This is a genomic window from Streptomyces sp. YKOK-I1, from assembly GCF_054660435.1.
The window spans coordinates 9,895,943-10,010,011 of sequence record NZ_BAAGDR010000001.1; the positions used below are offsets into that span (position 1 = coordinate 9,895,943).

The 114,069-nt window shown below is 69.8% G+C and carries 101 protein-coding genes and 8 pseudogenes (1 of these 109 running past the window's edge); 45 read left to right on the forward strand and 64 right to left on the reverse strand.

All coding sequences use genetic code 11. The features are described from left to right. Positions 1–95: 95 nt before the first annotated feature. Positions 96–1,187, reverse strand: coding sequence for an oxygenase MpaB family protein (locus ACYQ8Q_RS43915; RefSeq protein WP_460072927.1), 1,092 nt, complete (start codon positions 1,185–1,187; stop codon positions 96–98). 381 nt (positions 1,188–1,568) lie between these two features. Between ACYQ8Q_RS43915 and ACYQ8Q_RS43920 the strand changes: the two genes are divergently transcribed. Continuing rightward, a complete protein-coding gene (locus ACYQ8Q_RS43920; RefSeq protein WP_460072929.1) occupies positions 1,569–2,165 on the forward strand; it encodes a TetR/AcrR family transcriptional regulator in 597 nt (198 codons plus the stop codon). Between the two features lie 286 nt (positions 2,166–2,451). Here the strand turns inward: ACYQ8Q_RS43920 and ACYQ8Q_RS43925 are convergent, their stop codons facing one another. The 3 genes from ACYQ8Q_RS43925 to ACYQ8Q_RS43935 all read right to left on the reverse strand — a co-directional run bounded on the left by ACYQ8Q_RS43925 (position 2,452) and on the right by ACYQ8Q_RS43935 (position 8,074). After that, a complete protein-coding gene (locus ACYQ8Q_RS43925; protein WP_460072930.1) occupies positions 2,452–4,716 on the reverse strand; it encodes an ATP-binding protein in 2,265 nt (754 codons plus the stop codon). Between the two features lie 1,000 nt (positions 4,717–5,716). Then, positions 5,717–6,763, reverse strand: a complete 1,047-nt coding sequence (locus tag ACYQ8Q_RS43930; RefSeq protein ID WP_460072932.1) for an NAD(P)-dependent alcohol dehydrogenase — start codon at positions 6,761–6,763, stop codon at positions 5,717–5,719. Positions 6,764–6,871: 108 nt separating this feature from the next. Next, positions 6,872–8,074, reverse strand: coding sequence for an oxygenase MpaB family protein (locus ACYQ8Q_RS43935; RefSeq protein WP_460072934.1), 1,203 nt, complete (start codon positions 8,072–8,074; stop codon positions 6,872–6,874). A gap of 263 nt (positions 8,075–8,337) precedes the next feature. Between ACYQ8Q_RS43935 and ACYQ8Q_RS43940 the strand changes: the two genes are divergently transcribed. The 3 genes from ACYQ8Q_RS43940 (at position 8,338) to ACYQ8Q_RS43950 (ending at position 10,814) form a co-directional block, all read left to right on the forward strand. Then, entirely contained in the window at positions 8,338–8,994 is a 657-nt protein-coding gene (locus ACYQ8Q_RS43940) for a TetR/AcrR family transcriptional regulator (RefSeq protein WP_460072937.1), read from the forward strand. A gap of 162 nt (positions 8,995–9,156) precedes the next feature. Continuing rightward, positions 9,157–9,987: an IS5 family transposase gene (locus tag ACYQ8Q_RS43945; protein ID WP_460073753.1), complete on the forward strand. Its 831-nt coding sequence runs from the start codon at positions 9,157–9,159 to the stop codon at positions 9,985–9,987. Positions 9,988–10,049: 62 nt separating this feature from the next. After that, positions 10,050–10,814 carry a maleylpyruvate isomerase family mycothiol-dependent enzyme gene (locus ACYQ8Q_RS43950; protein ID WP_460072939.1) on the forward strand — a complete coding sequence of 255 codons (765 nt, stop codon included), beginning with the start codon at positions 10,050–10,052 and terminating at the stop codon, positions 10,812–10,814. 137 nt (positions 10,815–10,951) lie between these two features. On the opposite strand, the pseudogene ACYQ8Q_RS43955 reads toward ACYQ8Q_RS43950, so the two are convergent. The 5 genes and pseudogenes from ACYQ8Q_RS43955 to ACYQ8Q_RS43975 all read right to left on the reverse strand — a co-directional run. Beyond that, a pseudogene (locus tag ACYQ8Q_RS43955) lies at positions 10,952–11,124 on the reverse strand (IS5/IS1182 family transposase); the annotation flags it as partial. Between the two features lie 75 nt (positions 11,125–11,199). Further along, positions 11,200–12,678 (reverse strand): annotated as a pseudogene (locus ACYQ8Q_RS43960) (MDR family MFS transporter); the annotation flags it as partial. A 130-nt stretch (positions 12,679–12,808) separates the two neighbouring features. After that, positions 12,809–13,741: an ester cyclase gene (locus ACYQ8Q_RS43965; protein ID WP_460072941.1), complete on the reverse strand. Its 933-nt coding sequence runs from the start codon at positions 13,739–13,741 to the stop codon at positions 12,809–12,811. Between the two features lie 57 nt (positions 13,742–13,798). Continuing rightward, positions 13,799–14,656, reverse strand: a complete 858-nt coding sequence (locus tag ACYQ8Q_RS43970) for an SDR family NAD(P)-dependent oxidoreductase (RefSeq protein ID WP_460072943.1) — start codon at positions 14,654–14,656, stop codon at positions 13,799–13,801. 104 nt (positions 14,657–14,760) lie between these two features. Next, positions 14,761–15,429: a TetR/AcrR family transcriptional regulator gene (locus ACYQ8Q_RS43975; protein ID WP_460072944.1), complete on the reverse strand. Its 669-nt coding sequence runs from the start codon at positions 15,427–15,429 to the stop codon at positions 14,761–14,763. A gap of 163 nt (positions 15,430–15,592) precedes the next feature. Here ACYQ8Q_RS43975 and ACYQ8Q_RS43980 point away from each other — a divergent pair, with 163 nt between their 5' ends. From ACYQ8Q_RS43980 to ACYQ8Q_RS43995, 4 genes are all read left to right on the forward strand, one after another. Continuing rightward, complete coding sequence (locus ACYQ8Q_RS43980; RefSeq protein ID WP_460072946.1) at positions 15,593–16,717, forward strand: oxygenase MpaB family protein; 1,125 nt, start codon at positions 15,593–15,595, stop codon at positions 16,715–16,717. A gap of 22 nt (positions 16,718–16,739) precedes the next feature. Then, complete coding sequence (locus ACYQ8Q_RS43985; protein WP_460072948.1) at positions 16,740–17,387, forward strand: LUD domain-containing protein; 648 nt, start codon at positions 16,740–16,742, stop codon at positions 17,385–17,387. A 51-nt stretch (positions 17,388–17,438) separates the two neighbouring features. Then, a complete protein-coding gene (locus tag ACYQ8Q_RS43990; RefSeq protein WP_460072950.1) occupies positions 17,439–17,792 on the forward strand; it encodes a DoxX family protein in 354 nt (117 codons plus the stop codon). An 87-nt stretch (positions 17,793–17,879) separates the two neighbouring features. Then, positions 17,880–18,254: a nuclear transport factor 2 family protein gene (locus ACYQ8Q_RS43995; RefSeq protein WP_460072952.1), complete on the forward strand. Its 375-nt coding sequence runs from the start codon at positions 17,880–17,882 to the stop codon at positions 18,252–18,254. Here ACYQ8Q_RS43995 and ACYQ8Q_RS44000 read toward each other — a convergent pair. From ACYQ8Q_RS44000 to ACYQ8Q_RS44025, 6 genes and pseudogenes are all read right to left on the reverse strand, one after another. Further along, positions 18,251–19,157: pseudogene (locus tag ACYQ8Q_RS44000) on the reverse strand (ATP-binding SpoIIE family protein phosphatase); the annotation flags it as partial. The gene ACYQ8Q_RS43995 and the pseudogene ACYQ8Q_RS44000 overlap by 4 nt on opposite strands. Before the next feature lie 958 nt (positions 19,158–20,115). After that, entirely contained in the window at positions 20,116–21,591 is a 1,476-nt protein-coding gene (locus ACYQ8Q_RS44005; RefSeq protein ID WP_460072954.1) for an aldehyde dehydrogenase family protein, read from the reverse strand. Positions 21,592–21,673: 82 nt separating this feature from the next. Beyond that, positions 21,674–22,588, reverse strand: a complete 915-nt coding sequence (locus ACYQ8Q_RS44010; RefSeq protein ID WP_460072956.1) for a VOC family protein — start codon at positions 22,586–22,588, stop codon at positions 21,674–21,676. Further along, positions 22,585–23,448 carry an alpha/beta fold hydrolase gene (locus tag ACYQ8Q_RS44015; protein WP_460072957.1) on the reverse strand — a complete coding sequence of 288 codons (864 nt, stop codon included), beginning with the start codon at positions 23,446–23,448 and terminating at the stop codon, positions 22,585–22,587. The genes ACYQ8Q_RS44010 and ACYQ8Q_RS44015 overlap by 4 nt, the downstream gene beginning before the upstream one ends. A gap of 22 nt (positions 23,449–23,470) precedes the next feature. After that, positions 23,471–23,731, reverse strand: a complete 261-nt coding sequence (locus ACYQ8Q_RS44020; RefSeq protein ID WP_460072959.1) for a hypothetical protein — start codon at positions 23,729–23,731, stop codon at positions 23,471–23,473. Next, positions 23,698–23,943: an alpha/beta fold hydrolase gene (locus ACYQ8Q_RS44025; RefSeq protein ID WP_460072961.1), complete on the reverse strand. Its 246-nt coding sequence runs from the start codon at positions 23,941–23,943 to the stop codon at positions 23,698–23,700. Before ACYQ8Q_RS44025 ends, ACYQ8Q_RS44020 begins: the two co-directional genes overlap by 34 nt. Positions 23,944–24,210: 267 nt before the next feature. Between ACYQ8Q_RS44025 and ACYQ8Q_RS44030 the strand changes: the two genes are divergently transcribed. The 4 genes from ACYQ8Q_RS44030 (at position 24,211) to ACYQ8Q_RS44045 (ending at position 29,144) form a co-directional block, all read left to right on the forward strand. Beyond that, positions 24,211–25,146: a LysR substrate-binding domain-containing protein gene (locus ACYQ8Q_RS44030; protein ID WP_460072962.1), complete on the forward strand. Its 936-nt coding sequence runs from the start codon at positions 24,211–24,213 to the stop codon at positions 25,144–25,146. A 208-nt stretch (positions 25,147–25,354) separates the two neighbouring features. Then, positions 25,355–26,863, forward strand: coding sequence for a carotenoid oxygenase family protein (locus ACYQ8Q_RS44035; protein WP_460072964.1), 1,509 nt, complete (start codon positions 25,355–25,357; stop codon positions 26,861–26,863). 81 nt (positions 26,864–26,944) lie between these two features. Then, positions 26,945–28,114, forward strand: coding sequence for a LysR family transcriptional regulator (locus ACYQ8Q_RS44040; protein WP_460072965.1), 1,170 nt, complete (start codon positions 26,945–26,947; stop codon positions 28,112–28,114). Between the two features lie 277 nt (positions 28,115–28,391). Next, positions 28,392–29,144, forward strand: coding sequence for an EthD domain-containing protein (locus tag ACYQ8Q_RS44045; RefSeq protein ID WP_460072967.1), 753 nt, complete (start codon positions 28,392–28,394; stop codon positions 29,142–29,144). Positions 29,145–29,255: 111 nt separating this feature from the next. On the opposite strand, the gene ACYQ8Q_RS44050 is transcribed toward ACYQ8Q_RS44045, so the two are convergent. Further along, positions 29,256–29,723: a nitroreductase/quinone reductase family protein gene (locus tag ACYQ8Q_RS44050; RefSeq protein ID WP_460072969.1), complete on the reverse strand. Its 468-nt coding sequence runs from the start codon at positions 29,721–29,723 to the stop codon at positions 29,256–29,258. Positions 29,724–30,307: 584 nt separating this feature from the next. Here ACYQ8Q_RS44050 and ACYQ8Q_RS44055 point away from each other — a divergent pair. The 10 genes and pseudogenes from ACYQ8Q_RS44055 to ACYQ8Q_RS44100 form a co-directional block, all read left to right on the forward strand. Beyond that, complete coding sequence (locus ACYQ8Q_RS44055) at positions 30,308–31,402, forward strand: FAD-dependent monooxygenase (RefSeq protein WP_460072971.1); 1,095 nt, start codon at positions 30,308–30,310, stop codon at positions 31,400–31,402. 214 nt (positions 31,403–31,616) lie between these two features. Next, a complete protein-coding gene (locus ACYQ8Q_RS44060) occupies positions 31,617–32,819 on the forward strand; it encodes an alpha/beta hydrolase family protein (RefSeq protein WP_460072973.1) in 1,203 nt (400 codons plus the stop codon). Further along, positions 32,819–33,211, forward strand: a complete 393-nt coding sequence (locus tag ACYQ8Q_RS44065; protein ID WP_460072974.1) for a Rieske (2Fe-2S) protein — start codon at positions 32,819–32,821, stop codon at positions 33,209–33,211. The genes ACYQ8Q_RS44060 and ACYQ8Q_RS44065 overlap by 1 nt, the downstream gene beginning before the upstream one ends. Positions 33,212–33,214: 3 nt before the next feature. Continuing rightward, complete coding sequence (locus ACYQ8Q_RS44070) at positions 33,215–34,324, forward strand: fumarylacetoacetate hydrolase family protein (protein WP_460072976.1); 1,110 nt, start codon at positions 33,215–33,217, stop codon at positions 34,322–34,324. Beyond that, entirely contained in the window at positions 34,321–35,328 is a 1,008-nt protein-coding gene (locus tag ACYQ8Q_RS44075) for a cyclase family protein (RefSeq protein ID WP_460072977.1), read from the forward strand. Before ACYQ8Q_RS44070 ends, ACYQ8Q_RS44075 begins: the two co-directional genes overlap by 4 nt. Positions 35,329–35,339: 11 nt before the next feature. After that, on the forward strand, positions 35,340–36,251 hold the full coding sequence (locus ACYQ8Q_RS44080; protein ID WP_460072979.1) for an alpha/beta fold hydrolase: 912 nt from the start codon (positions 35,340–35,342) through the stop codon (positions 36,249–36,251). Beyond that, complete coding sequence (locus ACYQ8Q_RS44085) at positions 36,248–37,108, forward strand: alpha/beta fold hydrolase (protein WP_460072980.1); 861 nt, start codon at positions 36,248–36,250, stop codon at positions 37,106–37,108. Before ACYQ8Q_RS44080 ends, ACYQ8Q_RS44085 begins: the two co-directional genes overlap by 4 nt. Continuing rightward, entirely contained in the window at positions 37,105–38,010 is a 906-nt protein-coding gene (locus tag ACYQ8Q_RS44090) for a VOC family protein (protein ID WP_460072982.1), read from the forward strand. Before ACYQ8Q_RS44085 ends, ACYQ8Q_RS44090 begins: the two co-directional genes overlap by 4 nt. A 174-nt stretch (positions 38,011–38,184) precedes the next feature. Beyond that, a complete protein-coding gene (locus ACYQ8Q_RS44095) occupies positions 38,185–38,997 on the forward strand; it encodes an acetoacetate decarboxylase family protein (protein ID WP_460072983.1) in 813 nt (270 codons plus the stop codon). Positions 38,998–39,034: 37 nt separating this feature from the next. Next, positions 39,035–39,844 (forward strand): annotated as a pseudogene (locus ACYQ8Q_RS44100) (IS5 family transposase); the annotation flags it as partial. Positions 39,845–39,947: 103 nt separating this feature from the next. On the opposite strand, the gene ACYQ8Q_RS44105 reads toward ACYQ8Q_RS44100, so the two are convergent. The 6 genes from ACYQ8Q_RS44105 to ACYQ8Q_RS44130 form a co-directional block, all read right to left on the reverse strand. Next, on the reverse strand, positions 39,948–40,880 hold the full coding sequence (locus ACYQ8Q_RS44105; protein ID WP_460072984.1) for an LLM class flavin-dependent oxidoreductase: 933 nt from the start codon (positions 40,878–40,880) through the stop codon (positions 39,948–39,950). A 307-nt stretch (positions 40,881–41,187) separates the two neighbouring features. After that, on the reverse strand, positions 41,188–42,147 hold the full coding sequence (locus tag ACYQ8Q_RS44110) for an NmrA family NAD(P)-binding protein (protein WP_460072986.1): 960 nt from the start codon (positions 42,145–42,147) through the stop codon (positions 41,188–41,190). Between the two features lie 32 nt (positions 42,148–42,179). Beyond that, complete coding sequence (locus ACYQ8Q_RS44115; protein ID WP_460072988.1) at positions 42,180–42,401, reverse strand: hypothetical protein; 222 nt, start codon at positions 42,399–42,401, stop codon at positions 42,180–42,182. Positions 42,402–42,456: 55 nt separating this feature from the next. Further along, positions 42,457–43,392: a VOC family protein gene (locus ACYQ8Q_RS44120; protein ID WP_460072989.1), complete on the reverse strand. Its 936-nt coding sequence runs from the start codon at positions 43,390–43,392 to the stop codon at positions 42,457–42,459. A 27-nt stretch (positions 43,393–43,419) separates the two neighbouring features. Further along, on the reverse strand, positions 43,420–43,686 hold the full coding sequence (locus tag ACYQ8Q_RS44125) for a hypothetical protein (protein ID WP_460072991.1): 267 nt from the start codon (positions 43,684–43,686) through the stop codon (positions 43,420–43,422). Positions 43,687–44,112: 426 nt separating this feature from the next. Further along, positions 44,113–45,183, reverse strand: a complete 1,071-nt coding sequence (locus ACYQ8Q_RS44130; protein ID WP_460072992.1) for a LysR family transcriptional regulator — start codon at positions 45,181–45,183, stop codon at positions 44,113–44,115. Between the two features lie 165 nt (positions 45,184–45,348). Between ACYQ8Q_RS44130 and ACYQ8Q_RS44135 the strand changes: the two genes are divergently transcribed. From ACYQ8Q_RS44135 to ACYQ8Q_RS44145, 3 genes are all read left to right on the forward strand, one after another. Next, on the forward strand, positions 45,349–46,248 hold the full coding sequence (locus ACYQ8Q_RS44135) for a nuclear transport factor 2 family protein (RefSeq protein ID WP_460072994.1): 900 nt from the start codon (positions 45,349–45,351) through the stop codon (positions 46,246–46,248). A 114-nt stretch (positions 46,249–46,362) separates the two neighbouring features. Beyond that, positions 46,363–46,752, forward strand: a complete 390-nt coding sequence (locus ACYQ8Q_RS44140; RefSeq protein WP_460072996.1) for a nuclear transport factor 2 family protein — start codon at positions 46,363–46,365, stop codon at positions 46,750–46,752. A gap of 139 nt (positions 46,753–46,891) precedes the next feature. Beyond that, on the forward strand, positions 46,892–48,430 hold the full coding sequence (locus ACYQ8Q_RS44145) for an acyl-CoA synthetase (protein WP_460072998.1): 1,539 nt from the start codon (positions 46,892–46,894) through the stop codon (positions 48,428–48,430). Between the two features lie 95 nt (positions 48,431–48,525). Here the strand turns inward: ACYQ8Q_RS44145 and ACYQ8Q_RS44150 are convergent, their stop codons facing one another. Genes ACYQ8Q_RS44150 through ACYQ8Q_RS44160 form a run of 3 tightly spaced genes read right to left on the reverse strand, consistent with a single transcriptional unit; the run spans position 48,526 to position 51,232 of the window. Next, positions 48,526–49,134 carry a TetR/AcrR family transcriptional regulator gene (locus tag ACYQ8Q_RS44150; protein ID WP_460072999.1) on the reverse strand — a complete coding sequence of 203 codons (609 nt, stop codon included), beginning with the start codon at positions 49,132–49,134 and terminating at the stop codon, positions 48,526–48,528. Between the two features lie 26 nt (positions 49,135–49,160). Further along, a complete protein-coding gene (locus ACYQ8Q_RS44155) occupies positions 49,161–50,387 on the reverse strand; it encodes a TetR/AcrR family transcriptional regulator (RefSeq protein WP_460073001.1) in 1,227 nt (408 codons plus the stop codon). Beyond that, complete coding sequence (locus ACYQ8Q_RS44160; protein ID WP_460073002.1) at positions 50,384–51,232, reverse strand: enoyl-CoA hydratase-related protein; 849 nt, start codon at positions 51,230–51,232, stop codon at positions 50,384–50,386. Before ACYQ8Q_RS44160 ends, ACYQ8Q_RS44155 begins: the two co-directional genes overlap by 4 nt. 118 nt (positions 51,233–51,350) lie before the next feature. Here ACYQ8Q_RS44160 and ACYQ8Q_RS44165 point away from each other — a divergent pair, with 118 nt between their 5' ends. The 3 genes from ACYQ8Q_RS44165 to ACYQ8Q_RS44175 are packed head-to-tail and all read left to right on the forward strand — an operon-like array spanning position 51,351 to position 55,976. Beyond that, positions 51,351–52,508, forward strand: coding sequence for an acyl-CoA dehydrogenase family protein (locus tag ACYQ8Q_RS44165; RefSeq protein WP_460073003.1), 1,158 nt, complete (start codon positions 51,351–51,353; stop codon positions 52,506–52,508). A gap of 52 nt (positions 52,509–52,560) precedes the next feature. Then, positions 52,561–53,775, forward strand: coding sequence for an acetyl-CoA C-acetyltransferase (locus tag ACYQ8Q_RS44170; RefSeq protein WP_460073004.1), 1,215 nt, complete (start codon positions 52,561–52,563; stop codon positions 53,773–53,775). Between the two features lie 35 nt (positions 53,776–53,810). Then, positions 53,811–55,976, forward strand: a complete 2,166-nt coding sequence (locus ACYQ8Q_RS44175) for a 3-hydroxyacyl-CoA dehydrogenase NAD-binding domain-containing protein (protein ID WP_460073006.1) — start codon at positions 53,811–53,813, stop codon at positions 55,974–55,976. Positions 55,977–56,068: 92 nt separating this feature from the next. Here ACYQ8Q_RS44175 and ACYQ8Q_RS44180 read toward each other — a convergent pair. The 7 genes and pseudogenes from ACYQ8Q_RS44180 to ACYQ8Q_RS44210 all read right to left on the reverse strand — a co-directional run. After that, a pseudogene (locus tag ACYQ8Q_RS44180) lies at positions 56,069–56,389 on the reverse strand (4-hydroxy-2-oxovalerate aldolase); the annotation flags it as partial. Between the two features lie 278 nt (positions 56,390–56,667). After that, positions 56,668–56,947, reverse strand: a pseudogene (locus ACYQ8Q_RS44185) (NAD-dependent malic enzyme); the annotation flags it as partial. 74 nt (positions 56,948–57,021) lie between these two features. Next, positions 57,022–57,768 (reverse strand): maleate cis-trans isomerase family protein, encoded by a 747-nt coding sequence (locus ACYQ8Q_RS44190; protein ID WP_460073008.1) that lies wholly within the window; start codon positions 57,766–57,768, stop codon positions 57,022–57,024. Between the two features lie 18 nt (positions 57,769–57,786). Next, a complete protein-coding gene (locus ACYQ8Q_RS44195) occupies positions 57,787–58,617 on the reverse strand; it encodes an alpha/beta fold hydrolase (RefSeq protein ID WP_460073009.1) in 831 nt (276 codons plus the stop codon). A gap of 11 nt (positions 58,618–58,628) precedes the next feature. Continuing rightward, positions 58,629–59,381, reverse strand: a complete 753-nt coding sequence (locus ACYQ8Q_RS44200; protein WP_460073010.1) for an acetoacetate decarboxylase — start codon at positions 59,379–59,381, stop codon at positions 58,629–58,631. A gap of 14 nt (positions 59,382–59,395) precedes the next feature. Further along, entirely contained in the window at positions 59,396–60,589 is a 1,194-nt protein-coding gene (locus ACYQ8Q_RS44205) for a cupin domain-containing protein (protein ID WP_460073012.1), read from the reverse strand. A gap of 52 nt (positions 60,590–60,641) precedes the next feature. Continuing rightward, complete coding sequence (locus tag ACYQ8Q_RS44210; RefSeq protein WP_460073014.1) at positions 60,642–61,958, reverse strand: alpha/beta hydrolase; 1,317 nt, start codon at positions 61,956–61,958, stop codon at positions 60,642–60,644. 138 nt (positions 61,959–62,096) lie between these two features. On the opposite strand from ACYQ8Q_RS44210, the gene ACYQ8Q_RS44215 reads away from it, so the two are divergent. Next, a complete protein-coding gene (locus ACYQ8Q_RS44215) occupies positions 62,097–62,906 on the forward strand; it encodes a GntR family transcriptional regulator (protein ID WP_460073016.1) in 810 nt (269 codons plus the stop codon). 85 nt (positions 62,907–62,991) lie between these two features. Here ACYQ8Q_RS44215 and ACYQ8Q_RS44220 read toward each other — a convergent pair whose 3' ends face one another. From ACYQ8Q_RS44220 to ACYQ8Q_RS44235, 4 genes are all read right to left on the reverse strand, one after another. Then, entirely contained in the window at positions 62,992–64,446 is a 1,455-nt protein-coding gene (locus tag ACYQ8Q_RS44220; protein WP_460073018.1) for an aldehyde dehydrogenase, read from the reverse strand. A gap of 132 nt (positions 64,447–64,578) precedes the next feature. Further along, positions 64,579–65,349 (reverse strand): 3-hydroxyacyl-CoA dehydrogenase, encoded by a 771-nt coding sequence (locus ACYQ8Q_RS44225; RefSeq protein ID WP_460073019.1) that lies wholly within the window; start codon positions 65,347–65,349, stop codon positions 64,579–64,581. 32 nt (positions 65,350–65,381) lie between these two features. Continuing rightward, on the reverse strand, positions 65,382–66,548 hold the full coding sequence (locus ACYQ8Q_RS44230; RefSeq protein ID WP_460073021.1) for a thiolase family protein: 1,167 nt from the start codon (positions 66,546–66,548) through the stop codon (positions 65,382–65,384). Positions 66,549–66,611: 63 nt separating this feature from the next. Further along, entirely contained in the window at positions 66,612–67,370 is a 759-nt protein-coding gene (locus tag ACYQ8Q_RS44235) for a crotonase/enoyl-CoA hydratase family protein (RefSeq protein ID WP_460073023.1), read from the reverse strand. A gap of 242 nt (positions 67,371–67,612) precedes the next feature. Here ACYQ8Q_RS44235 and ACYQ8Q_RS44240 point away from each other — a divergent pair, with 242 nt between their 5' ends. The 8 genes and pseudogenes from ACYQ8Q_RS44240 to ACYQ8Q_RS44275 form a co-directional block, all read left to right on the forward strand. Continuing rightward, positions 67,613–68,692 (forward strand): acyl-CoA dehydrogenase family protein, encoded by a 1,080-nt coding sequence (locus ACYQ8Q_RS44240; protein ID WP_460073026.1) that lies wholly within the window; start codon positions 67,613–67,615, stop codon positions 68,690–68,692. Next, a complete protein-coding gene (locus tag ACYQ8Q_RS44245) occupies positions 68,689–70,323 on the forward strand; it encodes a long-chain fatty acid--CoA ligase (protein WP_460073028.1) in 1,635 nt (544 codons plus the stop codon). The genes ACYQ8Q_RS44240 and ACYQ8Q_RS44245 overlap by 4 nt, the downstream gene beginning before the upstream one ends. After that, the gene (locus tag ACYQ8Q_RS44250; protein ID WP_460073030.1) at positions 70,320–71,525 is read left to right on the forward strand and encodes a CaiB/BaiF CoA transferase family protein; all 1,206 of its coding nucleotides are present in this window, start codon (positions 70,320–70,322) and stop codon (positions 71,523–71,525) included. The genes ACYQ8Q_RS44245 and ACYQ8Q_RS44250 overlap by 4 nt, the downstream gene beginning before the upstream one ends. Continuing rightward, positions 71,522–72,568, forward strand: a complete 1,047-nt coding sequence (locus ACYQ8Q_RS44255) for an LLM class F420-dependent oxidoreductase (RefSeq protein WP_460073032.1) — start codon at positions 71,522–71,524, stop codon at positions 72,566–72,568. The genes ACYQ8Q_RS44250 and ACYQ8Q_RS44255 overlap by 4 nt, the downstream gene beginning before the upstream one ends. 13 nt (positions 72,569–72,581) lie before the next feature. Then, positions 72,582–73,748, forward strand: coding sequence for an acyl-CoA dehydrogenase family protein (locus ACYQ8Q_RS44260; RefSeq protein WP_460073033.1), 1,167 nt, complete (start codon positions 72,582–72,584; stop codon positions 73,746–73,748). Between the two features lie 971 nt (positions 73,749–74,719). Continuing rightward, positions 74,720–75,976, forward strand: coding sequence for an MFS transporter (locus tag ACYQ8Q_RS44265; protein WP_460073035.1), 1,257 nt, complete (start codon positions 74,720–74,722; stop codon positions 75,974–75,976). 106 nt (positions 75,977–76,082) lie between these two features. Further along, positions 76,083–76,475, forward strand: coding sequence for an SRPBCC family protein (locus ACYQ8Q_RS44270; protein WP_460073037.1), 393 nt, complete (start codon positions 76,083–76,085; stop codon positions 76,473–76,475). 20 nt (positions 76,476–76,495) lie between these two features. After that, positions 76,496–76,696: pseudogene (locus tag ACYQ8Q_RS44275) on the forward strand (IS256 family transposase); the annotation flags it as partial. A gap of 834 nt (positions 76,697–77,530) precedes the next feature. On the opposite strand, the gene ACYQ8Q_RS44280 reads toward ACYQ8Q_RS44275, so the two are convergent. Next, positions 77,531–78,199 carry an NAD(P)H-binding protein gene (locus ACYQ8Q_RS44280; RefSeq protein WP_460073038.1) on the reverse strand — a complete coding sequence of 223 codons (669 nt, stop codon included), beginning with the start codon at positions 78,197–78,199 and terminating at the stop codon, positions 77,531–77,533. A 28-nt stretch (positions 78,200–78,227) separates the two neighbouring features. Beyond that, positions 78,228–78,902, reverse strand: a complete 675-nt coding sequence (locus tag ACYQ8Q_RS44285; protein WP_460073040.1) for a TetR family transcriptional regulator — start codon at positions 78,900–78,902, stop codon at positions 78,228–78,230. A gap of 133 nt (positions 78,903–79,035) precedes the next feature. On the opposite strand from ACYQ8Q_RS44285, the gene ACYQ8Q_RS44290 reads away from it, so the two are divergent. Then, positions 79,036–79,803, forward strand: a complete 768-nt coding sequence (locus ACYQ8Q_RS44290) for an SDR family NAD(P)-dependent oxidoreductase (RefSeq protein WP_460073041.1) — start codon at positions 79,036–79,038, stop codon at positions 79,801–79,803. A gap of 612 nt (positions 79,804–80,415) precedes the next feature. Here the strand turns inward: ACYQ8Q_RS44290 and ACYQ8Q_RS44295 are convergent. Continuing rightward, positions 80,416–81,375, reverse strand: a complete 960-nt coding sequence (locus tag ACYQ8Q_RS44295; RefSeq protein WP_460073043.1) for an Lrp/AsnC family transcriptional regulator — start codon at positions 81,373–81,375, stop codon at positions 80,416–80,418. Positions 81,376–81,519: 144 nt separating this feature from the next. On the opposite strand from ACYQ8Q_RS44295, the gene ACYQ8Q_RS44300 reads away from it, so the two are divergent. Continuing rightward, positions 81,520–83,136: an amidohydrolase gene (locus tag ACYQ8Q_RS44300; protein WP_460073044.1), complete on the forward strand. Its 1,617-nt coding sequence runs from the start codon at positions 81,520–81,522 to the stop codon at positions 83,134–83,136. A gap of 149 nt (positions 83,137–83,285) precedes the next feature. Further along, positions 83,286–84,128, forward strand: a complete 843-nt coding sequence (locus ACYQ8Q_RS44305) for a PhzF family phenazine biosynthesis protein (RefSeq protein WP_460073046.1) — start codon at positions 83,286–83,288, stop codon at positions 84,126–84,128. A gap of 7 nt (positions 84,129–84,135) precedes the next feature. On the opposite strand, the gene ACYQ8Q_RS44310 is transcribed toward ACYQ8Q_RS44305, so the two are convergent. Then, positions 84,136–84,582, reverse strand: coding sequence for an Lrp/AsnC family transcriptional regulator (locus ACYQ8Q_RS44310; protein WP_460073048.1), 447 nt, complete (start codon positions 84,580–84,582; stop codon positions 84,136–84,138). Positions 84,583–84,733: 151 nt separating this feature from the next. On the opposite strand from ACYQ8Q_RS44310, the gene ACYQ8Q_RS44315 reads away from it, so the two are divergent. From ACYQ8Q_RS44315 to ACYQ8Q_RS44325, 3 genes are all read left to right on the forward strand, one after another. Beyond that, positions 84,734–85,918, forward strand: a complete 1,185-nt coding sequence (locus tag ACYQ8Q_RS44315; protein ID WP_460073050.1) for a trans-sulfuration enzyme family protein — start codon at positions 84,734–84,736, stop codon at positions 85,916–85,918. Between the two features lie 128 nt (positions 85,919–86,046). Next, the gene (locus tag ACYQ8Q_RS44320) at positions 86,047–87,474 is read left to right on the forward strand and encodes an amino acid permease (protein WP_460073052.1); all 1,428 of its coding nucleotides are present in this window, start codon (positions 86,047–86,049) and stop codon (positions 87,472–87,474) included. 128 nt (positions 87,475–87,602) lie between these two features. Next, positions 87,603–88,898 carry an amidohydrolase family protein gene (locus tag ACYQ8Q_RS44325; protein WP_460073054.1) on the forward strand — a complete coding sequence of 432 codons (1,296 nt, stop codon included), beginning with the start codon at positions 87,603–87,605 and terminating at the stop codon, positions 88,896–88,898. Positions 88,899–88,942: 44 nt separating this feature from the next. Here ACYQ8Q_RS44325 and ACYQ8Q_RS44330 read toward each other — a convergent pair whose 3' ends face one another. From ACYQ8Q_RS44330 to ACYQ8Q_RS44350, 5 genes are all read right to left on the reverse strand, one after another. Further along, positions 88,943–89,353, reverse strand: a complete 411-nt coding sequence (locus ACYQ8Q_RS44330) for a hypothetical protein (RefSeq protein WP_460073056.1) — start codon at positions 89,351–89,353, stop codon at positions 88,943–88,945. Further along, a complete protein-coding gene (locus ACYQ8Q_RS44335) occupies positions 89,350–91,434 on the reverse strand; it encodes a hypothetical protein (RefSeq protein WP_460073058.1) in 2,085 nt (694 codons plus the stop codon). The genes ACYQ8Q_RS44330 and ACYQ8Q_RS44335 overlap by 4 nt, the downstream gene beginning before the upstream one ends. Continuing rightward, positions 91,431–91,877 (reverse strand): hypothetical protein, encoded by a 447-nt coding sequence (locus tag ACYQ8Q_RS44340; protein ID WP_460073060.1) that lies wholly within the window; start codon positions 91,875–91,877, stop codon positions 91,431–91,433. Before ACYQ8Q_RS44340 ends, ACYQ8Q_RS44335 begins: the two co-directional genes overlap by 4 nt. A 28-nt stretch (positions 91,878–91,905) precedes the next feature. Further along, entirely contained in the window at positions 91,906–93,141 is a 1,236-nt protein-coding gene (locus ACYQ8Q_RS44345) for a hypothetical protein (RefSeq protein WP_460073061.1), read from the reverse strand. Positions 93,142–93,245: 104 nt separating this feature from the next. Next, positions 93,246–94,619 carry a tyrosine-type recombinase/integrase gene (locus ACYQ8Q_RS44350; protein WP_460073063.1) on the reverse strand — a complete coding sequence of 458 codons (1,374 nt, stop codon included), beginning with the start codon at positions 94,617–94,619 and terminating at the stop codon, positions 93,246–93,248. Between the two features lie 299 nt (positions 94,620–94,918). Here ACYQ8Q_RS44350 and ACYQ8Q_RS44355 point away from each other — a divergent pair, with 299 nt between their 5' ends. Then, positions 94,919–95,767, forward strand: a complete 849-nt coding sequence (locus tag ACYQ8Q_RS44355; protein ID WP_460073065.1) for an alpha/beta hydrolase — start codon at positions 94,919–94,921, stop codon at positions 95,765–95,767. Between the two features lie 278 nt (positions 95,768–96,045). Here the strand turns inward: ACYQ8Q_RS44355 and ACYQ8Q_RS44360 are convergent, their stop codons facing one another. The 14 genes and pseudogenes from ACYQ8Q_RS44360 to ACYQ8Q_RS44425 form a co-directional block, all read right to left on the reverse strand. Continuing rightward, entirely contained in the window at positions 96,046–97,065 is a 1,020-nt protein-coding gene (locus tag ACYQ8Q_RS44360; protein ID WP_460073067.1) for a dihydrodipicolinate synthase family protein, read from the reverse strand. Positions 97,066–97,097: 32 nt separating this feature from the next. Next, positions 97,098–98,564 (reverse strand): NAD-dependent succinate-semialdehyde dehydrogenase, encoded by a 1,467-nt coding sequence (locus tag ACYQ8Q_RS44365; RefSeq protein WP_460073069.1) that lies wholly within the window; start codon positions 98,562–98,564, stop codon positions 97,098–97,100. A 17-nt stretch (positions 98,565–98,581) separates the two neighbouring features. Beyond that, positions 98,582–99,559 (reverse strand): ornithine cyclodeaminase family protein, encoded by a 978-nt coding sequence (locus ACYQ8Q_RS44370; RefSeq protein WP_460073071.1) that lies wholly within the window; start codon positions 99,557–99,559, stop codon positions 98,582–98,584. Positions 99,560–99,572: 13 nt separating this feature from the next. Further along, a complete protein-coding gene (locus ACYQ8Q_RS44375; protein ID WP_460073072.1) occupies positions 99,573–100,328 on the reverse strand; it encodes an EthD domain-containing protein in 756 nt (251 codons plus the stop codon). A gap of 29 nt (positions 100,329–100,357) precedes the next feature. Continuing rightward, entirely contained in the window at positions 100,358–101,524 is a 1,167-nt protein-coding gene (locus ACYQ8Q_RS44380; protein ID WP_460073073.1) for an alpha/beta hydrolase family protein, read from the reverse strand. 49 nt (positions 101,525–101,573) lie between these two features. Next, the gene (locus tag ACYQ8Q_RS44385) at positions 101,574–102,509 is read right to left on the reverse strand and encodes a VOC family protein (protein WP_460073075.1); all 936 of its coding nucleotides are present in this window, start codon (positions 102,507–102,509) and stop codon (positions 101,574–101,576) included. A 45-nt stretch (positions 102,510–102,554) separates the two neighbouring features. Continuing rightward, complete coding sequence (locus ACYQ8Q_RS44390; protein WP_460073077.1) at positions 102,555–103,652, reverse strand: FAD-dependent monooxygenase; 1,098 nt, start codon at positions 103,650–103,652, stop codon at positions 102,555–102,557. Positions 103,653–103,699: 47 nt separating this feature from the next. Further along, positions 103,700–104,527, reverse strand: coding sequence for an acetoacetate decarboxylase family protein (locus tag ACYQ8Q_RS44395; protein WP_460073078.1), 828 nt, complete (start codon positions 104,525–104,527; stop codon positions 103,700–103,702). A 7-nt stretch (positions 104,528–104,534) separates the two neighbouring features. Further along, complete coding sequence (locus ACYQ8Q_RS44400; protein ID WP_460073080.1) at positions 104,535–105,521, reverse strand: cyclase family protein; 987 nt, start codon at positions 105,519–105,521, stop codon at positions 104,535–104,537. 187 nt (positions 105,522–105,708) lie between these two features. Further along, positions 105,709–106,614 carry a LysR family transcriptional regulator gene (locus ACYQ8Q_RS44405; protein WP_460073082.1) on the reverse strand — a complete coding sequence of 302 codons (906 nt, stop codon included), beginning with the start codon at positions 106,612–106,614 and terminating at the stop codon, positions 105,709–105,711. Between the two features lie 127 nt (positions 106,615–106,741). Further along, entirely contained in the window at positions 106,742–107,086 is a 345-nt protein-coding gene (locus tag ACYQ8Q_RS44410) for an enoyl-CoA hydratase/isomerase family protein (protein ID WP_460073084.1), read from the reverse strand. A gap of 442 nt (positions 107,087–107,528) precedes the next feature. Further along, positions 107,529–107,645 (reverse strand): annotated as a pseudogene (locus tag ACYQ8Q_RS44415) (hypothetical protein); the annotation flags it as partial. A gap of 36 nt (positions 107,646–107,681) precedes the next feature. After that, positions 107,682–107,915 (reverse strand): hypothetical protein, encoded by a 234-nt coding sequence (locus ACYQ8Q_RS44420; RefSeq protein ID WP_460073085.1) that lies wholly within the window; start codon positions 107,913–107,915, stop codon positions 107,682–107,684. A gap of 142 nt (positions 107,916–108,057) precedes the next feature. Beyond that, complete coding sequence (locus ACYQ8Q_RS44425) at positions 108,058–108,501, reverse strand: DUF6069 family protein (RefSeq protein WP_460073086.1); 444 nt, start codon at positions 108,499–108,501, stop codon at positions 108,058–108,060. Between the two features lie 154 nt (positions 108,502–108,655). Here ACYQ8Q_RS44425 and ACYQ8Q_RS44430 point away from each other — a divergent pair, with 154 nt between their 5' ends. Next, a complete protein-coding gene (locus ACYQ8Q_RS44430; protein ID WP_460073087.1) occupies positions 108,656–109,174 on the forward strand; it encodes a MarR family winged helix-turn-helix transcriptional regulator in 519 nt (172 codons plus the stop codon). Positions 109,175–109,213: 39 nt separating this feature from the next. On the opposite strand, the gene ACYQ8Q_RS44435 is transcribed toward ACYQ8Q_RS44430, so the two are convergent. The 5 genes from ACYQ8Q_RS44435 to ACYQ8Q_RS44455 all read right to left on the reverse strand — a co-directional run. Continuing rightward, complete coding sequence (locus ACYQ8Q_RS44435) at positions 109,214–110,092, reverse strand: alpha/beta fold hydrolase (protein ID WP_460073088.1); 879 nt, start codon at positions 110,090–110,092, stop codon at positions 109,214–109,216. After that, complete coding sequence (locus ACYQ8Q_RS44440; RefSeq protein WP_460073090.1) at positions 110,089–110,982, reverse strand: VOC family protein; 894 nt, start codon at positions 110,980–110,982, stop codon at positions 110,089–110,091. Before ACYQ8Q_RS44440 ends, ACYQ8Q_RS44435 begins: the two co-directional genes overlap by 4 nt. Before the next feature lie 34 nt (positions 110,983–111,016). Beyond that, the gene (locus tag ACYQ8Q_RS44445; RefSeq protein WP_460073091.1) at positions 111,017–111,853 is read right to left on the reverse strand and encodes an alpha/beta fold hydrolase; all 837 of its coding nucleotides are present in this window, start codon (positions 111,851–111,853) and stop codon (positions 111,017–111,019) included. An 81-nt stretch (positions 111,854–111,934) separates the two neighbouring features. Continuing rightward, entirely contained in the window at positions 111,935–113,392 is a 1,458-nt protein-coding gene (locus ACYQ8Q_RS44450; protein WP_460073093.1) for a benzaldehyde dehydrogenase, read from the reverse strand. 118 nt (positions 113,393–113,510) lie between these two features. Next, positions 113,511–114,069, reverse strand: partial view of a carotenoid oxygenase family protein gene (locus tag ACYQ8Q_RS44455; protein WP_460073095.1) — the final stretch only. Its footprint extends 950 nt past the window's final position; 559 of the gene's 1,509 nt are visible here — the last part of the coding sequence; its start codon lies beyond the right edge, outside the window; its stop codon occupies positions 113,511–113,513.

A 114,069-nucleotide genomic window follows, 5' to 3' on the forward strand; every position in this document is an offset into this window, starting at 1 on the left:
CGGGTGGTGCGGTGATGTCGGCGGGACGGCTGCGGCGTCGGAGCTCGTCACGCGCTCAGGTGCGGTGGCCGCGGCCGGTGGGCTCGCGGGAGGTGTCAGGCCGCCAGGGAACCTTCGCCGTGCGCTGTCGCAGGAGCCCGGTGGGCCGCGGCGCGCGGTACGACCGCCGCGATCAGTTCGGGCCCGGGGCCCTCGATCGCGCGGCGCCGTGCCTCTCCGGCCGACGCGGCGGAGAAGGTCTGCCAGTACCGCGCCTGACGGTTGATCCTGCCGATCAGCGGCATCAGGTCGGTCGCGGCAGGGGCGGGGATGCCCAGCCGTTCCGCCGCGTCCACACCGAGTGCTTCGCGGAGCACGCGCTGGATGACCGCGCGCACCTGGTCCTCGTCCATGACCGCGCCCGGCGCACCGGCCATCGCGCGGGCCTGGGCGTCGACCATGGCGAGGGTCAGCGCCCGTGAGTTCTCGTCGGGCGCGGCCGTCGTGGAGTCGAGCAGGTCCTGCACCCGGCGGGCCTCGGTGTGGCTCGTCACGCCCCGGGTCAGGCTCTCGTCGATCCCCAGGAGCTGGGCGACGTAGGACCAGTACTGGTACAGGTGCTGCTCCTCCTCGGAGCTGATGTCGATCCCGACGGCCGCCAGCGCCCGGTAGGAGACCAGGGTGAAACCGAGCCAGACGCGGGCCATGTCGGCCTGGGTCATCGGCGGCCCGGCAGGTGTCGTCGCGTCGCCGTGCGCGCGGGCGGCGACGCGGGTCCGCGCCCACAGCAGCCGCATCCGGACGGTGGCCGTCTGACCGGGGGCGCCGTACAGCAGTCCGCCCGGGCGCAGGGTCTGGCGGGCCCAGGCGCCGGCCTCCGCGAGGAGGCGCGTGGCCACGACGGCGAGCTCGCCGGTGCCGGCGAGGGTGTGCGCCACGGACGGGGACGCGAAGGCGTGGGCGAGCGCGCAGGGGACCGAGCACAGCTGGAACCACATGGGTGGTACGGACTGGCTGACGATGTCTCCCCGGTGGAGCATCAGAGGGTCGATGCGGGGCGGCTCCAACTGCCTCAGCAGCGCGGTCATGACTTCGGTGGGCGGTACGTCGGGATCGACCGGCCCCTGTCGGGGGCTCTGACGGGCACGGGCGGGGAGGCCCAGCTCGGTCACGACGGCGTCGGCCAGTGGGTCCCCTGCCGTCGCCACGGACAGGAGCCTCGGGGCTGCGGTCATCTCGCTCTCGCTTTCCGGATGCTTGCGGAACTGTCCAGGTCAGGGAGGGGCGCAGGGGCCGACTGTGCTGTCGGTCGGGCACCATAGAAACCCTGACACCCGTCAGATTAGCTTGAATCTGACGGGTGTCAAGTATGCTGGGTCCGAGTACCCGACCCGTTCGGGCCGTCGGTACCGCCGCAGAGAACGCGCTCCTCGGGCGGAGTGCGGTGACAGGCCGGCGCCGAGGCACTCGCGGAACGGACCGCACGCAGCCGAGATCGGACAGCAATGGAGGCACAGGTGAGAGCAGGAGCCGCATCCTTCAGACGGCCGGGGCGCCCCGGGGCGGACAACCCGGCGGTACCGCAGGGCGTGAGCGTCCTTCAGCGGGGGCTCGAAGCCTTCGCGGAACTGGGCTACGAGCATGCGTCGGCGCGGGAACTGGCCCGCCGCCTCGGCGTGAGCCACAACTTCATCAATGACCGGTACGGCTCCAAGGCGGCGTTCTGGCGCGCGGTCCTGGATCATGCCCTGGGGGAGAGCGTCCCGCAGCCACCGCGGCTCAGGGAGCCGGTCGACGAGGCGGAACGACTGCGGCAGGTCATCGCGGGCTTCTACCGGGCCGCCGTGGACACGCCGTTGGTCGGGCGGATCTTCGTCGACGAGTTCTCCCAGGACACCGAGCGGCTGGACTATCTCTACGAGCGTTACATCGTCCCGATGCTGCAGACCATGCTGCCCAGCGTCGAGCGGCTCGTCGCCGCCGGGCGCATGGCGCCCATACCGATGCACGTGCTGTTCTTCGCCGTCGTCCCACCGGTCTCGGGGATGGTGGACGGGCCGTTGGTGCGGCGCTTGGGCAGAGCCGGGCCCGCCTCACCGCAACAGCTCGCCGCCACGGCGGACAGCCTCGCCGAACTCGTGGTGAACGGACTCCTCGCGACTGGGCAGAGCCGCCCGCGAGACTGAATTCGACCTCGGGGGCGACCGGAGTGCGCCGATCCGAACCAGCGCGCTCCGGTCACGGAAGGAGCCGGCGTGGAGCGGGCGGTGTGCGGTGCGCAGAGGCGTCAGACCCGGGGGCGGGGCGATCGGACCGGCCCCCGGCCACCCGTCGGCGAGTGGCGCCGTCGCCGACGGCAGGACGGGCGACGCGGCGGCGGTTCCCGTTTCCGCGGTGGCGTTCGTGTCGGGCACCGGGTGCTCGGGCGTCGTCTCCCGCCGGCACGGCCCGGTGTATCTCTACGGGGTTGTCCTACGGCGTGGGCGTCTGGTTCGTTGTCCACCAGGACGCGATCCGGGCACGGGACCCGAAGCCGAGCTTGGCCAGGATGTTCTCGACATGGCCGTGGACCGTGCGCGGTGAGCGTCCGAGGGCCGAGGCGATCTGCTGGTTGGTCATGCCCTCGGCAACCAGCGCGGCCACCTCCCGCTCGCGGCGGGTCAGCGGGTGCGGGGCGGGTGCCGTGGCGGCGGGCGTGGACCGGGTGCGCAGGGCGTAGGCGATGGCCTCGTCCGGGCGGCGATGGCCGCAGCCCTCCGTGAGGACCTTCTCGTACCCGGCCGAGCCCAGGGCCCGTACGATCTCCTCCTCGCACCGGACGTGCTGTTGGATCATGTGGGGGCCGAACGTCGACAGGGGGGTGCCGATGTCCCGCCACAGGCCGCGCGCGACACCCAGCAGCCGACCCGCCTCCGCGTGGTCGCCGCCCGCGGCGGTGGCCCAGGCGAGCTCCTCCAGCATCAGGGCGACCCTGAGGTAGTCGTTGAAGCCCTGCTCCTTCGCCAGCGCGGTGCGGAACAGTGTGACGGCCTTCTCGTGGTCGCCGCGTACCCAGGCGTCGTAGCCGAGGGTCCACAGCGCGTGCGCGTGGGCCAGCAGCTCACCGTGCGCCTCGGCGAGCGCGACCGCCTGCCCGCAGGTCTCGGTGGTGAGCGGATCCCCGAGGTGGGACTGGGCGGTGGCCAGCTGGATCAGTGCGTACACCGCCCCGATCTCCTCGCCCGTCTCCTTGTGGGCGATCGCCGCCTCCTCCAGCAGGGTCACGGCCTCCACCAGACGGCCGCCGAACAACGCGAGGGTGCCGCGCAGGCTCAGGACATGGGCGGACACCCGCCGGTCCGCCAGCCGCTCGCCCAGTTCCCCCGCCTCCTCCAGCCACTGGTGCGCCACGGTGTGATCGCCCTGCAGCACCGCCACCCACGCGCCGACCCACAGAGCCCTCGCACGGGCGGGACCGGGCTCGGGCACGCCGGCCAGCGCCTGTTCCAGCAGGCGGCGTCCCTCGCCGAGGAACCCGCCCTCGCACCAGTGGAAGCGCAGTGCCACGGCCAGCGCCAGGGTGGCCCGCGGGTCGCCGCCCCACTCCAGCGCCGCCCGCAGATCGGCGTGCTCGGCGTGCAGCCGGGCCAAGCTCTCCCGCTGGCCCGGGCCGTACCACCCGTCGGCGATGCGCTCGGCCAAGGACAGGTAGAAAGCGTGGTGCCGCCGTAGGATCCGCTGCTCCTCGCCGGACTCCGCGAGCCGCTCACGGCCGTAGCCGCGGATGGTCTCCAGCAGGCGGTAGCGCGGCAGGCCTTCGCGTCCGGTGGGCACGACGACGGACTGGGCGACGAGTTGGTCGAGGAGGTCGAGCACCTCGTCACGGCCGAGACCGTCGTCCGAACAGACGTCCTCCGCCGCCTCCAGGCTGAAGTCGCCGGCGAATACCGACAGGCGGTTCCACAGCAGTCGCTCGGCGGGAGTGCACAGCTCGTGGCTCCAGTCGATCAGTGCGCGCAGCGTCCGCTGGCGCGGGCGGGCCGCCCGGCTTCCGTTCGCGAGCAGCCCGAAGCGGTCCCGCAGCCGGTTCACCGCTTCGTCGACGGTCAGGGCGCGCAGCCGGGAGGCGGCCAGTTCGATGGCCAGCGGCAGTCCCTCGAGACCGGCGCACAACCTCAGGACCTGGGCCCGGTTGTCGTCGGTGATCCGGAACCGCGGGCACACGGCCGTGGTCCGGTCCCGCAGCAGTTCCATCGAGTCCTGCGGTCCCAAGGGCGGGACGGTGAAGATGCGCTCGCCGAAGATTCCCAGCGTCCGGCGGCTGGTCGTCAGCAGACGGAGCCCGGGGGAAGCCGACAGGAGTGCCTGGGCCAGTTCGGCACAGGCGTCGACGAGGTGCTCGCAGTTGTCCAGCACGATCAGTGGGGAACGGTGGGTCAGGAAGGCGGCCAGCTGCTCGACCACCGGCCGGGTGCCGAGATCCGGCAGTCGCAGAGCGGCGGCCACCGCGTTCGCCGTCGCCGACGGGTCGCGTACGGGGGCCAGATCCACCAGCCACAACCCGTCGGTGAATTCCGTCGCGGACGCCGCGGCCACCTCCAGCGCCAGCCGTGTCTTGCCCACACCGCCCATGCCGGTGAGCGTCAGCAGCCGTGTCGTCCCCAGAAGATCACGCACTGTGGTGAGGTCGGGGCCTCTTCCCACGAAGCTGGTGAGAGCGTCGGGCAGATTGCCGGTGTCCCGCATCTGGGTGGTCACGTCGCTTCCAGCCTCCCCGCGGCTCGCAGGCGTTCCGGAACAGGCGAGGTCCGTACATGTCGCGCAAAGGACACTTCGCCGCTTGTGCCGCTGAACAGTACCCAGGCGTCATCGGCCGGACCGCGGGGTGTGATCGAACTCTCAAGCGGGTGTCATGACATGGTGTGGCTGAACTCGTCCAGGGTGAGCGCGCGGCGGGGCGCGGGCACCTGTATCGCCCCAGGAAGGCCACGTGGGTGCTGCCGGAGTGGGCCTGGAGACTGCGCCGCTCCATGGTCTGCCAGTCGGGGGTGTCGATCCGGTCCGGCCCGGCCGGAGCCTTGTCCGAGTGGTCGGCCTCGGCGGCCCGTGTCGCTGCGGACGCCTTGCGCCGGTAGCCCGGCAGGCCGAAGAACGCCGCGGTGAAACCGCTGACGAGGCCGCTCACGGCAGTACGGCCCTCACCGCCCCGCCAACCAGCCCCGGCTGCAGCGCGACATACGCGGCGGACGGCTGCTTGCGGGCGGGGACGGTGACGTCGGGGCCGGTCAACGTCGGCTCCCTCTCTTGGCGCGCCGAGGGCGTGGCAGGCCGGATCCGGCGCGGTACGCGGCCGGTGGACAGCGATTCGCCTGGGAGTGTGTCGTCATTGACTCCACTTTCCGGGGGTGCGCGCGGCCAGGCGACGCGAGAGGAGATCGGGGCTGGGCGGGGACGGCGGCGCCATCGGCGGCGGGGCGCTGAACTGGTCCCCGGGCCTGCCGGGCCACCAGCCGTTCGACGGCTTCGGCGGCGCCGCGGGGGACAGCGTGCGACGTGCGACGGTCAGCAGGCTCCCGGGGACTGCCTGGACCAGATCGGCGAGCCTGTTCGTCACGGCGTCGAGCAGCCCGCCGCAGGATGGGCTGTGCGTGGCGCGGGACTGCGCTCGCGCACCGCGGCGGCGGCCGTCTCGGCCTGGCGAGGCTGATGCTCGGGGACGCGGCGGAGCTTCCCGTACCGGGGAGTTGGAGGCGACGGGTCAGGTGTCCAGCGTCGAGGTGTCGATCACGAAGCGATACCGCACGTCGGAGGAGAGGACGCGCTCGTACGCGTCGTTGATCTTCTCGGCCGCGATCACCTCCACTTCCGCACCGATGCCGTGCTCGCCGCAGAAGTCGAGCATCTCCTGGGTCCCGCGAATGCCGCCGAACAGCGAGCCGGCGAAGGAACGCCCCCTCATGAGCAGGGAGAAGACATTCAGCGACAGTGGCTCACCGGGGACGCCGACGTTGACCATCGTGCCGTTCACGGCCAGCAGGCCGAAGTAGGCGTCCAGGCTGAGCTTCGCGCTGACCGTATTGATGATCAGATCGAAGGTGCCCGCCAGTTGCCCGAAGGTGGCCGTGTCGCCGGTGGCGTGGTAGTGGTCGGCGCCCAGGCGCAAACCGTCGTCCAGCTTCTTCAGCGACTGCGACAGGACGGTGACCTCCGCCCCCATCGCGTGGGCGATCTTGACGGCCAGGTGACCGAGGCCGCCCAGACCCACGATCGCGACCTTCGCACCGGGACCGGCGCCGAAGCGGCGCAGCGGTGCGTACGTGGTGATGCCGGCGCACAGCAGCGGGGCCGCCGCCTCGAGGGCGAGGCTCTCGGGGACACGCACCACGAAGTCCTCGTCGACGACGATGTGGGTGGAGTAGCCACCCTGGGTGAGGGTGCCGTCCCTGTCGATCGCGCCGTAGGTCGTGGTGTGCCAGTTCAGGCAGTACTGCTCCTCGCCCTTCCGGCACGGCTCACATTCGCGGCAGGAGTTGACCATGCATCCGACGCCGACGCGGTCACCGGTGGTGTACTTGGTCACCTCGGCGCCGACGCCGGTGACGATGCCGGCGATCTCATGACCGGGGACGACCGGATAGGTGGCCGGGCGGCCCTCGCTGCGGGCGTGGTTGATGTCGGAGTGGCAGATGCCGGCGTACTTGATCTCGATGAGCACATCGTGCGGGCCGACGTCGCGACGCTCGATGGTGGTGGGGGTGAGTGGTGCGGTCGCGGACGTGGCGGCGTACGCGTTGACGGTGAACACATCGTCTCCAGAGGTGCTGGTTTGCCTGGATGATGAGGGCCGCACGGTGGTCGTCCGTCGGGGAGACGGACGGCCTTCCTGCTGCGGCCCGAAACGCCGTGGGCCGGGTCAGGCGGCCGGGGCGGACTCGGTGACGTTGCGCGCGTAGGCCGTGCCGCCCGGCACGAGGAACTCCATCAGCTCGGGCGTCGGGGCACCGCTCGCGTTCTCCGCCAGCGCGGCGGCGGTCGCCTCCGGGGTGAACGTCTGCCAGCGCCTCATCTGGCCGTTCATCAAACTGATGACGGGCAACAGATGCGCTACGGCCGACCCGGGGAGTCCCAGATGATCGGCGTGCTCGTCGCCGAACGTACGCCGCAGCAGAGCATGGATGAGGTCGCGGTAGTGCTCCTTGTCCATCAGCGCGTCCGGCCGGACGGTGAGGCTCTCGGACTGCGCCTCGATCATCGCGGCCGTCAGGGCCCGTGCGTTGTCGTCGGGCGGCGCCGTCGTCGAGTCCAGGAGGTCCAGCAGGCGGGCGCCGTCCTCGTCGTCCTTGACGTCGGCGTAGAAGAACGGGTCCAGGCCGAGCAGGTAGGCGAGGTAGGACCAGTACGCGTAGCGCTGTTGCTGCTCCTCGAGGGTGAAGTCGATGCCGACGGCCGAGAAGGCGCGCGAGGGGGTGAGAGTGAAGTCGAGCCAGGTGCGGGCCACGTCGACCTGACCGATGGGCATCCCCCAGACAGCTTGGTCCCAGCCGTGTTGGAGAGCCGTCGCGCGCACCCTGGCGTGCAGCAGGCGGACCTGGGCGGTGGCGATGTAGCCCGGTGCCCCTCGGTGCAGCCCGCCGGGCTGGGAGGCGGACATCGTCCACAGGCCGGTTTCGATCAGGCGGCGCGGGGCCGTCTTCGTCAGCTGTCCGGTCTGTACCAGCAGCCGTGCGATCGCCGGGGAGGAGTACGTGTGCGTCAGCGCACTCGTGATCATGGCGATCTCGAACCACATCGGAGGCACGGAGTGCGTCACCACCTCACCCTGGTCGAGCATGGCCGGATCGACCCAGGCCGGCACGGCCTCCACCTGCTCGAGGAAGGCCTTGATGCCCTTGGGCGGCTCCTCGCTCAGCTGCGAGAGACCCACCTGGAGCCCCGAGTTGAGGATGCGGCGTCCCTCCTTCCCCAGTCCGTCGAGCTCGGCGATCACGGCGTCCGCCAGGGGGTCCCCCATCATGGCCATCACGGCCATGTTTTCGGCTTTCGCGCCGTGGCGGACCCGGGCCTCGTCGAGATTGACCACCCGCTCCGGGACAGCGCCGGCATTGCTCTTCGACATGCTTCATCAGCTCCTCGAATGTGGGGGTTTCGCCGCGAGTCGCCGGCCTCGACGAGGTCGACCGAGGGCGGGCGGCGTTAAATCCGACAGCTGTCAGTTTAATGGTGCGGTGACCCATGTCAACCCGGCGATCACTGCCCGGGCGTCGCGGCCCGAGTACGGTCCTTATGTCTTCTGAACAGGTACGATCCCCGGGATCACCGAGATGGTCGACTGTCGTGTCCCCCGGCGGCCGGTCGGCCGTACCAGGAGGGAGCGGACACGTGGCAGCCAAGCCGAGCACCACTCGACGCCCGGGGCGCCCCAGTGGCGACACCGCCGCGCTACCGGAGGAGGGGGACATTCTGCTCCGAGGCCTGGAAGCGTTCGCGGAGCTGGGCTACGACCGTGCGTCCGCTCGTGAGCTCGCCCGTCGCCTCGGAGTCAGCCACACGTTCATCAACGACAGGTACGGATCCAAGGCGGCCTTCTGGCGGGCGGTGGTGGACGCCGCGCTCGGCGCGCAGCTGAAGCACGTGGCGCCGATGGATTCCGGTGCCGGCGACGAAGAGGTGATGCGGCAGTTCATCACGGACTTCTATCGGACCAGCATCGACGAACCGAACCTGGCCCGGTTGATGGCGGACGAGTCCTCGCGGGACACGGAACGGCTGGACTATCTCTACCAGCGCTACATCGAGCCGGCGCTGACGGCCCTCAGGCCCAAGGTCGACAGCTTGACGGCGTCCGGCCGTATGACCCGAGTGCCGGAGGACGTCCTGTTCTTCGCCATCATCGGTCCCATCTCGGGCCTGGTCAGTGACCCTCTCGCCCGCCGTCTGGGCCATCGGTCCGAGCCGATGACGGCGGAGGAGCGCGTGGACAGGGCCCAGGTCCTGGCCGACCTGGTGGTCGACGGCCTCCTGGGCCGGAAAGACTGAGTCCGGCGTTAGGCCGTTCCCGAGCACCCCCCCCCGCAGCCCGACGTCCAACGGGCCCACCACAGGCACCGCGGACGCCCCTAGGCCGGCCCCTGGCAGTTCCGAGCCGTGGCCACGCGGCATGACAAGCTTAGAGCGACCGGCAAGAGGTGTCGGCGAGGTCTGCTCGAACCCCTCTGGGACCAGTTCGCCGCACTTCTACCCACACGGCCGGAGTTCGCCGCGGGGCACCCGCTCGGCTGCCACCGCCGCAGAATCCCCGACCGGACCGTGTTCGAACACGTGGTGCTCGCGCTGGTCCACGGCTCGGGTTACGAGCGCCTGTCCAGTCCCGGATGCTCCGACCGCACCATCCGCCGACGGCTCAAAGAGTGGGCCGCGCAAGGCATTTCCGAGGCCGTCCACGCCATCGCGCTCCAGGCGTACGACCGCATGATCGGCCTGGAGCTGTCCGAGATATCCGTCGACGGCTGCATCACCAAGGCCCCGTGCGGCGGCGAGTGCGCAGGCCGGTCCCCGGTCGACCGCGGGAAGCAGGGACTGAAGCGCGCGCTCGCCTCCGACGCGTGCGGCGTCCCGATCGGCCTGGTCGCCGCAGGGGCCAACCGCCACGACTCGCCTCTCCTCGGCCCGACCCTCGAGGCGGCCATCGGACAGGTGGAATCCTTGCCCGAGGATGTGAACGTCAACCTCGACCGGGGCTACGACAACAACAAGTCCCGTACTCTGCTCCGGGAGTTGGGTTTCACCGGTGAGATCGCCCGCAAGGGTGTACCCGCTCCGGTCCAGGCCGGTAAGCGGTGGACCGTGGAACGGACGCACTCGTGGATGAACGGCTACGGCAAGCTCCGGCGCTGCACCGAGAGGAACGGTGCGGTCGTCGAGTTCGACCTCCACCTCGCCGCGACTCTCGTCACGCTCCGCATGCTCATCCGACGCTCGACGAGCCGCTACCGCTGGGACGGCCGCCCCACCACCCGGCGCCTCAAGTGATCCATCTGCCGGTCGGTCCTAATCGAGTGCGAGAGTCCCGGTCCGGGTGATACAAGGTCCGCGTGACTGATCATCTCTACTTCCCCACCCTGCTGCGGATGATTGACGAGCGTTCCGCCGCGTTCCGCGCCGCCGTCGCCGAGTCCCCCAGCCTCGATGCCGACGTCCCGTCCTGCCCGGGCTGGACGCTGTACGACCTGGCGAACCACCTCAGTGAGGGGGACCGCTTCTGGGCCTACATCGTGCTGAACACCGCGCCGGGCGACGAGCGGCCGAGCAAGGACGGCCTGGCGGCGCCCAGGGAGCGCGAGGCCCTCATCACCTGGCTGGCCGACTCGACGGAGCAGCTGCTCACTGCTCTGCGCGAGGCCGGCCCGGACCGGGGCTGCTGGGCCTGGTGGGAGCCGCTGGCCTCGCCGCACACGGTGGCCGCCGTGGCCCGCCGCCGCGTCCCGGAATCGCTGATCCACACCTACGACGCCCGGCTGGCCTCCGGTACCCCGCAGGAGCTGCCGACGACCGAGGCGGTCGACGCCATCGAGGAGTTCCTCGCCACCGTCTGCACCGGCACCGTCCCGTGGCCGGGCGAGCCCGCCACCATGGACTACCACGCAGCCGAGGCCGGCTCCTGGCGCCAGACAGTGGACGCCGCCGGTTCCCGCTTCACCCGCCTCACCGCGGCGGAGGCCGCCGAGAGCAAGCCCACCGCCGCCATCTACGGCACGGCAAGCGAGATGGCCCTGCTCATGTACATGCGCATCCCGGCCGGCTTGCTGCGGATCGAGGGCGACGCCGACCTGCTCCAGCAGCTGCAGGACTGGGGCTGAGGCCGACCGGCAGATGGATCACTTGAGGCGTCGGGTGGTGGGGCGGCCGTCCCAGCGGTAGCGGCTCGTCGAGCGTCGGATGAGCATGCGGAGCCTGACGAGAGTGGCGGCGAGGTAGAGGTGCAAGTCCACGACGCATAGCCGGAGCCGTGGACCAGCGCGAGCACGATGTACTCGAAGACGGTCCGGTCTGGAACCCGTCGCCGGTGGCAACCCAGCGGATGGCTCTCGGCGTATCCGGTCCGCACCGCAGCAGAGCGGCGAAGTGGTCCCACAGGGGTTCCGAAAGGCATGCTGGGACCGCAGGCACGAGCCCTCCGGGTGATCACCGAGCGTCAGGAACTCCATGAGCGCGCTTGGGGTGTTCAGGTTCGGGGGTGTGGTCCTTGAGCGCCGTCTCCCGGATGAACAACGTCAGTACGAGGCCGAGCAGCGCGGCGGGGGCTGTGAACAGGAAGAGGTCCGCGATGCCGTCGCCGTAGGCACTCTTGACCACGGTGCGCAACGGCTCGCCGAGTGTGGACACGTCCGGAACGGCGCCTTGGGGGTCCGACGCCCCGGCCGGTGCGCCGATCCTGGCAAGCCCGTCGGAGAGATAGCGCGTCACACGGCTCGCGAGGAGCGCGCCGAGAGCCGAGACGCCGACCGTGCCGCCGAGCGAGCGACTGAACGCCACCAGAGAGCTCGTGGCGCCGAGGTCGGTGCCGTCGGTCCGGTTCTGTGCCGCGAGCACCAGGTTCTGCATGCTCATGCCGAGGCCGAGGCCGGTGAGCGCCATGGCGGCCGCGACGTGGGTGTACGGGGTGTCGTACCGGAGGCGGGCCAGCAAGGCCAGGCCGGCGACCAGCAGGACACCGCCCGACACCAGCCATGCCTTCCAGCGTCCGGTACGGGTGATGAGACGGCCGGACACGGTGGAGGCCAGGAAGAGGCCGGCGATCATCGGGATGGTCATGAGTCCGGCCCTGGTCGCGGAGTTGCCGCGGGCGAGCTGGAAGTACTGGCTGAGGTAGACGGTGGCGGCGAACATGGCGGCTCCGACAAGGAGCGATACGGAGCTGGCCAGAGCGATGGTGCGGTCGCGGAAGAGCCGGAGCGGGATCACCGGATCGGCGGCCTTCCTCTCGTTCAGGACGAACAGGCCTGCCAGGACGACGGATCCGCCGGTCATGGTGTAGGTCTGCCACGAGTTCCAGGCGAACGAGTCCCCGGCCAAGGTGACCCACACCAGCAGCAGGCTCACCGTGGCGGTGACGAGAGCGGCACCCGGCCAGTCCACCTTCCTGCCGCCCGCACCCACGGGCAGGCGCAGGGTCCGCTGCAACACGGCCAGGGCGAGCACGGCGAACGGCACACCCACGTAGAAGCACCAGCGCCAGCCGAGCCAGGACGTGTCGGTGACGACGCCGCCGATGAGCGGACCGGCAACCGTGGCCACGGCGAACACCGCGCCGAGGTAGCCGTTGTAGCGACCCCTCTCGCGCGGCGGGATCATCGAGGCGAGGACGATCTGGGAGAGCGCGACCATGCCGCCGGTGCCGATGCCCTGGATGGCGCGCATGGCGATGAGGAGCCCTGTGCCGTGGGAGAACCCGGCGAGGACGGACCCGGTCACGAAGATCAGCAGAGCCGTCTGGATCAGAAGCTTCTTGTCGTAGAGGTCGGCGAGCTTGCCCCACAACGGAGTGGAGGCCGTCATCGCAAGCAGGGTCGAGGTGACGACCCAGGTGTAGGAGGACTGGGTTCCGCCGAGGTCCGAGACGATGTGCGGGAGGGCGTTGGAGACGATCGTTGAGGACAAAATTGCCACGAACATGCCAAGCAGAAGTCCTGACAGGGCCTGCATGATCTGACGCTGCGTCATGGCCGGCCCGGCGGACACGGACTGCGGGGCGTGTGGTTCGTCGACGGTGCTCATGTGCGCTCTCAAGGTCGTGGGGGTGCGGGCCGGGTCGCCGCGGCGGAGGCGCACGGCGACCCGGACCCACAGATGATCAGTGGCTGTTCATGACCCCGAGGGAGTCGAGCATCGCGAGGAAGTCCGTGGTGTCCCAGTGCTCGACGATCACGCCGTCCTCGAAGCGGAAGGTGTCGGCAGTGGTGAAGTCGACGGCCCGTCCGGTTGCCGGAAGGGGGCCCAGATCGCCCAGGTGGTAGCCGTCCCAGCGGCTGCGGGTGATGACCCGGTCCCGCTCGGCCACGATCTGTACCTGGTACGCCCGGCCCTTCTGGAACACCTTGCGGAAGCCGACGAACTCCTCGTTGAAGTGGGAGGCGCCGTCGGGGGCGCGGCCGGTGTTCTGGATGTAGGCGTCGGCCAGGCCGTAGGCGTCCTCGGCGTTGCCGGTGGCCACGACCCCCTCGTACATGGCGCGCACCTGGGACTTGTGCCACTCGGGCCTGGTGGTCTGACGGTTCACGCCAACGCCGAAGGGCGAGCCGGGCTTCTCCTCGAAGAGTGGGATGCTCGGGGGGATCAGTCCGCACTCGGCAAGGATGCGGTAGCCGTCCTCGACCTCCCAGTGCTCGACCAGGCGGCCGGCCCGATGACGGAAGAAGTGGTGGTTGCCGATGCGGAAGCTCTTGCCGGTGGGTTCGTGCCCGGCATACGGCCCCTCGTGGGTGCCGGAGACGTAGGTGCGCAGGGCGAGCAGGTCGCCCTCCACCACCACTCCGACGTTCTCGTGGATCTCGTAGGCCAGGTCCGGGAAGGCGGCGCGCAGAGCGATCAGCCGGTTCTTCTCGCCGTTGCGGCCAGTGGTTCCGGTACGCCGATGGCTCTCGTAGGTCGGGGCGAGCACGCGGTCGATGTCGTCGTCGGTGCCTTCGTTGAGAGCCTTGAAGTACTCACGGACGAGGAGGTCGGCCTGTTGGTTCTCCCAGGTGAGGTGGAAGCCGTCGAGGCTGGTGGCGGGGATGAGACTCATGGTGGTGCGGCCTTTCTTGCCGAGTCGCGTTCTTCGAGCCCCCCGTGGCGCGGTCGGTCAGAGGACGCCCATCATGTGGGCGATCTTCTGATCGGCTTCCTGGTCGGACAGGGAATCGACGAGGTCGAGGATCTTCTGGTCCGCGGGGTCGGTGAGCACCCGCGTGGGCGGGTTCGGGTCGGTCAGCAGGTCGGCGATCTGGGCGGCCACGTCCTTCGGGTCGACGCCGCCATCGGCCGCTTCGAGGTCGGCCTTGGCGAAGCGCCGCAGTGACTCGCCGTAGAGGGCCTCCTGCTCGGCCGTGAGGCTGTCGATGAGGGCCTGCTGGTTCCGGGCGGCCTTGGGCAGCGCGTTCGTACGCATCTTTCCGGCGCGGACGATGGTGATCGGGATGGACCAGGGCAGGAGTTCGCGGCGCAGCAGGTCCATCAGGCCCTCCATGGCGAACTTGGAGCCGGCCAGGATGCCCTTGTAAGGCAGAGCGACATGGCCGGTGAGTGAGCCGATTTCGACGATGCGACCGCGGCCGCGGCGCAGGGCCGGCAGCAGCGCCTTGATGCTGGCCACATGCCCGAAGACGTTCACGTCGAACTGCCGGCGGATCCCCTCCATGGAGACGATCTCCATCGGACCGGGGACGAGGATGCCCGCGTTGCTGATCAGAGCGAACAGACCCTGATCGCCGACCTGCTCCTCGACGACGCGCGCCATCGCCTCGACCTGGGCGTCATCGGTGATGTCCATGATGACCGGGGTGACTTTGCCGCCGGTGGCCGTGGAGAGGTCTTCGGACTCGGCCTCGCCGAGTGTGGTCCCGAAGACGTGATAGCCCTGCTCTGCCAGCAGGATCGCGGTGGCCCTGCCCAGGCCTTCGGAAGCTCCGGTGACGACGACGGTTGGGGGGTTGCCGGTCATGAATATCCTCCTCGGAGGTGACAAACCGGTACTTTTCTAAAAACGCTCAATCACACAATCATATGTGAAATGCAGGGTTGTCAAGTGGATCGCAGGGGTGATGATCAGTGCCGGTTGCCTTGAGGTGCCGGACGGACGCGCGCTCCCACCGTGCGCAGCGAGATGGCCACGTAGCGATCGGCGATCTCCTCCGGGGTGAGCGGCCCCTCGACGTGGTACCAACCGGTCACGGCCTGGCACATGCCGAGGAGCGCCCGGCTGGTGTCCGGTGCGCGATCCACCTCGAAGAGGCCCTGGGTCACGCCCTCCTCGACGATCTGGAGAAGGAGTTCTTCCAGTTCCTTGCGCAGGGCGGCGTACTTCTTGCGGTTGGCGGGCTCCAGGTAGCGCAGTTCGGAGTCGAGGCCGGCCGTGGACGCCCGATGCGTCATGTGGAGCACGATGCACTCGACGACGTTGGCGAACCGTTCCAGGACTCGCCCCTCGGCTTCCGCGTCGGCCAGGCGGGCTCGCTGGAGCACCTCGCTCATGGCGCTTTCCAAAAGCGCCACGAGTAGCCCCTGCTTGTTGTCGAAGCGGTAGTAGATCATCGGAAGGCTGACTTCGGCACGGCGGGCGACGTCCCGGACCGTGGTGCCGTGGTACCCGTGCTCGCGGAACTGCTCGAGTGCCGCCGCCAGGATGGGGTGCAGGTCGAGCGGCGCGAACGTGCGCCATTCGTCGATTGGCATGTCCATGTCCGAAGTGTTGCTCGCACCGGGCTTCATGGTCATGAGTCTAGCGAACGTTAGATTTCAGCCCGGTTCGGCGGGCGGCGACTTGACCTTTCGCTAAATCACAGTAACTTAGGTGATTAAGTGATCGGCGGTGCTCGGTGACCTCACCCGTGTAGCGCACGCCCGGTCAAGGATTCCCACACCTCCTTGGAGGTCAGGCATGACAACCCAAGCCACGGCGGACGAACGCATGGCTCTCATCGAACGGTCGCTGCACGTCGGAGACCCGGTGGCCGACGCCGTCATCGCGGAGATGGACACCCTGGGCGCAGCCGCTCGACACCTCTTCAACGAGGGTCTGCGGAACGGGCTCGCGTCGTTGGAAGACGCGCCACCGGCGATCGCCGACCTGTTGCGGGAAGTCGAGGCGGTCCCCGACTGGGTGGATGCCGGGAAACTGGCCGAGGGCGAGACCGGGTACCTGTCCGTCGAGCCGCAGTGGACGCAGATCGCGCTGGCGCTCGGCTCGCTGCTGCCCGAGTACAGCACTCCCCGCATCGCCGGCGTGCTCGCGGGCACAGGACGCCTGGTCACCATCACCCAGCGCAGGCTCCAGGAGACGGGCAAGTGGCTCAACGGCGTCGCCCTGCCCGGCGGACTGCTCCCGGGCGGCCCCGGCTACCTGGACACCGTGCAGGTGCGGCTGATGCACGCCCGCGTGCGGGCGACCCAGACGAAGCACGGCTACGACACCGAGGCCCTCGGCACGCCCATCAACCAGGTCGACCTGGTGCGCACCTGGCTCGACTTCACGTACAGCCCGCTCCGGGCACTGCAGACGCTGGGCATCACCTTCACCGACGAGGAGCTGGCCGGCCTCTACGGCTACTGGCAGTACGTGGCCCATCTCCTCGGTGTCGACCCCGCCCTCTACCGGAGCATCAACGACCACCAGCAGGCCGGGGAGTGGTATGCCGCGATCGACGCGATCAGCGGCGAGCCGGACGAGAACTCCGTCGCGCTCACCTCGGCGACGATCGAGGTGCTGACCGCGATGCTGTCGCAGATGACGTTCAAGACGCCGCTGCCCCTGACCGCGGACCTCGTGGCGGCTTTCGCCCGCCGCATCCTGGGGGATGAGCTGTGTGACCGGCTGGGCGTGGGTCGGTCCGAACTCGGTCCGCTCGTCGACCTGTTCGCGCAGGGCAACCGGCAGAGCCGACGCTGGCAGCGGCTGTCCGCCGACGCCTGGCAGCAGGCCCTGAAGGAGAACATCGAGGTCAGGCGCTTCCTCGTGAGCCTCACCGAGGGCGCCACCGTGTACGAACAGAACGTGGCCGCCTGAGCCGCAGGACAAGGACCCCCCCATGAATGAGAGCATCACCAGCCAACTGCTGCCCGTGGACGACTCGTTCGGCATCCCGGTGTCGGCGGCGAGCGTCGACCGGGCCGCCGACGCGTTGAGCGCGAACGGCTTCACCGTACGGATCGTGGAAACGGCCGCGGACGCGCGTCGTCTCGTGAACGAGATCCTGCCGACCGACAGGACTGTCTTCACCTCGACCAGCGAGACACTGCGCCTCTCCGGCATCACCGAGGACATCGATGGATCAGGACGGTTCCTCAGCGTCCGGGCCGGCCAGGCGGACTGGGACCTCCGCGCGCGCTACGACGAGGTCCGCCGGACACGATCGGCGCCCGACGTCGTCGTGGGCAGCGTGCACGCCGTCACCGAGGACGGCCGCCTCGTCACCGCGTCCGCCAGCGGCAGCCAGCTCGCCCCCTACGCCTCAGGTGCCGCGAGCGCCGTCTGGGTCGTGGGGGCACAGAAGATCGTCCCCGATCTGGAGACGGCTCTGCGCCGGATCGAGAGCTACTCGTACCCCAAGGAGGACGCGAGGGCTCAGCAGGCCTATGGCCAGCGCAGCACGGTCGCCAAGATCCTGATCACCAGCAGGGAAGTCATGCCCGGTCGCGGCACGGTCGTCCTCGTACGCGAACCCATCGGATTCTGACCCCCTCCCGCGTCTCAGTACCTCTCCCCAGCACTTTCCCGGAGTTCAGTCATGTTCATCATCGTCGTGATAGTCGCCACCCTGCTGGCCCTGGCCTTCCTGGCCGCAGGTGTACCCAAGGTCGCAGGTCAGGCCAAAGCCCTTGCGCAGGCGAACCACCTTCGTGTCCCGCACGGCGTCAACCGCGCCATCGGGGCCCTCGAGGTCCTGGGCGCCCTGGGCGTCGTCGTCGGCCTGTGGTCGGCCTGGCTGGGCGTGGCGGCCGGCATCGGCCTGGCCCTGCTGATGGTCGGCGCCGTGGGCGCGCATGTCCGTGCCAAGGATCCGGGCAGGGCGATCGCCCCGGCCACGGTGTTCGGCCTGATCGCCGTGGTGTACGTCGTTCTTCGGGCGGCGACTGCCTGACGAGGCCGGTACGCCGGGGAGACGTACCGCAGTTCGAGTGGCCGTCGGCAAGGCAGGCGGCCACTCCTTTCCACCCGCGGAGGAGCGATGGACCATCTGGAATGGGTGCGCCGGCACTATGCCGAGTCGGCGGTGGCGCTGGATCCCGACGCCTTTGTCGAAGGACTCGGCGCAGACGTCCGCATGAGCCGCGGAGCGGCGGTCATCGTGGGGCGGGAGGAGATCAGGAAAGCCGTCGAGGCGATGCGGACCGGCGGCCTTCTCTCCATCCGGCATGACATCCGCGGCCTGTGGGAGCCCGAACCCGGTGTCGTGATCGCCGAGGCGACCGTCACCTACCGGTACGGGAGCGAGGTGACCGCCGCCGCTCCGGTGGTGAGCGTCTTCCGCTGGCGGGGGGACGAGGTCGTGGACCTTCGTGTGTACATGGACAGCGCGCGAGGGCCCCGGCGGGTCTCCTAGAGGGACTCCGGCCCGGAGGCGCGGGACAGGGTCTGCTCGGCCCAGACCGTCTTGCCGCGTGTGGTGTGGCGAGTGCCCCAGTGGTCGGTGAGCTGGGCCACCAGAAGGAGTCCGCGGCCGCCCTCGTCGAACGTACGGGCGCGCCGAAGATGAGGTGACGTGTTGCCCGCGTCCGTGACCTCGCAGATCAGGGCACGATCGCGGATGAGGCGGAGCCGGATGGGTTCCTCGCCGTACCGGATGGCGTTGGTGACCAGCTCGCTGACCACGAGCTCCGTGACGAAGGCGTACTCCTCCAAATCCCACTCCACCAGCCGCTCCACGGCCTGTTGGCGAGCGGTGGCCACGACGGCCGTATCGCAGCGCAGATCCCAGGTGGCGACATGGGAGCTGTCCAGGGCGCGGGTCCGTGCGATGAGCAGAGCGACGTCGTCCGGATGGACCAGGACAGGTGGGGGATGACCGGCTCGGGCGACCGTGCATCGACGTACGACGGGATCGTAGACCGCGTACAAACAGGTGGCACCGATGTCGCCGGCGGGCTGCGAACGGGCCTCCAGTCCCCGCTCCTGGGCGCGGTCTAGGCGCAGCACGAGATCGTCCAGATGGGTGAGCAGTTCGTCGGGCGGCGGATCGACGTCGGCGAGGGTACGCACCGCCGTACGCATCCGGCCCATGGTCGCCGAGGCGTGGAGACCGTGGCCCACGACGTCCCCGACGACCAACGCGACCCGGGCGCCCTACAGGGAGATCACGTCGAACCAGTCGCCACCGACGCCGGCCTCCGAACCCAAGGGCGGGAGGTCTCCTCTCACGGGTGTAACGGCGCGCGTCGTCGACACAGACAGCGGCCCGAGCCGTGATGTCCTCCGCCAGCAGCAGATCGTCGTCGTCGAAGGACTCGGCCAGAGGAGTCTCCCGCGCGCGGATGCTCGGCTCGTCCGTCTCGTAACGGGCTGAGCGTCCCTCGGTCAGAGCCGCCGCCAGCGGCGAGGACTCCGGGAACGCGCTCAGGTTGCCGGGCCGGTTGGGTACTGCGATGGGCTGGGGACCGGCCTCGGGTCGTGCCGACACGGTGGATCGCGCGAGACAGGCAGATGAGCGAACGGTCGCCACGCAGCGGCTATGGCTGGACACCGCGTGCCGCCGGGCGTGCCTGACTGGTGCGGCCGGGCCCTTGTGGAAAGGCGTGCCGAGCGTGGGGCATGCCGGGGCTTGGGTGGGGCCCCGCGTCGGCCGGGGCCGCAGCGGCGTTTCCCACCATGGTCCCCCCTTCCGGCCGCGACTGGCGTGCAGGAGTTGGCTCGGCGGCTGGCACCACTGGTACGGACGGCGATCGAAGATGGGTACATTGCGGCCCGGCCGTTGGCGCGGCTCCCGGTGCCGGAGGTTTTCGCGGCGGGGGTGGCGGCGCAGGTGCCTGTGGGACGCTCGGCCAGAAGCCCATGGGGAGGAGATGCGGGACGAGCGTCCGGTGCGGCTGGAGGAAGCCGCGGACGCGCCCTTCGAGAACGGCAGGATGGCGCGGGCCATCCCCAGCCACCGGGACCAACTGGGTGGCGAAGTGCTGTGACTTCGCCGACTACGAAAGCGTGCTGGAGTCGAAGTGGCTGACGCTGCTGGGCTTCGACCCGCAAGTGACCGCATGCGTCACGCAGCCCTTGCAGTTCGACGCGATCGACGCCCGCGGAGCCTGGCAGCACACACCGGACGTCTTCGCACGCCGCCAACACCACCTTCCCGCCGCCCGGACATCCGCTCGACCGGGAGCCGTGAGGTACGTCTGCAGCGGTGCTGCGCGCCGGCTGTGACAGTGACGGCGTATCCGGGCGGGCGACCTCGCCCGAGGGGGCCGCCGTCGTCAGGTGAGGAAGGGCGGGTAGTGGCCGGGCACCTCGTCGATCGTGATCCACTGCAGGGTCGTGAACTCCTCGATGACGGCCGTGCCCCCGAAGCGCCCCCACCCGCTGGCCTTCACTCCACCGAACGGTGCCTGCGCCTCGTCCTGGGTGGTGGGCCCGTTGACGTGGCACATGCCGACCTCGAGGCGCGCTGCCACCCGCAGAGCGCGTGAGATGTCGTTGCTGAAGACCGCCGACGACAGCCCGTACTCGGTGTCGTTCGCCACGGTGACGGCCTCGTCCTCGTCCGCGACGCGGATGATCACGGTGACGGGGCCGAAGGTCTCCTCGTAGTAGATGTCCATGCCGGGGGTTACCCGGTCCAGTACGGTCGCGGGGATCACCGCGCCGTCACGGCCGCCGCCTGTCACCAGTACCGCGCCGGCCGCCACCGCGTCGTCCACCAGTTTCTCGACCCGGACCGCCGACTGCTCGTTCACGAGGCAGCTCAGCAGGTTCTCCGGGCTCTTCGGGTCACCGGCCTTCATGGCTTTCGCGTGACGCGTCAGCTTCTCGAGGAACGCGTCGGCGACACTGTCCACGATCACGACGCGCTCCGTGGACATACACGCCTGCCCCTGGGCTATGAACGCCCCCAGAGCCGTGGCACGTGCGGCGTCGTCGAGATCGGCGTCGTCCAGGACGATGAGCGGGGCCTTGCCGCCGAGTTCGAGGAGGGCACGCTTGAAGTTGCGGGCCGCGGCCTCTCCGATCTGGCGGCCCACGCGCGACGAACCCGTGAAGTTGACATGGCGGACGGCCGGGTGCTCGATGAGCGCGTTGGTGACGTCCGCGCCGTCCTCGGACTTGTGGTGCACCACGTTGAGAACGCCTTCGGGGAGCCCGGCTTCCCGGAACACCGCCGTCAGCAGGGCGTGCGTACGCGGGGACTGCTCGGACGCCTTGAACACCACGGTGTTGCCGAACGCCAGTGGGTAGGCGATGGACCGCGCCCCGAGGAGCACCGGAGCGTTCCACGGAGCGATGGCCAGACAGACGCCCACCGGCTTGCGGATGGTCATGGACATCTGCCCGGGGTTGTTCGTGGGAATGGTCTGACCGGTCGCCAGAGTCGTCATCGAGGCCGCCTCACGGAGCATGCCGACCCCGAGCTGGCTGTTGAACGCCGCGAGGAACGGCGTCGCACCCATCTCGTCGGCCATCGCCTCCGCCAGCTCACCGGCCCGTGCCGCCAGCAGATCGGCGGCACGCAGCAGCACTTCACGCCGATGGGCCGGGGTCGTCGCCGCCCAGCCGGGAAGGGCGGCAGCCGCGGCGTCCGCGGCGCGCCGCGCGTCCTTGACACCCCCGGCGGAGACACGGGTCACGACCTTGCCGGTGTAGGGGTTCACACGCTCGAACACCTCACCCGACTCGGCGTCGACGAGTTCGCCGGCGATCTCCAACCGCACGTCCACATCCTGGGGAACTGGCATGGCCGCCCTCCTCGTTCAATCAGTTGATCTTTGTGTCTGTGAAATGGTCAAAGGTTGGAACGGTGGTCAGGAGCGCGGTCGGTCAGGCCGGCTTCGGGCTGGGTGACGTCGCCACCGGGCTCGCTCCCTCGACCCAGCGGTGGCCCCAGTGGCTGCCCACCGCGTCTTCGAAGAACAGGTTCTTGTCCCAGACCGGCTCGCCGTCGTTGAACCCGTACTCGATCTGGAAGCCGCCGGGAGTGGTCACATAGAACGAGACCATCGCGTCGTTGACGTGCTTGCCGAGTCCGCGCGCCAGCACACCGGCGGTGATCGCCCGGTCGAGCGCCTCGCCGACGTCGTCGAGGCAGCCGACCTGCAGACCGATGTGCGCGCATCCGGACGGAACGGCGATGTTCGCCAGTGCCAGACTGTGCTGGCGCTCGTTGCACCTCAGGAAGCGGGCCTGCGGCGGAGGCCCGGCGGGCGCGGGGAAGATACGCGAGTTGGCGGTCCGGAAGCCGGCGATGTCGCGCCAGAAGGTGAGCGTCTCGTCGTACCGCTCGGCAGCCGACAGGACGACGTGCCCCAGCCCTTCCTCGTCGGTCACGAACCGGCTCACCCCGGTCGGTGACACGAAGCGGGTCGCGTCGGCCTTGGGCCCCGACGCTATCTCGTGCCTGGCGCCGCTCGGGTCGCGGAAGGCGAACATGCTCACGACCTGACGGGCGGCCAGTTCCTCCTCGGTGGCGTCGGTGATGTCGATGCCGGCCGCCTGCAGTTGCTTGCGCGCCGCGGCGAAGTCCTCCTCCGCCGCGGTCGCCCAGCCGGACGCCAGGTATCCGTCGCGGTCCGCGGGAACGACGAGGATGCGTGCGGCGACATGGTCCATCCTCAGGCGCAGTGTGCCGTCGGCACCGTCGACGCCCATGAGTCCGAGCACGTCGCACGCAAGGCGCCGCCACTGTTCGACGTCGGTCGCCTCGACGACGACGTAGGCGAGCTGGGCGAGTTTCACTTGTCCTCCTCCGGAGTGTGGAAGCCGACGATCAGCTGGTCGAACTCGCGCGGACGCTCCAGCTGCAGCCAGTGACCGCACTCGCCGAGGGCGTGCAGTCGGCTGTGGGGAACGGTGTCGAAGAGGCGGAGGCTGGTTTCCACAGGGACGATGCGGTCCTCCCGGCCGTGCACCAGCTGCACCTGGTGGGGCAGCGACCGCAGGGCCTCCAGATCGACCTGGTGGACCTTGCCCGTGGCGAGCATCGCGAGGTGGGAGCGCCGCACCTCGGGCCGGTTCGCCAGCTCGAAGCGGTCCCGCGCCAGGGCGTCGACGTCACCGAACGCCGTCGGGTCGAACAGGAACTCACGCATGAGCGAACCCAGCGACTCGGCGGTGGGATCGTCGTAGAACGACATCAGCTTGAACAGACCCGGGGTGGGCTCGAAGGGCACGCCGCCGGTTCCCATCAGCGTCAGCCGGTCGATCCGGTCGCCGTGCGCCAGCGCCATCTCCATGGCCAGCATGCCGCCCATCGAGTTGCCGACCACACTGACCCGGTCCAGGCCCAGGTGGTCCAGCAGCTCGAACAGCGCCTCCACCCGGGCCTTGGTGAAGGCCGTCATGCCGTGCGGGGCGGGGTCCGGATGCGCACTCAGACCGAAGCCGAGGACATCGGGCGCGACGCAGTCGAAACGGTCCCCGAGGCGTTCCAGCGCTCCCTTCCAGTTGGACAGCGCGGTCACCCCGGGGCCGGAGCCGTGCAGGAAGAGCAGGACGGGCCCCCGCCCGGCTCCGGACCGGTGATACCGGGTGTTTCCGCTGGGGAGGACGGCATCGTGTGTCTCGTACGCGACTGTGGGCCGCTGAGAGGTGTTCATGGCAGGACCTGCCTTTCGGTTGTCACGCGGCGGTCGTCGCGGTCGCCCTGGTCGCGGCCGGGAGGTGCTCTTCCAGGAATCCGAGCACCGCGGTGTCGTGCTCGGCGAAGCGTTCGTACTGAGCCCTGAGCCCGATGACGGCGCAGTGGTACGCGGCGGCCAGGGCGCGGCCTGCCGGGCGAAGCCGAGGGCGAAGCCGTCTGTGGGGCCGCCGCCCAGGTTGGCCCGCGACCTCCCGCAGAGCGGCGTTCAGGGCCGGATCGCCGTACGGCGTGGCGCGCACCTCTCCTGATGCCGTATCTCGGCCGGGACATCGCCGTCGTCGGGCCAAAGACCCATCGGCGTCGCGAGGACCAGCGCCGCGACCTGTTCGGGGCGGTCCAGGGCGTGCAGCGCGGCGACCCGGCCGCCGAGGGACTGGCCTTCGACCGCGTACCGCTCCCAGCCGAGGAAGCCGAAGACCTCCTCGTTCTGTTCCAGGCAGTACGCCGGCACTGCCCATGCGCAGGACGCAACTCGGTCCAGATGCTCATGAAGACTCCTTTTCCGAGCGCCGACATCGCGGGCAGTGGACTGTTCGAAGGTGGCCAGAGGCTCTTGCGCAGGGCCGCAAGCGATTCCTGTCGGCCCTGAGGTTTGTTACATTCACGAAAACTGCGGGCGACGGCTAAACGGTGGCACCGTTCGCCTGGCATGTGAAATTTATCGTTCGTATGCAGGCATGGCTGAGGCCCATGTCGGTGGCAATGTGACTGGGAGGTTGTGTTGACTCAGCTGAGAAGTCTCGATCTGAATCTGCTGTTTCCGCTCCAGGCTTTGCTGGAAGAACGCCATGTGACGCGTGCAGGCGTACGCGTCGGACTGAGCCAGCCGGCGATGAGCGTCGCTCTCGCCAGGCTGCGGCGTTTTTTCGGGGACGACATCCTGGTGCGAGTGGGCAATCATCACGAGCTCACGCCCGCCGCGGTCGAGATGCAGGACCGGGTCACCGAGGCGGCCTCGGCCGTGCAGCGCGCGTTCGCGGCCGGGTCCTCGGGCGACCTCGCCGGTCAGCGGCGCACCTTCCGCATCTGGGCGACCGACAACAGTCTCGTGCTGGCTCCCGCGCTGCTCGCGCGACTGGCGGAGCGCTCGCCGGGCGCGGAGGTCAGGTTCGTCGACATGAACCTCGCGAGGGACGACGCGGATCTGGCGCTGCGTACCACGGACGGGACCCTGGCGCCTCGCGGCATCATCTCGGGGTTCCCGTCACAGCCGGTCTACGAGGACGTCTGGTGCTGCGTCGCCAGCCGGGATCACCTGCCGGGCGGCGAGCTGACGCTGGAAACTCTCAAGTCCCGCCCCATGGTCGAGGCCTTCGGCGACCAGATCGTCATGTCCCCGCCGAGGCGGGCGCTCGCCGAGCTGGGCGTGGAGCCGAGGGTCGTCTGCGTGGTGGAGGGCTTCATGTCACTGCCCCCTCTCGTGGTCGGCACGGATCGTCTGGCGTTCATGCCCCGGCGGCTGGCCACGCTGTTCCGGGACGAACGGCTGGCCATCCGGCCCTGTCCGCTTCCCATGCCGCCCCTCACCGAGATGTTCTGGTGGCATCCCACGCGAAAGGCCGACCCCGCCCACCAGCTGTTGCGCCGGGTGCTCGCCGAGGTCGCGCTGGAGCTGGCCCCCGAAGCGGCGGCCGGCCGGGAGACGCGGCTATGAATTTCGTTCATGCGAGGCATCGACGTAATTTGTTTTTCTCGCGGATCCTCCGGCACGTAGAGTACCAGGGAATCTAGGCGCTTCATTTCGCCGAGCGGGATCGAACGGTTGCTTCTCTCGCCCTCTCCCGCGCTGTCTCATTTCTGCATTCCGTGTATCGATCACCGGTTGGACGGCCGGTGATTCGTCCTCGCTGAAGGCGGTCCGTATGACAACCACTCCTGACCGGACGACTCCTGCTCCGGTTTTCCCCGACACGATCATCTACCGGGGCTATTTCGCTCCGTCTCGCGTCGAAGGCGACGTATACGACCTGGAGGTCCAGGGTGAGATCCCCCGCGACCTGGACGGGGCGTTCGTACGCAACGGCGCAGACCCCCAGTACCCGCCGAGCCACCCGCTCGACAGCGCGCTCAACGGCGACGGCATCGTGAGCACTATCCGGATCAAGGACGGCCACGCGGACCTGCGTACCCGGTACGTGCACACCCCGAAGTTCCTCGCCGAGCGCAAGGCCCGGCGCTCCCTCTTCGGTGCCTACCGGAACGAGCACACCAGCGACCCCTCGGTCGCGGGCGTCCCGGACACCAACGCCAACACCTCCGTCGTCTGGCACGCCGGCCGGCTCTTGGCACTCAAGGAGTCCGGGCTGCCGTACGAACTCGACCCCCACACGCTGGAGACGAAGGGCGTCTGGGACTTCGACGGCCAGCTCACCGGGAAGACCTTCACGGCCCATCCCAAGATCGACCCCGTTACCGGGCAGATGATCGCTTTCTCGTACAACTTCAGCGGTCCGCCCGACAAGCTGATGAAGCTCTTCGAGATCGACGCCAAGGGAGTGCTCACCCGGACCGAGACGTTCGAGGCCCCCTACTCCTCGTTCGTCCACGACTGGATCGTCACCCGTGACCACCTCGTCTTCACCTTCTCGCCGATGATCGCCATCGCCGAACGGCTGAAGACCGAGCCGCAGTACTTCATGTGGGACCCCCGGGAGCGTTCGCACATCGCGGTCATTCCGCGGGACGAGGGGGTCGCCGGGATCAAGTGGTTCGGGATGGGCGACGTCCACATGGAGACCCACAGCATCAACGGGTGGTCCGAGGGCGACAACCTGATCCTCGAACACTTCGTCGCCGGCAGCGGTTGGTTCTCCCAGTTCCCCAAGACGGCCACCGGAGAGACCTACCCGGACGCCCCGCCCTTCCTCAAGCACTGGGTCCTGGACCTGAAGCAGGGCAGCGACAGTCCGGTCATGGAGGGCGGCAACCAGTTCACCTCCACTCAACTGTGGGACTTCCCGGGTGACTTCCCCCGCATCGACCCCCGGGCCGCGATGGACAAGCACCGCCACACCTGGCTCGGTACGTTCAACCCCCAGCTGGGCCCGATGGTCGAGTTCGGCCCGATGGGCCCACCGTTCAACAGCATCGCCCACCTGGACCGGGAGACCGGGAAGGTGGACAGCTACTACCCCGGTCCCAACGCGTCGCCCGAGGAGTCGGCGTTCGTTCCCAAGAGCGAGGACGCCGCGGAGGGCGAAGGCTACCTCCTCGCCCTTGTCGGCCGCCGCGACCCGATGAGCTGCGAGATCGTCGTTCTGGACGCTCAGGATCTCGCGGCGGGGCCGATGGCGACCCTCAAGGTTCCCTTCCGCCTGCGCTCGGGTGCCCACGTCACATGGATCCCCGGGGACGAACTCGATCCCAGCTGACTTCCCGGCGCGCGATCGACTCGGCGGCGGGGGACACGGGGCACGTTCCCCTTGGTGTCATCGTTCCCGGAGCATGCCCGGATGGCGAGGATGATGCGGGCATCCCGGCATCCGGGCCCGGGCGAAGGTGCTCGCCACGACGGGCGAACGTCAAGCAAAACCGTCCCGGCCGAGGCTTTCGGGGTAGGCTTCGCCTCGGGCCGGGCGAGCCTGGTATGGAGCCGCACCCTTCCTTCCTCGACGCGGTGTTCCGGCCGGACGGTGAGAACAGGCTGTGAATGGAGAGGCTTGGAGGGTTCACGCTTCGACCTGCGACGGTTCGATCTGAACCTGCTCGTGGTCCTCGATGTTCTGCTCACCGAGCGCCATGTCACGCGCGCGGGCCAGCAGCTGCACCTGACGCAGTCCGCCACCAGTGCCGCGCTGCGCCGGCTACGACGGGCGTTCGGTGATCCGCTGCTGGTGGCGCACGGACGCACGCTGCAGCTGACGCCGCTTGCCCAGAGTCTGGTCCGGCCCGTGCGCGAGGTACTGGGCGATATCCAGGGCTTGATCGGTGAGCCTGACCTGCCGGACTTCGGACTGCGTGATCGCACCTTCGTCATCCAGGCCAGCGAGTACGTGGGCGTGGTGCTGCTGCGTCCGCTGCTGGAGGTCCTCGACGAGCGGGCACCTGGAGTGACCCTGCGCATCGAGGCGCTGGACGACAACTACGAGGACCGCCTTCAGCACGACGACATCGACCTGGTGATCGTCCCGATGCACACGGCGCTCGCGCATCGGTTCCGGCAGTTCCCGCATGAAGGGCTCTTCACGGACGAGATGGTCGTCGCCGTATGGAAGGACCATCCGAGCGTCGGTGACCGGATCACGAAGGAGGACCTGCGAGACCTTCCGCACCTGCAGTACGCCGTCCGCAGGGACCCCCACGTGGGTTCCCTGATCGCCGGCGAGCTCGCCGCCCATGATGTCCCGTACACCGTGCGGGCCACCACCTCCAGCTACGCCCTGCTGCCGCTCCTGCTCCAGGAGACGCGGATGATCGCGTTCCTGCCTCGGATGCTCGCCGAGGCACTGCAGGGTTCGGCGGAACTGCGGATTCTGCCCTCGCCGGTACCGATTCCCGCGCCCGTCATGACGATGTACTGGCATCCGGACCGGCAGCACGGCGATCCCGCGCACGCCTGGCTACGTCGGCAGATCAGCACGCTTGGTGTCGGCTTCGGGCAAGAGCCCGCCGACCAGCCGTGAGGGACCTGCTGCGCGGCTGGCCGCCGGCGGGACATCCTCGGCCCAGCTGGTGAGAACGTCACCCCGGACGGTGTGGCGCAGCAGATCACGGCGCTCTTCCTGACCACCCGCGGTGTGGACGACCGGCGGATTCCGGTGTGGAGCACGTGAACCCGGACGCCCCGCACAGCGCCCGCACAATGCAACGGACTTCATCGCGGACCGGGTGGCCGAGACGTTCGGTTCGCCGACCGGACCGGCCGGACGACCGCGTGTCCTTCGACGGAAAGAGACTGAAATGATCAAGTTCACGACCGTCGTGCGTCGCCGTCCTGACATGACGCACAGCGAGTACGCCGAATATTTCCGGGACGTGCACGGGGGGCTCGCCTCAGCCAACAAGGTCGTGGTGCGCAAGTACGTCCAGAACCATGTCTTCGACAGCGCGTACGGTGCCGCCGGGGACGGCGGCTACCAGGTGACGGTGCCCCGTGACTCCGTGGCCGAGCTGTACTTCGATGACTTCGAGGCCATCATGCGGAACATGGCCGACCCGTACTCCCGGGACGTCGTGGCCGCGGACGGGGTCAACTTCAACGACCTGTCCTCGGCGATCGGGATGCTGGTGGAGGAGCATCGGCCGACGGTGCCGAACCCCGGTGAGGGCGCGGTGAAGGTGCTGATGTTCCTCAAGGCGGCGGAGGGGCTGCGGCCTCAGGAGTTCCAGGAGCGCTGGCTCCAGGCGCACGAGAACGTGGCCGCCGATGCCTCCGGTCCGGCCGGGCGGTTGCGGGCCTGCACATGGAACCCCGCTGTCGCCCTTGACGGCCTGCCTCCCGCCTTCGGTTCGGATCAGCCCTCGTACGAGGGCTTCGCCGCGCTGTGGTTCGAGGAGGCCGACGCGGTGTCCGCGTTCCGGGCGTACCAGAAGGCGTTGACCGAGCACGCGGAGAAGCTCGGTCCGTTCCACCAGCCGTCGCTGTCCTTCTTCTTGCTCAGCCGGGAGATCGTCGTCTTCGACGACCTGGACACCGGCGCCACGGGGAAGTAGGCGACACGCTCCGGTCGTACGCGCGGTCGGCAGGCGGCACGGTCCCGTGACAGCGGGCTGCCGTCGCCGCCAGCCGCCAGTACCCCGGCGCGATCTGGGGCGCGGTACTGCTCAGTCGGCGGCGCGGGGCGTCAGACTGATGATCGGAAGTTCCCGGTCGGTTTTCGCCTGGTACTCGGTGAAACGCGGTGCAGCGGTGGTGATCTGCTGCCATGCCCGTTCCCGCTCGGCTCCGTGAAGTTGTTCGGCGACGACATCCACCTTGCGGTGGCCTATCTCCACCTGCACCTCATCGGGGTGGGCGGCGAGGTTGTAGTACCAGGCCGGGCTCTTCGCGGCCCCGTTCGCCGAGGCCACGATCAACCAGCTGTCGTCGCCGCCGGGAAACCAGCCGACAGGGGTCGACCGAGGCTCGCCGCTCTTGCGGCCGACGGCCGTCAGGACAAGGACGTTCATGCCCATCAGCTTGCCGGCGCCGTTACGTCGGAGGCGCCGCAGGATCCACTTGTTGAGCCACTTGAATACCCGGCCGGGCTGGCGGGACCCACGGGTGCCCGTATGTGCGTCGAAGCCGTTCATAAGAACTCCTGGAGACGAAAGTAACTTCCGGCGACGCCGCGAGGGCACGCGCCCCTGCCTCGGTGGACCACGGTCCCGCGAAGCGGACCCTGCCGGAAGCGGCCTCGTCAGGAGTCATGCGCGCGCGAACCGCCTTCAGCAGCTAGGAGCCACCGGCCGTCCCCAGCCAATGGTGCAGGACGCCGACGTGCTGGAACGCGTCGTCGCGGGAACGCGGAAACGGCCGTTCGGTTGTATGGAGCGAACCGAACGCCCTTGATTTCCCACAGAATAGGGATGTGACGGCCTCGCCGGAAACAAATCCTGGAAATGGCATTCATGAATGAGATTCATGAATGCCCGCTGTTGCCGCGGCGGTGCGGCGCCGGACAGGCGCCGGCCCGGATCGACGCCGCCCCTGCCGGGCAGGGGCGGAAGGCCGGCATCAGCGAGCGCTATGCCGTCATCAGCAGTTGTCTCTTCCGGCGTACTTACGCCCGTGTGACGCTGTGGACATAAGGAGTTCCCCAGTTCGTTACAAGCCACTGTTGGGGCAGTTCATGGACATGTGGTCCTGGCTGCCGCAGTGAGAAGCGGAGGATGATATGCCCGCTGTCGAGAACGTGCTGATCGTGGGCGGAGGATCCGCTGGAAACGCCCTCGCGATCCTGCTCCGCCGTGGCGGAGTGACGGTCGAGCTGGTCGACGCCGACCCGGAGTGGGGTGCGCTCGGCTCCGGGATCACGCTCTGCGGCAACTTCCTGCGTGTGCTCGACCAGCTCGGTGTGTATGAGCAGGCGCGCGCACAGTTCGTTCCCTTCCCTCCGGAGATGGACATATTCAAGACCGGGGGGCCGGACTACCCGGGTGTCGCCGGGATGTCCAGGCGGGCGCTGCAGGGCGTTCTCCGCGATGCGGTGCTGGAGTCCGGGGCCACGGTTCGCCTCGGCGTCCGGCCGACCGCGTTGAAGGAGGTCGGGGATCACGTCGAGGTGTCGTTCGACGACGGAAGCAAGGGTGAGTTCGACCTGGTGGTCGGCGCCGACGGCGTCGCGTCTGCCGTGCGTGGCCTCGTCGGCATCGACGTCCATCCGCAGCGCCTCGGCCTGTCGATCTGGCGCGTCTACGTGCCGCGTCCGGCCGGCCAGATGCTCGAGGGCGGGCACGGGGATCCCTACCCGGTCTACGGTGTGAATCCTGTCAGCGAGAATCACATGTACGCCTACGTCGTGGAGCCGGCTCGCGACGCGGACGAGGTTCGTGCGCTGGACCCGGTCGCCGAGGTCAAGCGACTCGGCCAGGCTCTCAAGGACCCGTTCCGGGCGGCCTTCGACAGCGTCACCAGAGCGGACCAGGTCGACTGGCGGCCCTTCCACGCACTGGATCTCGGCGAGGACTGCTTCCGGGGCCGGACGGTCCTGATCGGGGACGCGGCGCATGTCTGTCCCCCGACCCTGGCACAGGGCGCGGCCATGGCTGTCGAGGATGCCGCGGTTCTCGCCGAATTCCTTCTGGGCACCGACAAGCTCGACGAGGACCTGCTGGCCGAGTACGCCGCGCGCCGCGCCCCCCGGGTGTCCGCGGTGGTCCAGACCTCCGTGGATGTGTGTGAGTCCGCCCTCGACCCCGCGAGCGACACCGCCGCCCTCTGGTTCGAACGCAACCTGCAGCTCACCCCCATGCTGGCCGAGCTTCCCTGACCAGCGGGCGCCCCGTCGGCACCTGCCGGAGAGGAGCGCCCATGCCCCCGCATCACGCGGTGTTCGGGCGCGCGGGGTCGACGAATCCAGGTCCGGAACCCTCGCCGCAGAGAACACCTCGGTCCGGGACCGCGCCTTCTCCCGCCGGGCCTGATGTGTGAGCCCATGCGGGCCCGAACTCCCGTGGACGATACGAACAAGGGAACTGATCACGATGTTCGAGTATTTCCCCGGCAACTACGTCTGGAGCATGCCGGTCGTGGGCGCCTTGACCCACGGTGCGACGATCGCCGAAGTCGACGAGGCCTGCGCGCCGATCCGCGGTGCGGCGACTCTGGGTTCCGATGTGGGCACCGGCGATTTCCTCAAGTCGTGGACCAAGGTGGCCGACCGGCTGCACGGACTCGCGCTCGAGGACATCGAAAAGGGGCGGTTGCTCTCGGCGAGCGCCAAGCTGGGACGCGCGTCGAACTATCTCCTGCTCGCGGAGCGGATGCAGTCCGGGCACGGGGAGGAGCGCCTGGCGGTCTACCGGCGCGCGCTCGAGCTCCAGCACCAGGCCATCGAGATGGGGGACGATCCGATCGAGATCGTCGAGGTGCCCTACGGTGACTCGACGCTGCCGGCCTACTTCCACCGGGCCAAGAGCGTCGACGGCCGGCCGGCCCCGTGCATCGTGCAGCTGAACGGTTTCGACTCGTTCAAGGAGTCGATGATCGCCTCGGGGTTCCCCGCGCAGCTCGCCCGGCGGGGCGTGTCCACGCTGATGGTCGACCAGCCGGGAACCGGTGGCGCGCTGCGCCTGAACGGGCTGACGGCCATCGTCGACAGCGAGCGGTACGGTGCCGCATGCCTCGATTACCTGGCGGGGCGCGACGACGTCGACCAGGACCGGATCGGCGTGCTGGGCTGGTCGCTGGGCGGATACTTCGCCCCGCGCGCCGCGGCCTTCGAACAGCGCTTCGCTCTCTGCGTGGCCTGGGGAGCGAACCACGACTGGGGTGCCGTGCAGCGCCGACGGCTGGCCAGCCAGGGCGAGAACCCCGTGCCGCACTACTGGAACCACGCGTTCTGGGTCTGGGGGCAGCCCAACCTGGAGGAGTTCAGCAAGCTGTTCGACCAGATCAACCTCGACGGCGTCGTCGAGAAGATCACCGTCCCCTTCCTCATCACGCACGGTGTCAATGACCGCCAGATCCCGGTCGAGTACGCGCACCAGTCCTACGACCAGGCGGTCAACAGCCCCAAGCGCGAGCTCCGGATCTTCACCGAGCGCGAGGGAGGCGTCGAGCACGCTCATATCGAGGACACGTCCGCTGCCATTTCCTTCATTGCCGACTGGATCAGCGAGACCTTCGACGAACTGCACGACAAGGCCGCGGCGCGCGGTGGATCCGGGAGCGAGCGGGTCGGCTGATGGCGGTCGTACGGGTCGAGGTTGGCGAGCCCGAGGGACGCCGACGCTGGACCGTCCGGGGCGCCGGCCGAATCCTGGCCGCCTTCTCCGACGGCGAGCAGGTCGTGCTCGTCGACGGGAGGTGCCCGCACGCCGGCGCCCCCATGGGCGATGGCTGGCTGCAGGACGGCCAGGTCGTGTGCCCCTGGCACCGCTATCGGTTCAGCCCCAGCGACGGGACCTGTCTCAGCAACTCCCAGTACACGTTGGTGACTTACCCGACGTACGTCGTCGACGGCCGTCGGCTGGCCGACGTACACAGCAACCCCCTGGGCGAGGGGAGCTACCCCGAGCCGAAACCGCTGAGGACTCCGCCGACCGACGGTCGGGGCGGCGACGACGACAGGAGATGACCGATGACCGATCCCGCTCCGGTACTTGCTTTCGGTACCGTTCAGCCGCGGGGCTCCTACCCGCGCGTATGCGCCAAGGTCGGTCCGACGATCTACGATGTGTCGGGCGAAGGCGCGGAGTTCCGGTCTCCTACTCTCAACGCGTTCATAGGTCTCGGCCCGTCCGTGTGGCGGACGGTCATCGAAGACGTGCGGCGGGGCGCGTACCCGTCCATCGTCGGTGACGAGCTGCTGGCTCTCGACGTTGGTGACTTCACCGACTTCAGCTCGTCACGGGCACACGTGGAGCTGATAGGACAGCTGTCCGGGTCCGGAGGCGCGCCGGCCAACTTCGACTATCACCCGGTGGCCTACAACGGCCGGAGCAGCACCATCGTGGCCAGCGGCACCGACATCATGCGCCCGCGGCTTCAGCAGTTTCCCCAGGGCGACGGTCCACCGGCCTATGTCCCGGACCCGGCACTGGACCTCGAGATGGAACTGGCGATGGTCGTCGGTGTCCCGACCCGGCGCGGCGAGCCGGTCGGCGCGGCCGACGCGATGGACCACATCTTCGGCGTCACGCTGCTCAACGACTGGACCGCCCGGGCCGGCGCGATATGGGAGGCCAGGCCGCTCGGCCCGCTGCTGTGCAAGTCGTTCGCCACGACGCTCGGCAACTGGATCGTGCCCATGTCGGAGCTCACCGGGCGGATCTGTCACCTTCCCGAAGAGGGCCCGCCCTCGTTGCCTCATCTCGCCGGCCCCCGGGTATCGCTGGACTTCACCGTGGAGCTGGTCATCAACGGGACGTGCGTGGCACGAAGCAGCCCGCGTCACCTGACCTGGGGGCTCAACCAACTGGTCGCCCATCTGACCTCGAACGGGCTCAATCTCCGTGTCGGCGATGTCATCGCCACCGGCACCATCTCCGGATTCGAACCCGATCAGAGGGTGTGCCTGGCCGAACTGAGCATGGCCGGGAAGGAGACATGGTCACTCGCGAACGGCGAGGAGCGCACCTGGCTCCTCGACGGTGACGTGGTCACCCTTTCCGCGCCCGAACTCGACCTCCTCGTGGAGGGCCGCATCGTGCCGCCCTCGCGCGAGACCACCAGGAAGGAAGCAGCATGAGCAACCCCTTGCGCCCCTCGACCGTCCGGGACGGCATCACCTGGAATCCCCACGACACGCGCGGCGCCATCGCCGAAGCGGCCGAGAAGTACCGCAACTGGGGCCGGTGGGGCGAGGACGACGTGCGGGGCACCGTCAACTTCATCGACGCCGACAAGCGACGCCAGGCGGCCGGCCTCGTGCAGCGTGGAGTGTCCTTCAGCCTGGCGATCGAGTTCGGGCCCGACGGGCCGCAGGACGGGCGTTATGGGCGTACGAACCCGATCCTGGCGGTCCGGTCCATGGACACGGCCGACGCCGGTGACGTCGAGTTCCCGCCGCACGGCTTCGGCGGCGTCGACGACATGATCGTCATGCCTCTTCAGTGCGCCACCCAGTGGGACTCCCTGGGCCACTGCTTCGACCGGGGGCACGCCTGGAACGGACGCGTCGCCTCCGAGGTCGCCTCGGTGCAGGGCGACCGCCTCACCGGCATCCACAAGATGGCGGAGCCCATCGTCTCCCGCGGGGTGCTGCTCGACGCGGGCCGCGTGCTCGGCACGGACGGTGAACTGCCCGACGGGTTCGCCATCACCTCCGAACACCTCGAACGGATCATCGAGGCGCAGGGCGCCACGTCGGCAGTCGGCCGGGGCGACATCCTCCTGGTGCGGACCGGCCGGCTGAGCCGTGCGCGCCGCGAGGGCTGGGGAACCTACTCGGCGGGGGACTCGCCGGGGCTGTCCTTCGAAACGGCCGGCTGGTTGCACGCCACGGAGGTCGCCGCCGTGGCGACGGACACCTGGGGCATGGAGGTCCGGCCCAACGAGTTCTTCCACTCCTTCCAGCCGCTGCACCAGGTCCTGATCCCGAACGTCGGCATGACGATCGGTGAGATCTTCGATCTGGACGCGCTCGCGGCCGACTGCGCCGAGGACGGCGTCTACGAGTTCTTCCTCAGCGCGGCACCCATCCCCTTCGTCGGCGCCGCCGGAGCACCGGTGAACCCGATCGCGGTCAAGTAGGCGAACGGCCGATGACGATCTGGACTGACCTGTGGGGCTCGCGTGTGGACACCGTCACGGGGGCCTACACGACGCGTGTCCTGCAGATGGGAACGGGCCCGGGGCTGCTCCTGCTGCACGGCCAGGGAGGTTCCCTGGAGAACTTCAGGCACAACATCCCCGCATACGCGCGAGAGCACCACGTGGTCGCGATCGATCTGCTGTGGCACGGTGGCTCGGGTACCCCGCCCGTCGACCGGGAGCTGCTGCCCACCTTCCTCGCGCAGGTCGAGGAGATCGTCGAGCGCATGGGCTGGGACCACTACAGCATCGAGGGCCAGTCACTCGGTGGGTGGGTCGCCGCCCTGCACGCCCTCAGGCATCCCGAGCGAGTGGACGCCCTCGTGCTCACCACTCCCATGGGGCTGTCCCCGACCGGGGAGGGCCTCACGGAGGAGCTGCGGCAACGGGTGCTGGCAGGGCAGCTGGCGGCACTCGGCGATGTCAGCACCGCCGGCATCCGCGCGCGCCTGGAGATGCTGTTCCACGACACCGGCGCTGTGGACGACGAGATCATCGAGGTCCGGCGCGGCATCTACGAGCGCCCGGAGGTCAACGCCGCGCTGCGCCAGGTCGCCCGCAACTATCTTGGCAGCGACGCGTGCGACCCGTTCCTGCTCGGGCCCGACGAGCTGGCCGCACTCGACGTCCCGACCCTTGTCTACTGGGGCAGCGCGAACGTCGGTGGAGACGAAGCAGGTCGCGCCCTCGCGGCCGGCATCAAGGGCGCGCAATACCACTGCGCCCAGGTCGGGCACTGGGCGCAGTACGAACAGGCCGACGAACACAACTCTGTCGTGCTCGCGTTCCTGCGGCAGCAGTTGCTCCTCGCGCGCGGCGCGACGCGCACCGATCCGACAGGCGAAGGGGTCGATCAGCGATGACCAATGACACCACTCGGACAGACGTCTCCTACGACACCTTCGACGTCTCACTCCCCAGCGGCAATTCCCGCTACTACCGCAAGGGCAAAGGGCTCGACAGGACCATCGTGTTCCTGCACGGATCGGGCCCCGGCGTCACGGCCACCTCCAACTGGGAGGGTGCCATCGAGCGGCTGGGTGACCGCTTCGACTGCATCGCGCCGGACGTGCTGGGCTTCGGGCACAGCGCCCATCCCGACCCCGCGCCGCACGGCATGGAGGCCTTCACCCGGGCGCGCGTCGACGCCTTGTTCGAGCTGCTCGACGAACTCGGCCTCGAACAGGTCGACCTCGTCGGGAACTCGATGGGCGGGCTGATCGCCCTGGAGATGGCGGTGGCCCAGCCGAAGCGGATTCGGCGCGTCACCCTGATGGGCAGCGGAGGAGTGGCCTTCCCGCCGGGACCGGACCTGCTGAAGCTGGTCACGTTCTACGACGACCCGACCGCCGAAGCGCTCAGCTCACTCATGCGGTGCTTCCTCTTCGATCCGTCCGCCTTCGGCGATCTCGACGCCCTGGCGAGGGACCGCATCGAACTCGCCGCCTCGCCGGAGGTCCGGCGCTCCCACCTGGCCACCTTCTCGGCCGGAGGGTATGCCGTCGACCCGGATGCTCTGACCTCGCTTCCGCATCCCGTGCAGCTGATTCACGGCCAGGCCGACCGCATCGTCCCGCTGGAGATCAGCCTGCGGTTGCTGGAGGCGATCCCCGACAGCCGGCTCCACGTGCTCGGCCGATGCGGCCACTGGTCCCAGCTGGAGAAGCCGGGCGAATTCGACGAGCTCATCAAGACGTTTCACGGAAAGGCCGAAGAATGACCATCGGGATCGCGGAACTCGGCTATGTGGTGGTCGGCGCGAGCGACGTCGACGCCTGGCGGGTTCTGGCGCAGGACGTGCTCGGGATGATGGCCGTCGACGGACCGGACTCGACGCTGAGGCTCAAGATGGACCAGCGTGCCGCCCGGATCGTGATCGAACCGGCGGACGAGGGCCGCTTCGCCGCGGCCGGATGGGTGACGACGAGCGAGGCCGATTTCGGGGCGGCACGCAAACGCCTGGAAGCCGGCGGCATCGAGGTCGTGCAAGGTACGTCGGCGCAACTGGCCGCCCGCGAGGTCCTCGACATGTTCAGTTTCCGCGACCCCTCGGGAGCGGTGCACGAGATCTCCTGCGGACCGATCGTCGACTCCACCCGTTTCGTGTCGCCCACCGGCGTGAGCCGGTTCGTCACGGACGACGACGGCCTCGGCCACGTCGTGCTGCCGACCGGGGACCGGCTGGCGGAGACCGTCTCGTTCTGGTCCGAGGTCGGAGGCTTCCGCACGGCCAACTCCCGGACCATCGCGTCGCCGGGGGGAGCCGCGGGCAAGGCCCGGTTCCTCAGCTGCAACGGGCGGCAGCACAGCCTCGCTCTGGCCGGTGTCGCGATGCCGGCCGGCTGTCTGCACATCGGCATCGAAGTCGGCTCGCTCGACGACGTCGGTTTCGCCCTGGACCGCGCCCACGCGCACGGTGTGCTTGTCCGTGGCCTGGGCAAGCACGTCAACGACGCGATGGTCTCCTTCTACGTCACCACACCGAGCGGCTTCCAGATCGAGTACGGCTTCAGCGACGGCGCCCCGGAATGGTCCACGTCGGTGTTCTTCGAAGATCCCCTCGGCAGCCATTGGGGGCACCGGTGGGTCGAGGGTGCGGGTCCCGTGGGCCGGAAGGACTGATCCGGGCGCGGGCATCGCCGAATGTACGGCTTTCCAGTCGACAACCAGGTGGCGGTGGGCATCGCGCCGCGCCACCGGGTGGGAGGAACTATGACCAGCGAGAGTGTGTCACGCCCCATGGCGGCCCCGGCCCCCGGGAGTCCGGCGGGCGGAGAACTGCTGAACCGCCGACGCATGCCCACGGTTTTCGGACCGCTTCCCGGCCCACGGAACGTCCCGTCGGACGTCGACCCGACCGACTACGTCGAGCGGACCACCGTATTCACCTTTACCGCAGAAGTTCGGCGGCATGATCTGGAGAGGTTCCTGCCGCCGTCGGCGATCTTGCGGGAGGCGATTCTGAAAATTGATGTCGTCCGGTTGGAGAATCTGCACTGGCTGGCGGGGCGGGGTTACAACATCGTGGCCGTGAGCTATCCCGTCAGCGTACCGACAGCGACCGGCGTGCGGCTCGGCGATTTCGTCGCCGTGTTGTGGGAAAGCAGGTGTGAGCCGATCCTCACCGGCCGGGACGAGCTCGGACACCCAAAGCTGCCCGCCGACATCACCGTTCCCGCGCACGACAGCCAACCGACGCGGGCGACGGCCTCTTGGGACGGGACGCCGTTCTTCTCGGCCGAATGGACCGACATCCGCACCGCCGAAAGCGGCGACGGCCCACCCTCGGCACCCCCGGCCCCTGTGTTCACACACCGGTATCTGCCCCGTGTCGGTTCGTTGGAGGAGGCCGACATCAGCTACCTCACCTACGACCACCGACGCCCACCCGAGGGCCATCCGGTACCTCAGGTCCGCTACCGGGGCGTGGCCGACGGAAGCTTCGAGTTCAAACCAGCGAGCTGGCAGCAGATCCCCTTCCAGTATCCGGTGATCAATGCTCTGGCCGGCATCGAACCCCTCGCCTTCCGTCCGGTGACCGTGACCGTCGCGGAGGGCCTGTTCCCCGTCGCGGGCGGCGTCCCGCTGGACGGTCCGGGACTGGGCTAGCGCGTGTCTCTTCGATGGGTTGGTCAGTTGATCGGATGTGCCTGTCCGATTAGTGATCACCGATGCGATGCGGGACCGGATCGAGCCGCTGATGTCGGCGGATCCGGTCCGCGGGCGGCGATGGGCCGACCACCGGCGCACTCTTGAGGCCATCGCGTGGAAGTACCGCACCAACTCGCCCTGGCGGGACGTTCCCGACGAGCTCGGCTCGTTCCGGACCGCTCACAAGAGGTTGATCAGATGGGCCGTCGACGGCAGGTGGGAGATGGTCCTCGCCGCCGTCCTGGCGGCGGCGGACGCCGTCGGACGACGACATCGACTGCACGGTGTGGACTCCACAGTCGTCCGGGCCCACCAGCACGCTGCCGGAGCACTCAAAGGGGCAGTCCACTTCCGTGAGCCCGCCGATCATGCGCTCGGACGCTCCCGCGGAGGGCTGAGCACCAAGGTCCACCTGGCGTCAGACGGCTGCGCACGGCCCCTCGCCTTCACCGTCACCGCAGGCCAGGCAGGTGATGCACCCGCCTTCGAGACGTGATGTCCCGCATCCGCGTGCCCCGAAGCGGGCCGGGCAGGCCGAGGACCCGACCTCTCGTTGCCCTGGCCGACCGCGCGTACTCCTCCCGCGTCATCCGCAGCCACCTGCGACGCCGGGGCATCCGTGCCGTCATCCCGCAGCCGTCCGCCCGGCTTCGACGCGGAGGCCTACAAGCAGCGGAACACCGTCGAACGGTGCATCAACCACCTCCAACAGTGGCGCGGCCCGGTCACACGAACCGACAAGTTCGCGATCGCCTACCAGGCCGCACTCCACCTCGCGGGCATCCTCATCCGGACCCGACGCCGACCAAGGAGACAGAACCTTGGGGACACTTTGCCGACCGATGACGCAAAGGGCCCGCCCGCGGGCCCTTTCGCATGCGTGAGCAGTGCGGGGCCTACTGGCCGAATCACTCGACGCGCTGCATCACGTCGCGGCAGAAGGCGCCGATGCCGGCCGGGTCGTCGATGACCTGGTTGGGCTTGACGCAGAAGAGCCCGAAGCCCTGCTCCAGCTGCTCGGGTATCGAGGACAGGGCCTGGCCGAGGTCGGCGGGGGAGTGGTCGTCCGGGAAGACCGGACGGGTGCCGCCGATCATCTCCAGCTCGGCGATGTCGCGCCCGGCCGCGGCCATGGCGTCCTTGAGGGTCTGGAGTTCCTGGTCCGTGGGCCGCCCGAGCGGGTGGAAGCCGTGCCCGTGCTGGACGAGGCGGCGCAGCACCGGGCCGTGCAGCGTCTCGCCACCGAACCAGAGCCGGGGCCCGTCGGGGCGGTGCGCCTTGGGCTCGAAGTAGACGTCCTTGAAGCCGTAGTACTCGCTCTCGTGGCTGACCGGGCCGGAGTCGGGGTTCCACAGTTTCGCCCAGACCGCGAGGTGCTCGTCCAGCAGCTTGCCGCGCCTGGCGAACGGCACGCCGAGCGCGTTGTACTCGTCGCGGCTCCAGCTGACCGTGGGCTGCACCATGAGGCGGCCCTCGCTGAGCAGGTCCAGGGTGCCCAGCTCCCGGGCCAGCAGCAGCGGATGGCGCAGCGGGGCGAGCACGGCGGCGGCCAGCCGCAGCCGCTCGGTGACGGCGGCGATGGAGGCCAGGATCAGCAGCGAGTTGGGCCAGGGGGTGTACGGGTCCTGGTTGCCCGGCAGCGCCCAGTCGCGGGGGTTGCCCATGATGCCGCCCGCCCCGGCGTCGGGGCCGAGCACGATGTGCTCGCTGATCATGACGGAGTCGAACCCCGCGTCCTCGGCCTCGCGTGCCCAGCGGACGACGGCCGGAAGATCGGCGCGGTCCCCGGTCAGGGTCCAGTTCTCGCTGAGGACGAGCAGCATGCGGGGTGTGGCGGTCATGGAGCCCTGCCGTCTTCGCCTGGATACTGTTTGGACTCAAACACAATTCTCGTCCTCGTCCCGCGCAACCCTCTGGTGCCGAATTGCCGCAGGCCGTTGCGCACGCCCGGCCGGCGTGTGGGGTGACAGATGCGAGGGGAGCCATGGTGACGGCCGACGCCGGGGGATCGCGGCGGGTGACGTACCGGACGCCACCGGCGCTGCTCGGCCCGCACTCCTCCGGCGCCAACGGGACGGTGCTCACGGTTGACGGCGGCACAACCGCCGTGGACCGTGAGCACCGTCCCGTTCGAGGTGGCCGAACCGACTACTTCGCAGGGCTTTCGAAGTGATGCTTGTGCTCCCGGAACCAGCCGTATACCGAAAGAGGCTTCCGGCCGAGAATCCGCTCCGCGCAGTCGCTGACGGACAGGAAGGCCGCACCGCCGGCTTCGAACTCGAAGTAGCTCATCATGGCGCGCATGCCGGCCGCCGGATCAGCCCAACGCCCTTCGAACATAGGGGCCAGCAGTTCCTGGTAGGCCTCCTGCGAGGTGTCCACCTCGAGCTTGACCTTGAGGACGTCCGACAGCATGGCCGCGGCCTCGTACGTGTCAATGACGTCTTGACCGTTGGTGATCGAGTACAGCTGATGGATCTGACGCTCGTCGGGCGAGAGCAGCAGTTCGGCTGCGACCTCTCCCGCGTCCCGGGAGTCGATGTGCGGTATCAGCCGGTTCGGGTAGACGAATTTCCGCTGCTCACGTACCAGGCGAGCCTGCTGCAAGTAGTTGTCCGTGAAGGTGGACGCCACGTTGAGATAGGTGACCGGGAGTTTGGCCGCGTCGAGAACCCTCCTGGCCACGAAGTGCTTGGCGGCCCCGAAGTGCGCGATGTCGTCAGGGAAGTCCGTCTCGGTACTGCCCGGAGCGAATCCGACAAGACGCACGATGTGTGTGGCCGTGCCCGCGTCGAGGACCGCGTTCACGAGATTCTTCATACCGGCTTCTTCGTCGAAGACGGAGGGCGTGACGACGAATATGCCCTCCATTCCCTCGACGGCCGATTTGAGGGTCTGTGGATCGTTGTAGTCCGCCCGGACGCACGTCGCTCCGGGGAACTCCTCGCTCAGGGACCGCACGCCGGCGTCAGTGGTGCTCGCGAGTCGCAGGCCTATGCCGGGAGCCTTGTACTGCAGGTGCCGAACGAGGGCTCGTCCGACTCGCTTGGCCGCACCGAAGACCAGCACGGTGCGTGGGACTTGCTTCTTCTTGCCGATCTCAGACATTTCATCCCTCCGAAGATCTTCGTAGAAAGCGATCAGACCGAGGAAACCGCGTCTCGGGTGGCCTGCTGCCCGAACGCTCCGTATTCGGGCAGCGCGCCGGGACCGCGAATGAGCGGTCCGCGGCAGCCGTCCACGCGGCGAGTGAGTCCGCGGTGCCCCCGCCCCTGCCGCGCCTGGTCGATCGTCGCGCCGCCGTTCGGAGCGGCGACGACGGTGAGGTTCCATGCGCAGTTGCCCGGGAAGTACTCGTCCATGTCTGGATCCTCAAGTCCGGTCGCGCGATGGAGAGGTGGAGGCGGACTCGCAGGATCAGACCGGGGGCGCGACGAAGACCGGGTCGGGGAGATCCTCGGGGGCCCTGGCGATCATGTCCTCGATGGAGTTGGCCGTGCCCCACTGGTCCTGCACGTTCGGCTCGGTGAAGTCGTAGACGTGCGGGTGCCAGGCGTCCTCGTCGAGCAGTTCCAGTTCGGTGGTGTACTCCATGACGTTGGCGCTGGGGTCGATGAAGTAGCTGAAGGTGTTGTCCCCGCCGAGGTGGCGTCCGGGCCCCCACTGGAGTTCCACGCCCGCCCGCTTCAGACGGCCCGTTCCGCGCAGGTACTCGTCGATGCCGCGCATCTCGAAGGAGACGTGGTGCAGTGAGGCGTGCCGGCCGCGGGCGATGGCGAAGCTGTGGTGCTGGGGGTTGCAGCGCATGAACCACATCCCCTTGCCGACGGTCGGGTGGGTGAGGATGTCGGAGACGGCGAAGTCCAGGTGCTGCTCGTAGAACGCGACCAGGACCTCCGGGGCGGGCGAGTTCATGACGGCGTGCGACAGCCGCACGGGGATGGACTCCTTCTCCTCCACCTTGCGGTGCACACGGGGCGCCACGTCCGAGGAGACCTCGACGACCCGGCCGTCCGGGTCGAAGAACCGGAACCCATAGCCCCCACCGGGGGTGTTGAGCTTGCCCGGCTCGGTGATCAGCTTCACCTCCGCCAGGGTGAGCCGGGCGGCGACCGCGTCGACGTCGGCGGCGGTGGCCGCGCCGAACGCGACCAGGTCGACGCGCTTGCGCTCGTCCTTCCGCAGCCGGACGACGTACTGCTCGGGCGAGCCTACGGCCGCCAGGAACGCGATACCGGTGTCGTCTGCGACCTTCTCCAGGCCCCACAGGTCCTGGTAGAAGGCCAGTTGCTTGGTGTAGTCCGGCACAGCCAGATCGACGTGCCGGAGATGGGTGATCAGACGGTCGGGCACAGTGGAACTCCGATTCTCGTGGCGGGATCAGGCTGGCTGGGAACGAAGGGGGACGAGGCGAACGCGGGGTGCGAAGGCGTCGAACAGGTTCTGGCCCGACGTGTTGTGGCCGGTGTCCACGTCACGGACGTCGCCGTCGCCGAAGGCGTCGGTGGCCTTCTGGCCGGCCTCTTCCGGTTCGTCCGGTCCGTCCACTCCGATGCCGTTCACCGGCGCCGTCGGCGGCCCGCCCGCACCGAACTCGATCGACAGGGGCAACGGCGTGCCGAGGGGCGGTGAAGCGGGACACGGCATCGCTGTCCTCCTCGGGTTCGATCGGTGGGCGAGGACGGCACGGACCCGTCGTCTGACGGTCGCCTGTTCGTGTCCGGGAGGTCACCGATGCGTTTCCGTCGGCCTGCTGCCACTCTGACGTCCGGTAGCGGTGCTGACCAGCGGATCGTTCGTATGGACACATCGGTGGTGTCAATGACATGCAGGTCAGGCTGCTGATGCGCCCTTGCCCGCGGTCTCGGCGAGTGATTCCGGCGGCGTGGAACGGCCGCCGTACTGCACGCATGGCGAGTTCACGGGCCCGCGTGACGAATCCGGCGGGTCCGCCGTCGTACTGGTTGATGTACCGGATCACTCCGCCCGCGGCACGCCCTTGTCGAAGCGGCGTACGGCATCGAGCCGTCCTTCGTCAGCCGGACGTTCCTTTTCCCGCCCGCGCAGGGAAGGTCACCGTTGCTGAGTGACCTCCCGAGGCGGCATCGACTGCTCCGCCGTCACCGGCACGGGCTCGGCCAGCTCAGCCGCCGCGGCTGTGATCATTTCGCGCAGCCACTTGTGCTCACGATCGTCCTGACGGGCTTTGTGCCACCAGAACGTCTCGATCAGCGGGGGAACGTGGAAGGGGCAGTCGAGCACGGCCAGGTCCGGATGGCTGCCCAGCTCGGCCATACGGCGAGGCATGAACGCGAGACGACTGCTACCGGACACCAGCGACGGCAAGGACATGAATCCTTCGACGACGCTCACGATGTTCAGATCCCGGCCCAGGATGGACAGTTCACGGCGGGGCGGGCTCATGGCCTGCTGGGTCCGGTAGGTGGCGACCCACGGACGGCGCGCGAGTTCGTCCACGGTGAACATCAATCCCGGCGGCGCGTGTTCCCTGCTGGCGATGAAGCACCAGTTGTCCGTGAAGACCGGCAACGACGGCAGGTCCCCGATGAAGCCCCGCGGCGCGAGCACGCCGTCCGCCGTGCGCAACGCGAACTCGGGTTCCTCCGCGCCCAGGTTGATGTCGAGGAAGCAGATTCTCGTGTTCGGCGACTTCTCCGCCAGCAGGCGAAGCAGCGGTTTCGCAAGCACGAGACTGATGTCGGTGGCCCAGATGCGGAATTCCCGGTCCATATTGCGCTGATCAGTGTTCGGGTCTACCGCCATCAGGCGGTCTATCGCATCCACGGCCACCGCGACGCGATCCAGCAGTGCCATCCCGCCGGGGGTGAGCTCATATTTGCCGCCCACGCGGACCAGCAATTCATCTTCGAAAATTCGACGCAGGCGCGCCAGCGCATCGCTCATCGCAGGCTGCCCCAGACCTACCCGAATGCCGGCACGGGTTACGTGGCGCTCCTCCAGGAGCGCACGCAGCGAGCGGAGCAGGTTTGCGTCAATGTTTTGCAGGCGCATCCGACCAACCTTGTGTTGCGTGTCACGACCGCCATCAGCGATCGCGATGCCGTCATCAGCAATCAGCTCTTCCCGCTCTGGGCAGCCCGGGTCATGCTTACCGAACGTCAACTCTTCGGGAAGGGTGTGGCTTGTAATGGTGACAATCAGTGTAGTCGGCCGGTCGGCAGATGCCTCCGCGTCGGCGAAGGGCGAGGACGCCGCAAAGGGACGACAGCCGGATCAGGGCCCGGCTCTCTCCAGCCGTCAGACGTCCCCGTCGTGGGCCGTGGTCCGATGACCACGACGACGTCTGCCGCATTGGCGCCCGCGGAACTGGCCGCAATCGCCGGCTTGGTCGATCAGCGGGCGGTCGACGAGGTGCTGCACCGTCTGATCCGGTGCGTTCAGGGAGCCGACCTGTCCGAGGCCGAGGACGTGTTGGCTCCGTCCGTGAGCCTGGACCCCTACGGGGACGACGTCTCGGCATGGGTTGAGGCCTTCGGGGGCGACGGCGCCACGGTGTCCGTGATGCTGGGCCGCGAGCTGAGTTTTCAGGCGACTGGGGAAGACGCGCGCGAGGTGGTGCTGCCCTACCAGGTCAGCCGGGTGGTCGACTCGCCCTCCCCGGCGACTCGGCTGTGGGGCGGGACCTGGAGCCTGCGGCTGACGCGCGGTGGCCCGGTGGGATGGCAGCTCGCCTCGCTGTCGCAGACCCGGGACTGGGAGTTGGGTGACGCGCAGCCCGTGGCCGGGGTGGGTGTCAGTGCGCATGACTGGATCCAGATCCAGACGCTGTACGCCCGCTACGCCGCCAGTGTCGATTCCGGCGATGTGGAGGCGTTCGCCGCGCTCTTCGCCCCGGACGCCGTCTTCCATGTGCCCGACGGTGTGACGACCGTGACGAATCTGCGTGCGATGGCGGCGGGTATGGCCGCCGACCGGGCAGCTCGCGACAGCCAGAGCCGTCACTGGACCCACCACCTCGTCTTCACGCCGGCCGGTGAGGGGACCGATGGAGGAGAGGCCAAGGACGACCGGCTGGTCGTCCGTGGCTTCGCCGGGGTCGACGGCTCCGTCGGCGGGCAGTATGTGACGCTGGCGTCCGGCCGGACCACCGACGAACTCGTTCGGGACCAGAACGGGCAGTGGCTCTTCGCGTCGCGCCGACCGGAGCCCGACCTCCCGCTCTTCTGACCGCCCGCTCCGTCCGGTGCCGGATCGGCCGTAAGCCCGGCCCGACGGAATCCGTCGGGAACTCGTGGCCGGCTGGTCAACGAAACGAACATCGAAAGATTTCGAGGTGTCATCGTGGTAGACGAGAATGACCACCCCAATGTGTCGACGCTGCGGACCATCTACGGCAGCCTCTCCTCCTCTGTCGCCGAATTCGTAGCCGATGATGTCGTGCTGCACATCCCGGTCCGTGATCCGGACGGAAACCGGATCCAGATCAGAGGCAAAGAGAAGGTGCTGGAATACGAAGCCGCCTCGATCAAAATCGCCGCAGACATCCTGGATATTTCGGTCGAGCACATATATGCGAACGATTTCTTCGGCGTCGCGTTCGGGAAAATGATGATCGGCGATGACCTGGCGACACCGTTCTGTGGATTGTGGCGGTTCGCGGACGGCAAGATAACGGAGCACTGGGAGAATCCGTACGATGCCGATGCCCTTATGGCCCGGCTTTCCTCCTGACAAACCCTTGAGGCGAAGCCCGTAGACACGGGCGGCCGCGTCGAGCGACGGGGCGGCACTGCCCGGCACGGCACCGTGCCGCCCCTTCCGCGCAGTTCCGGACCCCACACAGACGTTGCCCATGCTCCAAGGAGTTGCCATGTATCTCACCCAGAGCGTCCACCGGGCCGTCCAGGAGGGGCCTGGCAAGCCCTCCACCGTCTTCGGGGAGCGGGTGCGGACAGCAGCCGAATCGGCGGAACGCATCGCCCGTCTGGCCGGCGCCCTGCGGGAGCTGGGTCTCCGTGTGGGGGACCGGGTGGCCATGCTCGCCCTGAACTCCGACCGCTACCACGAGTACTTCTTCGCGTCCTGGTGGACGGGCGCGGCTGTGGTGCCGGTGAACATCCGGTGGGCCGCGTCGGAGATCCTCTACTCCCTGGAGGACTCGGGAGCGCGGGTTCTGCTGGTCGATGACGCGTTCGTGTCCGTCGTGCCGGAGCTGCGCAAAGCCCTCGACACGGTCGTGTACTGCGGGGACGGCCCGGTGCCGGAGGGGATGCTCGGCTTCGAGGACCTCATCGGGGCGACCGAACCGGTGGCGGACCTGCGGCTCGGCGGGGACACGCTGGCCGCCGTCCTCTACACCGGCGGAACGACCGGCTTCCCCAAGGGGGTCATGCTCACCCACGCCAACCTCCTCACCTCCGCGCTGGGCAGCCAGGCGTACGCGGGTCTGACCTCGGCCGGTGGACGCACGCTGCACTGCGCGCCCCTGTTCCACGTGGCCGCCCTGTGCGTCTGGCTGATGCAGAACGTCATGGGCGGCACGCATGTGATCCTCCCGGTGTTCGACCCCGTCGCCGTACTGAAGGCCGTCGAGACACACAAGGTGATGTCGATGCTGCTGGTACCGACGATGGTGCAGGCGGTGGTCGACCATCCCTCGCTGGACGACTACGACCTGTCCAGCTGTCGCCGCATCCTCTACGGCGCATCCCCGATCTCCGAGGCCGTGCTCAAGCGCGCCATGAGGGTCTTCGCGGACGCCTCCTTCGTGCAGGCGTACGGCATGACCGAGGTGGCTCCCGTCGCCACCCTGCTCACCGCGGAAGACCACGCCGAGGGCCGACGACTGCGTTCGGCGGGCCGGCCGGCCCCGCACTGCGAGATCCGTATCGGTGCGCCGGACGGGACCGAAGTGCCGCGCGGCTCGGTCGGCGAGATCCTCGTCAGGGGCGGTCATGTCATGCCCGGTTACTGGAACAGACCCGAGGAGAGCGCCGAGGCCCTTCGCGACGGCTGGATGCATACCGGGGACGGCGCCTACATGGACGAGGACGGCTATGTCTTCATCGTCGACCGGATCAAGGACATGATCGTCTCCGGTGGCGAGAACGTCTACTCGGCCGAGGTGGAGAACGTCGTCGCCCGGCACCCCGGTGTCGCCTCCTGCGCGGTCATCGGCGTCCCCGATGACGCGTGGGGCGAACGGGTGCACGCCGTCGTGGTCCTCAAGCCCGGCTCCACCGCCACCGCCGAGGACATCCGTGAGCATGCCAAAGCCGCGATCGCCGGCTACAAGGCGCCCCGCAGCGTCGAGTTCGTCGAGGCGCTGCCCCTCTCGGCCGCGGGCAAGGTCCTCAAGCGGGACCTGCGCGAACCGTACTGGAAAGGTATGGACCGCGCTGTCAAGTAGCGCCGACGGGCATGCCCCCGGCCGAGGCAGGCCGCATCCGCGAAGTGCCTGCCGCGGCCGGACTCATCCGCACGGGTGTCGACCCGCCGCCGTGCTCACGGGAGCTGCCGGGCGGACAGGGCGGGAAGGACCACCGCATCGATGTAGGAGATGAGGAAGGTCTGCGTGGGCGCCCGCTTCTCGATGAGTGATCTGGAGACGAACGCTCCGACGATCATGTGCATGATGTAGTCGAGAGCCTCGTTGTCGGCGCGGATCTCACCCCTGTCGACCGCCCGTTGCAGCACGCATCGGAACTCCGCCGTCTCCGGGTCGATCAGATGCTCCCGGAGGGCGTCCAGGAGGTCGGGATGGGAGTGGACCGCCATGGCCAGACCCCGCATCAGCGCGGAGTTCTGCTCGATTTCGGCGTCATTCTGACGCAAGGTGAGGGCATGGAGGTCACCCTTGAGGGATCCGGTGTCTATTTCGCCGATATCCGTGCCGCCCGGTTTCTTGTGGCGCACCGCCTTCGCGACCAGCTCCGCCTTGCCACCCCACAGGCGGTAGAGGGTCGCCTTGCTGGACTTCGTGCGCGCTGCCACGCTGCCCATGGTGAGGGCGTCGTAGCCGACCTCCCGGAGCAGGTCGAGCACGGCCTCGTACAGCTCGGCGATACGGCCGGGCGAAATCCGACTGCGACGCGCCGTTGCGATCTCAGTCATCTGCTTCGTCTCCTCGATATCAGTTACTACGGCACGTTGTGGGCCAGCACGGTTGCCATGAGTCCGCGCAGCTCGGCGGCTTCGTCGGGGCGGCCCAGGACGAGTCTGGTCAGGGCGATGTCGTTGGCGACGGCGAAGGAGGCGTGGACCCGGATGAGGGCTTCCTTCCTGGGCAGTCGCGGCCGGGCGGCGGTAAGCAGGTCCGCCCAGTGCTCGGTGTATGCCCTCTGGAAGCGGCGCAGTTGTGCGGCGGCGGCCTTGGGAAGGTTGTGGCCTTCGCTGAAGTAGGTCGCCACGAAGTCGCGATAGTCGGTGACGGTGTCGACGTACGAGCCGATGAGAAGGTCCAGGGTCTGGCGCGGTGACTGGTCCGTCGTGCGGGCGTGGTCGGCGGTCTGGCGCAGCCGTTCACCGATCCGGTTGGCGATGGCCTGGAGCAGTTCGGCCTTGCCGGTGAAGTGGCTGTAGATGCTGGGCCCGGTGATACCCGTGGCGGCCCCGATGTCCTCCATGGTCACCGCGCGGTAGCCGCGGTCGCGGAACAGCTGTGCCGCGACCGTGATGAGCTGTTCATGGCGGGTGTTCAGCGATCCGGGCTCCGCGTAAGACTGTCTGTCCGCTTCTCCCGGGGCCGCGGATCTCGGCTCGGTGGTCAGCACGTTCATGGCGATCGCGGCCAGCAACTGTTCCGTCGCGGGCTGGGGCAGGCGGACCCGGTGGTCGGAGATGCTGCCCAGCACGCTGGCCGCAGCCCAGGTCAGGAGTTCGGCGTCGCCGGTCGGTAGGTCCGGTCGTACCCGGTGCAGTTCACCGACGACGAGATGCGCGGCCCGGCCCATCGTGGCGGCGATGACCCCTCGTTGCGGGCCGTCGAGATGGCGTCGTTCACGGCGCCACAGGGCGGCGATCTCGGGTCGGCCGGTCATGGCGGCGGCCAGGTCCTCGTAGACCTGCGTGAGGCGCTGTGCCGGGTCGGCGCCGGAAGGCACGGGGGGTGCTCCGGGGCCGAGTCGTGTGGTGACCGGGGCCAGGATCTGTTCCAGGCCGGTGCGCAGAATGTGATCGAGGAGGGCCTGCTTGCCGGGGAAGTGCCGGTACATCGCGGGGCCGCTGATCCCCGCGGCGGCGGCGATGTCGTTCACCGACACGTTGTGGAAGCCGTACCGCGCGAAGAGTTCCGCGGCGATCAGGGCGAGCTGTTCACGCCGGGCCCGTGCCGGACGGCGGCTGGTGGTGTGCGCCTGCCCGGTCACTGATCACCCGTCCAGGGAAGGAAGTCGGGCAGGCCCTCGGACACCCGGGCCGGGAACTTGGGCGGCCGCCTCTCCAGGAACGAGGCGACGCCTTCCGCGGCGTCGGGCCTGTGCACGAGATCGGCCACCAGTCGGGTCTCCAGGTCGTGGGCGAGCTGCGGTGAGTCGAAGGGCGACATACGGTAGATCATCTGCCGGGTGATGGCGACCGCCACGGGAGACGTGTGCGTGATGATCTCGCCGGCCAGGCCGTACGCGGCGTCCAGCAGCGCCTGCGGTTCGTGGACGCTGTGCACGAGCCCGGCCTCCAGTGCCTCCTGGGCCTGGACGAGCCGGCCGGTCATCATCCAGTCCAGCGCCTTGGGCAGGCCCACGAGGCGAGGCAGGAACCAGGTGGAACCGCCCTCGGCCACGATCCCCCGCCGGACGAACGGGAAGGCGATCTTCACCGTGGTCGCGGCCAGCCGGAAGTCGGCGGCCAGCGGTACGGTCGCGCCCGCACCCACCGCGGCTCCGTGGAGTGCGGCGATGACCGGCTTGTTCATGGCGAAGATCCGTGACGACACCCAGCCTGCCGGCTCCAGTTCGAGCGGCGGCAGATCGTTCTGTCCCGGCTCGGTGACCTCGAAGCCGCCGCCGGACAGATCCGCGCCGACACAGAAGTCGCGGCCGGCTCCGGTGAGTACCACCGCGCGCACGTCGTCGTCCGCGTCCGCGCGGTCGAAGGCGTGCCGCAGCTCCTGGGCCATCTGCACCGTGTAGCCGTTGCGCGCCCCGGGGCGATCGAGCGTGATGGTCGCCACACCTTCGGACGCCACGTACGTCACCTGCCGGTATACGCCCACATCACCCTCCTAAGTTAATGATTGATAGGTGCGATTATGTGGTTGCAGTGCGTTGACAGCAAGGGTTCTGTCGCACATGGTTAATCGCCATTAGGTCACATCGCTGTGGAGGTGACGGATGGGCGTGACACGGCACCGGTCCCCTTGGGAGACCGAAGAGCTGGTGGCCGTGCGGGATCTGGCTCGCACCTTCTTCGTGAAGGAGGCCGCTCCGCTGGAGGAGAAGTTCGCGGAACAGGGCCATCCGGATCCGGAGCTGTGGCGGCGCGCGGGCGAGCTGGGCCTGCTGTGCACATCGATCCCCGAGGAGTACTGCGGGGGAGGCGGCACCATCGCGCACGACCTGGTCGTGTACGACGAGCAACTGCGCGCCGGCGCCGGGGCGATGGCCATCAGCGTGCACTCCGGGATCGTCGCCCACTACATCAACGCCTACGGCACCGAGGAGCAGAAGCGACGGTGGCTGCCGAGAATGGCGAGCGGCGAGCTGATCGGGGCGGTCGCGATGTCCGAGCCCGGTGCGGGCTCGGACCTGCAGAACATCGTCACCCGCGCGCGACGCGACGGCGACGAGTACGTCATCAGCGGGGCCAAGACCTTCATCACCAACGGGCGGAACGCCGGGCTCGTGGTCGTCGTCGCGAAGACCGATCCCGCCCTGCGTGCCAAGGGCATCTCGCTCGTCGTCGCCGAGGTCGACGACGGCACTCCGGGTTTCCGCCGCGGCAAGGTCCTGCACAAGGTCGGCCAGCACAGCACGGACACCGCCGAACTGTTCTTCGACGAGGTGCGGGTGCCCGCCGCCAACCTGCTGGGACCCGAAGAAGGCCGCGGGTTCGCCCAGCTGATGGACCAGCTGCCCCAGGAGCGGCTCATCATCGCCTCTCTCGGACTGACCTGGATGGAGGCAGCGCTCGCCATGACGGTCGAGTACGTCACGGAGAGGCAGGCGTTCGGCGGGCCGCTGATGGCACTCCAGAACACCCGGTTCGAACTGGCGGAGTGCGCCACCGTCGCCCGCGTCTGCCGGGTCTTCCTGGACGACTGCGTCGCGCGCCATCTGCGCGGCGAACTCGACGCGGTCACGGCGTCGATGGCCAAGTACTGGATCACCGACCGCCAGACCGAGGTCGTGGACCGCTGCGTGCAACTGCACGGCGGCTACGGCTACATGCTCGAGTACCCGATCGGCAGGATCTTCGCCGACGGCCGGGTCCAGCGCATCTACGGCGGCGCGAACGAGGTCATGAAGGAACTCATCGCCCGCTCGCTCTGAGCCGCCGGCGACGGGTCACCGGAAGACGGGTCACCAGAGAGGAACAACCCCCATGAGCACAGAAGCGTTCGTCTACGACGCCGTCCGCACCCCCCGAGGCCGAGGCAAGCGGAACGGCTCACTGCACGGTGTCAAACCCATCTCCCTGGTCGTGGGCCTGATCGACGAGATCAGGCGCCGCCACCCCGCCCTCGACCCGAGCCTGATCGACGACGTCGTCCTCGGCGTCGTCACACCCGTCGGCGACCAGGGCTCCGACATCGCCAAGACGGCCGCCCTCGCCGCCGGCCTGCCCGAGACGACCGCCGGAGTGCAGCTCAACCGGTTCTGCGCATCGGGCCTGGAAGCCGTCAACATCGCGGCACAGAAGGTGCGGTCGGGCTTCGAGGACCTGGTGCTGGCAGGAGGTGTCGAGTCGATGTCCCGGGTCCCGATGTCCTCCGACGGCGGTGCCTGGATGATGGACCCGGAGACGTCGTACGAGTCCTACTTCATCCCGCAGGGGATCGGCGCCGACCTGATAGCGACCGTCGAGGGCTACTCGCGTGAGGACGTCGACTGTTACGCGCTGCTGTCGCAGGAGCGAGCGGCGAAGGCGCAGGCGGGGGGACGGTTCGCCAGGTCCGTCGTACCGGTGGAGGACCGCAACGGCCTGACGGTCCTCGACCACGACGAGTTCATCCGGCCGGACACCACTCTCGACGGACTGGGGGCGCTGAGGCCGTCGTTCGCGGCGCTCGGTGACGCGGCCGGCTTCGACGCCGTGGCACTGCAGAAGTACCACTGGGTCGAGAAGATCGACCATGTGCACACGCCGGGCAACTCCTCCGGCATCGTGGACGGCGCCTCCCTCGTGGCCATCGGCAGCGAGCGGGCCGGCCGGGAGGCCGGGCTGACTCCGCGCGCCCGCATCGTGTCCACCGCGGTGTCCGGCGCCGACTCGACGATCATGCTGACCGGCCCGGCCCCGGCCACCCGCAAGGCCCTGGCCAAGGCCGGTCTGGACATCGGCGACATCGACCTGGTGGAGATCAACGAGGCGTTCGCCGCCGTGGTCCTGCGCTTCATGAAGGACATGGACCTCCCGCTGGAGAAGGTGAACGTCAACGGCGGTGCCATCGCCATGGGCCATCCGCTCGGCGCGACCGGCGCGATGATCCTCGGCACCGTGATCGACGAGCTGGAACGGCGCGACCTGCGCTACGGCCTGTGCACCCTCTGCGTCGGCGGCGGGATGGGCATCGCCACCGTCGTCGAGCGCCTGTGACCCCCTCGCGTCCCACCCAAACGAGAGACACCGCCATGAACGAGCAGGACTTCATCCGCTGGGAGCACGGCGCGGACGGCGTAGTCGTCCTCACCATGGACGCCCGGGGCCGCTCCACCAACGCCATGAGCATCGCGTTCGTCGACGCACTCGCCGCAGTGCTGGACCGGCTGGAGGCCGAGCGGGACACCATCACCGGTGTCATCGTCACCTCGGCCAAGACGACCTTCCTCGTCGGCGGAGACCTGGAACAACTCATCGCGACCGAGGCGGACGCCGCCGCCGGGGCGATGGCCAACGTGACCCGGATCAAGAGCCTGCTGCGCCGCCTGGAGACCCTGGGCAGGCCCGTCGTCGCGGCGATCAACGGCGCCGCGCTCGGCGGCGGCCTGGAACTCGCCCTGTCCTGCCACCACCGCATCGCCCTCGACACCAGGGACTCCCGGTTCGGCCTGCCCGAGGTCACCCTCGGCCTGCTGCCCGGCGCGGGCGGCGTCGTGCGCGCCGTACGCCTGCTCGGCTTCACCGACGCACTGGTCAAGCTGCTGTTGAGGGGGCAGCGGTACACCCCCGCCGACGCACTCGGCTTGGGCCTCGTCCACGAGGTCGTCGACACCGCGGAGGAGATGACGGCGCGGGCCCGGGCCTGGATCGCCGAGCACCCCGAGGCCGTCCAGCCCTGGGACGTCAAGGGATACAGGATCCCTGGCGGCACTCCGGCCACACCGGCGTTCGCCGCCAGCCTCCCGGCGCTCCCCGCCACCCTGCGCAAGCAGTTGGGCGGCGCCCACTACCCCGCGCCGCGCAACATCCTTGCCGCCGCGGTCGAGGGCGCCCAGGTCGACATCGACACCGCGTTCACCATCGAGGGCCGCTACTTCGTCGAGCTCGTCACCGGGCAGATCGCCAAGAACATGACCCAGGCGTTCTTCTTCGACATGAAACACATCAACAGCGGCGGCAACCGGCCGCCCGGCTTCGACACCTGGAGGGCCACCAGGGTGGCGGTGCTCGGCGCCGGAATGATGGGCGCGGCCATCGCCTACGTCTGCGCCCGCGCCGGTCTGGAGGTGGTCCTCAAGGACGTCTCCGCCGAGGCCGCCGAGAAGGGCCGGGGATACTCGGCGAAGCTGCTGGACAAGGCCGTCGCCCAGGGCAGGACCACCCGGGAGCGCGCCGACGGGACGCTCGCCCGGATCACACCCACGGCGGATGCCGAGGACCTGCGCGGCTGCGACCTCGTCATCGAGGCGGTCTTCGAGAGCCCCGAACTCAAACAGAAGGTGTTCCAGGAGATCGAGGACGTGGTGGCACCCGGTGCCCTGCTCGGCTCCAACACCTCCACGCTGCCCATCACCGGGCTGGCACAGGCGGTGCGGGACCAGGAGAACTTCATCGGCCTGCACTTCTTCTCCCCGGTCGACAAGATGCCGCTCCTGGAGATCGTCGTCGGCCGGAAGACCTCCGACGCCGCGCTGGCCAAGGCCGTGGACCTCGCCCGCCAGATCGGCAAGACCCCGATCGTCGTCAACGACAGCCGCGGGTTCTTCACCAGCCGGGTGATCGGCAGGTTCCTCGACGAGGCGGTGGCCATGGTCGGCGAGGGCCTGAATCCCGCCTCCGTCGAACAGGCCGCCCGCCAGGCCGGCTACCCCGCTCCCGCACTTCAGCTGATGGACGAACTGACCCTCACCCTGCCGCGCCGGATCCGCGAGGAGACCAAGGCCGCGACGCTGACCGGGGGCGGGGAATGGCGGACCCATGGCTCCGAGGCCGTCGTCGACCGCATGATCGACGAGTTCGGCCGGGAAGGACGCTCCTCCGGCGCCGGGTTCTACGCGTACACCGACGGCAAGCGCACCGGCCTGTGGCCGGGGCTGTCCGAGCATTTCGCCCGCCCTGGCCACGAGATCCCCTTCCGGGACATGCAGGAACGCATGCTGTTCGCGGAATCCCTCGACACCGTCCGCTGCTTCGACGAGGGCGTGCTGCGCTCCGTGCCCGAGGCCAATGTCGGCTCCCTGCTCGGCATCGGGTTCCCGGGCTGGACGGGCGGAGTGATCCAGTACATCAACCAGTACGACGGCGGACTCGCCGGATTCGTCGCACGCGCCCGGCAACTCGCCGAGCGGTACGGCGACCGCTTCACGCCGCCGGCCTCGCTCGTAGAGACGGCGGACCAGGGCGCGTCTCTGGTCTGACCTGTATGCCGGCTTCAGCCGGGTGGCCGACTCCGCCGTCGTGACCCGGCGGCGGAGCCCGCCGTGGACGTTGCGGGCCGTCCGCCACCGGGTCAGGCCGTCGGCTCGCGGGCCGCCGCGAGGTCGAGGGCCACGTCGGTGATCATGTCCTCCTGGCCGCCGACCATCTTGCGTCGGCCGACCTCGACCAGAATGCTGCGGGTGTCGAGGCCGTGGAGCGCGGCGGCGTTCTCCGCGTGGCGCAGGAAGCTGGAGTAGACGCCCGCGTGGCCGAGGCTGAGGGTCTCGCGGTCGACCCGGACCTCGCGGTCCTGCAGTGGTCGTACGAGATCGTCGGCGGCGTCCATCAGGGGGAACCGGTCGCAGCCGTGCTCCCAGCCCATCAGGTCGGCGACCGCGATGAACGCTTCCAGAATCGGCCACGGCGGAGGTCTGGCGCATACCAGCCAGTCCCGCGCTGTCGGGAGAAGTGCGGGTACGGGCGCGCTCCATCGCGTTCCATCTGTGCGGTGACTACATCCGCGAGCCCCGGGGACCACTACCGAGGACCGGTCAAGCACACCGAGAGCGGTTGACTGAGGTTCATCGCCTCATACGCAGAGGCCGCCGCCTTCACCGGGCTGGAATTCATTGGCGTCGGCAACCCGCAACAGCCCACAGAGATGGGTTCAACGCCGTACGCACCGTCGCACCGCGGTCGGCGGTAGATCGAGCTGAAGGCGGCAGGCCTCCCCGACCGTCGGTGTGTACACGACGGGCAGCACCTCTTCGAGGTGCCCGGTGAGCAGACGGTAGAAGAGGACCTCGTTGGTGTCCTGGAGCTGGCGCAGGTAGATGTGCCGGTTGAGGGTTTCCACGGCGGGCGGCAGCAGACCGTCCAGGCCGAGAGCGGCACGTTCGCGCGGGCTGAACGCCGTCCCCTTGTTGAGGAGGCCGGCGCCGTGGAGTGCGGGCGCCGGGGAAGAGGGCACCGCCCGTGCGGTGAAGGGGGAGCCGCGGTCGGGCCGGGCGTTCGGATGAACTCGGTGAGGACGTCATCCGGGCGTCAGCGCTTCCTGAACAGCGCCCCGGCTCCGTCGGCGACCGTTTCCAGGCCGAGCGTGCGCAGTACCTTCCACGACGTGGCCGCGGCCGCCGTGACGACGGGCAGACCGAGGCGCTTCTCGGCGGCCGGGATGGCGGGAAGGGACGGCATCTGGACGCAGGCGGAGAGCACGACGGCGTCCACGCCGCGGGTGTCGAGTCCGGCCGCGATCTCAGGCAGCCGGGACGGGTCGAGGCGGCCGACGGCCAGGTTGTCGTCGACCTCCAGGCTGATGGAGTCCTGGACCTCGACGCCCTCGGACTCGATGTAGTCGGCCACCAGGGCGGTGAGCGGCTTCATGTAGGGGGTGACGATGGACACCTTCCGTGCGCCCAGATGGTGCAGCCCCTCCACCAGCGCTCCCGCGCTGGAGAGTACGTCCACCGCGCAGCCGTGGTCGGCGGCGGTGCGGGTGAGGTCGGCCTCGATGCCCCGGTGCACGCCGTTGCCCTGGGACATGATCGCGACCAGGCACGCGTAGGCCATCACCTCGACCTGTGCGTCGGCGAGTTCCACGGTCGCACGGCCGGCGTCGGCGTTCATGGCGGCCAGCTCGCTCTTCTCCACGGTCTTCATCCGCATACGACTGGCGTGAAAGGTGAACTGGTCACCCGTCAGCGCACTCTGCCGACGGAGGATCTCCGGGATCTCGGTCTCCATCGTGGTGTTGGAACTCGGCACCAGAAGGCCGATCCGATGACTGGACATGGTTTTCCTTAGGACTGATCAGAGAGGGAGGTGGAGCGCGGACAGGAGCAGGTGGTCCAGCAGGGGCCACACGGACTCCGGGTTCTGGAGGTGCGGGCAATGGCCCGCACCGGCCAGCACCGTCGCCTCGGGGTACAGCTTCACGAGGTCGGACGGCGGGGACAGGGGATCCCGCTCGCCGGCGGCCAGCACGATCTCCTGGGCCCGGCACGCGGCGATCAGCCCCGGGAGGTCGGGCGCGCCGACCGAGAGGGAAGCGGGATCCGCCACGGCTTCCCACTGGTCACCGTCACCGATCACGAGAGCGTCGCACAGCGCGGAGTCCGGGTCGATCACGTCGACCATGGCGGTGACCGTGAGAACGTGCCGCACGGCGTCGCCCCGGGAAGCGAAGACGCGGGCCGGCGCCGCCGCGACCGCCGCCACCAGCGCTTTCTCGTGAGCGGACCAGAACGGTCTGACACTCATCGCGCACACGGTGGAGACCTTGAGGCCGAACCAGCCGCTGGCGAGCGTCAGCGCCACCGCGCCGCCGAGCGAGTGTCCCAGGACATGGACCGGCGTGCCCGGTGTCGTCTGCGCGGCCACCACGTCCGCGACCCGGGTCGCGAGCCGGCCGTGACTGTAGTGGGCCAGACGGGGGGAGCGGCCGTGCCCGGGCAGGTCGGGGACGAGCCAACCTCCCGGCCAGCGGTCATCCAGGATCCGTTCGAAGTCGTGCCAGACATTGCCGTCGGCCAGCGCGCCGTGCAGCAGCACCAGCACAGGACCGTCGGGTCTGCCTCCGCGGCGCACGTGCAGCCCGCTCGCGGAACCGGCCCGGTCCGACAACGAGGTGGGGGACGACATGGTGGTGCCTCCTACGAGCGCGGTGCCTGTGCGAGGTAGTCGAAGACCGGCTTTGCGGGGGCCAGGCACAGATCGGTGAGGATGTGGCTGGCCGAGACCACCTTGACGACCGGCAGGTCCGCGAGCGGCGCGAGCACGTGCTGGAAGAGCTGGAGACGCGCGGGGCCGCTCCAGGACTCCTTGACGGTGATGTCCGTGATCTGGGTGCGGACCAGATCCGCGACCCGCGGCTTGAAGTCGTAGCCGGGCACGATCTTCACCATGTACGTCGGCACGGTGATCTGCCGCAGAGCCTCGTCCGGATCGAGCCGCCGGTGTTTGTAGCCCATGGTCGCCGTGGCCACGCGCAGCGTCCCGAAGTCGAGGGTGCCCACGAGTGTGCCGTGGTCGACGAGGAGGCGGGGCGTGCCCAGCACCTTGGGATAGGCGGACAGTTCGCGGCCACCCGCGGTGGCGGGGAAGTTGTCGAGGTACATGGCGTGCAGGTACTCACCCTGCTCACCCTCGAACTCCACCGGAATCGCGATGCCGGCCTCGGTGTAGGGGCCGAAGCCCCCGACGTCGCCCATGTGCATGATCTCGAAGCGCACGAGAGGCTCGCCGACCGTCAGCGGCTCGGGTACGACGGCGCGCAGGGCCTCGGGATCGGTGCGGTAGACGATGTTGAGGTACTCGCGATCGATGAACCGGGTACCGGACGGCGTGGGGTAGGCGGGTGCGGTCAGCGGGGTGTTCAGGCTGCGGACGACCTGGTCGGCATGCATGAGTCGGGCTCCGATCAGGCGTTGCGCCAGGTGGTGAGATAGTCCGCGTTCTCGGTGGCCAGGGCGGCCTCGCCGAGGTCGAGCGGGCGGAAGGTGTCGATCATGACGGCGCGCAGGTTCTTGATCTCGACGCGGCCGGCGTTGTAGGCCTCGGTGGACCTCTCCAGCTCGTTCGTGTGCGGTCCGTGGATGAAGCCCGCGGGGTGCCAGGTGATCGCGCCCGTCTCGATGCCGTTCCCGGAACGGGAGCCGCCGGCCGCCTCCACGTAGAACATCAGCTCGTCGGAGTCGACGTTGGCGTGGTTGTACGGCACGATCACCGCGTCCGGGTGGTACTCGACCTTGTGCGGCACGAACGAGCAGATCACGAAGCCCGGCGCCTCGAAGGTCTGGAAGGTGGGCGGCGGCTGGTGGATCCGGCCGATGATCGGTTCGTAGTCGTCCATGCTGAACGCGTACGGGTAGAGGTGTCCGTCCCAGCCGACGACGTCGAAGGGGTGGTGGGCGTAGGTGTAGCGCGTGCCTCCGGCCCGGTGGCGCACGTACACGTCGACGTCGGTCAGTTCGGCTTCGTCGCCCTCGACCACGAACGGCTCGGAGGGGCCTCGCAGATCCCGCTCGCAGTACGGGGAGTGCTCCAGGAACTGGCCCCGGGCGGACAGGTAGCGCTTCGGCGGACGGATGCCGCCGGTCGACTCCGCGATCAACAGCCGTACGGGCTCGTCGCCGGTCGGGACCCAGCGGTGCGTGGCCGAGGTCGGCATGATGACGAAGTCACGCGGGCCGACCTCCAGCACGCCGAAGACGGTCTCGACGCGCGCGGTGCCGGATTCGACGAAGTACATCTCGTCGCCCATGGCGTTGCGGTAGAGCGGGCTGGGCCGGTCGGCGGCGACGTAGCTGACCCGCACGTCCTGGTTGCTCGCGAGCAGCCGGCGGCCCGTCACGGCGTCACCGCCCTCGTCCACCTTGTGCGTGAGGACCAGACGCGGTGTGAGGGGGTGGTTGGGCGTGGTGTCCTGACCAGGGATGTCCCAGGTGCCGACGGCGACGACATCGGTCGGCGCGTGGGTGTGGTACAGGAGGGCGGAATCGGACGAGAAGCCCTCGGTGCCCATCAGCTCCTCGCGGTACAGCCCGCCGTCGGGCCTGCGGAACTGGACATGGCGCTTGTGGGGCACCTGCCCCACGGAACGGTAGTACGGCATTTCTGCCTCCAGGGGTGGACTGCGGTGATGCTCGTGGTTCGGGGCGTCGCTCTCAGGACGCGTCGACGCGCTCGCCGAGCCACTTGGTGACGATCTCTCCGGCCTTCTCGCGCGGGTTGTAGTCGACCGGCGCGTTGGGCAGCAGGAAGAGGTAGTGGTGGGCGTGGGGGAGGGCGGTGAACGTCTTGTCGGCCACCGGGACGCGGGAGAGGATCTCCTCCTGCTCCTCCGGGTAGGCGTCGGTGTCGCCCATCGGCGCGACGACGAGGGTCGGCACATCGAGGTGTTCGGCGGCGTGGGTCCACTCGGCTCGCGCCGACAGGCCGCTCCACGTTGACAGCCAGGCGCGAGCGGTGAGGATCCGGCCCAGCGCGTTGGGCCCGTAGGAGCCGCGCAGCGGATGTCCGCCGGAGAAGATGCTGCCGGGGACGCGGTGGTTGGGGTGGATGCTCGGATCGGTGTGCGCCGGGTTCGCGACCGTGCCGTAGACGCTCAGGAAGGGCGACATCAGAGCCCTGCGCGCCGTGGGTGAGCCAAGGTTCTCCCGGTCGACGGCCTGTCGCGCCTCCTCGTAGTCGGCGATGAGGGTCCGGGCGATGACGTCCAGGCGCCGGGCGCGGGCCCGCTGCCCCGCGCGGTACTCGGCGAGCCAGTCGCGGTCGTACTTGCTCGGCTCCGGGAACGGCTGGTAGCCGTTGGCGGGGTTGAACATGTCCAGCGCCGGGTCGATCGCCGTCGGGTTCGACTCGTCCACGACGGCCGGGTCGAGCATGTTCAGCATGATGATGCCCTCACCGGCGTGCGGTGCGAGAGCGACGTAGAAGTCGGCCGGCGGCATGTCCTCCTCGGCGAACCGGGTCGGCGTGCCGTGCGGACCGTGCGTGTGCCGCTCCGCGGGAGGGAGGGACGCCTGCCACTGGTAGTACGACAGCAGCGAGGTTCCCCCGCTGCTCCCGATGAGTACGACGTTCTCGAAGCCACGCTCCTTGAGCATCCGGATACCCGCCGCGGTGTCCCGGACGACTTCCTCGTGGACCATGTCGCTGTCGTTGTTCAGCGCCCGGCTGGTCTGCCCCCACACCGCGTATCCCGCTTCCAGGAGGTACGGGCTCAGATACTGCCGTGACTGGTTCTCCCGCGGGTGCATGAACACCGCGACCGTCTTGGACTGCGGCCCTGGCGGCAGGTGCAGCAGCCCGAAGGAGAACGCCCCGTCGGAGGCCGTGATGTCGATGAACTCCCGCTGTGTGCCTACCGGGAGCTGATCCATCCGGTAGGCGTTGACGCTGCCTCGGGCGCGGCGCTCGGGGGTGACGAACAGCTCCGGGAGCGGCGCGTCGGGAAGTCGGTACCTGCTCTGCGTGGTCATGCCGGGTCCTCACAAGGGCGACAGAAAGATGCCGTAAAACTATGAATCACATATTCATATGGGAAAGATGGAATGTCAAGCAGGGGTCGGTCATAATGGCTGTAGACCCGCAGTTCTTGATCAGGAGAGGCCGTGTACATGCCGAACGAGTCCGGTGCCGCCGGGCCCCCGAGTCCCGCGACGGACGACGGTGACGTCCTGAACCCCGACGTCCCGATGCAGCAGCAGATCTACCGGCAGCTACGCGCAGAGATCCTCGACGGTCTGTGGGTGGGGCGGACCGACTTCCCCGGTGAGCGCGAGCTGGCCGAGCGGTTCAAGGTCAGCGTGGTGACAGCCCGGACGCCCCTGGAGCGCCTGGGTGAGGAGGGCCTGGTCGAGCGCGGCCGGGGCAAGCGCCCCCGGGCCACCTACATTCCGCCGAGTCCCGGCGACGACGACGCCCTTCCGGTCTTCTACCCGGAAGAGGAGTCGTCCGAGTACGGCTACGAGCTCCTCCAGGTCGGCGTCGACGTCGCTCCCGCCGAGGCGTGCCGCGTCTTCGGGCTCCCGCCGGGCAGCAAGCTGTGGCAGTGCGTCCGGCTCCGCGTCTATCAGGGCCTGCCCCACGTCGTCTCGCACAACGTCCAGCTGCCCGAACTCGGCGAGCGCCACAGCGTCGAGGATCTGAACGCCAAGCCGATGATGTCGATCCTGAGTGCGGAGGGCGTCGACGTCACGACGATCCGCAGACGGCTGCATGCCGGCACGGCGCCGCCCATCGTCTCCCGTCATCTGGGCCTGTATCTCGACACGCCGGTGTCCGTGTGCGTGCTGACCCTGCTGGACGAGAACGGCGCCCCCGTCGAATGGATAAGGGCGTACGTCGACCCGAAACTGCCGGTGCGCGAGGAGGTCCGCGACGTCCACAAGGGGTACTGGACGCTCCCCCATCCCGAGAAGGGCTGAACGGCGCGGGATGCCACGGCACACCTGCGGGCGGCGCCCGGGACGGGGGAGGTGTCCCGGGCGCCGCCCGCGGTGTCGTTCCGGGTCAGGCCGGCAGGTAGACCGACTGCCACTCCAGGTAGGACCCCAGCCCCTCCGGGCCCAGCTCACGGCCCAGGCCGCTGGCGCGCCGGCCGCCGAACGGGGAGTTGAAGTCGAGTCGGTACCCGTTCACGCCGATGCTGCCGGTGCGCACCCGGCGGGCGATGGCCGCGCCACGGTCCACGTCGGTGGTCCACACCGTGCCGCCGAGGCCGTACTCGGAGTCGTTGGCGAGCGCCACGGCCTCGTCGTCGGAGTCGTAGGGGGTGACGACGAGGACGGGGCCGAAGATCTCCTCGCGGAAGATGGTCATGTCGGGCCGGACGTCGGCGAACACCGTCGGCTCGACGTACCAGCCGCGGTCGAGGCCCGCCGGGCGCCCGCCGCCTGCCGTGAGCCGGGCTCCCTCGGAGCGGCCGGACGCGATGTACCCCTCGATACGCTCCCGCTGGGCCGCTGAGACCACGGGCCCCACAGCGGTCGTCGGGTCGAGAGGGTCGCCGACCCGCAGTCCGGAGGCCATGGCGGAGACGGCGTCGACCACCTCGGCGTAGCGGCCGGCCGGAGCGAGCAGGCGGGTGCTGCCGTAGCAGGTCTGGCCGTTGTTGAAGAACGAAACGCCGGGGAGCGCCGTGATGGTGGCATCGAGGTCGGCGTCGTCGAGGACGATCGCGGCCGACTTCCCGCCCAGCTCCAGGGTGACCGGACGCAGCAGCCGCCCGCAGACCTCGGCGATCGACCGGCCGGCCGGGGTGGAGCCCGTGAAGGCGACCTTGTCGACGCCGGGGTGTGCGACGAGGGACTCACCCGCCTCGAGCGCGCCGGGCACGATGTTCAGCACACCGGGCGGCAGACCGGCCTCGGCGGCGGCCTCGGCCAGGACGTAGGAGTCCAGTGAGGTCTCCAGCGCGGGCTTGAGGACGATCGCGCAGCCCGCCGCGAGCGCGGGCGCAACCTTCATGATCGCGAGCGTCTGCGGGTAGTTCCACGGCACGATGGCCCCGACGACCCCGACCGGTTCCCGTCGCACGAGGGTCGTCGTCCCGACGAAGGAAGGGCGCCGTTCCTCCCACTCGAAGGTGCGGACGAGGCCGGCGTAGTACCGGAGGATCGCTGCCGTGGCGTGCCCGTTGGCCTGCGGGGACATGGCGATCGGCATGCCGTTCTCGCGGGAGACCAGCCGGCCGAGCCGGTCGGCGCGCGCCTGGATGGCCTCGGCGAACCGCTCCATCGCGTCGGCGCGCTCTGCTGGGCCGGCGGCGGGCCAGGGGGCGCCCGGGGCGTCCAGGGCGCGGCGGGCGGCGGTCACCGCGGCGTCGATGTCCTTGGCGCCCGCGACCGGCACACGTCCGATCGGCTCCTCGGTGGATGCGCCGATGACGGTGTAGATCTCCGAGCCGAGCGACTGCTGCCGGTCGCCGTCGATGTAGAAGGAGGTGTGCTCCGTGAAGCTGTCCATGTACCTGTTCCCTGCGTGGGGTCCAGGGCGTGTCCGGTCACGTCACGAGGGGCCGGACGCGCCCCGTAAACGACTATTCATATGTGAATATAAGTGCTGTGCTCGGTCGTGTCAGCGCCGAGGCGGGTCTTGTCACCGAGGGGCCATCCGAATCGCTCCGTCGAGACGGATGACCTCGCCGTTCAGCATCGGGTTCTCGGCGATGTGCTGGACCAGCGCGGCGTACTCGGCGGGGCGGCCGAGCCGGCTGGGGTGAGGAACCTGGGCGCCGAGGGAGGCTTTTGCGTCCTCGGGCAGTCCGGCGAGCATCGGTGTCTCGAACAGCCCCGGGGCGATGGTCATGACGCGAATGCGGTGGCCCGCCAGGTCCCGGGCGACAGGCAGGGTGAGGCCGACCACGCCGCCCTTGGAGGCGGAGTACGCGGCCTGCCCGATCTGGCCGTCGTACGCGGCCACGGACGCGGTGTTGACGATCACGCCGCGTTCCTCGCCGCCCTCGACCGGCTCCTGCGCCGCCATCCGCTCGGCCGCCAGCCGGATCACATTGAAGGTGCCGACCAGGTTGATCTGGATCGTCCGGGCGAAGTCGGCCAGCGGGAAGGGGCCCTTCCTGCTGAGCGTCCGGGTGGCAGTGCCGATGCCGGCGCAGTTGACCGCGATCCTCAGGTCGCCGAGCCCCGCGGCGGCGTCGAGTGCGGCTCGCACGTCGGCCTCGCTGGTGACGTCGGTGGGCGCGAACACCGCCCGGTCCTCGCCGAGCTCGGCGGCCACCGCTTCGCCGTCGGAGGAGGGAAGGTCGGCCAGGACCACCGACGCTCCGGCGCCGAGCAGCCGCCGGGCGGTGGCGAGGCCGAGACCGGATGCCCCGCCGGTGATCAGGGCGACGCAGCCTGCGATATGCATACCGGTGTTCTCCTCGTCGAGATGACGCACTGTCAGATTCGTTCGATGATCGTGGCGTTGGCCATGCCGCCGCCCTCGCACATGGTCTGCAGGCCGTAGCGGCCCCCGGTGGCCTCCAGGTGGTTGACCAGGGTGGCGAGCAGCCGGGTGCCGGAGGCGCCGAGCGGATGACCGAGCGCGATCGCGCCGCCGCGCGGATTGAGGCGCTCGGGGTCGGCCTCGAACGCGCGCTGCCACAACAGCGGCACCGGGGCGAAGGCCTCGTTGACCTCGTAGGCGTCGATGGCGTCGAGGGAGAGGCCGCAGCGGTCGAGGACCTTGCGGGTGGCCGGGACGACTCCGTCGAGCATCAGCAGCGGGTCGGAGCCGGATACCGCGAAGGAGTGGTAGCGGGCGCGGGGGCGCAGACCGAGCCGTTCGGCGGTGGCGGCACTCATGATCAGAGCAGCGGAGGCGCCGTCGGTGAGGGGGGAGGAATTGCCGGGCGTGATCCGCCAGTCGATCTCGGGGAATCGTGCGGCTCCGGGGGCACCGGTGAAGGCCGGTCCGAGTCCGGCCAGGCTCCCGACGGTGGTCGTCGCCCGGACGGTCTCGTCCACGGTGTGGCCGTCGACGGGGACGATCTCGTTGGCGAATCCGCCGGCCTCGGTGGTGGCCCAGGCGCGCTGATGGGAGCGGGCGGCGAAGGCATCGAGTTCATCGCGTTCCAGCTTCCAGCGCACGGAGAGCAGCTCGGCCGAGAGGCCCTGGGACATCAGTCCCTCCGGGTAACGACGGTGCAGCGCCTCGCCCGAGGTGTCGGCGCCCACCGCGCTGGAGCCCATCGGCACCCGGCTCATCGACTCCACGCCGCAGGCGATCACGATGTCGTATGCCCCCGCGATCACTCCCTGGGCGGCGAAGTGGCCGGCCTGCTGACTTGAGCCGCACTGCCGGTCGACGGTGGTCGCGGGCACCGACTCGGGGAAGCCGGCCGCCAGCAGTGCGGTGCGGGTGATGTTGAAGGCCTGTTCGCCGACCTGGGAGACACAGCCGCCGATCACGTCGTCGACTTGGGCGGGGTCGAGTCCGTTGCGCTCGACGAGGGCGGTGAGCACGGTGGCCAGGAGGTCGACGGGGTGGTGGCTGGACAGGGCGCCGCCGGGCTTGCCCTTGCCGGACGCGGTCCGCACCACGTCGACGATCACTGCGTCGTTCATGCTGGGCATCTGAGGTCCTTCACTGCTGGAGTCGTTTGATCGGCTGGTGGTGAACAGAGGTCGTCAGCGCCCGGTCCACTGCGGTGCACGCTTCTCCGCGAAGGCGTGTGGTCCCTCCTTCGCGTCGTCGCTCGCCAGGATCTGCCGGAAGACGAGGTCGTTCTCGTCCCAGGCGTCGCCTTCGGCGCGGTTCTCGCCCCAGGACATGACGCGCTTGATCGCCTGCAGGGACAGGGGTGCGCCGGTCGCCACCCGCTCGGCCAGCTCCAGAGCGACATCGACCGACTTGCCCGCGGGGGCGATCCGGTTGAACAGGCCCCACCGGGCCGCCGTGGCGGCGTCCAGCGGGGCGCCGGTCAGGGCGATCTCCCGGGCGATGTTGCGCGGTACCCGCTCCTGGAGCCGCAGCACCCCTCCCGCTGCGGGAAACAGTCCGTGGTGCACTTCGGGCATGCCGAAGACGGCGTTCTCGTCGGCGACCACCAGATCGCACGCCAGGACGATCTCGGCGCCACCGCCCAGCGCCGGACCGTTGACCGCGGCGATGAGCGGCTTGCCGACCTGATGCCGGACGATGCCCCCGAAGCCCCACTCGGGGTGCGACGGGTCCGTCACCTCGCGGCCGGCCGCGGCCTCCTTGAGGTCCATTCCCGCGCAGAAGGCGCGCCCGGCACCGGTCAGCACGCCGACCCGCAGCTCCGGATCGGAGGCGAACTCCTCCAGGGCCGCGCCCAGAGCCGCGGACAACTGCGCATTCACGGCGTTGAGAGCCTGCGGGCGGTTGAGCGTGATCAGGGCGATGTCGCCGCGCCGTTCCAGCATGGTGTCGGCTCCTTGGTTCAAGGTCACGGATCTACTTAACGTACGTTAGGAACCTAGGGTCGGGATGTCGAACGCGTCAAGCGCGGAACGGGTCTCGCGGTCGCATTAAATGGGGCAATCCTCTCTCTGTATGCGAAAAGGGTCCGGCGATCCCTCTCGGGGAGTGTTGACCTCCGTCGGGTCGACTCTTAGTGTCATAGCGAACGTTAAGTAATCGCCACCCCCAGAGCCGCGAGGACCGCATGGCGATCGATTTCACCCTTGAGCCCGAACTCGAAGAGCTGAGAGACCGCACGGCCGAGTTCGTCCGGGCCACCGTGCTCCCCGCCGAGGCGGAGATGTTCAGCGGGCCGGGCACACCCGATGACTCGCTGCGGCGCGCGCTGCACTGCGCGGCGCCCGACGAGGGCAACATGCTGCTGCTGGAGAGGGTCGCCGACGCCGCGCAGCGCGACCGCTTCCTGAAGCCACTCGCCGCCGGGGACGTGCGATCGTGCTTCGCGATGACCGAGCCCGCACCCGGGGCAGGCTCGGACCCGTCCCAGTTGACCACCACCGCCCACCGGACCGCCGGGGGATGGGTGCTTGAGGGACGCAAGTGGTTCATCACCGGGGCCGATGGGGCTGCCTTCGCCATCGTCATGGCGCGGACCGGAACCGACGCGGATCCTGCGGCGACCATGTTCCTCGTACCGTCGGACACCCCCGGCTTCAGCATCGTCCGGCACATACCGAGCCTCGACCAGGGCTTCACCGGCGGACACGGTGAGATCGCACTGGACGGCTGCGAGGTCGGTGACGACGCCGTTCTCGGCGAGGCCGGGAAGGGTTTCGCCTACGCGCAGGTGAGACTGGCCCCTGCCCGGCTCACCCACTGCATGCGCTGGCTGGGCCTGGCCCGCCGGGCCCACGACCTCGCCCTCGGTTACGCGGCCGAGCGCACCGCCTTCGGCAGCAGGCTCGGAGAACTCGGCATGGTGCAGCAGCAGTTGGCGGACAACGAGATCGATCTCGCCGCCTCCCGGGCCCTGATCCGTGAGGCCGCGTGGGTTCTCGACCAGGGAGCCGAGGGCGACCGGCGCCGTTCCGGGAAGCACGAGTCCTCCGTCGCCAAGACGTTCACCGCCGAAGCCGTCGGCCGGATCATCGACCGTGCCGTACAGGTGTGCGGCGCCCTCGGCATCTCCGGGGACCTGCCCCTGTCCGCGTATCTGCGCGAAGTACGGCCCTTCCGCATCTACGACGGTCCGTCCGAGACCCACCGCTGGTCGATCGCCCGCCGCGCACTCAGAGCCGCCGTCACGAAGGAGCCGAACCGATGAAGAGCACCATGATGGACCGGGACCTCCAGGTCAGCGATCTGCTGCGGCACGGACAGCGGGTACACGCAGACAGCCGGGTGGTGCGCTGCACGCAGGACGGCGGAGGGTCCTGGACCTTCGCCGAGACCGCCGGGCGGGCGGAGCGGCTCGCGGCGGCGCTGACCCGGCTGGGTGTCGAGCGAGACGACCGTGTCGCGACCCTGTGCTGGAACACGCCGGAGCATATGGCTGCCTACCTCGCGGTGCCGTCCATGGGCGCAGTCCTGCACACCCTGAACCTGCGGCTCCACCCCGACCAGCTCGGCTACATCGTCGAGCACGCCGCGGACCGGGTGCTCGTCGTCGACGCGACGCTGCTCGGCCTGCTCGGCCGGATACGCGACCGTCTCGCCACCGTGCGCCACGTCATCGTCATCGGCGAGGGAGCGCCCCTCGACCTGCCCGACCACACCAAAGTCCACGACTGGGACACGCTGCTCGACGCCGAGGCGCCCGGTTTCATCTGGCCCGACGTCGACGAACGCTCCGCGGCCGCCCTGTGCTACACCACCGGCACCACCGGCGACCCGAAGGGCGTGGCGTACAGCCACCGCTCGATCCTGCTCCACACCCTGGGCATCTCCAGCGGAAACGCCGCGGCCATGTCCGACCGGGACCGGATCCTGCCGATCGTGCCGATGTTCCACGCCAACGCCTGGGGCTGGCCGTACGCCGGCTGGCTGGCCGGCGCCGACATCATCATGAACGGCCGCCACCTCGACGTCCCCGACCTCGCCCGCATCATCGACGAGGAACGGCCCACCGGGGTCGCTGCCGTCCCCGTCCTCTGGAACGGTCTGCTGCACCACGGCCGACAGCACACGCTGAACCTCTCCTCCGTCCGGCTCGCAGGCTGCGGCGGCTCCAGCCCCTCGCGGGCCCTCGTCGCCGAGTTCAAGGAGCGCTACGGCATTCAGCTGGCCCAAGGCTGGGGGATGACCGAGACGAGTCCGCTGGCCAGCTGGTCCGCGCCGCCACGCGGCACGGCGCCGGAGGAGGACGTCGACTGGCTGGTCAAGAGCGGCCGGGTGATGCCCCTGGTGGAGGTCCGCGTCATGGGCATGGACGGCGGTGAGCAGCCCTGGGACGGAGAGTCGGTCGGCGAACTCCAGCTGCGCGGACCGTGGGTGACCGGTTCCTATCTGCACACCGAGAACACCGCGGAGAAGTTCGACGACGGCTGGCTGCGAACCGGCGACCTCGGCACGGTCGGGCCCGGTGGCTGGATCGTCGTACGCGACCGCCTCAAGGACGGCATCAAGAGCGGCGGCGAGTGGATCTCCACCGTCGAACTGGAGAACGCCATCGCCGAGCACCCGGCCGTCGTCGAGGCCACCGTGGTCGGCGTCCCCGACCCCAAGTGGGACGAGCGCCCCCTGGCCTGTGTCGCACTCGCCGAGGGCGCCGGCCTCTCCGCCGCCGAACTGCGGGACTTCCTCAAGGGGCGGGTCGCCAACTGGTGGATCCCCGAGCGCTGGACGTTCCTGGCAGCCATCCCGAAGACCAGCGTCGGCAAGTACGACAAGCGCGCCGTCCGCCGGCTGTACCGGGACGGCGAGATATCCATCGAGATCGGCGGCAAGGACACATGAACCGCGACGGAACCACAGCCCCGGACGCGGCTGGACGTGGCCCCCTGGCCGGCCTGCGCGTACTGGAGATCGCCAGCATGGCCCCGGGCCCCTTCGCCTGCACTGTCCTGGCCGACCTGGGCGCGGAAGTGCTCCGCGTCGACCGCGCCGCAGAGGTCGATCCGGACAGCCGCGGTTCCACGGACCCGCTCGCCCGGGGCCGCCGCTCGCTCGCCGTCGATCTCAAGGCGCCCGACGGCGCCGCGCTCGTCAGGCGACTCGCCGTCCGGGCCGATGTGCTCGTGGAGGGCTTCAGGCCCGGAGTCGCCGAGCGCCTGGGCATCGGTCCCGAGGACTGCCATGCCGTCAACCCCCGTCTGGTGTACGGGCGGATGACCGGCTGGGGACAGAGCGGTCCGCTCGCCTCGCGCGCCGGGCACGACATCACCTACTTGGCCGTCTCCGGCGCCCTCGGTCTGATCGGTCCGCCCGACCGACCCCCGGTGCCGCCGGTCAACCTGGTCGGGGACTTCGGTGGCGGTGGCATGCTCCTGGCCCTCGGGATCCTGGCCGCCCTGCTCGAACGGGAACGCTCGGGCCTGGGACAGGTCGTCGATGCCGCCATGGTCGACGGCGCCGCTCTGCTCACCACCGCCCTGCACGGACTGCGGGCCACGGGGGACTGGCCGGGGGACCGGGGCGAGAACCTGCTCGACGGGGGAGCACCCTTCTACACCACGTACGAGACCGCCGACGGCCGATACATGGCGGTCGGACCTCTGGAGGAGCGGTTCTACGCCGAACTCCTCACCGGTCTGGGGCTGGCGGACGACCCGGACCTGCCCGCACAGCACGACCGCGAACGCTGGCCCGAGCTACGGCAGCGCCTGGCCGCCGTGTTCAAGGAGCGCACCCGGGACGAGTGGACCGCCCTCTTCGAACCGACCGACGCCTGCGTGGCCCCCGTGCTGAGCCCCTGGGAAGCACACCACCACCCGCACAACGCGGCACGCTCGGTCTTCACCGAGACGGCCGGTGTACGACAGCCCGCGCCCGCGCCCCGCTTCGACCGCACCCCGGGCGCCGTCCAGGGACCCCCGCCGGTTGTCGGCCGGGACACGAGGACCGCTCTGGCCGACTGGGGGGTCGAGACGCCCGAGGCCGAGCGGCTGCTCGCCGCGACGGTCGTCGTCCAGCACCCGCACACAGGAGAGAACCGATGAGACTTGGCCTGAGCATGGGTCACTGGGGCCGAGAGGGAGGCGCCGAACCGCTGGCGCTCGCCCTGGAGGCCGAGCGCCTCGGCTATGACGTCGTCTGGGCCGCCGAGGCCTATGGATCCGACGCGGTCACGGTGCTGTCCTGGCTCGCGGGCCGGACCAGCCGGATCGGTCTCGGCTCGGCGGTGATGCAGATCCCGGCCCGCACTCCGGCGATGACCGGCATGACAGCGGCAACCCTGGACGCCCTGTCGGACGGCCGCTTCCATCTCGGCCTGGGGGTGTCCGGGCCGCAGGTGTCGGCAGGCTGGCACGGAGTCGAGTTCGGCAGGCCGCTGGTCCGCACCCGTGAGTACATCGACGTCGTTCGGACCGTCGTACGACGCGAACTCGTCCGCCATGACGGCGAGCACTACCCCCTGCCCCTGCCGGGGCCGGACGGTCGTCCGGGCAAGCCGCTGCGGCTGATCATCCATCCCGTGCGCGAGGAGATCCCCGTCTATCTGGCGGCCGTCGGACCGCGCAACATCCGCCTCGCGGGCGAGATCGCGGACGGCTGGCTCGCTCTCTTCCACGCCCCGTCCCATGCGGACGAGAACCTCGCGCACCTCCGGGCCGGACGTGGCGGACGCGGGCTGGCAGGCTTCGACGTCGTGGCGAGTGTGCCCGTGTCGGTCGGGGACGACCTGGAGACCTGCGCCGACCGGGTCCGCGCCTACACGGCGCTCTACGTCGGCGGCATGGGCAGCCGCGAGAAGAACTTCTACAACGCCCAGGCCCGTGCACTCGGTTACGAGAAGGAGGCGCACGCCGTTCAGGACCTCTACCTTGCGGGCCAGGCCGAAGCCGCCGCCGGCGAGGTGCCGTTCGGGCTGATCGACGAGACCAGCCTGCTCGGACCGGTCGACCGGATCGCCGACCGGCTCGGCGCCTTCGCCGCCGGCGGCGTCACCACCCTGTCCGTCATCCCCCATGGCGACACCTACGAGGAGAAGGCCGCCTGTCTGGCCGCCGTCGCCGAGGCCCTGCACCGCGCGGACATCTGAGGAGAGCAAGACAGTGGAGCGCACACTCTACGACCAGGACCACGAGGACTTCCGTGACGTCGTACGGGAGTTCGTCGCGCGGGAGGTCGTCCCGCACCAGGATCGATGGGACGCCGATCACCTCATCGGCCGGGGCGTGTGGACGGCCGCGGGGAAGCAGGGTCTGCTCGGGCTCGCCGCGCCCGAGGAGTACGGCGGAGGGGGAGAGGAGGACTTCCGCTACCGCAGCGTGATGATGGAGGAGTTCGCCAGGGTGGGTGCGGCGTCCCTCGGCTCGGGATTCAGCGTCCAGGACGACATCGTGCTGCCGTACCTCCTGGACCTCGGCAGCGAGGAACAGAAGCGGCGCTGGGTGCCCGGCGTCTGCACGGGCGAGACCATCACCGCCATCGCCATGACCGAGCCCGGCGCCGGCAGCGACCTCCAGGGCATCCGCACCACTGCCGTCCGCGACGGTGACGACTGGGTGCTCGATGGCGCCAAGACCTTCATCACCAGCGGCATCCTGTCCGATCTGGTCATCGTGCTGGCCCGCACGGACCCCGCTGCCGGGGCACGCGGCATGAGTCTGTTCGTCGTCGAACGCGGCATGCCCGGCTTCACCCGCGGCCGTCAGCTCGACAAGATCGGCCTGCAGGCACAGGACACCGCCGAGCTGTTCTTCGACTCCGTCCGTGTCCCGCAGACCAACCTTCTGGGCACTGAGGGGCGGGGCTTCATGCACCTCATGGAGCGGCTGCCGCGCGAGCGCATGGCCATAGCAGTGACGGCCCAGTGCGTCACCGAGACCGTGCTGGAACAGACCCTGGCGTACTGCACCGAGCGCACCGCGTTCGGTCGCCCGGTGGCGGACTTCCAGCACAGCCGCTTCCTCTTGGCCGAGCTGACCACCCAGGCCGACATCACGCGCGTCTACCTCGACCGGGCGATCGAGGCACTCAACGAAGGCACCCTCACCGCCGTCGACGCGGCCAAGGCGAAGTGGTGGGCCACCGAGCTCCAGACGAGGACGGTGGATCGCTGCCTCCAACTCCACGGCGGCTACGGCTATATGAAGGAGTACCCCGTCGCGCGCGCTTTCCTCGACTCGCGCATCCAGACCGTCTACGGCGGAACCACCGAGATCATGAAGGAGATCATCGGCCGCGATCTGGCCACGGGGGCGGAGACCGGGCGATGACGCGAAGCCCCGACCTTCAGCGCATCGGACGCCTCGACACGGTGGAGGCCACGCCATGACGATCCACTCGGCCCCCGTCACCGACACGGCCGATCCGCCGGGCCTCCGACCGGGGGCTCTGAGCCGCTGGTTCGACGCGAACGTTCCGGGCCGCCAAGGACCGCCGGCAGCGACGGTGCTGCACGGAGGCCGATCCCATCTCGCCTGCCTCGCTCACCCCCTCGGGGCACGACGTCGGGCGCGAATTCCGGGTGAGGTCCGCCCTCCGTGACAGGGGGCTGGCCGTGCCGGACACCGTCGCCCACCGCACGGACCCGACGGTGACGGGTGCGCCGTTCAACTCTCGGCGACCCACTCGCCGACCTCGGCACCTTTCTGGCCTACCGCGGCCCCGCCGTCGATGCGTTGCTGGAATCGCCGGCCAGGACATCACGTTGTGTACGCCCGCCACCTGCGGGGCGTCACGGTCGGACTGGCTGAGAAGGGCGGGCCGTTCCACCAGCGCTCGTGCTCCTTCGCGGAGCCGACGGCGTGACTGGCCATCTCACGGACGCCGACGTACGAGCGATGTCCGGCTGGCGGGAGGCGGTCGCCGGCACCCACCAGCGAAGGGCGCGAGTGTCCCGTGTCCGATCCCGGTGTTCGACGTGCTCCGTACCGAACGGACCGGTTCCGCGAGTTCTTCATCGGCCACAATCCGGCCTGATCACACGCCCGCCCGGGCGTGCCAGCAACCCCGTCGGCACCCGCATCGCGCCTGGCTGGGGCGATCCACAGCCTGGATGAACGTCATCGGAGACTCCGTTGACGAGGGGACTAGGCACAGCGGAAACGCTGCCCCATAGTCGTCCCAGTCGCCCGGCGCCTGCCGCTCCGGGCGCCTTCCCCTCGGTGCAGCGAAGCCCCGACGTGGCACGCCTACGGCGGCGGCACGGTCGCGCACCTCGACCCTGCCGTTCTGGAGGTTCCGCATGCCCGGATTCGTTTCACCGCCCTCCTCCCCGTCCCCGGACGACGTGGCCGCCAGACCCGGCGGCGGTGCCGAGGGCCGGGGGCCGCTGCTGGTGTTCCTGCTGATGGCGGGTAGCTGTCTGCCGATACTCGGCGCGGTCCTCCTCGCCCCGGTGCTGCCGAAGATGCAGGACCATTTCGAGGACGTGGCGGGCGCCAAGGCCCTGGTCCCCATCGTCCTGTCGGCCCCGGCGTTCGCCCTCGCCCTGCTGGCCCCCTTCGCGGGCGTCATCATCGACCGGCTGGGACGCAAGCGGCTGCTGGTCGTCGGCGCCGTCCTGTACTCCGTGTTCGGCACCGCACCGCTGTGGCTGGACTCGCTCGGCGCCATCGTGGCGAGCCGCGCCCTGGTCGGCGTCTGCGAGGCCGCCATCATGACCTGCTGCACCACCCTGATCGGCGACTACTACACGGGCCGCACCCGGGACCGCTACCTGGCCCTGCAGACCGTCTGCGGCACCGCCTCCGCGACCGCGTTCTTCGTGATCGGCGGCGCGATGGGCTCGGCCGGCTGGCGCGCCCCGTTCTGGCTGTACGCCGTCGGCCTGCTGCTGGCTCCCGCGATGGCCGCGTTCCTGCCCCGGCCCACCCCGAAGGACGCCTCCGTCGCCCACGAGGTGGCCGCGGACGAACCGCGCCCCTTCCCCTGGCGGAAGATGGCCGGCATCTGCGCGCTGTCGGTCTTCGGCGGCATCGTCTTCTACACGGTCCCGGTGGAGACGGCGTACCTCCTGGACGACCTGGGCGTCGAGTCCAGCGGCGTCATCGGCCTGGCGACCGCTCTGGCCAGTGCGGCGACCGTCGCCGGGTGTCTGGTCTTCACCCGGCTGACCGGCCGTCCGGAGCAGCGGCTGCCCGTGGTCCTCGCCCTGTGCGCGACCGGGTTCGTGGTGATGGCGCTGGCCGGCACGCCCGTGGTCCTGATCGTCGGAGCGGTCCTCAACTGCGTCGGCACCGGTCTGCTGCTGCCCTCACTGCTGACCTCGGGAATGAACCGGCTCGACTACGCCGACCGCGGTCGCGGCACCGGCCTGTGGACGGCGGCGTTCTTCCTCGGCCAGTTCCTCTGCCCGCTCGTGCTGATCGCGGCCGGTTCCGCGGTCGGCGGCCTCGCCACGGCCGTCGGCGTCCTCGCCCTGGTCACCGCGGTGGTGGCCGCCGGCCTCTGGCTCGCCACGCGCGGCACCGCGCAGGTGGCGGAGTCCCCACAGGTATGACCGGCTTACCGCACCCGCGGGCGGACGGACCGCGAGGCCCGCCCGCCGCACGGGCTGTCACCGCCTTTCCCACCCCTGTCATATGCATGCCTATGAGGAGACCGCTGTGGCGACGTTCCGATTCGACACCCGAATGACGCAGGACCCCGACCAGGTCTGGGCCGTCCTCACCGACGTGACCAGGATCCCGGAGTGGTTCCCGGCCGTGCAGGAGGCTCACTTCGACGGGGAGTACCGCCATCTGCGTACGTCCGAAGGGCAGTTGAAGTCCCGCATCGTGACCAAGGACGACGCACTGCGGCGCTTTCAGTACCGCTTCGTCGAAGGTCTGCCCCTGCCCGTCGAGTTCCACCTGGGCACCCTCGACGTACTCCCTGACGGCGACGGTTCGCGGGTGATCTACAGCCAGGAGATCCTGCCCGAGGGGCTCGCGCCCATCGTCGAGCGCGCCGTCGGTGCGGGGATCGAGGGCATCGCCGCGTACTTCGCCGCTCACTGAGCCGCGGTCGGAAGCACCGGCGCAACGGCCACCGCGAAGGGACCCTGACCATCCAGGGCGGCGACTTGGGACGCGCGATCCCCAAGCTCCGCGCCGACACCTTCCCGTCAACGACCCGGTCAAAGCCCTTGGTTCGTACCCCGGCACCTCCAGGGGCGAGGTCTCCCGGATCTGCGGTGACCTCGGCGACAGGCCTCGCCGCCTTCCGCGACCGGGCCCTGAGGCCGCCCAGGGCCGTCCTTGCGCAGGCCGCGACCGGTGATTCCTGCTTCGCACGCACGGCGGAACCCGGATCCAAGACCGGACGAAAGCCCCGTCGACCGGGGCGGGCGGGACGTGCTGCAAACACCACCTGATCACCGACACCACGGGCATCCCGCTCGCCGCCACCCTGACCGGCGGCAACCGCAACCGCGGCCGGCCCCGCCGCCTGGACATGGTGCTGGGCGAACTGATCATTGCTCAGGGTCCGTTCGCGGTCGCCGTTGCGTCGGCGGTGCTCCCGGGCGGCACCGCCGGCCCGACCGCCACGGCAGTAGCATCCCCACCGCCCCGTCCGTCGGCTTCTCGCAGAAGGACGGCACCCTCCTTGGCGACATCGGCCTCCTCGGAGTCATCTCTGGTCCCCGCTCTTCCGCCGGCCGCTGTGCCGCGGGGCCGGGCCGACACTCGACGGGATGACGCCGCTGCGGGAAGGCGCTCGGCAAGGGCTTGGTCATGCGCCCGGTGGCCCCGCGGGAGGCCACCCGCCGGGCCGCCGGGAAAACTGCCGGGGGCCACCGCGCTCGGCTCGCGCCGGGCGAGAAACCGAACTGGAATTATGGACAGGGTTTGTTGTTGTCCGTTGTCCAGTGCCAAGTGCCCGTTGAGGGATCTCTGCCGTGGATCCCCAATGAGTGCTCATTGCGGGGGCAGCGGTGGTGGTGCCTATGTCGTGGCGCAGAAGACCGCACGCAGTGCAGGCCACACTGAGCGCTCATTGGCCCTGGTGGGGATCGGCCGCATCGGCTGTCATCGATCTTGAGGTTCAAAGACGGGTTCTCACGCCTTCCGTGTCACGCGGCACCGAGCCGGTTGATCTCCGGGCTGTACAGCACCGAAGGGCCAGTGCCCTTGAGACTCACAACAGCGATCATCGCGCGTCCCAGATGCTCGGTGGTGGTCATGTGCCTGGGGGCCAGTCGGTGCAATACGGGATAGAGCCACGATGTGAGCCGGTACGCCAGGCGATAGGAGGCTGTCCTGGAGACGGCGCCGTGGCGCGGCTGGATGTAGCCGGGCCGGAACATGTAGGCGTGGAAGGGCATCGCCAACAGCTCGTTCTCCGTTCGGCCCTTGACCCGCGCCCACATGGAACGGCCCGACTCGGTGCTGTCGGTCCCCTCCCCCGACACATAGGTGAAGGTCAGCGCGGGGTTGTTCGCGCTCACGGCTCGGGCGGCGGCCAGCGTGTAGTCGTGCGTAATCCGGGTGTACTCCTCCTCGTCGCGGCCGGACGAAGAGATGCCCAGGCAGAAGAAGCAGGCGTCCAGCCCCTCCAACTCACCCTGGATCGCGGTGAAGTCGCCGAAGTCCGTGTGCACGACCTCCCGGACTTTCGGGTCTTCGACGTTCAGAGGCGTGCGTACGACGAGCAGGACCTGGTCGACGCTCTGCTCCAGGAGGCAGGCGCGCAGCACGCCCTGCCCCACCATTCCGGACGCTCCGAAGACGGCCACGCGCATGGTTGCTCCCAGTGGGGTGAGGCGGCGGTCAGGGCGCCGTACGGGCGAGGGTGCCGGTGATGAGGGTGGCCACCATCTCCTGCAGGGAGGAGGTGAAGTCCATGCGTAGCGCAGCCAGGGACGGGTCCGTGTCGTAGGCGGCGAGCATGCCGGGGGAGGGCCGGGCGTGGGTCCAGACGGCGCCGGCCACCATGTAGACCTGCGCGCTGAGCTGCTCCGCCCCGTCGCCCAGTTCGGGCAGGTACTGTCGCGCCAGATCGGCCAGCGCGACGACATTGCCGATGGCCGCCTTCTTGTACCGGGCGGCGACCTCCGCGGACACGTTGTGCTCCAGGACGCCGGCCTGCGCGCTGAGCAGGTCGCACAGCACCCGGTGCTCCGCAAGGGAGTGGGTGAACACGGCCGCGAACGCGTCGCCACGCCGGCCCACCGGGTGGCCGGGGTCGATTCCGGCAGCGAGCCGGTCGGGCAGTTCGGCCGTCCACTGTTTCCACGCGCTGTCCAGCAGCTCCAGCAGGATGGCCTCGCGCGATTCGAAGTAGCGCAGAACGTTGGATTTGGCCAGGCCGACGCGTCGGCTCAGCTCGTTGAGGCTGACCTCGGCGACCGGCATCTCGTCGAGCATCGCGGCCGTGGTGTCCAGGATCGCCTGCCGGCGGATCTCCCGCTGCTCATCGCTGCGAGCACGTTGAAAGGTTGTCATGACCTCATTCTACAGACCGTCGGTCTGTTGACATCGGACCGCCGGTCTTTTATGTTTTATCTCAAGAGACCGCCGGTCCGTTAAGGGGTCGGGGTGGTACGTGCGTAAGCGATTCCCAGAGGAGATCCACATCATGAGCAGCAACAAGAGCGACAAGAAGGTTGCAGTCATCACCGGCGGTGCGACGGGCATCGGCAAGGAGACCGCGCGGCTGCTGGTCGCGGACGGCGTGCATGTCGTCCTGAGCGGGCGGCGTGCGGACGTGGGTGCGCGGGCGGTCGAGGAGCTGACCAAGGACGGCGGCAGTGCCTCGTTCGTGGTGGCGGACATGGACTCGCCGGAGAGCATCAAGGCCCTGTTCGACTCGGTCCTGGCCGACTACGGCCGCCTGGACCACGCGGTCAACAACGCCGGTCTGGCCAACGAGACCGCCGCGATCGCCGACGCCGACCCGGTGAAGTTCCAGGAGATGCTGTCCACGAACGTGATGGGCCTGTTCCTGTGCCTGCAGCGCGAGATCCAGGAGATGCTCGCCGGCGGCCACGGGGGCACCATCGTCAACCTGGCCTCCATCGCCGGCCTCAACGGCATCCCGTGGAGCGGCCCGTACGCGGCCACCAAGCACGCGGTCGTCGGCCTGACCAAGACCGCGGGCCTGGAGTACTCCTCCCAGGGCGTTCGCGTGAACGCGGTCGCCCCCGGCGCGATCAAGACCGACATCATCGCCAACTCCATCTCGCTCGGTCAGTACGACGAGGACACCATCACCGCGATGCATCCGATGGGCCGCATGGGCCTGCCCCAGGAGATCGCCGCGGGCATCCGCTGGCTCCTGTCCGAAGAGTCCTCCTTCGTCGCCGGCACGATCCTCAACATCGACGGCGGCTTCCAGGCCAAGTAACCCCCACGCATGCGCCACCCGCATGCCAGCCACCCCAACCGCGGGACAAGGCAAGGCCCGTCGCGGACACCCACCGCGACGGGCCCGACCAGCAAACTCACACAAACCGCACCAACAGACCTTCGGCCACCGGCACCAGCCCGATCGGTTGTCGCAACGATGGGGTCGTCCGGCCCGGATCGGTTCGGCGGTCTGTCCACCTGTCCCCGCTCGAAGTGGGTCGGCGGCGGCTTCGCCGCCATGCGCTGGAACGCGTCCGGCATGTCGCATGGCGGCCCATGAGTAAGTCCGTGTCCGCAGTGCACCACAAGGCACTCGCTGCGGTGCGGTCCCCGGCTTCGCCCATCCGAAGAACTGGCGCCCCGGCAAGGTCCGCACGAATCCGAGGTGGGCGACCGCGCTGGTGCGGGCACTGCTGGTACTGATGAACCGGGAAGTCGCCCGCTGACAGACGATCTTGTCAATGGACTACCGCCCCGGACCTGCCCGAGCCTCCCGACGCCTACGCACACCAGGTCCACTGACGTGCAGTTTTCACGATGCACACCACTCAATGTGGATGGGCTGATCTGACGGCGAGTTCACATCGTATGCGCGGGCGCGTTGCAGTTGTCAGTGGCGGATCAGGCCGGTGCGTTTGACGGTCGCCAGCAACGGGGTGGTGTCGATGGCGGTGACTCCGGCGAGGGGGCCGACGGTGTCGGTGAGGAAGGTGTACAGGGCGTCGAGGTTCGCGGCGGCGACAGCGACGACCAGGTTGGCGGGGCCGGTGGTGGCGGCGCAGAACCGGACGTGCGGGTGGGTGCTCAGCGTGTGCGCGGTCTCCTGCAGTGCGCCAGGCTGTACGGCGATCCACAGCAACGCCTCGGTCTGCGCGCCGAGCAGTGCGAGATCGAGTTCGGTGGCCAGGCGCAGCACCTGGCCGTTGACGAGAGCTTCGATGCGTCGGCGGGCGGTGAGCGCGGTGGTGCCGGCGCGGCGGGCCAGGTCCGTGTAGGTGGCCCGGCCGTCCTCGGTCAGCCCTGCGATCAGCGCGCTGTCGACGTCGAGAGGCGTGTAGGACGGTTCCGGGTACGCGGGCTCGGGGACGAGGTCGGCCAGTTCTCGGGGTGTGAGGAGACCGGCGGTCCAGCGGAACGCTGTGGGGAAGACGCGGAGCAGGGCGTGTGCGGTCCAGGTGCCGACGGCGTCGGTGGCGGGCAGGTCGCGCAGCAGCAGGTTGTTGCGTGCTTCCTGTCCCTCCAGGAAGAAGATCGTGGAGATCTCGTCGCCGCCCCCGAGGATGTCGACCCAGACGGTGTCGCTGCGGCGGGCCAGCGCCTGGGCGACCTGACGGATCTTGTTGGGGCGGCAGCGGATGCGCAGGGCGACGGGGATCAGGTGTGGGAAGCGTGCCGGGTTGCGTACGACGGTCGCGCGCAGGGTGCCGTCGGCGTAGAGGAGGGCCACACGGCGTACGACGGTCCGCTCGGAGAGGCCCAGACAGCGGGCCGCCTCACGCCAGGAGGCACGCGGCGAGGCGACCAGCGCTGCCGCGATTCGCCGATCGATCTCATCGAGCACCTGTCTCATGATCTGCATGATAGGCCGAACATCTGGCGTGTTTTCTGCTCGCAAACCTTCTGATTGGCAGTGATTCTTCGCGTTCTGCCTACAACGGTCTCGTCACCGAACGATCCGTTCGGATCCGGCACCCGCGAGATGAGGGAGAAGACGATGACTGATCACGGAGCCGACCTGCTGATCCGCGCCGACGCGGTGCACACCCTGGTGCCCGGTCAGGCTGTGCAGCGGGCCCTGGCCGTGCGCGGCGACCGTATCGTCGCCGTCTCAGCCGACCCCCACGGCCTTGACCACCTGGTGAGCGAGGCAACGACGGTGCACGACCTGCCCGGCGCGACCGTGCTGCCCGCGTTCGACGACACCCACACCCACTTGATCTTCGCGGCGCTCGGTGCCCACGACGTCCCCGTCCACCGGGCCCGGAACATCCCCGAGTTCCTTGACCTGATCCGGCAGCGGGCCGCCGTCACCCCCGAGGGCGAGTGGATCCGCACCACCACCAACTGGCAGGAACTCAACCTGGCCGAGCGCCGCATGCCCACCGCGGCCGAACTCGACACGGCCACCGACCGGCACCCGGTCCTGGTCAAGCGCGGCGGCCACAACGACATCGTCAACACCTACGCGCTGCGGCTGGCGGGCATCACCGAGGACACCCCCGTACCGCCGGGTGGCACCATCGGCCGCGGCGCCGACGGCCGACTGGACGGCCGGCTGATCGACAACGCCCTGCACCTGGTGGAGCATCTGGTCCCCGCCCCGGACCGGACCGAGCGCATCGACGGCCTGCGCCTGGCCAGCCGCGACTACGCCGCCACGGGCATCGGGACCGTGCGCGACTGCGCGGTCACCCCCGAGGACTACGCGGTGCTCCTGGCCGCCCGTGAGGCGGGAGCACTCAGCACCCGGGTGCGGGCGCTGATCTCGGCGCTCGGACTGACCAGCGCCGCCCAGGTGGAGGACCTGCTCGACGTCATGGAGGAGTGGCGTGACACCTCCGACCCGTGGCTGCGGGTATGGGGGGTGAAGTTCGGCCTCGACGGCGGCCTGGAGGCCGGGGCGACCGAGGAGCCGTACGCACGCGACCACGCCTTCTCCGGGATGCTGATCTGGGAGCCGGACGCGCTGGTCGAGGCGGTCGATGCGGTGGTCCGGCGCGGGTGGCGGGTCGGCACCCACGCCTACGGCGACCGCGCGGTGCGCACTCTCCTGGATGTCTACGAGCGCGTCCTCGCCCACAACCCCGGTCTGCCCGCCGGCACGCTGGTCATGGAGCACGGCGGCCTGGCCGGACCCGAACAGCAGGCCCGCGCCGTCGCGTTGGGCATCCCCGTCACCATTCAGCAGCCGCTGCTGCACGACACCGCCGAGGTCGAGGAGGGCTTCTGGGGCCCGGAACGCGTCGCCCGCCTCTTCCCCGCCCGCGGCTGGATCGACCTGGGCGCCCAGGTGAGCGCCGGATCCGACTTCCCCGTCGGCCAGTTCGGGGCCATGCGCTCGGTGTGGGGCATGACCACCCGGCAGACTGTCATCGGCGTCAAGGGCCCCGAACACGCCATCACCTACGACGAGGCCCTCACCCTGCACACCGCGGGCGCCGCCCGGCTGACCGGCGAGGAGCATCTGCGCGGCACTCTCACCCCCGGTCGCCTCGCCGACTTCACCGTCTGGGACCAGGACCCGGCGCACTGCCCGAGCGACACCCTGCGCGACCTGAACCCCACCCACACCTTCGTCGGCGGCCTCCAGGTCACACCCGCCACCCGGTGAACACGCCCCCTCCTCACGACAGGGCCAGTCGATCCACTTTGTGGCGACTGGCCCTGTCGCCACCGTGCCGGCACCGCTGGGATGGTCCTGCTTCCGCCAAGGGGGCTGGATGCGAAACCCGCCGCAGCTACCGAGAGGTGCCGATGACCATGCCGCGTACCCGTTCGTTCGTGCAGGTCGACGTGTTCTCCACGAGCCCCTACTCCGGCAACCCGGTTGCGGTCGTTCTGGACGGGACGGACCTGACCGGGGAGGAGATGCAGCGGCTGGCGCGGTGGACGAATCTGTCCGAGACCACGTTCGTCCTGCCTCCCACCGTCCCGGAGGCGGACTACCGGCTGCGGATCTTCACCCCGGGAGGCGAGCTGCCGTTCGCCGGGCACCCCACCCTCGGCTCCGCCCGCGCCTGGCTGGACGGCGGCGGCACACCGCGCGTCGCCGACCGCATCGTGCAGGAATGCGCGGCGGGCCTGGTCACCGTGCGCCGCGGCGAGGACACGCTGTCCTTCGCAGCGCCTCCCCGTGTGCATGAGGGTGCGCTGGACGACACGTATCTGGATCGGATCGTGGCCGCGTTCGGCATCACACGGGAGCGGGTCGTGGCTCATCAGTGGGTCGACAACGGTCCCGGCTGGGCCGTGATCCAGCTGGCCACGGCCGAGGAGGTCCTCGCCCTGGAACCCGACCTCTCCCTCGTCCCGGACGCGATGGTCGGCGCGATCGGCGCCTACCCCGCGGGGGCCGAGTACGCCTTCGAGTTGCGCACGTTCGCCCCGGGCGCGGGTGTGCCGGAGGATCCCGCGTGCGGCAGCATGAACGCCGGTGTCGGGCAGTGGCTCACCTCCACCGGCGCCGCGCCCTCCCACTACCGGGTCTCCCAGGGTGCGAGGCTGGGACGGGCCGCGCGCATCGAGGTCGCCGCCGATGCGGACGGCACTGTCTGGGTCAGCGGCGCCGCCGTCATCCGTATCCGCGGTGCCATCACTCTCTGACCACCCGTCACGGGGCGGGGTCGGGAGAGAGCGTCTTCATGGTGACGTAGCTGGTCACTGTGGCCACCCCGGGCAGGGCCGCCAGCTGGTTGGCGTGGAAGTCCTCGTAAGCGGGCAGGCCGGCCACCTCGACCTGGAGGAGATAGTCGAAGTTGCCGGTGATGTGGTGGCAGGCGACCACCTCGGGCAACTGGGTGATCCCGCGCTCGAACGCGATCACGTCCGCGCGGGTGTGCCGCATCAGCCGGACTCCGGCGAAGACCCGCAGGCCGCGGCCGACCGCGGCGGGATCGACCAGCGCCCGGTAGCCGCGAATGACCCCGGCCTCCTCCAGTTGCCGCACGCGCCGCAGGCACGGCGACGGCGACAGCCCGACCCGGGCGGCCAGCTCGTTGTTGCTGATCCGGCCGTTCTGTTCGAGCACGGCCAGGATCGACCGGTCCACCTCATCCATGGCAGCAGATTATTGCGCTGATGGCTTGAGTACCACAATCCCATGTCTTCTCTCCGCGCAACATGCTGCCAAAGTTGCCTTGATCGGCCCACATCGGGGCGATGGTCGGCAACGCTTCATGGTGTCGTACCGACGTCCACGGAGGGCAGCCATGCCGGGCAGCAGCACCATCACCGTCCACGCCGACCGCGAGATCCACCCCAGCCGCGCCGTGGCACCGCCCATCTACCAGACGGCGGCGTTCTCGGCGGAGGACGGCGAGACGTTCGCGCGGGGCGCCGTCGAACCGCGGGGCAAGGACTTCTACACCCGCTTCGGCAACCCCAACCACGCCCAGGCCGCGGCCGTCGTCGCCGAACTGGAGGGCACCGAGGCCGCGATGGTCACCGCGTCCGGGATGGCCGCGCTCACCACCGCCGTGCTGGCCCTGGTGTCCGCCGGCGACCACGTCATCGGGCAGAAGTCCACCTACGGCGGCACGGGCTCGGTGCTCATGAACCTGCTGCCGCGCCTGGGAGTGTCCACCACCCAGGTGGACCAGACCGACCCGGAGGCGTTCGCCAAGGCCCTGACCCCCCAGACCCGCCTGATCCTGGTGGAGTCCCCGAGCAATCCGCTGCTGCAGATCACCGACCTGCGCGCCGTCGCGGAGCTGGCCCGCGCACACGACGTGCTGACCTTGGCGGACAACACCTTCGCCACCCCGCTGAACTCGCGTCCGGCGGACTTCGGTATCGACCTGGTCTGGCACAGCGCGACCAAGTACCTCAACGGCCACTCCGACGTCTCCGCCGGAGTGATCGCCGGACCGGCCGAACTCCTGGACCGGATCTGGGACGTCGGCCTGCTCACCGGCGCCACCCTCGGCCCGATCGATGCGTGGCTGCTGCTGCGCGGCATGCGCACCCTGCCGCTGCGGGTTCCCCGGCACAACGCCAACGGCCTCGCCCTCGCCGAGGCGCTGAGTGAGCATCCGGCCGTGGCGAAGGTGCACTATCCGGGCCTTGCGACCCACCCGCAGCACACGCTGGCGGCCCGTCAGATGAGCGGTTTCGGCGGGGCCCTCGGCATCGAGTTCACCGGCGGTTTCGAGGCGGCCGATGCCTTCCTCGGGAAGCTGCGCTACTTCCTGCGGTCGGCCAGCCTCGGCGGGGTGGAATCGCTGGCCGTGCACCCGGCGTCCATGTGGCGCGGGATGCTCAGCGAGGACCAGATAGCCGAGTCGGTCCCGCTGGGCCTGGTCCGGCTGGCCGCAGGCACGGAGGACACCGCCGACCTGGTCGCCGACGTGCTCGCCGCCGCCGACGCCGTACACACACCGTCGGCGAACGCCTGAACTACCGCGAGAGCGCCGGTCGCGCGCCGCGGCGCCCCCCTCCACCGTGCACACACGTGACCGGCGCGAGTTTCGTCCCGCCCAGCCCCCCCTGAGAGTCCAGCAGCTCAACGAAGAGGTGCACCTCCATGTCTCACCCGCACAACCCTCGCCGCGCCGGCCCCAAGCCCGCCCACGACACCGCCGCCGACGCGCCCCGCAGCGGCACCCCGCTCTCCCGCGGGCTCAAGCAGCGTCATCTGTCGATGATCGCCCTCGGCGGTGTCATCGGCGCGGGCCTGTTCGTCGGCTCCGGCGCCGGTATCGCGGCGGCCGGTCCCTCGATCGTCGTCGCCTACGCCCTCTCCGGCGTGCTCGTCATGCTCGTGATGCGCATGCTCGGCGAGATGTCGGCCGCCAACCCCGCCTCCGGATCGTTCTCGGTGCACGCCGAGCGGGCCATCGGGCCCTGGGCGGGCTTCACCGCCGGCTGGATGTTCTGGACGCTACTGTGCGTGGGCGTCGCCGCCGAGGCGATCGGCGCCGCGTCCATCATGACCGGCTGGTTCCCGCAGACCTCGTCCTGGATGTGGGTCCTGCTGTTCATGACTGCCTTCTGCGGCACGAACCTCGCGGCGGTGGGCAACTTCGGCGAGTTCGAGTTCTGGTTCGCGGCCCTGAAGGTCGCCGCGATCTCCCTCTTCCTGGCGCTCGGCGGCCTCGCCATCCTTGGCATCCTGCCGGGCACGGACGCCCCGGGCGCCGCCAACCTCACCGGGGACGGCGGCTTCCTGCCCCACGGCATCAACGGCCTGGTCATCGGCCTGCTCACCTCGGTCTTCGCCTACGGCGGCCTGGAGACGGTCACCATCGCCGCCGCCGAGTCCGAACACCCGGTACGGGGCGTCGCCACCGCCGTACGCACCGCGATGTGGCGCATCGCCGTCTTCTACGTCGGCTCGATGCTGGTCATCGTCACACTGATCCCCTGGAGCGACCCCGCCGTCACCGCCGACGGCCCCTACGTGGCGGTCCTGGACCACCTCGACATCCCCGCCGCCGGCCAACTCATGAAGGTGATCGTGCTGATCGCCCTGCTGTCGGCGATGAACGCCAACATCTACGGCTCCTCCCGCATGGCGTACTCCCTGACCTCCCGCGGACAGGGCCCGAAAGCCCTCGGCAAGGTTTCCGGAGGAGTGCCGCGCCGCGCGGTGATCGCCTCGTCCGGCTTCGGCTTCCTCGCGGTCCTGCTCAGCTACTGGTGGCCGCAGACCGTCTTCGCCTGGCTGCTCAACACGGTCGGCGCGGCCGTGCTGGTGGTATGGGGCTTCATCGCCGCCGCCCAGCTGCGCATGCGCCGACGGCTGGAGCGCGAGGCGCCCGGGAAGCTGGTCGCGAAGATGTGGGCGTTCCCGGTCCTGACCTGGGTGGCGCTGGCCGGAGTAGGGGCGATCCTGGCCCTCATGGCCCGTCAGGCGGAGACCCGCGTGCAGCTGTACTCCACCGGCGGCCTGGCGCTCGCCCTCTCCCTCATCGGCTACCTGCGGCAGAAGAACCCGACCGCCCGCGGCTGAACCGGCCCGCCTGCCACCGATCTGCGGACCCCGCGAGCAGAGCCCGCCCCGGTCACCACCACACCACCTTGAACCATCCCCATCCCTCATCCCTCCCATCCCAAGGCGTCTGCGAAGGAGTTCACCCGATGAAGACCCTGCTCACCGGCGGCACCGTGGTCACCATGGACCCGGCCCTCGGCGACCTCACCCGCGGCGACGTGCTCATCGAAGACGGTGTGATCGTCGCAGTGGCCGAACGCATCGACACGCCGGACGCCGCCGAGGTGATCGACTCGACCGACCGAATCGTCATGCCCGGCTTCGTCGACAACCACCGCCACACCTGGCAGACCGCATTCCGGGGCGTCGGCGCGGACTGGACCTTCCCCCAGTGGGCGGCGGCCATGCACGGCACGCTCAAACCCCACTACCAGCCCGAGGACGTCTACGCGGGCACCCTCCTCGGCCGCCTGGAGGCCCTGCACTCCGGCGTCACCACCATGCTCGACTGGTACCACGTCGCCCAGACCCCCGAGCACGAGGACGCCGCCGTCGCCGCGCTGCGGGACGCACCGGGACGGTCGATCTTCTGCCTCGGCGCCGGATGGGGCACCTCCGACCCCGTCGGCGCCGCCGTCCGCCGGGTCCGCTCCGACCTGCTCGGGGACGGCCCGGTCACCATGGCGCTCGGACTGCGCGGCCCCGAGGCCACCGACATGGACACCGTCGCCTGGGAACTGGAGCTGGCCGCCGAACTCGGCCTGCGCACCAGCCTGCACGTGGACCTCGTCGGCGGGGCCGTCGCCGATCTGCGCAAGCACGGCCTGCTGCGGGACACCACCACGTTCGTGCACGGCAACGGGCTCAGCGACGAAGAACTGCGGATGCTCGCCGACGCGGGCAGCTCGCTGTCGATCAGCCCGGACGTCGAACTGAAGATGGGCTTCGGCTGGCCGATGACCGGCCGGACGCTGGCCGCCGGCCTGCGCCCGACCCTCTCCGTCGACGACGTCCCCTCGGCCGGCGGCGACATATTCTCCACCATGCGCACCGCCTTCGCCGTGCAGCGCGGCCTCAACGGCGGCCTGCGCTCCCGCGACCTGCTGGCCTTCACCACCATCGACGCCGCCGCCTCCTGCGGACTCGACGCACAAACCGGCAGCCTCACACCCGGCAAGGACGCCGACATCATCCTCCTGCGCACCGACGACCTGACCGTCTTCCCGGTCACCGACCCCGCCGCCACCATCGTCAGCGCCGGCCACCCCGGCCTGGTCGACACTGTCCTCGCCGCCGGCCACGTGGTCAAACGCGACGGCGTACTGGTGGACGTGGACCTGGCGGCGCTGCGGACCCGGCTGCTCGCATCACGCAACCGGATCGCGGCCGCCGCCGGCATCCCGCTCGACGGCACATGGCGCCCAGGTCTGGCATCGACGTAACTGTCCTTCGTCCGGTACGTCGAGCACCTCCCGACGGTCGCAGCTCAGGACGGTGATTTCGGTATGGTCCGGCTCCGGGAGGGCAGGGGCACAACGGTGGCGCCGCTTCGCAGGGCGTCGTTTTCGAGGGTCAGCTGGCGGATGGCCTCCTCATACAGGGCGAGGGTACGGCGCAGGTCGGTGTTCTCCCGACGCAGACGGGACAGGTTGTCGTCTGCGCGCGTGCCGGGGGCGGGGGACGCGGTGGTGGCCTGGTGTGGTGCGGGCTGGGGGATGCCGGGCCGGAAGTGTGTGTCGATCAGGTCGGCGTAGTGCCGGTGGAAGGTGGCGTGCGGGATGCCGAGGAGCCGCTCGATCGCGGTCACGGTGGGGCGCCGTCCGCGAGTGGCGGCCTCCGCCAGGACGGTGTCGATGGCAGCTTTGACGGTGTCGGCATCGGGCAGGGCACGTTTCACTCGGCAGCCTGCGGGGTGTGGCGGGTGAGGAACGCGGCTGTGGCGTGGTGCTGTTCCTCAAGACGGTGGTGGACGTAGGGGGCGAGGCGGTCGCGGTCGGCCAGGGCGTCTTCGAGCCGGGCGAGGTGATCGGCCATCGCCTGCCGGTTGGCGGAGGTGAGGGCGGTGTTGCGGCAGGCCAGCGGCTGGCAGTCAGCCATGACGGGCTGATCGGCGGCACCTGCGGAAGTGCGGCACAGGGCACGGTCGGGGTTGTAGACGCAGGTGATGAAGGTGCCTGGGTACAGGCGGGTGTCGTGACGGGCCAGGATGCGGCGCAGGCGGGCTTCGTCGGTGACGACCTGGCCGTCGAAGACGGTCTGGCGGGCGAGCTCGGCCAGCCGGGCTTCGGCCTCCGCGCCAGCTGGTCCGGTCAGAGCCGGCCGGTCATCGTCGGCGCCCAACTCGGCGAGGAATTGGCCGCGGGCGAAGGCTTCTTCGGCCTCGACCTCGTCGCGGAAGCCGGAGTCGCTGGTGCCGGCGTAGCCCTCGAACATCTGGATGCGCTGGTGGCGGTACTGCAGGGCGCCGGCAATGGTGCCGCCGGGACGGCGCGCGATGAACCAGGCCAGGGTGCGGCGAAACTTGCGGGTCGTCAGGTGCGCCAGGCGCCCTCCGGCTTCGGGGATCGAATCCGTGCGCGCGTGGACAGCACAGTAGGTGTTGATCCACTTGGCCAGGGCGGTGATGTCCTTGATGGTGGTGGCGCTGGTCCGCACGCGTCCGGCGATGTGGTGGCGCTGGTGGTTGGCCGACTTGAGGGGGTGCGCGAACAGGTAGGGCTCGTCGGCTGGCTGGCAGCGTTCGAGGACGGCGACGGCCCGGGCGACGGGGGCGGTGACGATCCAGGTGGCGGCTGCGCCGTGGACGCCTTCGCCCTTGAAGGCCAGTCCGTGCAGGCGGTGGCGGTAGATCCGGCCGTCGGCGTCCCGTTGCGAGCTCACGCAGCCGCGGCGCAGGTGTTTGATCTCGGAGTCGCGCAGGCCGGAGAGGTAGGCGATGACGATCCAGCAGGACACCTGCAGCAGCCGCTCGTACTGGCCGACGTCGTAGTACGAGATCCTCTCCAGTCGGCGCTGCCCGTCCAGATGGGCCTGGACGGGGTGCTGGAGTGGGGAGTCGGTGTCCACGCCGAGGTCGCGGGCCGCCTCCTCGATCAGCCGACGGGGCTGGACCTTGTCGTACCGGCACCGCGGATGACCGGCGAGCCGTGCGAGATGGGTGAAGTTCGCGAGCTCCTCCCCGCCGCGCCGCCCGGTCGCCTGATGGGCGGGTGCCGCGGGCAGCGGCTGTCCATGTCGGCGGAAGTCGTCCAGGACGGTCTCAAGGGCCGCCAGCGGATCGGGGGAAACAGGCGCGCGGGCGTCGATGCTGTCGCGTTCGGCCCGGGCCGCGAGTACGTCGTCAGCGAAGTCGTCCACCCAGCGCAGCGCCCAGCTCAGCAAAGGGCCCATGACGTGCTCGGGGATACGGTCGGTGACGTTCTCGTCGTACCGGCGCGGGTCAGCCCGCGCCCATGCCTGCCACAGGGAGCGCCGCAGCGGGTCCTGCCCGAGAGGGTCGGCGAGGCGCGAGCGGTAGGCCCACAGCATCCGAACGGCACGGCGGCGGCGGTACACCACGCTGATCGACAGCCGTAGTCCCGTCAGGTCGCGATGGTAGGCGTCCAGGTCCTCGCCGGCCAGCTCGGTCAGCGTGAGCCCGCGGCCCTGCGCCCACGTCAGGAAGTGGCGTACGCACGTGTAGTAGGCGCGGATGCTGGAGATCGTGATCGGCGCTTCGCCGGGCGGGGTGTCCTCGATCAGCAGGGCGTAGAACAGCAGTTTGGCGGTATCCCGGTGCGCGGGCGGAACGAGGGCGAAGTCGAGGCGGAGCGGCTTGCGGTCCGCGCGCAGCCACGCCGGCGTCAGCGTCCACACGTCGTCGCCGTACCTGGAGGTTTCCTCCAGCCGGGTCTCGGAGCGCAGCGGGCGCGTGGCCAGAACCAGGGCGTCCGCGGACACGGCGGCCCGGGGTGCGGGCTCTTGGGCCGCGTGTGTCATGACCACTGGGTCGGCCCTTCCAGGAGGTCGAGCATCAGATGGGGCAGGGTCTCCTGGGCGGCAGCGCGCTGTGCGGGGTTGAAGCGGGGCAGGATGTCGCGGGTGAGGATCTGCCAGGTCGCCCCGTACCGGGCCGTCCACTGGGCGACGTCCCTCCGCTGGAGGTAGTCGTGCAGGGCTTCGGCCAGCGCGAGCAGGGCGGGCAGATGCCGCTCCAGCACGAGGGCGTTGGGGCAGCCGAAGCAGGCCAGGAACGACTGCTGGCAGCGCCCTCCGTCCGGTGAGTGCTCGATGTCCGTGCACGCGCAGGCCAGCGTGTCGAGGTCGCCCGAGGCCGCTTGCTCGCGCACCTGATCCGGCACGGCGGCGAGCGATCCGCCACCGAGGCGGACGACGACCGCGCGGGCGCTCTCCTCGGCGTCGGTGATCGCCTCCGTGAGCACATCGGCCGCCCACTCGGCGATGAACGGGTCATCTCGCAGGTAGTGGGTGAAGGAAGGTGTCCGCCGTGTTCGTCACCCGCGCGGACGGCAGATGCCCGCCGACCTGCTTCGCCGTCCGCACCTCCACGGTCTTCTTGATGCGCGTCACCATCATCTGCAGCGGCTTGCCGTCGCCGCCGAGCAGGCCGTGGCGCTCGGCCCACGCCCCGAGCTTCAGCTTGCGGGCCAGCTCGGCATCGAACGGACCGATGTGCCCGCCGGTGGCGGCGTTGCGGACGCTGCCGCGGCCGTTGCCCGCCCAAATCGACCACACCGAGCCGGTCCCGGAAAGCGCCCGGCTGCGGCCCATCATCCTGTGCAGCAGCAGGTAGAAGCCGCCCATCGTGCGCAGCTCCCGCTCCGTATCGACGCTCCAGTGCACCGTCGTACGGGAGTTGGCCTTGCCCCGGCGGCGCTTGGTCAGCGTGACCGCCACGGCCCGTTCCTCTAGCACCCGGTGCTCGGCGGGCAGTTCCTTGAGCGTCTCCGGGTTGCGCCCGCTCAGCCCGGCCGCGTAGATGAGCAGCGGGGCAAGGTCGGGGTCGACGACGAACAACTTCCGGGCCTGCGCATAGCAGGCCGCGGGACACTCGCCCACCGGCAGCCCCCGGTAGTCCACCTGGACTCGGCCCGCCGCCGCCATCGCCTCCAGCCGCGCCCCCTGCTCCCGCTCGTCGGCCGACAGGTCCTCGGCGTGGTCGAGGAAGCGCCGCAGGAGGTGCTCGCCCGCCGCGATCCGGTCGCGGATGGCCGCCACGTCCGAGCGGGCGGCGGCCATGATGGCCTGGAACTCGCGATCGGAGTATCCCGGCCGGACGGACTGCTGGGCATCCACGCCGTGCCCAGGCCGCCCGGCGTAGTCCGCCACGGCGCCGTTCAGCCGGTCCTGGCCGGGCAGGGCGCGCACGATCCGCAGCAGGTCTTGGAGGTTGCGGCGGGCGGACTTCTCCCCGCACGTCTGCCGCTGGGCCATCAGGTACCGATCCAGGTGACGCACCCGCAGCTCCTCCACCCGTCGCGGCGGGATCTCAAGCTGGTCCAGGAGCAGCAGGAATCGCCTGATGGTCTGCCACTGGCTGCTCGCCGCCCGCTGCGTGCGGCGCCCGCCGCCGGGCCCGATCCGTACCCCCAGCGCGTGTGCAAAGTCCCGGTGCATCCCGGCAAGCGGCAACCGATCGAACCGGAACACGCGCTCGCGGCCGTCCTCGCCGGTGAATCGCACCATCGGCGCCCCGCCGTCCTCGGGTAACTCCACCGCCGGGGGCGGTTCATAGAAGCCTTCGGGCACGGCCGCCGCACGGCCACGGCCCGCGCGCGGCCACGGCCGGCTCACGCGGCCACCGCCGACCGCTCCAGCCAGCCCTCCTCGCTGAAGCCCACCGGCTCCCACGCCCCCTCCGGCACCAGCTCCAGTCGGGTGCGCATCTCCAGCTCCTGCAAAGTGTGCAGGTAGAGCGCCGTGGTCGTCACCGATCGGTGACCGAGCCTGATCCGCACCCAGTTCAGCGGATCACCGAACACCCGCTGATACGTCAGCCGCTGCCGCTCGTTCATCTCGCCCAGCGCCTGCAGATGCCCACGCCACAACAGCTCCAGGGTGATCACCGCATACGAATGCCGCAGCATGTGCGGCGTCGCCCCGACATCCACGCCCCGGGCACGGCACCGTGCGTTGGCGTCGGCGAAGACCTGCTTCCACCCGGACATCGTCATCGGCCGACCCCACTGGTTCAGCCACACCATCGCTGGCTCCCACCCACCATCCGCCGTCGCCACCAGCAGCTGGCGCCGCTCCTCCGCGTCCAGGCGGGCCACCGGTACCCACCGGCCACCCATCCGCACCCGGGGCACGGACGGGTCCTCCACCAGCAGCGACCGGCGCGCCGGGCGGCAGAAGCCGCGTGCACGGCCGTAGTCGAGCATCTCGGCCGGGTCCCACTCCATGTAGTCGCGCACGTCCCGCAGCACCGACACCGGCCAGTACACCGCCCGCCCCGATCTTCCCTTGGAGATCGCGTGCGGCAGCACCGCCCGCGCGTTGACGATCCCGGACGCCGAAGGCGGCAGCTCCGGCAGCTCGAACACCGTCAGCGCCGAGTGCTCGCACGACCTCAGCCCCGTGCGGACCATCGAGTCCGCGTACGCCGCGTTCCGCGCCGCCCACCTCCCGCGAAAACCGCGCCTCGGCATCTCCTTCGCGTCGAAGCCGCACAACCCGACATTGCGCCACAGCCGGTACGACCTCGGCGGCAGCCATTTCACCTCCCGCCGCGACCCCGCGTGCGACGACTCGGCCGGAACCTGCCGCACCATGCCGCCGCCCACCCCTCCCCGCCAAGGCGACCAGACCGCAGCCGTGCGCTGGCGAATGGGATTGGCCCTAACGAGGTCCTGCTCGATCGCCCACAGGTAGAACTGGTTCACCGTGGACACCTCCCGGTCCCAGCTGGTGTCCTCCAGACGAGGTCCAAGCTCGTCGCGACGACGCCACCACTCGTACGCCGTCCGGTCGTCGACGCTCGCATGACGCCAGTCGCGCCGGCCTCGTGCGAACCACAGGACGTCGAAGTACGTACGCAGATCCCGGGCATGGGCGGCCTGGGTGTTCCACGGTGACGACCCGAGCCACACCGAGAAGTACCGGTTCAGCGCCACGTCGTACCCACCCGCCGGACTGATCAGGAACGGCTGCCCCTCAGGCACACCCAGATCGTCAAGCCCTTGATCGAGTCCGGCGAACACACCGCTGAACTCCCGCATGAACGGGGTCTCTTCGCGTGGCCACGCCGGGTCTCGACGAGTGAAATGCACCCGCCAACCCGTGATCGACATGACGGTGGACGATAGCGCGTGGACAGCTCAACAGCGCATAACCGAAGGCGGATGGCGACCGTGGCCTGTGTCTTCGACACCCGTCCGGCACCCAGCCGCCCGCGAGCACGAACGCCTCTCCAGTACACAATTCCTTTGAGACGATCGGACAACATCCCTAGGGTGCGGACGTGACCATCGAGCTGCCCTTTCGTCCGCTCCCCATCGACCAGCAAGACGTTCACTACGCCTACGGGCCCGATTCGGACATACAGCCGGGTGTCCCCGCCGGCTCGACCGTGGAGTTCGACTGGTGCGGGAGCACGATCTACCCCGGCACCACGAGGCGGTACTGGGTTCATGTGCCCGCGCGATACGACCCCTCCGAACCCGCGTCGCTGATGGTGTTCCAGGACGGATGGTGGTACCTGGACCCGGACGGACAGGTCCGCGGCGCCATCGTGTTGGACAACCTCATCCACCGCGGCGAGATCCCGGTCACCATCGGCGTCTTCGTCGACCCCGGCGTCCTCAAGAACACCGAACAACCGAAGAACCGCAACGCCGAGTACGACGCCTTCGACGACCGCTACGTCACCTTTCTCCTGACTGAGATCATCCCCCAGGTCACACGGCGCTACTCGATCGCCGAGGACCCCGGCCAATGGGGCATCTGCGGTGGCAGCAGCGGCGGCAACTGCGCCTTCACGGCTGCGTGGATGCGCCCGGACAAGTTCCGGCGAGTCATCTGTTACCTCTCCAGCTTCACTCAGATGCCGAACGGAAACCCGTACCCTGCCCTGATCCCCGACGCCCCCCGCAAACCGCTGCGCATCTTCATGCAAGCAGGCCACCGCGACCTCAACTGGAACGGGCCCGAAAGGAACTGGCTCGCCGGCAATCTGCGTGTGGCAGCCGCTCTCGCGGAAGCAGGCTACGACTTCCGTCTCGTCCTCGGCGACGGCGGCCACAGCCCCAACCACGGCGGAGTCCTGCTCCCCGATGCGCTCCGCTGGCTGTGGCGCTCAGCCACGACCTGACGAAACCCGCCCGAACGACTACTCCATCCGAGCTGCACCCAAACCGTTTGAGTACGTCGGCGCGGGCGGTGCGCAGGCCGGCCCGCTACTGGCCGCAAACCGACATACGACGCAGGGACCTCCCGCCCACCACGGTGACGCTTGGTGGGCGGACACGAGGACCGGCCCCGGCAGGGGAGGCGGTCCCCACGTCCATGAGCCCGCGCCCGCTGCTCCCGGCGTAGGACGACTCTCTGTCAGCCCATGGGACGGGTCCACGCCCGGCCCGCCCTTCGCGGTCAGGCGGGGTTGCGGCCGACGAAGAACTCGCGGAACGGGTCCATGCTGGGCTGCAGCCCGGCGTCGACGAGTCCCTTGCGGAGCGCGGCCATCTGCGTGTCGTGGATGCGCATGGTGGGCTGACGGAGCGGGCCGCCGTTGTACCCCTGGAGCCATCCCTGGAACTTCCATGCCTGGCGGTTGATGAAGGCGCCGCCGTGCAGTGAGGACATCAGAGCGGACTTGGTCTTGCGTGCGGGGTGGAGCTGCCAGTAGAGGTCGGTGGCCTCGTCGAACTTGCCGTCGCGCAGCAGACCGAACACGCGGGGGATCATGGGGCCGTAGTACTCGTGGTCGCTGGTGGCCGAGAACTGGATGGGCATGAGCTGCGACAGCGTGATCAGTTCGCCCTCGATGGGCATGGAGATGACGACCTCGTCACCGAAGTGCCGCTGGCATTCGATGACGCTCTGGAGGCCGGGGAAGCCGCCCTCGGCCTTGATGGCGGCGAGGTTGGGGATGTCGTCGACGAGCCTGCGGATCAGGCGGACCGGGATGTCGGAGGGGTGGATGCGGGAGCCGAAGCCCCACAGGTACATCGGGAAGATCATGACGGCCAGGTTCGTCGCGTCGCAGACGGCCTTGGTGTAGTCGTAGATCTCCTGCTCGGTCTCGGGGTAGAAGTTCGGCGGGTAGGACAGCAGCACCAGTTCGGCGCCGGCCTCCTCGGCGCCGCGTACGGCTTCGATGTTCTGTTCCAGGTTGCTGAAGCTGGCGTGGTGGACGAGGACGAGCCGCTCGCCGGCCTCGTCGTGGATGATGCGGAGGAAGTCCAGGTACTCGGGCAGGGTGATGGAGACCTCGGAGACGCCGAGGGTGCCGGTGAAGCCGTGCTCGATCGCGAGACGGGTGTCGTGCCGGATCGCCTGCTCGTTGATGGACTTCAGGTCGCCGGTGAAGGAGGGGATCGTGCAGTTGACGACCCCTACGAGGTTCTCGCGGGCCCATTCACGGGCCTCGTTGCGCTGGTAACGGGCCATGACGGTCATTCCTTACGTGGAGTTGGGTGAGGTCACCGGGCTCCGGCGCCTTCCCAGGCGAGGTATTTGGGTTCGAGGTATTCGGCGATGCCGTAGACGGAGCCCTCGCGGCCGAGGCCGGACTGCTTGACCCCGCCGAACGGTGCGACCTCGTTGGAGATCAGGCCGGTGTTGACACCGACCATGCCCGCCTCCAGGGCCGCGCCGACCCGCCAGATGCGTGCGGCGTCGCGCGTGTACAGGTAGGCGGCGAGGCCGAACTCGGTGTCGTTGGCCAGCCGGACCGCCTCCGCCTCGTCGGTGAACCGCTGCAGCGGCGTCACCGGTCCGAAGGTCTCCTCTTGTGTGACGGCCATCTGAGAGGTGACGCCCGCCAGGACCGTCGGCCGGTAGAACAGCCCGCCTCGTGCATGCCGGGCCCCGCCGCACAGGACGGTGGCGCCCTTGGCGCGGGCGTCGGCCACGTGGCGCTCCACCTTGGCCACCGCGTCCTCGTCGATCAGCGGGCCCTGCTGGACCCCCTCGTCGAAGCCGTCGCCGACGACCAGGCGGGCGACGCGCTCGGTCAGCCGGGCGGCGAAGGCGTCGTAGACACCGTCCTGGACGTAGACGCGGTTGGCGCTGATGCACGCCTGGCCGGTGTTGCGGTACTTCGTAGCGATCAGTCCCTCGACCGCGGCGTCCACATCGGCGTCGTCGAACACCAGGAACGGGGCGTTTCCGCCCAGTTCCATCGAGGTGTTCTTGACCGTGGCCGCCGACTGCTCCAGCAGCAGGCGGCCGACCTCGGTGGAGCCCGTGAAACTCACCTTGCGCACCAGCGGGTTGCCGGTCAGTTCGGGGCCGATCTCGCGGGGATCACCGACGACGACGTTGAACACGCCGTCCGGAACGCCGGCACGCTCGGCCAGTTCGGCCAGCGCGAGCGCGGTGAGCGGGGTCTGTTCGGCGGGCTTGAGGACCATGGTGCAGCCCGCCGCCAGCGCGGGACCGGCCTTGCGGGTGATCATCGCGGCCGGGAAGTTCCACGGTGTGATCGCCGCGCACACCCCGACGGGCTCCCGCAGGACGACGATCCGCCGGGACGCCTCGGGGGCGGCCATGACGTCACCGCGGACCCGCTTGGCCTCCTCGGCGAACCACTCCAGGAACGAGGCCGCGTAGGCGACCTCGCCGACCGCTTCGGCGTACGGCTTGCCCTCCTCCAGCACGATCAGCCGGGCCAGGTCCTCGGCGTGCTCCGTCACCAGATCGAACCAGCGGCGCAGGATCCGCGCGCGGTCCTTGCCCGCCCGTGCCCGCCAGCCGGGCAGCGCCCGGTGCGCCGCCGCGATCGCCGCAGCGGTCTGGGCGCCGCTCAACCTGGGCAGCTTGGCGAGCTCCTCCCCACTCGACGGGTCACGAACGGTGAAGGCGCCGCGGTCCCCGCTACCGACCCAGGTGCCGTCGACGTATGCCGCGGTCCTCAGCAGCGCCGTGTCGTGCAACTCTCCGCGCATCGTGGGTCTCCCGGAAGTCACTTGGTGACCGGTTCGATGGTGACCGGCAGCTCCGTGCCGATCTGCGACGCGGCGGCCCGGCGCACGCACATGTGGGCGACGGCGAGGTCCTGGAGCGCGGCGCCGACCGACTTGTAGAGCACGATCGCGTCCGGGGACGGCCGGGCGGGCACCCGGCCGGCCGCCACGTCGGCCAGGGGGACCAGCCGGTCGGCGAAGTCGACCCCCGCCTCCTTCGCGGCGATCATGTCCCCGGTCTCATGGGTGACCTCGTCGACCATGTCGGCGACGATCAGGTCCGCGCGGGCGATCGCGTCGGCGTCCAGTTCCCGCTGCTCGGGCAGGGTGGAACCGATCGACACGACCGTCATCCCCGGTTCGAGCCAGGCCCCGCGCAAGGTGGGCCGCTCCTCGCGCGCCCGGGCCGCGCACACCACCAGGTCCGCGCCGGCGACCGCGTCCGCAGCGTTGTCCGCGGCCGTCAGCGGCAGCCCCAGGTCGGCGAGGTGCTTCAGGAACCGCGTACGGCTGTCGGGGCTGGGGCTGAACACCGTGACCTCGGCCAAGTCGCGTACGGCCGCCAGCGCGCGGACATGGTGCTGCGCCTCGAACCCGGATCCGATCACCGCGACCCGCAACGGCCGGTCGGGGGCGACGAGATCCACCGCCAGCGCCGAGGTCGCCGCCGTACGGAAGCCGGTGATCGCGTTGCCGTCCAGCAGCGCCAGCAGGTCCCCGGTCCTGTGGTCGAACAACTGGATGAGATAGGAGCCGCGCCGGCTGGCGGAGGCGGCGATCATCTTGCCGCCCATCACCCCCTGCGCGGGCAGGATCCCGGTCAGCGTCCGCAGCCAGGCGCCCCCGCCGCGGGCCATCGTGCGCGGTGGCAGGTTCGCCTCCTCGACGGGGGCGGCGTAGCTGTCGCGCAGGGCGCCGACCGCGGAGAGCCAGTCGAAGACCGCCCTGACGTCGGTGTCGGTGAGAAATGTGGTCACCACTGCTCTCCCGTCATGCGCCGGTGGTGTGTCCGGGCCGCTCGTCGAAGATGACGATCTCCCGGCTGAGCAGGAAGAAGGAGAGCGACGGCCGGTGGAACGGACCCTGCTTCTGCGCCCGCTCGGTCAGTGCCTCGCGGTACGCGCGGAACGCGGTGAGCGCGTCCGCCTCGTCGAACCACAGGGCGGAGTAGGCCTCGTAGGAGGGCTGCTCCGAATCGCCGAACAACGCGCCCATGCCGTCCGTGGGCAGAGCCGTGTTCCACTCGTGGCCGCGCAGCAGCCTGCCCGGCCCGGAGGCGTCGGCGACGACCTCCTCGTGCGCCTGCCGCCAGCGCTCCTGGAACTCCTGCGGACCCACGCCCTCGGCCGCCTTGAGGAACAGCAGCACCTTCACCCCGTCCGACCCCGGGTCCGGTGCGTCCAGGTGCCGCTGCTCGACGAGCAGGCTGAGCGCCGAGGGGAAGTCGTTGAAGTTGACCCCGTCGGCCATCACCACTTCGCGGCTGTAGGGGTCCGCGAGGTTCCGCTTCATGGCGTCGGCGTTCTCGAACCACAGCTCGGTCACGGAGTCGCGGGGCAGGAGCAGCTGGTAGCCGGGGTCCCCGGTGGCGCCGTAGGCGCTGTCGAAGACATGGTTCTGGATGTACGTGGCCACCGTGCTGTTCTTGTTGACGGCGAGCGAGCCGTGCACGTCGCGGACGTAGGCGCTGTACTCGCTGTGGGTCATGTCGGGGCGGCGGCGGATCGCGCCCACAAGCTTGATCATGGTTCTCTCTTCTCGTTGGAGGGGGTGGCTCAGGCCGGGCGTGTCGGGGAGGCGAACGTCTCGGCGACCCAGTCGGCGATGAAGTCGGTGGCGTTGTGGGGGCCGTCGAGGTGGACGTGTTCCACGCCGCCCTCACGCGCGGTGAAGATCCTCAGCTCGCGCTTGGGGCTGCCCACGGCCTGGTCGTGGCTGCGGTGGGCGTACTCGACGGGGATCTGCCGGTCGCCCACGCCGTGGGTGACGAGGAAGGGGACGGTGATCCGCTCGACCACGCCGTCGAGGGTGACGTCCTCGACGGCCTTCATGAACTCGGAGAGATCGCTGTGGCCCCACACCCACATGACGTGGTTCCAGTAGTGCGGCACCGGGCGCTCGCCCTCGCGGTCCAGGCGCCGGCGCTGCATCTCGCCCCAGTCGTGGTTGGCGCCCCAGGCGACGCACAGTTTGAGGCGCTTCTCGAACGCGGCGGCGCGCGGCGCGTAGTAGCCGCCCAGGGACCAGCCGACGATGCCGATCCGGTCCGCGTCGACGTCCCCGCGTCTCTCGAGGTGGTCGACGCAGGCGCCGGCCCACTTCTCCGTCTCGACGACGGCCGGCAGAGCGTTGAGCCGGAGTGCTCCTCCGGTGCCGGGCTGGTCGACCATGAGGGTCGCGACACCCCGGCGGGCGAGTTCCTGCGGGAACCCGGAGGTGAGCATGGACTCCTTGAAGCTGTCCAGGCCGTTGACCTGGATCACGCACGGCGCGGGCGAGCCGTCCGCCGTGCGGGCCGGATGGTAGTAGGCGGGAAGGGTCGAGTCGCCGTACGGGATGTCGACGATCTCGATGCCCTCGCCGCCGAGCGTGATGGCCCGGTGGTGCAGTCGCACCGCCTGCCGGTAGACCGCCAGTCGGCCGGGCGAGCCCGGGGCCTGCATGCGTTCGGCGAGCAGGAGGTAGGTGCCGGCCCGCCGGTACTTGGCCGCAGCGCTGAAGTGCCTGCCGTCCTCCTCGTCCTGTTCGGCGAGGCCGATGAGGGTGTCGGCCACCTCGGTCCAGGCCTTCAGGAAGTCCTCGGTGCCCCCGTCCTCGCCGCGCCGCGCTGCCTCCAGCAGTGGGCGGCAGGCGCGGTCCACCTCGCCGATCGTGCCGCCGCCGTTCAGTACGGCGACGACGGCGAGACTCCAGGTGTAGTTGTCCGGAAAGTACTCGTACATGTCTTCGTCCCTGGGTGCCGGGATGTCGGGTGGGAACGCGGGCGCCGGGTCACACCGGTGGTGCGGCGAAGAGGACGTCGGGCTCGCTGGGGGGCGTGTTGGCCATCGCCTCGTCGCCGGAGTTGGACGTGCCCCACTGGTCCTGCACCATCGGGTCGGTGAAGTCGTAGACGTGCGGGTGCCAGGTGTCCTCGTCGAGGACCTCCAGCTCGGTGGTGTACTCCATGACGTTGGCGCTCGGGTCGACGAAGTAGCTGAAGGTGTTGTCGCCGGCCATGTGGCGGCCCGGCCCGAACATCAGCGGCACACCCGCCCTCTTGAGCCGGCCGGTGCCGCGCATGTGCTCGTCGATGCCGCGCATCTCGAAGGAGACATGGTTCAGGTTGGCGTGCGGGCCGCGGCAGACGGCGAAGCTGTGGTGGAGGTCGTTGCACCGCATGAACCACATGGCGTTCCCCACCTTCGGCAGGGCGAGGATGTCGGAGAGACTGAACTCCAGGTGCTTCTCGTAGAACGCGAGCAGGGGCTCGGGCTCGGGCGAGTTGACGACCACGTGCGACAGCCGCACCGGGATCGACTCCTTCTCCTCCACCTTGCGGTAGGCGCGGGGCGCCACGTCCGAGGAGACCTCGACGACCCTGCCGTCCGGGTCGAAGAACCGGAAACCGTAGCCGCCGCCGGGGGTGTTGAGCTTCCCCGGCTCGCTGATCAGCTTCACGTCGGCGAGCGTCAGACGGGCGGCGAGCGCGTCGACATCGCTCTCCGTGGCGGCGCCGAAGGAGATCAGGTCGATGCGCTTGTGCTGGGACTCACGCAGCCGGACGACGTACTGCTCGGGCGAGCCGGCGGCGGCCAGGAACGCGATGCCGCTGTCGTCGGCCACCTTCTCCAGACCCCACAGGTCCTGGTAGAACGCCAGCTGCTTGGCGTAGTCCGGTACGGCGAGGCCGACATGGCGAAGGTGGGTGATCAGACGGTCGGGCATGGCCGACTCCTTTGTCGTGTGTCGGGCAGGTGGATGAGGGGCGGCTCAGGCCGGCTGGGAGAGCAGGGGGACGACGCGGCCCATGATCGAGAAGGCGTCGGCGGCGCGCGCGGGGTCGGGGTCCCGGACGACGTCGCAGAGTTCGACCGAACTCTTCACGACGGTCCGCGCCCGCTCGAAGCGACGGGCCATGAAGTCGTCGAAGAGGTCCTGGTCCACCTTGTCGCGGCTGACCAGCAGTTCCGTGAGGACGAGTGCGTCCTCCAGGCCCATGGCGGCACCCTGGGCGAGGGTGGGCGGACAGGCGTGCACCGCGTCGCCGACCAGGATCGTCCGGCCCCGGTTCCACGGGGCGTCGACCAGCAGGTACTCCAGGGCCCGGTAGTCGAGCTGCGTCGCGTCGGTCACCGACGCGCGGATCTCGGGCCAGAAGCCGTCGAGCCGTTCGGTGAGCCGGCGGAATTCGGCCACCTGGTCGAGTTTTTGCAGCTCGGAACGGTCCCGGGCGTCCTCGACGATCGTGGCGTACAGGTGGGTGGGGCTGACCAGGTTGTAGCCGTAGATGTAGTGGGGCGCGCCGTGCTGGAGGTGGAAGTGCTCCAGCCCCTCCGGGCGCCGGGTGTAGGCCCGCCAGATCGCCAGCCCGGTGGGACGCGGCTGGTCCGGGATGCCGATCATGGCCCGCGTCGAGGAGTGGATGCCGTCCGCGCCCACCACCAGGTCGTACCCACCCGTCGTGCCGTCGCTGAAGGTGACCGTGACCTGGTCACCGGTCTCCTCCAGCTTCTCGACCGTGACGCCCAGCCGGACCCGTGCGCCCGATCGCCGGACGGCGCCGGTGAGGATGGTCTGCAGGGTGGGCCGGTACATTCCACAGACTCCCGGAAGGTCCGGCCCGCCGACCTTGAACCGGTCCATGTGCTCGGGTGCGGGCACGATGTTGGCGCTGATCTCGTCCCAGAGGCCGAGTTCGCGCAGGACGCGCAGGGCGTTGCCCTGCAACGTGATCCCGGAGCCGAGGGCGCTCCACTGGGGGGAGACCTCGACCAGGTCGACGTCGATGGCCGACCGGCGCAGCAGAACGGTGAGGGCGTTGCCGACGGTTCCACCGCCGACCACGAGGACGTTTCTTACGCTCGGCATGTCGCCTCCTGACGAAGAGCGGGGCTCTCGCGCCCCGATGGAGCGGCTCAGGCCAGCACACTGATGTCGTAGCCGTCGGCGTAGCCGGTGGTCTCGATCAGCGTGGCGCCGGCGGTTCCGAGGACAGGCAGGTCCCGGAGCGGGTTGACGATGTGGAAGAGGGTCGGCAGCTGCTCGAACGTGGCGCCCAGGAACTCCACGGCGCCCTCGCCCGTCCGTGCTTCCACGACCTTGATCTCGGGTGCGCCGGAGAGATCCGTGCAGGTGACATCCTCGATGTCGGCCTCGCCCCGGCGGGCGGGGGACGGCACGTACCGCACATGCAGACCGGGACGCGGCGCGGGCGGTGGCCCGTCCGAGGCGGGTGGGTCGAGGGGGCCGGCCGAGATCCGGGCGAAGACGAAGCCGTCCCAGGCCGCCGTCACGGAGAGCGTGTTGCCCGTCGGGCCCGTTTCCAGGTCGCTGACGTCGGCGTAGATCTTGTTGAATCCGAGTTCCTCGCGCCCCGAGACGACCGGGTCGGCGAGGCTTTCCCAGGTGACCAGTTCCAGGTCTCCGGCCAGCGTCCGAGTGCCGTGGTGGACAGCGGGCACGCTGACCGACAGGACGTTGTAGCCGCGGCCCGCCAGCCAGGGCAGATCCCTCAACTCGGCCGCGGTGACCGTGAAATGGTCGCCGTCGAGCGTGAACTGCTGGGGCAGCAGGGCGGCGAGGCGTTCCGGGTCGGACGGCACCCGCAGCGACAGCATGATCGTGCGCCCTCGGCCGGGATCGTTCCAGCGCCCGCCGTCGGGCCGTTGCCGCGGTCCGGGCTGGGGGCCGAACGCGGTGGGCATACGGAACAGCGCCTTGGCGGGTCGCTCAACTGTGGTCATGGCGGGCCTACTTGACGGCGAGGGGGTTGACGGGGGCACCGGCGGCGCCGGTGAACGGGATGGGGCCGGCGGCGAGCAGGAACTCGTACACCCCGTCCTCGGCGCAGTCGGCGGCCAGCGTGTCGAGGTCCCAGATCTCCCCGATGGGCATGCCGATGTGGGGGATGACGACCTGGTGGAGGGGCTGGAAGGACCGGTCGAACTCGTTGGGTCTGACCTCGAATCCCCAGGTGTCGGTGGCGATCGCGGCGATCTCGGTGTCGTGCAGCCAGCCCGCTGTGGTGAACGACAGCCCCGGCGCGGGTCCGCCGGCGTAGGTCCCCCAGCCCTCGCGGCGGCACCGCGCCAACTGGCCGGTGCGGACCAGGACGATGTCCCCGCGGCCGACCCCGGAGGTGGCCCCTTGCCGGGCGATCGTCGCCGCCAGGTGCTCGGACGTGATCGCGAAGCTGTCCGGCAGTTCACCGTCCTTCCCGAGGGCCCGGCCCACGTCCAGCAGGACACCGCGGCCGACCAGCGGCGCAGCCAGGGTCTCGATGCCGGTGACCGAGTCCCCCTGGAGGCTCGCCACCTCGGCCGCGTCGCGGCCGTTCCAGGCCCGGCCGCGGTCGAAGACGTGCCCGAGTGAGTCCCACTGGGTGGCGCACTGGAGGGGCATCACCACCATGTCGTCGACACCGCCGAAACCGTGCGGTGGGAAGGGAACGTCGTCGCCGGCGTCCTCGACGCGCAGGTCGCGCACCGTGTACAGCGGGTTGATCCGGCCCCCGGCACCGGTCTGCGGCCCGTCCGGGCCGAACTCGATCGACAGGGAGAAGGAGGTGCCGCGGCGGACCAGCGACGCGGCGCGGACGCGGGCGTCGGGGTCGATGAAGTTCACCGTGCCCCGGACATCGTCCTCCCCCCACCGGCCCCAGTTGGAGAAGCGATCGGCCGCGGCGGTGATCGCCTCGCGCGGCTTGGCGGGGTCGAAGAGGGTAGGCGGACGCGGCATGGGTGACCTCCTCATGCGGGGCCAGCAGCCGGACGCGGCGGCTCACAACTGGCTGCGGCTTCAGGAAATTTCCGGGAAATCACCAGAGGATTTCCTGCGGACTTCCTTCACTGTGGCAGTCAGGGATTCGATAGGGCCAACGGATGTTTCGTATGCCCTCATCGGTGTGACCGATAGCCCTCGTGGGTCATTCGGCCAGCGTCTGCGCGACGCTCCGCACGAGCTGCCTGAACCACATGTGGCCGGTGTCCCGGGCGTGCGTGGGGTGCCACCAGAAGGCCTCGGTCAGGGGGTCCGCCGAGAAGGGGAGGCGGGCGACGCCCAGCCCCTCGTACCGGGCGAAGAGGGCCGCGAGGCGGCCGGGCAGTACGGCGATCCGGTCGGTGTGTGCCACCAGCAGCGGCAGGCCGAGGAAGTCTTCGACGACCACCTCGACGCGGGGTTCCACTCCGAGCGACCCGAGATGCCGCATGGCCGGGTTCCGGGCCTGCGGCTGGTCGCCCGCGACGACCCATGGACGTTCCGCCAGGTCCGCCAGGGTCAGGGGCTGGTCTTCCTCGTCCCGGTCCGTGGCCCGGATGCACACCCATTCGTCGTGATAGAGGTCCATCACGGGATAGCCGGTGAAGAATCCGCGCGGTGCCAGCAGGCCGTCCGCGGCGCGCAGTGCCGGCTCCGTCTCCCCGATCGACACGAGCTCGCGTACCTTCACGCGTACGCCCGGGGCCACCTCGCGCAGCTGGTTCGTCAGCGGTCTGACGAAGACGCCGAGTCCGTTGCTGGTGGCGATGACGGTGAAGGTGCGGTCGCTCGTCGCCGGGTCGAAGTCACTGCGCACCCGGAAGATCCGCTCGACGCTGTCCACGCTCTCGGCGACCCTCTCGCGCAGGATCAGGCCCAGCGGGGTCAGCTCGTACAGGTTGCCCTGGCGCAGGAGCAGTTCGTCGGCGAAGTGGCGGCGCAGCTTCGCCAGGGCGTCGCTCATGGCGGGCTGGCTGAGACCGATCTTCTGCCCGGCCCGCGTCACATGCCGCTCGTCGAGCAGGGCCTGCAAGGCGATGAGCAGGTTCAGGTCGAGGCTGTGCAACCGCATCCGGTCCTCCTTCCGCGGAACCCCGGGCGGTCAGCCGACCGCCGGCCGGGCTTCGTCCCATCGCGGGCGCGGGACGCGAACGCCTCGACGAGCTTCGTGACCTCGGCTCCGCCCATGGCCTCGGCGATCACGCGGGCCTCCTCGCGGCCCGTCCGCACCCGGGTGAACTGCTCGAGCACATGAGCCGCCGGGTCCGTCCCAGGGCGGGCGCGGGTGCGGCCGCGAGCCGATCTGCGAGCGCTACGGCACTGGCGTCGACGGACGTGCCGTCGACGACCTCGGGGACGAGGCCCCACTGCCTGGCTTCCTCGGCGAGCCCCCGGCGGGTCAGGGCGAGTTCGAGGGCGCGCTGCTGCCGTATCGCCGGGGTCAGGAGGTAGGACACCGCACAGTCGGGCGTCAACCTGACGTCCGCGTACGCCGACACGAACTTCGTCGGGGCACCGGGCACGACCACGTCGCAGCTCAGCAAGGGCGCCCGCCCGCACCCGCGGCGGCTCCCCGGACCCCGGCCGCGACGGGTCCGGGCAGCCCGGCCGGCCGCTGGAACAGGTCATCGAGCGTCCTGGCCGGCTCTGCCACGTAGGCCACCCGGTCGGGCGGCGCCGCCATCGTGGCCATGTCTCCCCTCGCGCGGAAGCGTTGGCACTCACCCAGGACGACGACGGCGCGCACACAGGAGCCGGCCGCCCGGGCGACGGCCTCGCCGAGGGCGGGGTCGGCGGGTCGACGGCGTTGGCCCGGTCCGGTCTGGCGGGGACGATCCTGACCAGGCCTTTGTCAGAGGTGCAGCGAACGAGATCCGTCATACGAAGTTCCTTTCCCGGGGCGCCCGTTCGTGGGAGTCGGACACGGCGGAAGAGCGCCGCCAGGGCCTGTCCGCCGCCGATGCGCATCGTGACCACGCCCGGTCCGAGGTCGCGCGGGACCAGGTCCCTGGCCACGCGCAGCGTGAGGATCGCCCCGGTGACGCCGAGCGGGTGGCCCGACGCGATGGCTCCGCCGTGTTCGTCGTCGCCTGCGCACCCCAGGGCCTGTGCGGCGCTCTCCTCGCACCCGCCGCGCTGTCACTGCCGACCACGGCCTTCACCGACGCCAAGGAACGCGCCAAGGCCTTCGGCGTCTGCGGCGCCATCACCGGGGCCGACGGCGCCGTCGGCCCCGGTGATGGGCGGCGCGTTGACCAAACACCTCGACTGGCGCTGGACCCACTGCATCGACCTCGCCTTCGCCGACGCCTCCATCGGCGGCGTGATCCCGCTCCAGCGCGCCGTCCACGACAAGACCGCCTGGATCGACATCCTCGGGCTTCCTGCCCGCCGCCTGGCACCGTATGGCGGAGCAGGGCCGCCCACCCCCTGCTGCCCCCGCGCATCGTGCCCGACCGCGACCGCGGCGCCTGCTTCATCCCGTGCGGGGCGGGCCGGCACGTCGGCGGAGCGCTCAGTCGCGACGGGCGGAAAGGGGCAGGACGCGCAGGTACGTGGGGACGGCGACGGCTGCGACGGCCAGGTGCATCACCATGAGGGCCACGGCTCCGCCCCAGCTGGCGCCGGGCTGGGTCTGGGCCATGCCGACGAGCACGTCCGGCACAAGGCTGACCAGCAGGACGACGGGGACGAGAACGCGCAGCAGTCGCCCGGGACCGGTGGAGCGGGCCCGGACCACGGCCCAGCCCGCCGCGCCGGCCATGATGCCGATGAGGGTGAGGGCGGCGTAGGTGGGCAGTTCGAGCGGCTGGAAGTCGTCCGAGGCGCCGGCGGCATGGGCGATCGCTGCGACGGCGGCGTCGAGCGCGGTGGCGACGACCGCCGCCGCCACGAGACCCCCGGCAATCAGTGCGCGACCGGGTCGAGCGGAACGGGTGGCGGTGAGTTCGCCGGTCATGGTGATCTCCTGGCTGTGGTGTCGACGCACAGGGCGCCGAAGGGGCGTTTCACTTAAAGCTTGAAGTCAGAATCTAATCATTGCAAGTTCAAGAATCTACTGATCCCGCACCCTGATCGCTTCAAGCGTGAAGTGAAAGGGATAGGTTCGGGGTATGACGAACGCTTCGGAACCCGACCGGCCGCAATGGCTCAACGTCGAGGAGCGCCAGGCCTGGGCCGCCCTGGCCAGCGTCCTCGTGCGTCTCAACAGCGCCCTCGACGCCCAGCTCCGCCGGGACGCCGACCTCGGACACTTCGAGTACGGAGTGCTCGCGGCCCTTTCGGAGGCGCCCGATCGAACGCTGCGGATGAGCGAGCTGGCCATACTCGCCGAGGGGTCGCTGTCCCGTCTGTCCCAGGTCGCCGCCCGGCTCGAACGCAAGCACTGGATTCGCCGCACACCAGACCCGCAGGACGGCCGCTACACCCTCGCGGTCCTCACCGAGGAGGGCTACGACAAGATCGTCGCGACCGCCCCCGGGCACGTCGCAGAAGTGCGGCGGCTGGTCTTCGACCCGCTGACCAAGGCACAGGTCCGGCAGCTTGCCGACATCGGTCAGCGCATCGTCCGCGCGATCGACCCGCCGGAGCGAAGCCTGGGGAACCCGCGTGGCGATGGGTCCCGGCCTTAGGCCCAGAGCCACACGGGCCGAGGACGAGCTGTCCGCCGGTCACCCCTGGGCAGGGGCGCAACCGGCTCCGAGGAAGTCGAGAACGACACGGTTGTGTTCGTCGGGGCGCTCGTACTGCGCCCAGTGGCCGACCTCGGCGCAGTGGTAGCGGGCACCGGGGATCGCGTCGGCGAGCCGACGGCCCGCCAGGTCGCCTCCGGGATTGCCGGTCCCCCAGTAGAGAAGGGCCGGCGTGGTCAGGCGGCCCAGGTCCGCGGGGCCCAGCCGGAAGCGGTCGGTGCCCTCGCCGCCCAGATAGGCGTGGGCCACCGCCCGCAGTGCCTTGTTCACGGCGGGATCGCCGTAGAACTCGCGCCGCAGCTGAACGATCTCCTCGTCGAGACCGCTGCCGGGGTCCGCGAACAGCAGTGCCATCCGGGCCCGGACCGCGTCCGTGGTGAGTTCGTCGAGCGCCGCGAGCTGTGCCGCCAGGGCGCGTCGGCGTACAGCGGCGTCGGGCGGGCCGGAGTCCGCGTCGAGGCCCATCGGGGTGGTCAGGACGAGCGAGGTGACCTGCCGGGGGCGGGCCAGCGCGTGCAGGGCGGCGATCCACCCGCCCAGGGACTGCCCCTCCACGGCGTAGTCGTCCCAGCCCAGGAAGCCGACGACTTCGGCGACCTGCGCCAGCCACGTCGGCAGCAGCTCCGGGTCGACCTCGGGTGTTCCGGACCGTCCGTGCCAGAGCAGGTCGAGTGCGGCGACGTGGAAGTGCCGGGCGTAGGCGGGGATGTTGTGCCGGAAGTTCTCCAGCGAGCCGCCCTGGCCGTGCAGCAGGAGGAGCCGGGGCCCCCGTCCCGCCTGCACGACCCGGGTGGTGTACGTGCCCCGGACCAGGTCCTCGCGGTGGTCCGGCAGGTCCTTCCACAGGGCCCCGGTCATGAGGTGACCGGGTTGGCGTCGCCGATCCACGCGTGCCCCCAGTAGCTGCCCACGGTGTCGACGAAGTACGACCTCTCCGGCCAGGTCGGCGGGTGGTCGCAGTAGCCGTACTCGATCTGGAAGCCGCCCGGTGTGGTCAGGTAGCAGGAGAGCATCCCGTCGTTGATGTGCCTGCCCAGGGTCCTGGCGAGCACGCCCCGTCCGGCGGCCCGGTCGAGGGCCCGGCCCACCTCGTCGATGGTCCCCACCTCCAGCGCGATGTGGATGCAGCCGGACGGTGCCCGCACCTCGCCCAGGGCCAGGCTGTGCTGTCGTTCGTTGCAGTGGAAGAAGCGGACCCGGGCGGGGTCGGCTCCCTGGCGGGGGAACAGCCGGGCGTTGGCGCGGCCCAGGCCGATCACGTCGGTGAAGAACGCGACCGTGGCGTCGTACCGGTCACCGGTGGGCAGGACGACGTGGCCCATGCCCGTCTCGCCGGTGACGAACGCGGGGACACCGACCGGTGAGACGAAGCGCCGGCCGTCCACTGCCGGGCCGCACGAGATCTCGTGCGTGTTCCCCGCCGGGTCGCGGAAGCTGACCATACGCTCGACCTGGCGGATCCGCAGTTCCCCGGCCGTCGCGTCGGCCGTCTCGATTCCGGCGTCGCGCAGTGCCTTGAGGGCTTCGTCGTAGTCCCGCTCGTCGAAGGTTCCCCAGCCGGTGGCGATCAGCCGGTCGGTGGTGTCGGGCAGCACGTGGAGGCGGGCCACGCGTTCGTCCAGCTTCAGTCGGAGCGTGCCGTCGGGGCCGTCCACGGGCATCGCGCCGAGCACCTCCGCACCGAAGGAACGCCACGCCTCGACATCGGTCGCGCCGATGACGACGTAACTGAGTTCGGACAGGTTCATCGGGCTCGTCCCCTCTCCGGCTCGGGCACCGCGCTCACAGGCCCTTCCTGCCGTGGAAGCCGGTGATCAGCCAGTCGAACTCGGCGGGCTTCTCCAGCTGCAGCCAGTGGCCGCACTCGCCGAGGACGTGCAGATGGGCGTGCGGCAGCAGGGACAGCAGCCGCTGACTGACCTCGACCGGGATGATGCGGTCCTCCCGGCCGTGGATCACCATCACCGGATGGTCGAGCGAGGCGAGGCGTTCCTGGTCGACGGCGTGGATGCCGCCCGAGAAGGTCGCCAGGTGGGAGCGGCGCACCTCGGGCCGGGTCGCGAGGTCCAGCCGGCGCCGGCTGAGCTCGTCGAGGTCACCGAAGGCGACCGGGTCGTACAGGAAGCACCGCATCAGGTCGGCGAGGGCCTCGGCGGTCGGATCGTCGTAGAAGGTGATGAGACGGGCGAGATCCGGGCCGGGGGTGAAGGGGATGCCGCCGGTGCCCATGAGGGTGATGCGGTCGACGCGTTCGGGGTGCAGGAGGGCCATCTCCATGGCGATCATGCCGCCCATCGAGTTGCCGACCACGTCGACCTTGTCCAGCCCGAGGGCGTCGAGCAGGCCGAACAGGGTGCGCACCCGCAGCTCGGTGAAGGCGGTCATGTCCGGCGGCGCCGGATCCGGATGCGTGCTGTGCCCGAAGCCCAGCAGGTCCGGGGCCACGCAGTCGAAGTGCGCGCCCAGCCGTTCCAGCGCGCCCTCCCAGTTCGACAGCGCGGTGACCCCCGGCCCGGAGCCGTGGAGGAACAGCACGGTCCTGGGCCTGCCCTCTCCGGCGCGGTTGACACGTACGACGTGATCTCCGACGGTCACGTCCTTGACGGAATAACTCGACATGCGTGAGTCCTCTGTGATGACGATGCCCGACGCCCTTGGTGACCCGGGGCGTCGGGCGCGGCTCGTTCTCTGTGCAGGCGCTCAGAAGGGGTAGTGCGGCAGCTCCGAGCGGACCGTGACCCACTGCGTCTCGGTGAAGGCCTCCAGGTTGGCCTGCGTGCCGCCGTGCCGGCTGCCGGTGCCGGAGTCCCCCACACCGCCGAAGGGGGCGACCGTCTCGTCGTTGATGGTCTGGTCGTTGATGTGGACCATGCCGCTGGGGACGCGGTCGGCGATCGCCAGCGCCTTCCCGAGGTCGGGAGTCAGGATGCCCAGGGAGAGCCCGTAATCGGTGCCCCGGGCCAGTTCCACCGCCTCGTCGACGGTCTCGAAGGTGGTGACCGGCGCGACCGGGCCGAAGATCTCCTGCTGGTAGGCGGGCGACTCGACGGGGACGTCGGCGAGCACGGTCGGACGGTAGAACAGCCCGTCGTAGGTCCCGCCGGTGACCAGCCGGGCACCGGCGGCCACCGAGTCCTCGACGAGGCCGTGCACGGCATCGCGCTGCCGTGCGTCGATGAGCGGCCCGAGGTGCACCTGGCCCGCCGCCGGATCGCCGACATGGAGCTTCTCGGCCCGCGCGGCCAGCCGGGACGTGTACTCCTCGGCGATGGAGGCATGGACGAGGTGGCGGGAGCTGGCCATGCAGGCCTGCCCCTGGTGCAGGAAGGACCCGAAGGCGCCCACGGAGGTCGCCGCGTCGACGTCCACGTCGTCCAGGACGATCAGCGCGGAGTTCCCGCCGAGTTCCAGGTGCGCCCGCTTCAGGTGCCGGCCGGCCAGTTCGCCGATGATCCGTCCCGCGCGCGTCGATCCGGTGAAGGCGATGACCCGGGTGCGCGGCTCGGTCACCACGGCCTCGCCGATGTCCGCGCCGCCGGGCAGTACCGACAGCACGCCCTCCGGGACGCCCGCCTCCGCGAAGATCCGGGCCAGCACGGCCCCGCCGACGACCGCCGTGCGCGGGTCGGGCTTCACCAGGACGGCGTTGCCCAGGGCGAGCGCCGGCGCGATGGCCCGCAGCGCCAGCAGCAGCGGCCCGTTGAACGGCGCGATGACTCCGACCACGCCCACCGGAACCCGGCGGGCCAGGCTCAGCCGGGGCTGCGCCGAGCGCAGCACCTCGCCGTAGGGGGCCGAGGCCAGCGCCGCCGCCTCGTAGCACTCCTGGACGGCGACGTGCAGATGGAAGGCCGCCGTCGCCGGGGCGGCCCCGGTCTCGGCCGCCACCCACTTCTGTATCTCCTCGGCGTGCTCCTCGAACAGCGCGCCCGCCCGCCGCAGCACCGCGGCCCGCGCCTCGAACGGCAGCGCGGCCCAGTCCGGTTGGGCCCGCTCGGCGAGGTCGGCCGCCTCGGTCACGTCCGCCACCGACGCCGCCCCGACCTCACCGAGCCGTTCACCGGTGGACGGGGAGACCACGGGTATGACACCCGCCCCGCCCTTTCTCCAGGTGCCGACGAACACCTGGGACTGCCATGTGTGGCCTTCCAGCAACATCTGGTTCCCGCCTTTCCAGAAAACGTTCGGTCGTGCCGCGTCCCGTCACCACACGGCGCCTTGGCGGCTCGCTCGGCACGGACGGGACGCGGCGATGAGTCATACCTGCTTGGGCGGATCAGAGGGCGTCGAGATCGGCGCCCGGGATCCAGGTGCCGTGGGCGCCGTAGCGGAGCCGGAAGGGCAGCTTGATGGTGGCGAGCGGTCCCGCGCCGACGTCCTGGGCGTCCAGCACGACGACCTCGGTGCGCAGTCCCTCGCGGCGGCCCACCAGCGCGATGAGATAGCCCTCGCCCTCGTCGGCGTCGTCGTTCTTGCGGACGAACACGCTCTCCTCGGGGGCCGCGTTCTCCCCGGGGTAGTAGTACGACGCCACCCCGGTCGAGGCGTCGAGGTGGGCGATGCTGTTGAACGGCGGGCCCACCGGGCCGAGGATGGCGCGCGGGCCGAGGGTGGGGTTGAACGAGCTGAACCAGCTGTGCCGGTGCTCGCTCATCACGGCCCGCGGGTCGACGCGCGGGAAGTCACCGGGGAACTGCGACAGTTGGGTGGAGGTGAACTGGCTGGCGCCGGTCGTGACCGGGCTGTCGCTGCCCTTCTTCATGTCCATGACCCAGCGCTGCAGCAGCGGCGGTTCCTCTTTGAGGACCTCACCGGTCGCAGTCTTGGGGAACTGC

Coding starts and splice junctions, on each gene's coding strand:
- ACYQ8Q_RS44395 (WP_460073078.1), bottom strand. CDS start 104,527: ATGACCACAGTTGAGCGACCCGCCAAGGCGCTGTTCCGTATGCCCACC.
- ACYQ8Q_RS44175 (WP_460073006.1), top strand. CDS start 53,811: ATGAACGAGCAGGACTTCATCCGCTGGGAGCACGGCGCGGACGGCGTA.
- ACYQ8Q_RS43970 (WP_460072943.1), bottom strand. CDS start 14,656: ATGACCGGCAACCCCCCAACCGTCGTCGTCACCGGAGCTTCCGAAGGC.
- ACYQ8Q_RS44005 (WP_460072954.1), bottom strand. CDS start 21,591: ATGCCAGTTCCCCAGGATGTGGACGTGCGGTTGGAGATCGCCGGCGAA.
- ACYQ8Q_RS44115 (WP_460072988.1), bottom strand. CDS start 42,401: ATGGACGAGTACTTCCCGGGCAACTGCGCATGGAACCTCACCGTCGTC.
- ACYQ8Q_RS44035 (WP_460072964.1), top strand. CDS start 25,355: ATGACAACCACTCCTGACCGGACGACTCCTGCTCCGGTTTTCCCCGAC.
- ACYQ8Q_RS44290 (WP_460073041.1), top strand. CDS start 79,036: ATGAGCAGCAACAAGAGCGACAAGAAGGTTGCAGTCATCACCGGCGGT.
- ACYQ8Q_RS44145 (WP_460072998.1), top strand. CDS start 46,892: ATGTATCTCACCCAGAGCGTCCACCGGGCCGTCCAGGAGGGGCCTGGC.
- ACYQ8Q_RS44230 (WP_460073021.1), bottom strand. CDS start 66,548: ATGAACGACGCAGTGATCGTCGACGTGGTGCGGACCGCGTCCGGCAAG.
- ACYQ8Q_RS44110 (WP_460072986.1), bottom strand. CDS start 42,147: ATGTCTGAGATCGGCAAGAAGAAGCAAGTCCCACGCACCGTGCTGGTC.
- ACYQ8Q_RS44205 (WP_460073012.1), bottom strand. CDS start 60,589: ATGCCGTACTACCGTTCCGTGGGGCAGGTGCCCCACAAGCGCCATGTC.
- ACYQ8Q_RS44045 (WP_460072967.1), top strand. CDS start 28,392: ATGATCAAGTTCACGACCGTCGTGCGTCGCCGTCCTGACATGACGCAC.
- ACYQ8Q_RS44375 (WP_460073072.1), bottom strand. CDS start 100,328: ATGATCAAGCTTGTGGGCGCGATCCGCCGCCGCCCCGACATGACCCAC.
- ACYQ8Q_RS44065 (WP_460072974.1), top strand. CDS start 32,819: ATGGCGGTCGTACGGGTCGAGGTTGGCGAGCCCGAGGGACGCCGACGC.
- ACYQ8Q_RS44345 (WP_460073061.1), bottom strand. CDS start 93,141: ATGGTGCGATTCACCGGCGAGGACGGCCGCGAGCGCGTGTTCCGGTTC.
- ACYQ8Q_RS44015 (WP_460072957.1), bottom strand. CDS start 23,448: ATGAACACCTCTCAGCGGCCCACAGTCGCGTACGAGACACACGATGCC.
- ACYQ8Q_RS44215 (WP_460073016.1), top strand. CDS start 62,097: ATGCCGAACGAGTCCGGTGCCGCCGGGCCCCCGAGTCCCGCGACGGAC.
- ACYQ8Q_RS44320 (WP_460073052.1), top strand. CDS start 86,047: ATGTCTCACCCGCACAACCCTCGCCGCGCCGGCCCCAAGCCCGCCCAC.
- ACYQ8Q_RS44240 (WP_460073026.1), top strand. CDS start 67,613: ATGGCGATCGATTTCACCCTTGAGCCCGAACTCGAAGAGCTGAGAGAC.
- ACYQ8Q_RS44435 (WP_460073088.1), bottom strand. CDS start 110,092: ATGACCGGGGCCCTGTGGAAGGACCTGCCGGACCACCGCGAGGACCTG.
- ACYQ8Q_RS44055 (WP_460072971.1), top strand. CDS start 30,308: ATGCCCGCTGTCGAGAACGTGCTGATCGTGGGCGGAGGATCCGCTGGA.
- ACYQ8Q_RS44075 (WP_460072977.1), top strand. CDS start 34,321: ATGAGCAACCCCTTGCGCCCCTCGACCGTCCGGGACGGCATCACCTGG.
- ACYQ8Q_RS44245 (WP_460073028.1), top strand. CDS start 68,689: ATGAAGAGCACCATGATGGACCGGGACCTCCAGGTCAGCGATCTGCTG.
- ACYQ8Q_RS43975 (WP_460072944.1), bottom strand. CDS start 15,429: ATGACCATGAAGCCCGGTGCGAGCAACACTTCGGACATGGACATGCCA.
- ACYQ8Q_RS44315 (WP_460073050.1), top strand. CDS start 84,734: ATGCCGGGCAGCAGCACCATCACCGTCCACGCCGACCGCGAGATCCAC.
- ACYQ8Q_RS44265 (WP_460073035.1), top strand. CDS start 74,720: ATGCCCGGATTCGTTTCACCGCCCTCCTCCCCGTCCCCGGACGACGTG.
- ACYQ8Q_RS44405 (WP_460073082.1), bottom strand. CDS start 106,614: ATGCGGTTGCACAGCCTCGACCTGAACCTGCTCATCGCCTTGCAGGCC.
- ACYQ8Q_RS44050 (WP_460072969.1), bottom strand. CDS start 29,723: ATGAACGGCTTCGACGCACATACGGGCACCCGTGGGTCCCGCCAGCCC.
- ACYQ8Q_RS44040 (WP_460072965.1), top strand. CDS start 26,945: ATGGCGAGGATGATGCGGGCATCCCGGCATCCGGGCCCGGGCGAAGGT.
- ACYQ8Q_RS44385 (WP_460073075.1), bottom strand. CDS start 102,509: ATGCCCGACCGTCTGATCACCCACCTTCGCCATGTCGGCCTCGCCGTA.
- ACYQ8Q_RS44445 (WP_460073091.1), bottom strand. CDS start 111,853: ATGTCGAGTTATTCCGTCAAGGACGTGACCGTCGGAGATCACGTCGTA.
- ACYQ8Q_RS44070 (WP_460072976.1), top strand. CDS start 33,215: ATGACCGATCCCGCTCCGGTACTTGCTTTCGGTACCGTTCAGCCGCGG.
- ACYQ8Q_RS44250 (WP_460073030.1), top strand. CDS start 70,320: ATGAACCGCGACGGAACCACAGCCCCGGACGCGGCTGGACGTGGCCCC.
- ACYQ8Q_RS44195 (WP_460073009.1), bottom strand. CDS start 58,617: ATGTCGTCCCCCACCTCGTTGTCGGACCGGGCCGGTTCCGCGAGCGGG.
- ACYQ8Q_RS44425 (WP_460073086.1), bottom strand. CDS start 108,501: ATGACCGGCGAACTCACCGCCACCCGTTCCGCTCGACCCGGTCGCGCA.
- ACYQ8Q_RS44305 (WP_460073046.1), top strand. CDS start 83,286: ATGCCGCGTACCCGTTCGTTCGTGCAGGTCGACGTGTTCTCCACGAGC.
- ACYQ8Q_RS44135 (WP_460072994.1), top strand. CDS start 45,349: ATGACCACGACGACGTCTGCCGCATTGGCGCCCGCGGAACTGGCCGCA.
- ACYQ8Q_RS44450 (WP_460073093.1), bottom strand. CDS start 113,392: ATGTTGCTGGAAGGCCACACATGGCAGTCCCAGGTGTTCGTCGGCACC.
- ACYQ8Q_RS44165 (WP_460073003.1), top strand. CDS start 51,351: ATGGGCGTGACACGGCACCGGTCCCCTTGGGAGACCGAAGAGCTGGTG.
- ACYQ8Q_RS43985 (WP_460072948.1), top strand. CDS start 16,740: ATGAATGAGAGCATCACCAGCCAACTGCTGCCCGTGGACGACTCGTTC.
- ACYQ8Q_RS44210 (WP_460073014.1), bottom strand. CDS start 61,958: ATGACCACGCAGAGCAGGTACCGACTTCCCGACGCGCCGCTCCCGGAG.
- ACYQ8Q_RS44200 (WP_460073010.1), bottom strand. CDS start 59,381: ATGCATGCCGACCAGGTCGTCCGCAGCCTGAACACCCCGCTGACCGCA.
- ACYQ8Q_RS44225 (WP_460073019.1), bottom strand. CDS start 65,349: ATGCATATCGCAGGCTGCGTCGCCCTGATCACCGGCGGGGCATCCGGT.
- ACYQ8Q_RS44095 (WP_460072983.1), top strand. CDS start 38,185: ATGCCCACGGTTTTCGGACCGCTTCCCGGCCCACGGAACGTCCCGTCG.
- ACYQ8Q_RS44440 (WP_460073090.1), bottom strand. CDS start 110,982: ATGAACCTGTCCGAACTCAGTTACGTCGTCATCGGCGCGACCGATGTC.
- ACYQ8Q_RS44390 (WP_460073077.1), bottom strand. CDS start 103,652: ATGCCGAGCGTAAGAAACGTCCTCGTGGTCGGCGGTGGAACCGTCGGC.
- ACYQ8Q_RS44280 (WP_460073038.1), bottom strand. CDS start 78,199: ATGCGCGTGGCCGTCTTCGGAGCGTCCGGAATGGTGGGGCAGGGCGTG.
- ACYQ8Q_RS44300 (WP_460073044.1), top strand. CDS start 81,520: ATGACTGATCACGGAGCCGACCTGCTGATCCGCGCCGACGCGGTGCAC.
- ACYQ8Q_RS44325 (WP_460073054.1), top strand. CDS start 87,603: ATGAAGACCCTGCTCACCGGCGGCACCGTGGTCACCATGGACCCGGCC.
- ACYQ8Q_RS43980 (WP_460072946.1), top strand. CDS start 15,593: ATGACAACCCAAGCCACGGCGGACGAACGCATGGCTCTCATCGAACGG.
- ACYQ8Q_RS44080 (WP_460072979.1), top strand. CDS start 35,340: ATGACGATCTGGACTGACCTGTGGGGCTCGCGTGTGGACACCGTCACG.
- ACYQ8Q_RS44255 (WP_460073032.1), top strand. CDS start 71,522: ATGAGACTTGGCCTGAGCATGGGTCACTGGGGCCGAGAGGGAGGCGCC.
- ACYQ8Q_RS44125 (WP_460072991.1), bottom strand. CDS start 43,686: ATGCCGTGTCCCGCTTCACCGCCCCTCGGCACGCCGTTGCCCCTGTCG.
- ACYQ8Q_RS44170 (WP_460073004.1), top strand. CDS start 52,561: ATGAGCACAGAAGCGTTCGTCTACGACGCCGTCCGCACCCCCCGAGGC.
- ACYQ8Q_RS44295 (WP_460073043.1), bottom strand. CDS start 81,375: ATGAGACAGGTGCTCGATGAGATCGATCGGCGAATCGCGGCAGCGCTG.
- ACYQ8Q_RS44380 (WP_460073073.1), bottom strand. CDS start 101,524: ATGTACGAGTACTTTCCGGACAACTACACCTGGAGTCTCGCCGTCGTC.
- ACYQ8Q_RS43965 (WP_460072941.1), bottom strand. CDS start 13,741: ATGAGTCTCATCCCCGCCACCAGCCTCGACGGCTTCCACCTCACCTGG.
- ACYQ8Q_RS44220 (WP_460073018.1), bottom strand. CDS start 64,446: ATGGACAGCTTCACGGAGCACACCTCCTTCTACATCGACGGCGACCGG.
- ACYQ8Q_RS44150 (WP_460072999.1), bottom strand. CDS start 49,134: ATGACTGAGATCGCAACGGCGCGTCGCAGTCGGATTTCGCCCGGCCGT.
- ACYQ8Q_RS44335 (WP_460073058.1), bottom strand. CDS start 91,434: ATGACACACGCGGCCCAAGAGCCCGCACCCCGGGCCGCCGTGTCCGCG.
- ACYQ8Q_RS44105 (WP_460072984.1), bottom strand. CDS start 40,880: ATGACCGCCACACCCCGCATGCTGCTCGTCCTCAGCGAGAACTGGACC.
- ACYQ8Q_RS44310 (WP_460073048.1), bottom strand. CDS start 84,582: ATGGATGAGGTGGACCGGTCGATCCTGGCCGTGCTCGAACAGAACGGC.
- ACYQ8Q_RS44285 (WP_460073040.1), bottom strand. CDS start 78,902: ATGACAACCTTTCAACGTGCTCGCAGCGATGAGCAGCGGGAGATCCGC.
- ACYQ8Q_RS44400 (WP_460073080.1), bottom strand. CDS start 105,521: ATGCCGCGTCCGCCTACCCTCTTCGACCCCGCCAAGCCGCGCGAGGCG.
- ACYQ8Q_RS44085 (WP_460072980.1), top strand. CDS start 36,248: ATGACCAATGACACCACTCGGACAGACGTCTCCTACGACACCTTCGAC.
- ACYQ8Q_RS44365 (WP_460073069.1), bottom strand. CDS start 98,564: ATGCGCGGAGAGTTGCACGACACGGCGCTGCTGAGGACCGCGGCATAC.
- ACYQ8Q_RS44060 (WP_460072973.1), top strand. CDS start 31,617: ATGTTCGAGTATTTCCCCGGCAACTACGTCTGGAGCATGCCGGTCGTG.
- ACYQ8Q_RS43935 (WP_460072934.1), bottom strand. CDS start 8,074: ATGTCGAAGAGCAATGCCGGCGCTGTCCCGGAGCGGGTGGTCAATCTC.
- ACYQ8Q_RS43995 (WP_460072952.1), top strand. CDS start 17,880: ATGGACCATCTGGAATGGGTGCGCCGGCACTATGCCGAGTCGGCGGTG.
- ACYQ8Q_RS44420 (WP_460073085.1), bottom strand. CDS start 107,915: ATGTCGATCCAGGCGGTCTTGTCGTGGACGGCGCGCTGGAGCGGGATC.
- ACYQ8Q_RS44090 (WP_460072982.1), top strand. CDS start 37,105: ATGACCATCGGGATCGCGGAACTCGGCTATGTGGTGGTCGGCGCGAGC.
- ACYQ8Q_RS44190 (WP_460073008.1), bottom strand. CDS start 57,768: ATGTCCAGTCATCGGATCGGCCTTCTGGTGCCGAGTTCCAACACCACG.
- ACYQ8Q_RS43990 (WP_460072950.1), top strand. CDS start 17,439: ATGTTCATCATCGTCGTGATAGTCGCCACCCTGCTGGCCCTGGCCTTC.
- ACYQ8Q_RS44235 (WP_460073023.1), bottom strand. CDS start 67,370: ATGCTGGAACGGCGCGGCGACATCGCCCTGATCACGCTCAACCGCCCG.
- ACYQ8Q_RS44430 (WP_460073087.1), top strand. CDS start 108,656: ATGACGAACGCTTCGGAACCCGACCGGCCGCAATGGCTCAACGTCGAG.
- ACYQ8Q_RS44360 (WP_460073067.1), bottom strand. CDS start 97,065: ATGGCCCGTTACCAGCGCAACGAGGCCCGTGAATGGGCCCGCGAGAAC.